General features: G+C 41.6%; 110 protein-coding genes, 2 pseudogenes, 2 riboswitches and 1 other annotated feature (1 of these 115 running past the window's edge). Of the genes and pseudogenes, 34 read left to right on the top strand and 78 right to left on the bottom strand.

The genetic code is table 11. The annotated features are described in order from the left end of the window. Both tenA and BAE31_RS15375 read right to left on the bottom strand, forming a co-directional pair. Positions 1–243: the 5' portion of a thiaminase II gene (tenA, locus tag BAE31_RS15380; protein WP_076840874.1), read on the bottom strand. 468 nt of this gene lie to the left of the window's left edge; the window shows 243 of its 711 coding nt (coding positions 1–243); the start codon lies at positions 241–243; its stop codon lies beyond the left edge, outside the window. A gap of 78 nt (positions 244–321) precedes the next feature. Beyond that, positions 322–431: riboswitch (TPP riboswitch) on the bottom strand. Between the two features lie 58 nt (positions 432–489). After that, positions 490–2331, bottom strand: coding sequence for a monovalent cation:proton antiporter family protein (locus tag BAE31_RS15375; RefSeq protein WP_041110153.1), 1842 nt, complete (start codon positions 2329–2331; stop codon positions 490–492). A gap of 162 nt (positions 2332–2493) precedes the next feature. Here BAE31_RS15375 and prpE point away from each other — a divergent pair, with 162 nt between their 5' ends. Continuing rightward, the gene (prpE, locus tag BAE31_RS15370; protein WP_076840873.1) at positions 2494–3237 is read left to right on the top strand and encodes a bis(5'-nucleosyl)-tetraphosphatase PrpE; all 744 of its coding nucleotides are present in this window, start codon (positions 2494–2496) and stop codon (positions 3235–3237) included. 40 nt (positions 3238–3277) lie between these two features. Here the strand turns inward: prpE and BAE31_RS15365 are convergent, their stop codons facing one another. The 4 genes from BAE31_RS15365 to BAE31_RS15350 form a co-directional block, all read right to left on the bottom strand. Beyond that, positions 3278–4171: an RluA family pseudouridine synthase gene (locus BAE31_RS15365; RefSeq protein ID WP_076840956.1), complete on the bottom strand. Its 894-nt coding sequence runs from the start codon at positions 4169–4171 to the stop codon at positions 3278–3280. 17 nt (positions 4172–4188) lie between these two features. Then, complete coding sequence (locus BAE31_RS15360; protein WP_003211364.1) at positions 4189–4989, bottom strand: NAD kinase; 801 nt, start codon at positions 4987–4989, stop codon at positions 4189–4191. A gap of 63 nt (positions 4990–5052) precedes the next feature. Next, positions 5053–5682 carry a GTP diphosphokinase gene (yjbM, locus tag BAE31_RS15355; RefSeq protein ID WP_075622820.1) on the bottom strand — a complete coding sequence of 210 codons (630 nt, stop codon included), beginning with the start codon at positions 5680–5682 and terminating at the stop codon, positions 5053–5055. Between the two features lie 33 nt (positions 5683–5715). Next, positions 5716–6081: a UPF0738 family protein gene (locus BAE31_RS15350; protein ID WP_041110150.1), complete on the bottom strand. Its 366-nt coding sequence runs from the start codon at positions 6079–6081 to the stop codon at positions 5716–5718. Positions 6082–6316: 235 nt separating this feature from the next. On the opposite strand from BAE31_RS15350, the gene BAE31_RS15345 reads away from it, so the two are divergent. The 5 genes from BAE31_RS15345 (at position 6317) to BAE31_RS19730 (ending at position 9735) form a co-directional block, all read left to right on the top strand. Continuing rightward, the gene (locus BAE31_RS15345; protein WP_076840872.1) at positions 6317–6895 is read left to right on the top strand and encodes a CYTH domain-containing protein; all 579 of its coding nucleotides are present in this window, start codon (positions 6317–6319) and stop codon (positions 6893–6895) included. A 21-nt stretch (positions 6896–6916) separates the two neighbouring features. Further along, positions 6917–7684 carry a lytic transglycosylase domain-containing protein gene (locus BAE31_RS15340; RefSeq protein WP_076840871.1) on the top strand — a complete coding sequence of 256 codons (768 nt, stop codon included), beginning with the start codon at positions 6917–6919 and terminating at the stop codon, positions 7682–7684. Between the two features lie 275 nt (positions 7685–7959). Next, on the top strand, positions 7960–8358 hold the full coding sequence (locus BAE31_RS15335; protein WP_008355333.1) for a globin domain-containing protein: 399 nt from the start codon (positions 7960–7962) through the stop codon (positions 8356–8358). After that, positions 8355–9266 (top strand): ClpXP adapter SpxH family protein, encoded by a 912-nt coding sequence (locus BAE31_RS15330; RefSeq protein ID WP_076840870.1) that lies wholly within the window; start codon positions 8355–8357, stop codon positions 9264–9266. The genes BAE31_RS15335 and BAE31_RS15330 overlap by 4 nt, the downstream gene beginning before the upstream one ends. Positions 9267–9561: 295 nt before the next feature. Continuing rightward, positions 9562–9735 (top strand): hypothetical protein, encoded by a 174-nt coding sequence (locus tag BAE31_RS19730; RefSeq protein ID WP_024425034.1) that lies wholly within the window; start codon positions 9562–9564, stop codon positions 9733–9735. A gap of 106 nt (positions 9736–9841) precedes the next feature. On the opposite strand, the gene pepF is transcribed toward BAE31_RS19730, so the two are convergent. The 4 genes from pepF to mecA all read right to left on the bottom strand — a co-directional run bounded on the left by pepF (position 9842) and on the right by mecA (position 15479). Further along, positions 9842–11668, bottom strand: coding sequence for an oligoendopeptidase F (pepF, locus tag BAE31_RS15325; RefSeq protein ID WP_281733681.1), 1827 nt, complete (start codon positions 11666–11668; stop codon positions 9842–9844). 214 nt (positions 11669–11882) lie between these two features. Further along, entirely contained in the window at positions 11883–13043 is a 1161-nt protein-coding gene (locus tag BAE31_RS15320; RefSeq protein WP_076840869.1) for a competence protein CoiA, read from the bottom strand. A 162-nt stretch (positions 13044–13205) separates the two neighbouring features. Further along, the gene (gene cls / locus BAE31_RS15315) at positions 13206–14726 is read right to left on the bottom strand and encodes a cardiolipin synthase (RefSeq protein WP_076840868.1); all 1521 of its coding nucleotides are present in this window, start codon (positions 14724–14726) and stop codon (positions 13206–13208) included. 87 nt (positions 14727–14813) lie between these two features. Next, a complete protein-coding gene (gene mecA, locus BAE31_RS15310) occupies positions 14814–15479 on the bottom strand; it encodes an adaptor protein MecA (RefSeq protein WP_041110140.1) in 666 nt (221 codons plus the stop codon). 263 nt (positions 15480–15742) lie between these two features. Here mecA and BAE31_RS15305 point away from each other — a divergent pair, with 263 nt between their 5' ends. Further along, positions 15743–16408 (top strand): TerC family protein, encoded by a 666-nt coding sequence (locus BAE31_RS15305; RefSeq protein ID WP_076840867.1) that lies wholly within the window; start codon positions 15743–15745, stop codon positions 16406–16408. 39 nt (positions 16409–16447) lie between these two features. Here the strand turns inward: BAE31_RS15305 and spxA are convergent, their stop codons facing one another. The 8 genes from spxA to BAE31_RS15265 form a co-directional block, all read right to left on the bottom strand. Further along, positions 16448–16843 carry a transcriptional regulator SpxA gene (gene spxA, locus BAE31_RS15300; RefSeq protein WP_003211421.1) on the bottom strand — a complete coding sequence of 132 codons (396 nt, stop codon included), beginning with the start codon at positions 16841–16843 and terminating at the stop codon, positions 16448–16450. Between the two features lie 193 nt (positions 16844–17036). Continuing rightward, a complete protein-coding gene (locus tag BAE31_RS15295; RefSeq protein WP_034282062.1) occupies positions 17037–17615 on the bottom strand; it encodes a GNAT family N-acetyltransferase in 579 nt (192 codons plus the stop codon). Positions 17616–17752: 137 nt separating this feature from the next. Further along, complete coding sequence (locus BAE31_RS15290; protein WP_076840866.1) at positions 17753–18040, bottom strand: hypothetical protein; 288 nt, start codon at positions 18038–18040, stop codon at positions 17753–17755. Between the two features lie 104 nt (positions 18041–18144). Further along, a complete protein-coding gene (locus tag BAE31_RS15285; RefSeq protein ID WP_047201797.1) occupies positions 18145–19065 on the bottom strand; it encodes an ABC transporter ATP-binding protein in 921 nt (306 codons plus the stop codon). Position 19066: 1 nt separating this feature from the next. Continuing rightward, positions 19067–20146, bottom strand: coding sequence for an ABC transporter ATP-binding protein (locus BAE31_RS15280; protein ID WP_076840865.1), 1080 nt, complete (start codon positions 20144–20146; stop codon positions 19067–19069). Between the two features lie 12 nt (positions 20147–20158). Then, positions 20159–21076 (bottom strand): ABC transporter permease, encoded by a 918-nt coding sequence (locus tag BAE31_RS15275; RefSeq protein ID WP_076840864.1) that lies wholly within the window; start codon positions 21074–21076, stop codon positions 20159–20161. A 3-nt stretch (positions 21077–21079) separates the two neighbouring features. Beyond that, complete coding sequence (locus BAE31_RS15270; RefSeq protein ID WP_076840863.1) at positions 21080–22024, bottom strand: ABC transporter permease; 945 nt, start codon at positions 22022–22024, stop codon at positions 21080–21082. A gap of 116 nt (positions 22025–22140) precedes the next feature. Then, entirely contained in the window at positions 22141–23772 is a 1632-nt protein-coding gene (locus tag BAE31_RS15265) for a peptide ABC transporter substrate-binding protein (protein WP_076840862.1), read from the bottom strand. A 482-nt stretch (positions 23773–24254) separates the two neighbouring features. Beyond that, positions 24255–24474: a binding site (T-box leader), on the top strand. Between the two features lie 53 nt (positions 24475–24527). On the opposite strand from BAE31_RS15265, the gene trpS reads away from it, so the two are divergent. Beyond that, on the top strand, positions 24528–25523 hold the full coding sequence (gene trpS / locus BAE31_RS15260; RefSeq protein ID WP_048238480.1) for a tryptophan--tRNA ligase: 996 nt from the start codon (positions 24528–24530) through the stop codon (positions 25521–25523). A gap of 35 nt (positions 25524–25558) precedes the next feature. Here trpS and BAE31_RS15255 read toward each other — a convergent pair whose 3' ends face one another. From BAE31_RS15255 to BAE31_RS15215, 9 genes are all read right to left on the bottom strand, one after another. After that, positions 25559–26311, bottom strand: a complete 753-nt coding sequence (locus BAE31_RS15255) for a YjbA family protein (protein WP_048238479.1) — start codon at positions 26309–26311, stop codon at positions 25559–25561. Between the two features lie 145 nt (positions 26312–26456). Further along, entirely contained in the window at positions 26457–27356 is a 900-nt protein-coding gene (gene opp4C, locus BAE31_RS15250) for an oligopeptide ABC transporter permease (RefSeq protein WP_139336399.1), read from the bottom strand. A 33-nt stretch (positions 27357–27389) separates the two neighbouring features. Beyond that, on the bottom strand, positions 27390–28340 hold the full coding sequence (locus BAE31_RS15245) for an ABC transporter permease (protein WP_034621771.1): 951 nt from the start codon (positions 28338–28340) through the stop codon (positions 27390–27392). A gap of 230 nt (positions 28341–28570) precedes the next feature. Next, positions 28571–30205 carry a peptide-binding protein gene (locus tag BAE31_RS15240; protein ID WP_076840860.1) on the bottom strand — a complete coding sequence of 545 codons (1635 nt, stop codon included), beginning with the start codon at positions 30203–30205 and terminating at the stop codon, positions 28571–28573. 85 nt (positions 30206–30290) lie between these two features. Next, positions 30291–31313, bottom strand: coding sequence for an ABC transporter ATP-binding protein (locus BAE31_RS15235; protein ID WP_076840859.1), 1023 nt, complete (start codon positions 31311–31313; stop codon positions 30291–30293). Next, a complete protein-coding gene (locus tag BAE31_RS15230) occupies positions 31310–32290 on the bottom strand; it encodes an ABC transporter ATP-binding protein (RefSeq protein WP_076840858.1) in 981 nt (326 codons plus the stop codon). The genes BAE31_RS15235 and BAE31_RS15230 overlap by 4 nt, the downstream gene beginning before the upstream one ends. 149 nt (positions 32291–32439) lie before the next feature. Continuing rightward, positions 32440–33243 (bottom strand): DUF2268 domain-containing putative Zn-dependent protease, encoded by an 804-nt coding sequence (locus BAE31_RS15225; RefSeq protein WP_076840857.1) that lies wholly within the window; start codon positions 33241–33243, stop codon positions 32440–32442. Between the two features lie 77 nt (positions 33244–33320). Next, the gene (gene fabF, locus BAE31_RS15220; protein ID WP_034282078.1) at positions 33321–34562 is read right to left on the bottom strand and encodes a beta-ketoacyl-ACP synthase II; all 1242 of its coding nucleotides are present in this window, start codon (positions 34560–34562) and stop codon (positions 33321–33323) included. A 21-nt stretch (positions 34563–34583) separates the two neighbouring features. Then, a complete protein-coding gene (locus BAE31_RS15215) occupies positions 34584–35522 on the bottom strand; it encodes a beta-ketoacyl-ACP synthase III (RefSeq protein WP_024425052.1) in 939 nt (312 codons plus the stop codon). A 171-nt stretch (positions 35523–35693) separates the two neighbouring features. Between BAE31_RS15215 and BAE31_RS15210 the strand changes: the two genes are divergently transcribed. Then, on the top strand, positions 35694–35927 hold the full coding sequence (locus BAE31_RS15210; RefSeq protein ID WP_024426489.1) for a hypothetical protein: 234 nt from the start codon (positions 35694–35696) through the stop codon (positions 35925–35927). Positions 35928–35936: 9 nt separating this feature from the next. On the opposite strand, the gene BAE31_RS15205 is transcribed toward BAE31_RS15210, so the two are convergent. From BAE31_RS15205 to BAE31_RS15190, 4 genes are all read right to left on the bottom strand, one after another. Beyond that, entirely contained in the window at positions 35937–36134 is a 198-nt protein-coding gene (locus tag BAE31_RS15205; protein ID WP_076840856.1) for a ComZ family protein, read from the bottom strand. A 12-nt stretch (positions 36135–36146) separates the two neighbouring features. Continuing rightward, positions 36147–37109 carry a BMP family ABC transporter substrate-binding protein gene (locus BAE31_RS15200; RefSeq protein ID WP_076840855.1) on the bottom strand — a complete coding sequence of 321 codons (963 nt, stop codon included), beginning with the start codon at positions 37107–37109 and terminating at the stop codon, positions 36147–36149. A gap of 91 nt (positions 37110–37200) precedes the next feature. After that, complete coding sequence (locus BAE31_RS15195) at positions 37201–37776, bottom strand: nad binding enzyme (protein ID WP_076840854.1); 576 nt, start codon at positions 37774–37776, stop codon at positions 37201–37203. A 73-nt stretch (positions 37777–37849) separates the two neighbouring features. Next, the gene (locus tag BAE31_RS15190) at positions 37850–38590 is read right to left on the bottom strand and encodes an alpha/beta fold hydrolase (protein WP_076840853.1); all 741 of its coding nucleotides are present in this window, start codon (positions 38588–38590) and stop codon (positions 37850–37852) included. A 212-nt stretch (positions 38591–38802) separates the two neighbouring features. Here BAE31_RS15190 and BAE31_RS15185 point away from each other — a divergent pair, with 212 nt between their 5' ends. Further along, positions 38803–38997: a YjzD family protein gene (locus BAE31_RS15185; RefSeq protein ID WP_003211779.1), complete on the top strand. Its 195-nt coding sequence runs from the start codon at positions 38803–38805 to the stop codon at positions 38995–38997. A gap of 110 nt (positions 38998–39107) precedes the next feature. Here the strand turns inward: BAE31_RS15185 and BAE31_RS15180 are convergent, their stop codons facing one another. The 13 genes from BAE31_RS15180 to BAE31_RS15120 all read right to left on the bottom strand — a co-directional run bounded on the left by BAE31_RS15180 (position 39108) and on the right by BAE31_RS15120 (position 53582). Next, the gene (locus BAE31_RS15180; protein WP_041117120.1) at positions 39108–40373 is read right to left on the bottom strand and encodes an MFS transporter; all 1266 of its coding nucleotides are present in this window, start codon (positions 40371–40373) and stop codon (positions 39108–39110) included. A 163-nt stretch (positions 40374–40536) separates the two neighbouring features. Next, on the bottom strand, positions 40537–40716 hold the full coding sequence (locus BAE31_RS15175) for a YjzC family protein (protein WP_008348517.1): 180 nt from the start codon (positions 40714–40716) through the stop codon (positions 40537–40539). Between the two features lie 102 nt (positions 40717–40818). Beyond that, a complete protein-coding gene (gene argF, locus BAE31_RS15170) occupies positions 40819–41769 on the bottom strand; it encodes an ornithine carbamoyltransferase (RefSeq protein WP_076840852.1) in 951 nt (316 codons plus the stop codon). Further along, positions 41766–44846, bottom strand: a complete 3081-nt coding sequence (locus BAE31_RS15165; RefSeq protein WP_076840851.1) for a carbamoyl phosphate synthase large subunit — start codon at positions 44844–44846, stop codon at positions 41766–41768. The genes argF and BAE31_RS15165 overlap by 4 nt, the downstream gene beginning before the upstream one ends. Continuing rightward, the gene (locus tag BAE31_RS15160; RefSeq protein WP_076840850.1) at positions 44839–45900 is read right to left on the bottom strand and encodes a carbamoyl phosphate synthase small subunit; all 1062 of its coding nucleotides are present in this window, start codon (positions 45898–45900) and stop codon (positions 44839–44841) included. The genes BAE31_RS15165 and BAE31_RS15160 overlap by 8 nt, the downstream gene beginning before the upstream one ends. A 71-nt stretch (positions 45901–45971) precedes the next feature. Continuing rightward, positions 45972–47123 carry an acetylornithine transaminase gene (locus tag BAE31_RS15155; protein WP_076840849.1) on the bottom strand — a complete coding sequence of 384 codons (1152 nt, stop codon included), beginning with the start codon at positions 47121–47123 and terminating at the stop codon, positions 45972–45974. Then, positions 47120–47896, bottom strand: a complete 777-nt coding sequence (gene argB, locus BAE31_RS15150) for an acetylglutamate kinase (RefSeq protein ID WP_025093396.1) — start codon at positions 47894–47896, stop codon at positions 47120–47122. The genes BAE31_RS15155 and argB overlap by 4 nt, the downstream gene beginning before the upstream one ends. Before the next feature lie 14 nt (positions 47897–47910). After that, positions 47911–49131 (bottom strand): bifunctional ornithine acetyltransferase/N-acetylglutamate synthase, encoded by a 1221-nt coding sequence (gene argJ / locus BAE31_RS15145; protein WP_076840848.1) that lies wholly within the window; start codon positions 49129–49131, stop codon positions 47911–47913. Positions 49132–49153: 22 nt separating this feature from the next. Then, positions 49154–50191, bottom strand: coding sequence for an N-acetyl-gamma-glutamyl-phosphate reductase (gene argC / locus BAE31_RS15140; RefSeq protein WP_076840847.1), 1038 nt, complete (start codon positions 50189–50191; stop codon positions 49154–49156). 137 nt (positions 50192–50328) lie between these two features. Next, the gene (locus BAE31_RS15135) at positions 50329–50877 is read right to left on the bottom strand and encodes an MFS transporter (RefSeq protein WP_076840846.1); all 549 of its coding nucleotides are present in this window, start codon (positions 50875–50877) and stop codon (positions 50329–50331) included. Further along, on the bottom strand, positions 50874–52319 hold the full coding sequence (locus BAE31_RS15130; protein ID WP_076840845.1) for an FAD-binding oxidoreductase: 1446 nt from the start codon (positions 52317–52319) through the stop codon (positions 50874–50876). The genes BAE31_RS15135 and BAE31_RS15130 overlap by 4 nt, the downstream gene beginning before the upstream one ends. Positions 52320–52441: 122 nt before the next feature. Further along, positions 52442–52750 (bottom strand): metal-sulfur cluster assembly factor, encoded by a 309-nt coding sequence (locus BAE31_RS15125; RefSeq protein ID WP_024425066.1) that lies wholly within the window; start codon positions 52748–52750, stop codon positions 52442–52444. 46 nt (positions 52751–52796) lie between these two features. Further along, positions 52797–53582: an alpha/beta fold hydrolase gene (locus BAE31_RS15120; protein ID WP_076840844.1), complete on the bottom strand. Its 786-nt coding sequence runs from the start codon at positions 53580–53582 to the stop codon at positions 52797–52799. Between the two features lie 138 nt (positions 53583–53720). Between BAE31_RS15120 and BAE31_RS15115 the strand changes: the two genes are divergently transcribed. From BAE31_RS15115 to BAE31_RS15105, 3 genes are all read left to right on the top strand, one after another. Then, complete coding sequence (locus BAE31_RS15115; protein WP_076840843.1) at positions 53721–54533, top strand: Cof-type HAD-IIB family hydrolase; 813 nt, start codon at positions 53721–53723, stop codon at positions 54531–54533. Between the two features lie 88 nt (positions 54534–54621). Beyond that, the gene (locus BAE31_RS15110; protein WP_024425069.1) at positions 54622–54771 is read left to right on the top strand and encodes a hypothetical protein; all 150 of its coding nucleotides are present in this window, start codon (positions 54622–54624) and stop codon (positions 54769–54771) included. After that, positions 54768–54959 (top strand): DUF3813 domain-containing protein, encoded by a 192-nt coding sequence (locus BAE31_RS15105; RefSeq protein WP_024425070.1) that lies wholly within the window; start codon positions 54768–54770, stop codon positions 54957–54959. The genes BAE31_RS15110 and BAE31_RS15105 overlap by 4 nt, the downstream gene beginning before the upstream one ends. Before the next feature lie 49 nt (positions 54960–55008). Here BAE31_RS15105 and BAE31_RS15100 read toward each other — a convergent pair whose 3' ends face one another. Beyond that, positions 55009–55464 carry a BsuPI-related putative proteinase inhibitor gene (locus BAE31_RS15100; RefSeq protein WP_041110090.1) on the bottom strand — a complete coding sequence of 152 codons (456 nt, stop codon included), beginning with the start codon at positions 55462–55464 and terminating at the stop codon, positions 55009–55011. Positions 55465–55477: 13 nt separating this feature from the next. Further along, complete coding sequence (locus BAE31_RS15095) at positions 55478–56320, bottom strand: YitT family protein (protein ID WP_076840842.1); 843 nt, start codon at positions 56318–56320, stop codon at positions 55478–55480. A gap of 140 nt (positions 56321–56460) precedes the next feature. On the opposite strand from BAE31_RS15095, the gene BAE31_RS15090 reads away from it, so the two are divergent. Continuing rightward, the gene (locus BAE31_RS15090; RefSeq protein ID WP_024425073.1) at positions 56461–57312 is read left to right on the top strand and encodes a DegV family protein; all 852 of its coding nucleotides are present in this window, start codon (positions 56461–56463) and stop codon (positions 57310–57312) included. A 47-nt stretch (positions 57313–57359) separates the two neighbouring features. Here the strand turns inward: BAE31_RS15090 and BAE31_RS15085 are convergent, their stop codons facing one another. From BAE31_RS15085 to BAE31_RS15075, 3 genes are all read right to left on the bottom strand, one after another. Further along, positions 57360–59009 carry a methyl-accepting chemotaxis protein gene (locus BAE31_RS15085; protein ID WP_076840841.1) on the bottom strand — a complete coding sequence of 550 codons (1650 nt, stop codon included), beginning with the start codon at positions 59007–59009 and terminating at the stop codon, positions 57360–57362. Beyond that, entirely contained in the window at positions 59006–59983 is a 978-nt protein-coding gene (locus BAE31_RS15080) for a BMP family lipoprotein (RefSeq protein WP_041110190.1), read from the bottom strand. The genes BAE31_RS15085 and BAE31_RS15080 overlap by 4 nt, the downstream gene beginning before the upstream one ends. A 146-nt stretch (positions 59984–60129) precedes the next feature. Further along, positions 60130–60978 (bottom strand): CvfB family protein, encoded by an 849-nt coding sequence (locus BAE31_RS15075; RefSeq protein ID WP_025093387.1) that lies wholly within the window; start codon positions 60976–60978, stop codon positions 60130–60132. Positions 60979–61203: 225 nt separating this feature from the next. On the opposite strand from BAE31_RS15075, the gene BAE31_RS15070 reads away from it, so the two are divergent. From BAE31_RS15070 to BAE31_RS15055, 4 genes are all read left to right on the top strand, one after another. Beyond that, positions 61204–61695: a YajQ family cyclic di-GMP-binding protein gene (locus BAE31_RS15070; RefSeq protein ID WP_012009527.1), complete on the top strand. Its 492-nt coding sequence runs from the start codon at positions 61204–61206 to the stop codon at positions 61693–61695. 81 nt (positions 61696–61776) lie between these two features. Beyond that, positions 61777–61895: riboswitch (SAM riboswitch) on the top strand. Positions 61896–61973: 78 nt separating this feature from the next. Beyond that, on the top strand, positions 61974–63815 hold the full coding sequence (locus BAE31_RS15065; protein WP_076840840.1) for a bifunctional homocysteine S-methyltransferase/methylenetetrahydrofolate reductase: 1842 nt from the start codon (positions 61974–61976) through the stop codon (positions 63813–63815). Further along, positions 63799–67227, top strand: coding sequence for a methionine synthase (metH, locus tag BAE31_RS15060; protein ID WP_076840839.1), 3429 nt, complete (start codon positions 63799–63801; stop codon positions 67225–67227). The genes BAE31_RS15065 and metH overlap by 17 nt, the downstream gene beginning before the upstream one ends. A 131-nt stretch (positions 67228–67358) precedes the next feature. Further along, positions 67359–68216: a GNAT family N-acetyltransferase gene (locus tag BAE31_RS15055; protein ID WP_076840838.1), complete on the top strand. Its 858-nt coding sequence runs from the start codon at positions 67359–67361 to the stop codon at positions 68214–68216. 43 nt (positions 68217–68259) lie between these two features. On the opposite strand, the gene BAE31_RS15050 is transcribed toward BAE31_RS15055, so the two are convergent. The 6 genes from BAE31_RS15050 to BAE31_RS15025 are packed head-to-tail and all read right to left on the bottom strand — an operon-like array spanning position 68260 to position 76561. Continuing rightward, positions 68260–70074, bottom strand: coding sequence for an IucA/IucC family protein (locus tag BAE31_RS15050; RefSeq protein ID WP_076840837.1), 1815 nt, complete (start codon positions 70072–70074; stop codon positions 68260–68262). A 13-nt stretch (positions 70075–70087) separates the two neighbouring features. Continuing rightward, on the bottom strand, positions 70088–71437 hold the full coding sequence (locus tag BAE31_RS15045; protein WP_076840836.1) for a lysine N(6)-hydroxylase/L-ornithine N(5)-oxygenase family protein: 1350 nt from the start codon (positions 71435–71437) through the stop codon (positions 70088–70090). After that, complete coding sequence (locus tag BAE31_RS15040; protein WP_076840835.1) at positions 71412–71966, bottom strand: GNAT family N-acetyltransferase; 555 nt, start codon at positions 71964–71966, stop codon at positions 71412–71414. Before BAE31_RS15040 ends, BAE31_RS15045 begins: the two co-directional genes overlap by 26 nt. Then, positions 71963–73744, bottom strand: coding sequence for an IucA/IucC family protein (locus BAE31_RS15035; protein WP_076840834.1), 1782 nt, complete (start codon positions 73742–73744; stop codon positions 71963–71965). Before BAE31_RS15035 ends, BAE31_RS15040 begins: the two co-directional genes overlap by 4 nt. Next, positions 73741–75228 (bottom strand): pyridoxal phosphate-dependent decarboxylase family protein, encoded by a 1488-nt coding sequence (locus BAE31_RS15030; RefSeq protein ID WP_076840833.1) that lies wholly within the window; start codon positions 75226–75228, stop codon positions 73741–73743. The genes BAE31_RS15035 and BAE31_RS15030 overlap by 4 nt, the downstream gene beginning before the upstream one ends. Further along, on the bottom strand, positions 75215–76561 hold the full coding sequence (locus BAE31_RS15025; RefSeq protein ID WP_024425084.1) for an aspartate aminotransferase family protein: 1347 nt from the start codon (positions 76559–76561) through the stop codon (positions 75215–75217). The genes BAE31_RS15030 and BAE31_RS15025 overlap by 14 nt, the downstream gene beginning before the upstream one ends. A 383-nt stretch (positions 76562–76944) precedes the next feature. On the opposite strand from BAE31_RS15025, the gene BAE31_RS15020 reads away from it, so the two are divergent. Beyond that, positions 76945–77481, top strand: coding sequence for a serine O-acetyltransferase (locus tag BAE31_RS15020; protein ID WP_056766114.1), 537 nt, complete (start codon positions 76945–76947; stop codon positions 77479–77481). On the opposite strand, the gene BAE31_RS15015 is transcribed toward BAE31_RS15020, so the two are convergent. The 3 genes and pseudogenes from BAE31_RS15015 to BAE31_RS15005 all read right to left on the bottom strand — a co-directional run bounded on the left by BAE31_RS15015 (position 77476) and on the right by BAE31_RS15005 (position 79274). Next, positions 77476–77733 (bottom strand): hypothetical protein, encoded by a 258-nt coding sequence (locus tag BAE31_RS15015; RefSeq protein WP_024425086.1) that lies wholly within the window; start codon positions 77731–77733, stop codon positions 77476–77478. The two genes, BAE31_RS15020 and BAE31_RS15015, sit on opposite strands and share 6 nt — an antisense overlap. Before the next feature lie 94 nt (positions 77734–77827). Beyond that, positions 77828–78394, bottom strand: coding sequence for a GNAT family N-acetyltransferase (locus BAE31_RS15010; RefSeq protein WP_024426516.1), 567 nt, complete (start codon positions 78392–78394; stop codon positions 77828–77830). Positions 78395–78408: 14 nt separating this feature from the next. Then, a pseudogene (locus BAE31_RS15005) lies at positions 78409–79274 on the bottom strand (AraC family transcriptional regulator). Between the two features lie 113 nt (positions 79275–79387). On the opposite strand from BAE31_RS15005, the gene BAE31_RS15000 reads away from it, so the two are divergent. Next, entirely contained in the window at positions 79388–80764 is a 1377-nt protein-coding gene (locus BAE31_RS15000) for an MATE family efflux transporter (protein ID WP_076840832.1), read from the top strand. A gap of 24 nt (positions 80765–80788) precedes the next feature. Here BAE31_RS15000 and BAE31_RS14995 read toward each other — a convergent pair whose 3' ends face one another. The 4 genes from BAE31_RS14995 to asnB all read right to left on the bottom strand — a co-directional run bounded on the left by BAE31_RS14995 (position 80789) and on the right by asnB (position 86599). Further along, entirely contained in the window at positions 80789–81628 is an 840-nt protein-coding gene (locus tag BAE31_RS14995; protein WP_076840831.1) for a phytoene/squalene synthase family protein, read from the bottom strand. Beyond that, complete coding sequence (locus BAE31_RS14990; RefSeq protein ID WP_076840830.1) at positions 81621–83096, bottom strand: phytoene desaturase family protein; 1476 nt, start codon at positions 83094–83096, stop codon at positions 81621–81623. The genes BAE31_RS14995 and BAE31_RS14990 overlap by 8 nt, the downstream gene beginning before the upstream one ends. Further along, positions 83093–84610: a phytoene desaturase family protein gene (locus tag BAE31_RS14985; RefSeq protein ID WP_076840829.1), complete on the bottom strand. Its 1518-nt coding sequence runs from the start codon at positions 84608–84610 to the stop codon at positions 83093–83095. The genes BAE31_RS14990 and BAE31_RS14985 overlap by 4 nt, the downstream gene beginning before the upstream one ends. A 147-nt stretch (positions 84611–84757) precedes the next feature. Then, on the bottom strand, positions 84758–86599 hold the full coding sequence (gene asnB / locus BAE31_RS14980) for an asparagine synthase (glutamine-hydrolyzing) (RefSeq protein WP_076840828.1): 1842 nt from the start codon (positions 86597–86599) through the stop codon (positions 84758–84760). A gap of 154 nt (positions 86600–86753) precedes the next feature. Here asnB and BAE31_RS14975 point away from each other — a divergent pair, with 154 nt between their 5' ends. After that, positions 86754–87281: a DUF2777 family protein gene (locus tag BAE31_RS14975; protein ID WP_076840827.1), complete on the top strand. Its 528-nt coding sequence runs from the start codon at positions 86754–86756 to the stop codon at positions 87279–87281. 38 nt (positions 87282–87319) lie between these two features. Here BAE31_RS14975 and BAE31_RS14970 read toward each other — a convergent pair whose 3' ends face one another. Continuing rightward, positions 87320–87688 (bottom strand): YisL family protein, encoded by a 369-nt coding sequence (locus BAE31_RS14970; protein ID WP_024426524.1) that lies wholly within the window; start codon positions 87686–87688, stop codon positions 87320–87322. 92 nt (positions 87689–87780) lie between these two features. Then, complete coding sequence (locus BAE31_RS14965) at positions 87781–88686, bottom strand: fumarylacetoacetate hydrolase family protein (RefSeq protein WP_076840826.1); 906 nt, start codon at positions 88684–88686, stop codon at positions 87781–87783. A 111-nt stretch (positions 88687–88797) separates the two neighbouring features. Between BAE31_RS14965 and BAE31_RS19725 the strand changes: the two genes are divergently transcribed. Continuing rightward, the gene (locus BAE31_RS19725) at positions 88798–89013 is read left to right on the top strand and encodes a hypothetical protein (RefSeq protein ID WP_170871307.1); all 216 of its coding nucleotides are present in this window, start codon (positions 88798–88800) and stop codon (positions 89011–89013) included. Positions 89014–89379: 366 nt separating this feature from the next. On the opposite strand, the pseudogene BAE31_RS20210 reads toward BAE31_RS19725, so the two are convergent. Further along, a pseudogene (locus BAE31_RS20210) lies at positions 89380–89430 on the bottom strand (hypothetical protein); the annotation flags it as partial. A gap of 205 nt (positions 89431–89635) precedes the next feature. Between BAE31_RS20210 and BAE31_RS14950 the strand changes: the two are divergent. The 8 genes from BAE31_RS14950 to BAE31_RS14915 all read left to right on the top strand — a co-directional run bounded on the left by BAE31_RS14950 (position 89636) and on the right by BAE31_RS14915 (position 93099). After that, the gene (locus BAE31_RS14950) at positions 89636–90730 is read left to right on the top strand and encodes a CotH kinase family protein (RefSeq protein ID WP_076840825.1); all 1095 of its coding nucleotides are present in this window, start codon (positions 89636–89638) and stop codon (positions 90728–90730) included. 122 nt (positions 90731–90852) lie between these two features. Continuing rightward, on the top strand, positions 90853–91014 hold the full coding sequence (locus BAE31_RS14945; protein WP_029707539.1) for an aspartyl-phosphate phosphatase Spo0E family protein: 162 nt from the start codon (positions 90853–90855) through the stop codon (positions 91012–91014). A 125-nt stretch (positions 91015–91139) separates the two neighbouring features. Beyond that, positions 91140–91361 (top strand): spore germination protein, encoded by a 222-nt coding sequence (locus BAE31_RS14940; RefSeq protein ID WP_024425506.1) that lies wholly within the window; start codon positions 91140–91142, stop codon positions 91359–91361. Positions 91362–91375: 14 nt separating this feature from the next. After that, positions 91376–91609, top strand: a complete 234-nt coding sequence (locus tag BAE31_RS14935) for a spore germination protein GerPB (protein ID WP_003210877.1) — start codon at positions 91376–91378, stop codon at positions 91607–91609. Positions 91610–91639: 30 nt separating this feature from the next. Beyond that, a complete protein-coding gene (gene gerPC, locus BAE31_RS14930) occupies positions 91640–92254 on the top strand; it encodes a spore germination protein GerPC (protein WP_076840824.1) in 615 nt (204 codons plus the stop codon). Continuing rightward, a complete protein-coding gene (locus BAE31_RS14925; protein WP_003210893.1) occupies positions 92251–92427 on the top strand; it encodes a germination protein GerPD in 177 nt (58 codons plus the stop codon). Before gerPC ends, BAE31_RS14925 begins: the two co-directional genes overlap by 4 nt. Then, complete coding sequence (locus BAE31_RS14920; protein ID WP_076840823.1) at positions 92427–92858, top strand: spore germination protein GerPE; 432 nt, start codon at positions 92427–92429, stop codon at positions 92856–92858. The genes BAE31_RS14925 and BAE31_RS14920 overlap by 1 nt, the downstream gene beginning before the upstream one ends. Positions 92859–92880: 22 nt before the next feature. Beyond that, positions 92881–93099 (top strand): spore germination protein, encoded by a 219-nt coding sequence (locus BAE31_RS14915; protein ID WP_003211468.1) that lies wholly within the window; start codon positions 92881–92883, stop codon positions 93097–93099. Between the two features lie 47 nt (positions 93100–93146). Here BAE31_RS14915 and BAE31_RS14910 read toward each other — a convergent pair whose 3' ends face one another. Genes BAE31_RS14910 through addB form a run of 5 tightly spaced genes read right to left on the bottom strand, consistent with a single transcriptional unit; the run spans position 93147 to position 105251 of the window. Continuing rightward, positions 93147–93446, bottom strand: coding sequence for an HNH endonuclease family protein (locus tag BAE31_RS14910; RefSeq protein WP_034282144.1), 300 nt, complete (start codon positions 93444–93446; stop codon positions 93147–93149). Between the two features lie 19 nt (positions 93447–93465). Further along, complete coding sequence (locus tag BAE31_RS14905; protein WP_076840822.1) at positions 93466–96861, bottom strand: AAA family ATPase; 3396 nt, start codon at positions 96859–96861, stop codon at positions 93466–93468. Beyond that, positions 96858–98033: an exonuclease subunit SbcD gene (gene sbcD / locus BAE31_RS14900; RefSeq protein ID WP_024425501.1), complete on the bottom strand. Its 1176-nt coding sequence runs from the start codon at positions 98031–98033 to the stop codon at positions 96858–96860. The genes BAE31_RS14905 and sbcD overlap by 4 nt, the downstream gene beginning before the upstream one ends. 26 nt (positions 98034–98059) lie before the next feature. Beyond that, entirely contained in the window at positions 98060–101764 is a 3705-nt protein-coding gene (gene addA, locus BAE31_RS14895) for a helicase-exonuclease AddAB subunit AddA (protein ID WP_076840821.1), read from the bottom strand. Continuing rightward, positions 101742–105251: a helicase-exonuclease AddAB subunit AddB gene (addB, locus tag BAE31_RS14890; RefSeq protein WP_076840820.1), complete on the bottom strand. Its 3510-nt coding sequence runs from the start codon at positions 105249–105251 to the stop codon at positions 101742–101744. Before addB ends, addA begins: the two co-directional genes overlap by 23 nt. 152 nt (positions 105252–105403) lie before the next feature. On the opposite strand from addB, the gene BAE31_RS14885 reads away from it, so the two are divergent. Further along, a complete protein-coding gene (locus BAE31_RS14885) occupies positions 105404–105850 on the top strand; it encodes a ferritin-like domain-containing protein (protein WP_034282153.1) in 447 nt (148 codons plus the stop codon). Positions 105851–106047: 197 nt separating this feature from the next. Here the strand turns inward: BAE31_RS14885 and BAE31_RS14880 are convergent, their stop codons facing one another. From BAE31_RS14880 to BAE31_RS14870, 3 genes are read right to left on the bottom strand one after another with little or no spacing between them, the layout of a single operon-like run. Beyond that, positions 106048–106458: a DoxX family protein gene (locus tag BAE31_RS14880; RefSeq protein ID WP_076840819.1), complete on the bottom strand. Its 411-nt coding sequence runs from the start codon at positions 106456–106458 to the stop codon at positions 106048–106050. A 57-nt stretch (positions 106459–106515) separates the two neighbouring features. Further along, the gene (locus BAE31_RS14875) at positions 106516–107355 is read right to left on the bottom strand and encodes a M56 family metallopeptidase (RefSeq protein WP_034282157.1); all 840 of its coding nucleotides are present in this window, start codon (positions 107353–107355) and stop codon (positions 106516–106518) included. After that, positions 107348–107770 (bottom strand): BlaI/MecI/CopY family transcriptional regulator, encoded by a 423-nt coding sequence (locus tag BAE31_RS14870; RefSeq protein WP_024425495.1) that lies wholly within the window; start codon positions 107768–107770, stop codon positions 107348–107350. The genes BAE31_RS14875 and BAE31_RS14870 overlap by 8 nt, the downstream gene beginning before the upstream one ends. Before the next feature lie 266 nt (positions 107771–108036). On the opposite strand from BAE31_RS14870, the gene BAE31_RS14865 reads away from it, so the two are divergent. Next, positions 108037–109182 (top strand): AbrB family transcriptional regulator, encoded by a 1146-nt coding sequence (locus BAE31_RS14865; RefSeq protein ID WP_041110032.1) that lies wholly within the window; start codon positions 108037–108039, stop codon positions 109180–109182. A 38-nt stretch (positions 109183–109220) separates the two neighbouring features. On the opposite strand, the gene lepB is transcribed toward BAE31_RS14865, so the two are convergent. Both lepB and BAE31_RS14855 read right to left on the bottom strand, forming a co-directional pair. Further along, the gene (lepB, locus tag BAE31_RS14860; protein ID WP_041110030.1) at positions 109221–109733 is read right to left on the bottom strand and encodes a signal peptidase I; all 513 of its coding nucleotides are present in this window, start codon (positions 109731–109733) and stop codon (positions 109221–109223) included. After that, positions 109733–110350: a TVP38/TMEM64 family protein gene (locus tag BAE31_RS14855; RefSeq protein WP_024425492.1), complete on the bottom strand. Its 618-nt coding sequence runs from the start codon at positions 110348–110350 to the stop codon at positions 109733–109735. The genes lepB and BAE31_RS14855 overlap by 1 nt, the downstream gene beginning before the upstream one ends. Positions 110351–110507: 157 nt before the next feature. On the opposite strand from BAE31_RS14855, the gene BAE31_RS14850 reads away from it, so the two are divergent. Next, positions 110508–110870, top strand: coding sequence for a YhjD family protein (locus BAE31_RS14850; protein ID WP_041110028.1), 363 nt, complete (start codon positions 110508–110510; stop codon positions 110868–110870). A gap of 68 nt (positions 110871–110938) precedes the next feature. Here the strand turns inward: BAE31_RS14850 and BAE31_RS14845 are convergent, their stop codons facing one another. From BAE31_RS14845 to BAE31_RS14835, 3 genes are all read right to left on the bottom strand, one after another. After that, on the bottom strand, positions 110939–111892 hold the full coding sequence (locus BAE31_RS14845) for an LCP family protein (protein ID WP_034282168.1): 954 nt from the start codon (positions 111890–111892) through the stop codon (positions 110939–110941). A gap of 210 nt (positions 111893–112102) precedes the next feature. Beyond that, on the bottom strand, positions 112103–112381 hold the full coding sequence (locus BAE31_RS14840; protein ID WP_076840818.1) for a barstar family protein: 279 nt from the start codon (positions 112379–112381) through the stop codon (positions 112103–112105). Positions 112382–112446: 65 nt separating this feature from the next. After that, complete coding sequence (locus tag BAE31_RS14835) at positions 112447–113616, bottom strand: MFS transporter (RefSeq protein WP_076840817.1); 1170 nt, start codon at positions 113614–113616, stop codon at positions 112447–112449. A gap of 145 nt (positions 113617–113761) precedes the next feature. Between BAE31_RS14835 and pdxR the strand changes: the two genes are divergently transcribed. Beyond that, positions 113762–115201, top strand: coding sequence for a MocR-like pyridoxine biosynthesis transcription factor PdxR (gene pdxR / locus BAE31_RS14830; RefSeq protein ID WP_076840816.1), 1440 nt, complete (start codon positions 113762–113764; stop codon positions 115199–115201). Positions 115202–115343: the final 142 nt, after the last annotated feature.

The following is a 115343-nucleotide window of genomic DNA, read 5'->3' as shown; positions in this document are numbered from 1 at the left end:
TGCTTCATACGTGCCCTGGGCATGATACGCCATTCTGCCCGTCGTATGTAAGTCCTCACTCATCGCCGCTCCATATGCCTGCACCTTTGCAAAATGAGTTAAATAATAAGAATCCTGCATCACGTAATAGGTGAAACGATCGAGTGAAAGTGTTCCATCTCCAATCCCTTTGACAAAAGGATGTGTAAAGCTTCCATTCCACCATGTTGCTGCAGCCTCTTTACATTCTGTTGAAAACGTCATGTTCCTCTCCTCCTGTTTTTCCATATAAAAAAGCCACTTTCCGCGTGGAAAGTGGCTTGGAATTTGTAAAAAGCATAGTCAAAAACCGCACCACTTCCCTACGCAGGTATGAACCTGTTCAGGTAATGAGGGTCTAAAAGTGAACACTTTTATCTCAGCCCTTTTAAAGGACTCCCCTAGTGGATCAAATATATGATGTGTACCTCTATCTTAATCAGGAATTGTTCATTGGTCAAGGGTTCATTGTCATTCTAATTGGGCTCTTAGTCCTGCTACATACTCACGAGAGCCCGATACAAGCACACGGTCGCCGCTTCTGAGTGTCGTATCTCCATGTGGTACTAAGCTGTCTACCCCTCTGAAAATGCGGACAAATACCAAATCACCGGTGAAAGGAAATTCTCTCAGCATGACATTATGATAACGATGATTGTTCATTTGAATTTGATACAAAGAAGAATCCTCATTTGTTAGCAATCGAATCGCATCAGGTGCTTCAATCAAAGCTCTTAGCACCGTTTTAGATGACAGGAAAGTAGAAAACGTATCAATACCCGCTTCCTTCAATGTCAGCTCTGCCTCTGCTTTGTTGACACTTGCAATGACTTGTTTCGCTCCTTCTTCTTTTGCAAATAAAGCAATTTTCTTATTTTTCGTCTCACTGCCTGTTGCGACGACTAGGACATCCTCTTGGCCGACGCCTGCCTTTCTCAGCGTCTCATCGTCGTATTGTTCAATTGATTCGACTTCAAAGATAGAGTCTGCCAGCAGTGCTTCCTTATTTTCTTGAAACACATGCAAAATCCGAATGTCATATTCATCCTGATGTAAATCAAGTGTGACAGGTAAAGTCAGCTGATTTGCACCAATAAAGGTCACACGCTTCTTATGGCTTGCCGCTTGTTCTTTTTTAAACAGCGCTTTAAACCAAACAGGTGTTAAAATACTCGTTAACACAGCAACTAAAATCAGCGCTCCTGACATTTTATGATCAATGACACCGAGCCGCTCACCAATCGTCGCAGCTGCAATGACGAGAGATAGCGTTGAAGTTAATAAAAAGCCGGAGCCAATGACCTTTTTCATGTCATACCATTTTTTCAAATAAAGAATCGGGATGAGCTTACTCATAAGCAGCGCAATAAACAGCAGCGGAATCATGATCATGATGGTTGGGTCCTTAAACAGTGCCCATATATTCAGATCTACTCCAACCATCACAAAAAAGATCGGGATTAAAAATCCATAGCCAAATGAGTCCAGCTGCTGAACGAGCTCTTTATTTGGCGAAAGAAGGGACACAAGCACGCCAGCTAAAAATGCCCCAAGAATATTTTCAGCCCCGAGTGATTCAGATAAGGCAACTAAGACTATAATGAGAGTAAAGATTGCCCTTGTCCCAATTTGCACGGTTCCTTTAGACATCGACTGAAAAATTGACTTTGTCTTAAATACGCGGCCAAATAAATAAAGAAGAATGCCTGCAGCAAATAATAAGAGCAGGAGCCACATGTTCCCTGTTCCATCTCCATAAATGGAGGAAAACACAGCAAGCAAAATCATCGTGACCAAATCGGCAATGACAGCTACAAGCAGAATGATTTGACCGATATTCGTCTGCATCAACTTTTCCTCTTTTAATGTTGGAACCACTACGCCTAATGAGATGGTAGAGATAATGAGCGTCATTAAAAAGGCATTTTGGATAAACCCTGCGAGTACAAACGCATAGGACAGAATAAAAGAAATACAAAATACCCCAAGAAAAATAATGGTGGCAGCTTTAAATGTATTTGGTTCTTTTAAACCATTTGGAAGTTCTCGTGCTTTCTTCTTTGACTCAAAAGAAGAAAAATCTATTTCAAGTCCACTTAAAAACATCAGAAAAATAAAACCGAGCATGGATAATGTATCTAACCACGCATCATGTTCGACAACCAGTTGAAGACCGCTTTTCCCAATGATGAGCCCCATGATGATTTCAGCTACAACGACCGGAATGGTCAGCTTAAATCGGTGCAATAAAATAGGGGTGAAAAAGGCGACAATGATAACGACAACGAGTGATGAAACAGATGTATGCTCCATTGGCTAAAGCCTCCTAACATTCATGTTTAATTTTTTAAGTCTTACGTTAAAGCATTGATTCTAACAATTGCCCAAATGAAATGAAAGCCATTCGTTATATTTTCTAAAATTCAAACTTCTTTATATCCGACGAATGGATGAAAAAAATCAGGAGGAAACCTTATGAAATTCGATATCATTGGCGATATCCACGGCTGCTACGAAGAGCTGCTTACCCTCATACACAAACTAGGATACGAACTCAAACATGGATTACCCGTCCATCCTGATAAGAGAACGCTGGCCCTTGTTGGTGATCTAACAGATCGTGGACCTCAGTCAGTAGACGTCATGCGATTTGTCATTCATGCCTATTCACACGGCGCAATCCGTTATGTACCTGGCAACCACTGCTTTAAGCTTTATCGCTACTTAAAAGGAAATCCCGTCAAATTGCTTCATGGCATCGAAACCACAGTGAACGAAATAAAAAAACTGCCAATCCATGAACAAAACAAATTGTCACATGAATTTAAGCAGTTATTCGAGAAGGCTCCGCTTTATGATGTACTCATTCCTGATGAGCTGATCATTGCACACGCAGCGATGAAGGAAAAGGATATTGGAAAAAAGCCGAATAAACAAATGCGGTCCTATTTATTATTTGGTGCCGTCACAGGAGAAACATGGCCAGATGGACGTCCTGTTCGCAAGGACTGGGCAAAAGAGTATCTCGGAAAACCATGGATTGTGTACGGCCATACACCAGTAAAAGAACCTCGATTCGTTGGCAGAACCGTCAATATTGACACAGGCTGCGTATTTGGCAACAAGCTGTCTGCCCTCACATACCCTGAGCTTAAAACGGTCTCCGTTCCTTCATCCATGCCTTATGATGAGTCAAGATTTCAGCATTTCACATCATAAAAAACCCGGCCCTGCGCTGCAGGTGACCGGGTTTCTCTATTTAAAAAAGCAATGATTTCATATCATCAGGAAGCGGGGCTGAAAATGTCATTTGCTCACCTGTCATCGGATGAGGAAATACAAGGGTTTCACTATGCAGTGCCTGCCGGTCCATCCGCTCGGCCGTTCCGCCATACAGCGTATCTCCGATGAGCGGATACCCAAGAAATTGCATATGAACACGAATTTGATGTGTTCTCCCGGTTTCAAGCGAGAGAGACACATCCGACATGTTCAACTCGGCGATTACCGCTCGAACGGAATAATGCGTCACTGCCTCCTGCCCAGTATCATCAACCATCCGCTCGATAATACTATCCCCTTTTCGGGCAATTTTTGCAGCGATCGTTCCATGTTTTTCTGTGATCATGCCATGTGTAAACGCTCTGTATGTTCGCTTAACCGCTCCACTTTTTTGCGCCTTTGATAAAAGGCTATGGGCAAAGCGATGCTTCGCCACAAGCATGACGCCAGATGTGTCACGATCAAGACGGTTCACCAAATGAACCGTATGCCGAACAGACTGCTTGGCATAATGATGCAGCAATCCATTCGCAATATTGTGCTCAGGGTGCTCCCGAGAAGGGATCGAAGGAATATACGGCCTTTTATTCAGCACAAGGACATGCTCGTCCTCAAATATAATATCAAGCGGAATCGGTGCAGGCTTCAGCCCTTCACTCACTTTTTCCTCGGGAAATAAAATGGTGAGTCTGTCCCCTTCATGCAGCTCGCACTTCACGGTAACATGCTCTCCATTAATGAGGAGGTCACCGCCATCAAACTTAATATCCGTCAGCATTCTTTTCGAAATGCCAAGATCAATTAAATATTCCTTTAAAAGCAGCCCTTCTTCTTTGGCTGTTATGGTTTTGTTTAACGTAAAGTATTCCAGCGGGAACAACCTCTTTCTTATTCTCCTTTTCCGATAAAGGAATCTTGCACCCTTTTCCAAAACGGAAACGGTCTAAATCTGGCAAAACGGACATTCTCGTCTGCCACCCGGCATTGAATGGATTTGACGTCTTTATGAAGCAGTGTCAAATGATCAATGGTCACCTGAAAATCGACATCATTCCTCGGTTTAATCACACAAGTATGATGGTCAGGCAAAATAAGCGGTGAACCGACCGTCCGAAACACTCGGTTGTTGATTGAAGCCATTTCTGCCAGCTGAATGGCTCTAATGGAAGGATGAATAATGGCGCCACCCAGTGCCTTATTATAGGCCGTACTGCCAGATGGTGTAGACAGACAAAGGCCGTCACCTCTGAATGTTTCAAACAGCTGGCCTCTAATTTCAACATCTGCCACAAGTGTCCCTTCCATACTTTTAATTGTACATTCATTCATTGCTAAATATTTCTCTTCTCTGCCGCCGTCGTTGTATCTGACAATGACTTCTAAGATCGGATATTCCACAATATGATAAGGCGTTTTCGCAATGGCTAAGACGAGTTTTTCAATTTCACTCGGCACCCAGTCAGCATAGAAGCCAAGATGACCTGTATGAACACCGACAAAAGCTGTTTCATTTAGACGGTCGCTATAACGGTGAAACGCATAAAGAAGGGTGCCGTCTCCACCAACCGTAATGACAAGATCCGGTTCCTCTTCATTTAGTTCCATACCAAAATCCAATAAGTAGGTCTGAATTTTACTTTTGAGCGTGTCAGATACAGAATTCCCTTTTGAAGAAACTGCAAATTTCATGAATTCTTCTCCTTTTTCACCTTGCTGCTATAAGAGGGCAGCATCATATTTGATCAAACTGGCTCAGTTGTCGTTTTTCTTTTTCCGGGAAAATGCCACTTGTGCTTCTTGAATTTCCCCTCTGATTTCGGACATTTCTTCATCGAGACGAGATGCTGCCTCAGATGCTCTTTGAAGGCGCAGCTTGACCTTCTCCGGGATATTCCCACTATATTTATAATTCAGAGAATGCTCAATGGTCGCCCAAAAGTTCATCGCAAGCGTACGAATTTGGATTTCGACGAGGAGCTGTTTCTCTCCACTTACGGTTTGCAGCGGATATAACACAACAAGGTGGTAAGAGCGGTATCCGCTTTCTTTATGTTCTGCAATATAGTCGCGTTTATCTACAACCACAAAATCTTTACGTGACTGGAGCATTTTTTTCACGACTTGTATATCTTCTACAAACTGGCACATAATGCGAAGCCCAGCAATATCCTGCATCGTTTCAATCTCATGCATCGGGATGTTTTTACGCTTTGCCTTTTCTAATATGCTGGCAACGGGTTTCACTCGGCCTGTGACAAATTCTACTGGTGAATGGTCATCCTCGAATTCATACAGCTTTCGAATGCCTTTTAGTTTCACTTTTAATTCTTCGACTGCTTGTTTATACGGTGCGAGGAATTGATCCCATTGTTTTTTGTCCATGAAACTTCCCCCAATTCCATATACCTAATTATTTCAGAGGAATGTGCTTTTCACTTTCTCTTCCATATCTCCGTAATTGGCATTGTCTTTAATATTGTCGATTAAATAATGTAATTCCTGTTGAAGCTGAATGAGTTCCAGCGATTGTTCACCCGATGCCAAATAGACAGGGATGTCACGATTCATTGCTTCTTTTAATGGAGCCCATGTATGTTCCCCTAAAATAAGATACGAAAAGGACTCCTCGGTTTCAAGTATGTAAACGAACGCAAAGTGATCAGAATCAACAAGCATTTGTCCTGATGCTTTTGCTTTTTGGATTTGCTCTTCTGACTGGATTGTCAAAATCAGCCTATCTTCTTTTAAAGTTGCTTCTGTGATTTCAATTCTGTTTTGCATCATGATCTCCTTTACAACAAAGTACAGCTTTATTTTATCATATCAAGTTCAATATTGATAAACCGAACTTTTTGAGAAAATCCTGTTTTTCTCTTTTAAATGATCCTTTCCCAAGATTCTTCATTCATTTTGGTCCATACCTAAAGAAAATAGAGAGAAAAAAACAGTCTTTTACATGGTGAATACACTTCATGTACAATAATCATATTTCCTCTAATGAAAGGTTGATGTCAAAATGGCACAGGAAATTGAAATCGAACTAAAGCAATTATTAATGAAAGAAGAATTTGAACGGCTGAAACACCATTTTCAATTGAAGGATGCGGATTTCCACACGCAAACCAACTATTATTTTGATACACCTCAATTTGATATAAAATCTCAATTGGCTGCATTAAGAATGAGAGAAAAAAACGGTCAATGGGTGCTCACATTAAAAGAACCGCACGAATTAGGCTTGCTCGAAACCCACCAAACAATCGCTCCCCCATCTCAACTTGACGATTTTGAGCTGCCAGAAGGTGAAGTTGCGGACAGATTAGACCACCTGAACATTCAAAAGGATCAAATTGTGTACTTTGGTTCACTTGAAACGTCAAGAGCAGAAAAAATGATCCAAGAAGGCTTAATTGTTTTGGATCACAGCCGATATTTAACAGTAGAGGACTATGAACTTGAATTTGAAGTGAGCGACCTGGAAATCGGACAAGCCGCTTTCTCCACATTGCTCCGCAAATTTCATATTCCAGTACGAAACACGAAAAACAAAGTCGTTCGTTTTTATGAAGAAAAAATGAAAACACAGAATAGATGAATTCCTTGAAGGAGGAACATGATGAACGTCAATCAACTTCAATCCTTTATGCAGCTTCAAGCGCTTAAAACGTTACAGACAGATCCAGCACAAACGCAAATGTCTGCAGGTCAAGAATCGAATGCCCAAGCTTCATTTCAGTCGCTGCTGCAAGATTTTTTAGGCGGATCAGAATTATCACGTATCCCGCTTTCCATCTCTGCTTTTATGGGCACGGACCCGTCAACGGCTCCGAACACGCAATATGCGCGTACAAATCCATATTTATCTGCCATTTCCGGCAGTGAGCAGCTTCAGGCCCAATCTTTGTACGCAAATGACAATCAATTAAATACAGCGAATGGCATTGGAAATGTCTTAAACAACAGCTACACACCGCCGCTTCAAAAGGCAGTCTCAAGCGGCTCATCATCAAAAGAGATTAATCAAATCGTGTCACAAATGGCTCAAAAGCATGGCGTTCCCGAAAAGCTGATTCACGCGGTCATCAAGCAGGAATCCGGCTACCGCACAAATGCTGTCAGCCATGCAGGTGCGCTTGGACTCATGCAGCTCATGCCATCTACGGCTAAATCACTTGGCGTCAACAATGCCTTTGATGCCGCCCAAAACATTGAAGGCGGAACGAAGTATTTAAAACAAATGCTCCAAAAATATAACGGAAATATCTCACTCGCCTTAGCGGCCTATAATGCAGGCTCAGGAAATGTAGATAAATATGGAGGCATTCCTCCATTTAAAGAAACACAAAATTATGTAAAGAAAATCACAGCTCAATATTTCGCTTAAACCGAAGAGAATAACCTCTTCGGTTTTTTGTATGTCGCTTTTCCCCCTTTTTTGACTGAATGTGTTATGATATGGTCAATTGATCACAGAATCCGATTCTCTCTTTATTTCGAGCAGACCAAAGCGGTTTGTTTGTGGAATTGAGATGAGGTTGTTAAAATAAGTACAAGAATAGAAACAATAAAATAGAACAAACTGAATATCACTTTTGAAATAAATGAAATGCGCAATAGGGTGAGTCATCCTATTAACTACGAGTAAAAGGAGTAGTCAACATGGTACAATCGTTTAACGCACCTTACGAAGCGGTTGGAGAGGAACTTCTATCGCAACTTGTTGATACTTTTTATGAAAATGTAAAGTGTCATCCTTTGCTTCATCCTATTTTCCCGGATGACTTAAAAGAAACAGCAAGAAAACAAAAACAGTTTTTAACGCAATATTTAGGCGGACCACCGCTTTATACAGAAGAGCATGGCCACCCAATGCTGCGGGCGAGACATCTCCCTTTTCCGATTACTGAGGAGCGGGCTGACGCATGGCTTGAATGCATGGAGGATGCAATGGATCAAGTAGGATTAACCGGCGATATTCGTGACTTTTTATTTGAACGGCTTTCTCTGACGGCTCGTCATATGGTCAACCAAACACCTGAAAAGGATGGACGATCTTGAGCTGCAATACGCACGATCAATATTTCTCACACTGTCACGGACATCCTCAAAAGCCGATTGAAATCTATGTATTCATTGATCCTCTAAGCCCAGACTGCTGGTTATTAGAGCCATCCATTAAAAAGTTGAAAATGAAATATGGCCGTTTTTTCACTTTACGAACGGTAACAAGTTCTAGTATTAATGCTTTGAATCGGAAAAGAAAGAAACATTTACTGACTGAAGCATGGGGGAAATTTGCCACTAAAACGCAGACCAAAAAAGAACAAATGCTGTCTGAACAAATTGTGACATCACCCTACCTCGCCTCACTCGCACTAAAAGCAGCGGAGCTTCAAGGCAGAAAATGCGGAATGAAATTTTTGCGTCTTATTCAAGAATCACTTTTTTGCCATCAGCAAGATGTCACAAGTGAGCAGGTACTGATAGAAAATGCAAAAAGTGCTGGTCTGGACATCGAGGAATTCCAGCGGGACATTCATTCTCAAAGTGCTGTGAAAGCCCTGCAATGTGATATGAAAATTGCAGCTGAAATGGACGTAACTGAGCTTCCGACCTTCGCCTTTTTTAATACCGTAAATGGAGATGAAGGATTAAAAATTTCAGGTGCCTACTCTTATGATATATACGAGGAAATCCTTTTTGAAATGATTGGTGAAAAACCAACACCATCAGAACGGCCTCCAATTGAATGGTTTATTGCTTACTTTCAATTTGCTTCCGCAAAAGAAATAGCCGTTGTCTATGACCTGACGCTTGAAGAAGTTGAACGAGAAATGAAGAAGCTGGCTTTCGCTCAAAAGGTAGAACGTGTACAAGTGCAGCAAGAAATGTTTTGGCGCTATAAAGAGAATGACCACCATACAGATCTTGATGTCTATCGCTGTGAAAATGAACATGGGTGCTGACCCATGTTTTTCTTTACCTTCACCAGGAACATGTGTTCTGTTTATAAATACGAAGAAACCGCGCCGGGATAAGCGCGGTTTCACTATGTCTTAACGACAACAAAGGGGATGGGAGAAATTTTTCACGGTCAAACAAAGGGGTAATGTTTGTATGTGATTAATTTCACATCTGTAGTATATCAAATTTTGTCGACTTATGACAACAGATATACTATATGTTCATATTTTTGTCACAAAACATAAGAGGGTTGTCACTTTCATATAGTAAAAGTAACAAAAAAATGGGGGGATCTGCATGCGCAGCACAACTATTGGACTTGTTGCCATTGGCTTATGTTTCTTTTTAAATATATTAGGCTTAATGAAGATGCTTCCTCTTTATTTGACGTCTCCACTCTTATTTGCTTCTATTCTTTTTACGCTTTATCGAATGAATCACCGTAAGACCTTTAGAGGTTTTAAAGGTTGATGCTTGACCAGGAACGGCCTCGACATCTGAAGAGGTCTTTTTTATGAGAAAAAAACTCCTGTCAAAAGATGAGATAGCACTCACACGTCTGACAGAAGTCTTTTCATTACTCACCTGTTTTGGAGATGAGTTCTTCCATTTCTTTTAGTTTTTCTTCGAACAATTGACATGCTGCTTCGATTGGTTCTTTAGAAGCCATATCAACACCTGCTTTTTTCAGCACATTGATTGGATAATCAGAGCTTCCTGCTTTAAGGAAATCGGTGTAGCGCTCTACCGCTGGTTTTCCTTCTTGTAAGATTTGCTTGCTTAATGCCTGCGCCGCACTATAGCCTGTCGCGTATTGATACACATAATAGTTGTAATAAAAATGAGGGATTCTCGTCCACTCTAATCCGATTTCCTTATCAACCACCATGCCGTCACCAAAGTACTTCTTGTTCAGGTCGTAATAAAGGTTCGTCATAAATTCTGGCGTTAAAGCCTCTCCTTCTTGTGCTTTCACATGAATAAGATGCTCAAACTCAGCAAACATCGTTTGTCTAAATACCGTTCCTCTAAATCCTTCTAACAAGTGGTTTAATACATACAAACGCTGCTTTTTATCGTCTAAATGATTAAGCAGGTATTCGCCTAGTAACGCTTCATTTGTAGTGGAAGCCACTTCAGCTACAAAGATACTATAGTTTCCATACGGATATGGCTGGTGCTTTCTTGTATAGTAGCTGTGGACGGAATGCCCAAATTCATGAGCCAGTGTAAACAAATTATCAATATTATTTTGCCAGTTCATGAGGATATATGGATTTGTACCATAGCTCCCAGATGAATAAGCACCGCTTCGTTTCCCTTTATTCTCATAAACGTCTACCCAGCGATTTTCGAGTCCTTCTTTTAACACGGACACATATTCTTCTCCTAATGGGGCTAACCCTTTCAGCATATAATCCTTTGCTTCATCGTAGGTGAGCTTCATGCCAGCATCTTTCACAAGTGGTGTGTACAAGTCGTAATTGTGCACTTCATCAAGCTTTAATACCTTTTTACGTAATTCAATATAACGGTGTAATAACGGTAAATATTGATGAACTGTATCAATTAGATTGTCATACACTTCTTCCGGGATGCTGTTTCGTGATAGTGCTGCTTCTCTTGCCGATTTGTAATTTCGTACTTTTGCATAAAAATTATCCTTTTTAATCGAACCGCTCAGTGTAGAAGCAAGTGTATTCTTATACTGATCATACGTTTTGTACACAGCTTTAAAAGCATTCTTTCTCACTTCACGATCATCACTATTTAAAAATGTGATGAAGTTGCCGTGGGTAATCTTCTTTTCCTCCCCATTCTCATCCTTTACAGAAGGGAACGAAATGTCGGCGTTGTTAAACATACTAAACGTAGTAGATGAAGATGAAAGTGGTTCAGATGCCTCAGCTAATAAAGCTTCTTGCTCCTCACTTAAAATATGTGGACGCTCTTTATTAATTTCTTCGAGAGCATGTGAATACAGTTTTAATTCTTCTTTTTCTAGTATGAATTGCTGCAATTTATCTTCTTGAATCGATAAAATCTCTGGAACAATATAAGCAGATGTACTAGACAGCTGTGTAAATAGATTCGATGCCTTATCATTTAACGCCTGAAATGATGAGTTCGTTGTATCTTCATCATATTTCATGTGCGCATATGTATAAAGCTTGCCAAGCTTTTCAGAAAGTTGATCCTGAAAGGTGAGGGCTTCATACAGAACATCAGCAGAATGGGCCAGCTTGCCTTTAAACTGGGCCAGCTTCGGAATTTCTTTTTTGACCGCTTCGAATTCCTTGTTCCATGCATCAACGCTTTCAAAAATATCTTCAAGACGCCATTTGTTTTCTTCTTTTACTTCGCTTCTGTCTGGTAAATGATTGTTTTTGTTTTGTGAAGTCATATGAATCCCCCTTGCATGAGTTGTGTTGAACCAACCTTTCGGAAAGTGAAAGAAATTGGTGTTGTATTTATCTTCTTTGTTTTGAACTATATTTGTCAAATCATATGCAGAAATAAATACCAAACAGACTAAAAAAATGAGAAAAAAGCGTTTCTTTTGATTCAATAGCAGCACCACCTTTTTCTTATCATGATCAAAGTGGTCATGAAACATGCTAATGAAATAAGAAAGCATCTCGTTTTAACACTTCATCTAGTGTTCGTATAGGCATTTGATTCGACGATACTTCATAATTACCCTCTTTCGTCATATGTAAAAACCCTTGTCTTACAAGCGCATTTACATATGCAGTGACCACCTCTTTTATTTCTTCTCTTGAAACATCGCCATATCGGAGTTTCACTTCTTTCATTTGCACACATCGATTGATTTCCATCATCAGCTGTTGAATCGTCACTCTTCCGCTTCCTTTTTTCCGCATCATCCAATCATAGAGGCACCCCTGCCAAACATACACGGGACTTGTAAAGATATACGCTTCTTGCACCGGGATAAATAATTCAGTTGGCAAAAAAGGGAATGCTGTTTGATGATGCTCATAAAAAATATCTCTCAAACGTTTGCTTTCATTTGATAAAATGCGAGGAGGACGCAACCTAAATTGCTGTATACATTTAATCCATTGTTGGTTTACTTGACGCTTGCTTGAAGGCGGAGATAGAAATGCCGGAATTACGCGGTATGATGAAGGCGGTCTGACAGTCATGGCCGCACATATTTTCGTTGGTTGAAACACGAGGAATTGATCAAGATGGATGAACCTATTCTGGATCGGGCAGAAAAAAATCAACCGCCTTTCCTCTGATTCCCTTAAAATTCCCCAATGAATGGAGGAGAAAGAAAAAAGCTGGGCAGATTTTCGGTTTAAACGATTTGCCCCTATCATCCATATGGGAAAGAGCCCTGCCTCGCGGAGACCTGCTGTTCTTTTGCGAAGCTCTTGCCGGGAAATATTTGCACATTGAAATTCGATTGCATAGGTTTCATTTCCTATAGAGACGGTCACATCAGGACGCTGATGAATATTTGACATATACTTTTCCAGCGCAGGTTTATGTCCAAGCCCCTTCAGCCAATTCATAATAGCATCCTTTCCCGCCTGATGATAAGCCGTTTCGCCTGAGGCTAACGGACATGCTGTCAGCTGTTTATGCGCAAAATGATAGACACGATGCTCCCCTAGCTTTAATTGCACCTCCTCCCTGCACTCAGGACAATAAAATTTGCACGTCGTTCTTACATGCTCCAGACGGCTTTTCGATAGATGATGTGTCATTCGGATAAGCTTACCGTTATCCATAATTGCTGCATTCATTCAGTTCGCCCCTTGCTCTTTGATAACCGTATTATAGCTTGTTCTTCTATAAGGAAGCGAAAAGGCAAAATGAATTTTTACCGTGTCAAAAGATGATTTTAATAATCATTTCTTCAGTAAAATCAAAAATCCCCCTTATAGAAAAGGGGGAAAATATAATCTTTATAAAAGTGGTGATAATAATCTTGCGGTTGATTCAAACAGTCTGACCCTCAAAGGTCTCTTTGCGAACTCTTCTGAAACAATTTCATGTGAATGCTCTAAATCACCTAAGAAATCGTTGACGAGCTTCTCTGTGCTTTTCGTTTTATAGAGGAAGGCATTCACTTCAAAGTTCAAATGAAAGCTTCTCATATCCATGTTTGCCGTTCCAATTGAAGCCAGTTCATTATCCACAATAATAAATTTACTATGCATAAAGCCTTGATCATACTCGTACACCTTCGCCCCTGCGTCAAGAAGCTCTGGGAAGTATGAACGAGACGCATGGAAAACAATCCGTTTATCTGGATTCTTTGGAGCAATAATCCGGACATCTACTCCGCTCAATGCGGCAATTTTCAATGCTGACAAAATATCATCATCCGGGACAAAATACGGTGAAGCGATCCAGATGGACTTTTTAGCGGAGATGATCATAGAGAAAAAGAGATTTTTAATGACCTCCCACTGCTTGTCAGGCCCGCCAGCAATCATTTGTACGCCTTCTGTTGTACTCTCAAGGTGGCTGAAATCTTTGAAATAGTCCACACCTGAGCATCTTTCATTCGTCATATAATACCAATCCTGCATGAAAATCTGCTGGAGGTCACGAACAGCTTCGCCTTTAATCATCAGGTGTGTATCACGCCAGAATCCATATTGTCTGCTTCGGCCCAAGTATTCGTCTCCAATGTTAAGCCCGCCGACAAATCCCACTTCTCCATCAATTACGACAATTTTTCTATGATTTCGGAAGTTGATTTTATTATTTAAAAGGGGGAGCCTTACTGGTAAAAACGGAACGATCTGAACGCCAGCCTTTTCTAGGTCAGCAATATATTGACGAGAAAGCTTTAAGCTTCCTACATCGTCATATAAAAAACGGACAATCACGCCATTTTTCGCTTTTTCAATGAGAATCTCCTTTAATTCTTGACCAAGGTCATCGTGGCGGAGAATGTAATATTCTAAATGAATGTGATGAGTTGCTTTTTTAATCTCTTCAAAAATATGAGAGAATGTTTCTTCACCATTGGTTAAGACTTTAGAGGACGTGCGATATGTAATAGGAGTATGTCCGAGTCTGTGGGCCAGCTTAAATAAGAGCTGCTGATGATCACCCATATGCGTCATTTTTTCAATCGCTTCTCTATGGATACGTTCATCTTCCTGGATTAACTTCTCGTCCAATACCGCCTTCTTTTCAAACAGCCGGCGCTTTTTGATATTGCGTCCAAAGAAAATGTAGAACAAAAAGCCGAATAACGGAAAGCTGCCAAGCAGGACAAGCCATGTAATCGTTTGAGACGGATTCCGGTTCTCCAAGAAAATAACAAATCCGATGAAAATAATCGATAAAGTAAATAGAACACTGACAGAACTTAATACACTTACCGCTAAATCACCGACAATCAATTGGATGATTAAATAAGCACCTATCGTAATGATTAGAAAAAATAGAACTTTGACTAAATTTCTCATTTCATTTTTCTCCTTGCCGATCTCTTTATTTACCTATTCATTCAGATAAAAAAGCCGATTCCTCTATAGAAATCGACTTTTTGTTAGTTACGAGAAGTGCTGTTGAATCGTTTCAAGGGCATTCCCTTCGATAATCAGCTGACCGTATTCTTTCAGTCTGTAGATGCTGACCACTGATTCATGAGCATATTCAAGCAAAATGCTGAGCTTATTCTCCACTTGCTCATCTGACAAATCCTCGTGGAAGTCAACATATAGATAATAACGGTTTTCAAACGAATATAAACTTGTGGTAAAATCCTGCATATTTAATTGAGAAAGTGCAATCAAATCTTCAAAGTCATCCATTTTTAACACAAATTGAAGTTGAAGTTTTTTGTCCTTCTCATTATGTTCTTCTTGATCTTGCTCTTCTTTATGAAAATCATCAAGCAGTGCGTCTAAGCTTTCTTCATCTGTTTGATCTTTTTTATCTTCTGGAATCGGCAATTCGAGCTTTTGTCCATCTTTAGAAAGTTGGGCTTTTGTCACGACAATTTCAAGACCTTTGTCAAGTGCCTGTACTTGAATCCAAAGCGGTCCCTCTACTGCAAATTCTTCTTCTTCGTGCACTTCGTCCATTACTTCCCAAAACAGCTCTTCACTGCGCTCACGATTATACCAAATCTCTTCACGGTCAAATCCGCGATCTTCAATATCACCGTAGGAAATATAAAATTTTACTGTATGTTCATTTATTCTTTCGATTTCCATTTTGCCAACCTTCCCTTCTATATAAGATGTTGAAGGGACATACAAGCTCCCAATTAATAGTACTTTACTACACTTTACCCGTTCCGTCTACATGTTAACCGTTTAAAGAATTGAGGTATTGCTTCGTACTGTCTATTTTATGATAAAACATGAATAAAAGAAATAAAAACGCATTTTTTGCAGAGAAAACTTGCAGAAACATATATTTGAATTGTCCTCATATATTGGTTGTACGAGCTTTATTAGGACAAGAGGTGAAATGGATGGAAACAGAGTGGATCGTATCCTTACTGATGATTATTGGCATAGACCTGATTTTAGGCGGAGATAATGCACTCATCATTGCGATGGCCAGTCGAAGTTTATCACATGACAAACGCAATAAAGCCATTTGGATCGGCACTCTTTTAGCCGTGTTGATGAGAATTACAATGACTGGTGCCGCCGTTTATTTATTGACTATCCCTTATTTGCAGTTTATTGGCGGTCTTTTTCTCCTTTATATAGGATACAATCTGTTAATTGAACAAAAGAAGGAATCCATTCGGATTAAGAGCAGCGGCTCCCTTTGGCGTGCAGTTCAAACCATTGTGATTGCCGACCTCTTTATGTCACTTGATAATGTCATCGCAGTTGCAGGTGCAGCAAAAGGGAACATGCTTCTGACCGCGTTTGGCCTCATGATTTCTGTACCGATTATTATTTGGGGAAGCAAACTGATTCATGCAGCTTTAACTAAAATTCCGTTTCTTTTATACGGAGGAAGTGCACTTTTGGCCTTTACTGGCGGAGAAATGATTGTGCGTGATGTGAAATTGACTGAATTTATGTCACAGCATGCCACGCTTGAATTGATGCTACCGTTTTTAACCGTCATTACTGTCATATTAGCAAGCCTCTTTTACGAACAAACGGCTGAAAACAAATAAAAAAAGCTGCCAAATGATCGGCAGCTTTTCGCGTTTTTATTAGTTAGCAAGTCGCTGAGCTTCTCTTAGTTGGAATGTACGAACCGTTCTTGGTAAGAAACGTCTAATTTCATCTTCATTGTACCCAACTTGTAATCTTTTTTCATCCAAGATAATTGGACGACGCAAAAGACCTGGATGCTCATTGATTAGTTTATACAATTGTTGAAGCGGCATTGTCTCAACATTGACATTTAGTTTTTGGAATACTTTTGAACGTGTTGAGATAATTTCGTCTGTACCGTCTTCTGTCATTCGAAGAATTTCTTTGATTTCATCGATTGAAAGAGGCTCAGAAAAAATGTTTCTCTCTTGATATGGGATATTGTGCTCTTCTAACCACGCTCTTGCTTTTCTACATGATGTACAGCTTGGTGATGTGTATAATGTTACCATAAATCTTCACTCCTCAATTTGTAGAATGAATATTGATCTGTATTCTTAAATTAAAATTGTTCTAAATAAGTAATCTTTATAGTGATTATACTATAAAAAAGTAAGTGTGAACAGATTTTCTTGCAATTTTTGTGACAAAAACTAGACAATTTCATTCATTTTGTCGTGCTGCTGGATGTCAGAACATTCTCATTTACTCGAGATGATCGAAAATATTTTTTTGCTTTCTATTTTCAATGATCTTCAATACATCATCAACATCCTCATACGATTGTCCATACCATTCTTCATCTTTATACGTATGGATTCGTTCATAGGTCTTCCTCATGGCTTCCATGATCTCTTCCTCATGATTTGTAAGAGGCGACCAATAAAGAATTTCCATGCGGTTCACTTCATTAGTTGCAAGTGACCTGCGTTTATAACCGATTGATTCTGCATGCTTGAAGTGCTCTCTTTGGTAAAACTTTAGGCGTTTTGCAGTATCTGCATCATCTTCATCTACAGGCTCGACCTCAAGCAAGATCGGTTTCTTTTTTTCCTTCAGCTTATGAATAAGCTTTGACCCGAGGCCTTCACCTCTTGCATCTTTGGAAACAAATAAATAATCAATAAAGATGAAAGAATCAAATTCGGCGTACATCATCACATGATGAGGTCCTTCCTCCTTATGATAAATATCACTTCTTTCCTTTAATAAAGCTTCCATATGCTCTTTTGACTTCATTTCTTCTATCGGGAAGTATTCACTGAGCTTTTCATACCAATTCATGGATTTGCTCCTTATGCTATAGTTAAGAACCACTTCCTTAGATATTCCCGATTTCCTGCTATTTAAACGCCTGTACTAGTAAGACGCAGCAAAGTCTAAAGTAGTTTCACTTTTTTTCAATTAACGAAAAAAAAGTTTTATAACGAACGATTCATGACGAGTTGAATACAGACAAACAGGATAATTGTCATCGCAATTTGAAGCATGATGAAATAAAGATATTTTACGCGCCGTGCTTCTTTCTTCTGACCGCTTGTCTTTCGGTTAAGCAAATATTCCACCGAAAAAGACACAATCCCAATGAGCACCATAAACGCGAGCATCCACTTTCCTCCGTTTGGTTTCCTGAAAAAAGACGTTGAAAAAAGCATGAATACAAGGAGAACATGAAGCAATGAATAACGATAAGTTTTCCAATTTAACATTTGATTTCCTCCGGTATCTGCTTGCACTTAACTAAAAATTACCATCATCTTGTTTTTTTGTAAAATAAAAAAAGAAGCACTGACTTAGCAGTGCTTCTTCCTTCTTATGATTGTTTCGCCTGTAGCTCTTTGAATTCTTCCTCTGTGCAGCTCACAAAGTGACCTGGCTTCACTTCACGGAACTCGGTGTTTGTTCCTTTGTGAACAGATGGATCATACTTGATTCGTTTGCGGTTACGCTCATAATCAGGATCTGGGAGCGGAATCGCAGACAGCAATGATTTTGTATATGGATGCAGCGGGTTTTCGTATAATTCATTCGCTGGTGCCAGCTCAACCAATTTTCCGAAATACATCACGCCGATACGATCGCTGATGTATTTTACCATGGACAGGTCATGCGCAATGAATAAATACGTTAAGCCTTTTTCCTCTTGAAGCTCTTTCAATAAGTTGACGACCTGCGCTTGGATCGACACGTCTAATGCAGAGATTGGTTCATCAGCGATGATGAAATCTGGCTCAACTGCTAATGCACGTGCAATTCCAATACGCTGCCTTTGACCACCTGAGAATTCATGCGGGTATCTGTTCGCATGCTCTTTGTTCAAGCCAACAGTTTCAAGTAATTGGAACACACGCTCTTTACGCGCCTGTTTTGTTTTTGCAAGGCCATGAATGTCGATGCCCTCTGCAATGATGTCAAGCACTGTCATTCTAGGGTTGAGTGAAGCATATGGATCTTGGAAGATCATCTGCATTTGACGGTTGAACTCAAGCATTTTTTGTCTTGATTTCTTCCCGTGTACATTTTCTCCCTTATAAAGAACTTCACCATCTGTTGCATCATAAAGTCTAATGATCGAACGGCCCGTAGTGGATTTACCACAGCCAGACTCACCTACAAGACCTAGCGTTTCACCTTTGTAAATATCAAATGAAACCCCATCAACTGCTTTTACAGTTCCTCTTGCTGTATGGAAATGCTGTTTCAAATTTTTGATTTCTAACAGTTTTTCTGCCATGCTATTCACCCTCTTTTACTAATACAGGTTTTTCGTAGCTACCTTCTAGTTCACGCATTCTCGCCTTTACAGAAGCAGGCGGTTCAACTTTAGGTGCATTCGGATGAAGTAGCCATGATTTCACATAATGCGTATCTGATACTTTGAACATTGGCGGTTCTTGTTCAAAGTCAATTTTCATTGCATAATCGCTGCGGAGTGCAAATGCATCTCCTTTCGGCGGGTTTGTCAGATCTGGCGGTGTTCCTGGAATGGCAGTCAGCTTTCCTTCATCTCCGCCATCTGTGTCAAGACTCGGCATGGATGCTAAAAGTCCCCATGTATACGGATGCTTAGGATTGTAGAAAATTTCATCGACAGTCCCTGTCTCCACAATCTGTCCTGCATACATAACAGCTACACGATCAGCGACGTTGGCAACAACACCTAGATCATGCGTAATAAAGATAATCGAAGTGTCAACCTTTTGCTGAATTTCTTTCATTAATTCTAAAATTTGTGCTTGAATTGTTACATCAAGTGCAGTCGTCGGCTCATCGGCAATCAGCAGCTTTGGATCTGCTGCAAGCGCCATGGCGATGACAACCCTTTGTCTCATACCGCCACTAAATTCGTGGGGATATTGTTTAATTCTTTTTTCAGGCATCGGAATTCCTACAAGCTTCAATAGTTCAATGGCTCTTTTTTCAGCCGCTTCTTTTGAAATTTGTTCATGCTTGAACAGCACTTCTGTAATTTGTTTCCCGACCTTCATCGTTGGATTCAAAGACGTCATCGGATCTTGGAAGATCATTGAGATGTCTTTTCCTCGAATGGTTTGCATTTGTTTCTCGGTTTTCTTGACAATATCTTGCCCATCAAACAGAATCTGTCCGCGCTTGAAATAACCCGGCGGCATCGGAATTAATCTCATGATGGCCTGTGATGTCACACTTTTACCTGAGCCAGATTCACCTACAATAGCAAGTGTCTCGCCTTTATTTAAGTGGAAGTTCACACCACGAATGGCTTGAACCTCTCCACCATATGTTTTAAATGAGATTGCAAGGTCTTTCACCTCTAGAATACGTTCACGTTCCATCCTAATCACTCCTTATTTACGCAACTTCGGATCTAAAGCGTCTCTTAGTCCGTCTCCAACCACGTTAAAACCAAACATTGTAATACAGATAAATGCGGCTGGGAACCATAATCTCCAAGGGTAGTAAGTCATTGCTGGAATCCCGTCTGACGCCATCGTTCCCCAACTTGCTAATGGCTGAGGCACACCAAGCCCTAGGTAACTTAAGAATGCTTCCGTGAAAATAGCAGAAGGAATCGTTAATGTCATCGTCACAAGAATTGGTCCCATTGAGTTAGGAATTAAGTGTTTAAATAAAAGTCTAGATGTTTTCGCACCTAATGTTTGTGCTGCAAGAACGTATTCTTGACTCTTTAATTGTAAAACCTGGCCCCGAACAATACGTGCCATGTTAATCCAGCCTACGACTGTCATGGCGAGGATAATCGTTAATAATCCTTTTGGCAGAACAACCATCATTAAGATAACCATTAATAGTGTTGGAATTGCCCATAAAACGTCTGCGATACGCATCATCACTTCATCTGTACGGCCGCCTTTGAACGCAGCAATACTTCCCCAGATAATACCGATGATCACGTCAAGGACCGCTGCAGCAAGACCGATGAAGATCGAAATTCTTGCCCCGACCCATGTACGGACAAACATGTCACGTCCTAAATCATCTGTACCGAACCAGTGCTCTTTTGAAGGCGGCTGGTCCGCATTCAGCAAATCAGTCGTGGAGTAATCATATTTAGAAAACATCGGAACAAAGATGGCCAGCATCACAATAATAAAAATGATTGTGAGTCCAACCATTGCAAGTTTATTGGCACGGAAGCGAAGCATGGCATCCTTCCATAAAGATAGACTAGGTTTAGTAATTTTTTCAGATTCTGCTGCGTCAGCTGTCGCAGGCACAAATAAATCTTTTCTCATCTCTTCCATGTGTTAGACCCCTTTCTTCGCCTTCGTCAGTTTAATTCTAGGATCGATAATACCGTAGAGGACGTCAACGACTAGAATACTGATTAATAGAATAATACTGTAGAAGACTGTAACACCCATGATGACGGTGTAATCACGGTTTGTAATGCTTGTGACAAAGTGAGAGCCTAATCCAGGGATACCAAAAATCTTCTCAACGACAAAACTGCCTGTTAAAACTGAAGCAGCCATTGGTCCCATGTATGTGATAACAGGTAACAATGCGTTTCGGATGGCGTGTTTGATCGTCACAGCAGATTTTGTTAATCCTTTCGCTCTAGCCGTTCTAATGTAGTCACTATTTAGTACTTCAAGCATACTTGACCGTGCAAGTCTAGCGATAAATGCCATTGGCATGAAGGAAAGTGCAATAGAAGGTAGTACGGTGCTGGCCCAAGACTCCCATCCTGCAACTGGGAAAATCGCTAAAAAGCTTGCCTCAGATGCAAAAACATATTGTAGTAGCGCTGCTAAAATAAAACTTGGAACTGAAATTCCAAATATCGTTAAAATGGCAATCGTATAGTCTTGCCACTTGTTATGATAAAGCGCTGCAAGGACCCCAAACAATACACCAAATGCTAATGCGAGGAGAATTGCCTCAATTCCGAGGGTAAAGGAAACGGGGAATCCAGAACTGATTAAGTCATTTACAGTTTGTCCTTTATATTTAAATGAGGGACCAAAATCTAATGTTGCAACTGAACCTAGGTAGCTTACATATTGAACAAATAAGGGCTTGTCCAATCCGTAGTGCTCGTTTAGGTTTGCTTCAATTTCAGCAGGAAGCTTCTTCTCACCAGAGAATGGACCACCAGGTGCTGCCTGCATGAGAAAGAAAGTTGCAGTTACAATAACAAACAGTGTGATTAAAATATATATTAATCGCTTACCGATATATTTAAGCAACGGAATTGCACCTCCATGATTTTACAACAATTTCTCTAATCAGCAAGAAAGGTATATGGAGAGACATCCTCCATATACCTTAAGATCCTTGCCGTAGATCTCTTACACTATAACTATTACTTTTCGAAATGTGCCCATTTGTATTGAGCATCACCAAGACCAGATACAACTACACCTTTTAGTTTTGGATCTTGTACCCAAAGCTGAGTATAGAAGTAGATTGGTGCTACAGGCATATCGTTGATGAGAATTTCTTCTGCTTTTTTCAGCATTTCTTCACGCTTTGTTTTATCTGTTTCTTTTGCAGAATCATTCAACAATTGTTTATATTCCTTGCTTTCCCATCCAGTGTCGTTGTTCCCACCGTCTTTATCTTTGTAAAGCTCAAGGAAGTTCACTGGATCGTTAAAGTCACCTAACCAGCCCATACGTCCGATTTGGTAATCGCCACTGTGAAGTTTATCGATATAAACATTCCACTCAGAGTTATCAAGTTCTACTTTTAATCCTAAGTCTTTCTTCCACATTTCTTGAATTGCTTGTGCAATCTTTTGGTGGGCTTCATCTGTGTTGTAAGACAATTTCAATGTTGGAAGATCAGAAACTGACTTATAGCCTAATTCTTTTGCACCTTTTTCAAGGAGATCTTTTGCTGCTGTTACATCATGATCTTTGAAGTAGCCAGTTTTGTTGCCCTCGAAACCTTCCATTGTTGGAGGAACGATTGCCATGGCAGGAACTTGTTCACCTTGCGTAATTTTGTCAACGATCGCTTGACGGTTAATTGAGTATGCAAGTGCCTTACGGATGTTTACATTGTTTAAAGGTTTTACTTCAGTGTTGAATTTATAGTTATAAACACCTGCGATCGTTTGAATTTTTAGACCGCCATCTTTTTTCAATTTTTGTAGAGACTCAGTTGGAAGGTTTCCAGTTGGAGAACCAGCCCAGTCAAGCTCGCCTTTTTGGAACATGCTAAGCTCAGTGTTCGTATCTTTGATCATAGACATGTTGATCTTTTTCAATTTCACAGTATCTTTATCCCAGTAATCGTTGTTCTTTTCAAGCGTGATAGAACCGCCATGTTTCCATTTAGATAGAACGAATGGTCCGTTAGATACGTAGTTTTCACCAGCATTCGTGTACCAGTTTTTATTCTTTTCAGCCACTTTTTTGTTGACTGGCATATAAGTATAGAATGCAGTTAGTTCAGTAAAGAACGGTGTTGGGTTCTCTAGCTCTACTACAAGCGTTTTGTCGTCTTTAGCTTTAATGCCAACATCAGCAACTTTCGCTTTCCCTTTATTCGCTGCTTCAGCACCTTTAATATAGTAAAGCTGGTAAGCATATTGAGATTCATTTTTAGGATCTAATGCCCATTTCCAAGCATATTCGAAATCTTCTGCTTTTACAGGGTCACCATTAGACCATTTTGCATCACGAAGTGTAAATGTATAAGTTTTACCATCAGCACTTGTTTTGATATCAGAAGCCATTGCGTTTTCTGGCTTTCCTTCAGCGTTAATTCTTGTTAACCCTTCAAAAGTCTGACGGATGACACTACCTGAAGTTGAATCATTTGCCAATCCCGGATGTAGAGAAAAAGGCTCAGTGGAGATATTCACATTTAATGTTGTTTTAGCCTCTCCAGAACTGCTGTCGCCTGATTTGTTTCCGCTGAAACCACAAGCGCTTAATACAAGTGTGAAAATAAGCATTAAAGTAACAACAGACCAACGCTTTTTCAACTGTATTCCCCCTTATAATATGTTTTTAGTTCAAAGGTCTCGATAGAAGATGAGATTCAGATTTAAGAAATAGCGTAAAAAAGTCCCTAAATAGCTTACTTTCTATTTCTTTTGTTTTTTCTGAATTTTCACTATGTAAAGAGCCTAGCACAAACGTGTGAACAAATTCATTATAATGAATAGAATAATTTATTGCAATATTAATTTCATATATTTTTTAAAAACGTAAATGGGGATAAAGAGGGATTTTTATAAACTAAAGTCTCAATCACTTCAACAAATTAAAGCGTAAATTGATTAAAATAATTTAACAAATTCAGCAGGAATAATGTTTTATACATATAATTAATCATCCTTTTTTAAAAAATTCTGACAGATATTTGGTATTTTATCTAAAATTTTAAGTGTCAATAGGCATGATGAGAAGGTCACATAATGGCTTCGTGACTTTTTCATGGTCATCCTTTATAATAGATAGACATATTGTTGCGATGAAAAAGAAGAGTACATATATTCACCATTTACAGAGAGTCTGCGGCCGGTGTGAGCAGATAATGGCATGTATGGAATGGGCTTTGGAGCAGCTAACCGAACACTTCTAAAAAGTGAGTAGGCTTAGACGGAGCAGTCTCCGTTATCAACGTCTTGAGTGATTTCTATGTGAAATAACAAGGGTGGTACCACGGTTCATTCGTCCCTTTTCTGTTGAAAAGTGATGGGTGGGCCTTTTTATATTGAAGAAAAGAGGTTTTAGTATGACAAAAAAGACAATTTTTTCAGGCATTCAGCCGAGCGGTTCAGTCACATTAGGGAACTATATTGGAGCAATGAAGCAATTTGTCGATTTGCAGCATGACTATAATGGCTATTTTTGTGTCGTCGATCAGCATGCGATTACGGTGAGTCAGGACCGATTAGCTCTCCGCCAAAATATTAGAAGCTTAGCAGCTCTTTATTTAGCTGTTGGACTTGATCCAGAGAAGGCGACATTGTTTATCCAATCAGAGGTACCTGCTCACGCCCAGGCAGGATGGATGCTGCAATGTGTTGCTTATATTGGGGAATTAGAAAGAATGACCCAATTTAAGGACAAATCCGCTGGTAAGGAAGCCGTTGTTTCAGGCCTATTAACGTATCCCCCATTAATGGCTGGCGATATTTTATTATATGGTACTGATTTAGTCCCTGTTGGAGAAGACCAAAAGCAGCATCTTGAATTGACTAGAACGCTTGCTGAACGCTTTAACCGAAAGTACAATGACATCTTCACTGTGCCTGAAGTGAAAATTCCAAAAGAAGGCGCGCGGATTATGTCTTTAGCAGATCCAACGAAAAAGATGAGCAAATCTGATCCGAACCAAAAATCCTTCATTACCTTATTGGATGAACCAAAGCAGCTTGAAAAGAAAATTAAAAGTGCTGTGACGGATTCAGAAGGCATCGTCAAGTATGACAAAGAGAACAAGCCTGGTATCGCCAACTTGCTGACGATTTATTCTGTGTTAGGTAACATATCAATTGCAGAGCTTGAACAAAAGTATGAAGGCAAAGGGTATGGTGAGTTTAAGGGAGATCTTGCGAACGTTGTCGTTGATGCTTTAAAACCAATTCAAGATCGTTACTATGAACTCATTGAATCAGACGAGCTTGACCGCATTCTAGACGAAGGTGCTGAAAAAGCAAACCGCGCAGCGAACAAAATGCTGAAAAAAATGGAGAATGCGATGGGTCTTGGCAGAAAACGCAAATAAAAAAAGCTTGCAGCACAACACGCTGCAGGCTTTTTCTAATTTACTTTTGATTCGTTTTCCATTTCCCAAAGCTTTTCGAAAAAAGGCTGTCCTTTAATCATTTTTTCACAGAAGGCTAAATGATTCTCTGACCATCCATCAATGGTTTCATTGTAAAGCATGTTCCAAATCTCTTCGAATGACATTCGTTTGATTTGGTTGTACATGCGCGGATTCCATTCCGTATACCAATACGCAATTTCCGCCCTGTTTTGGAGCCCTTTTAATTGATCGAGCGCCATAAACATCAGCTGCTTCAGCTGTCTTTCTTTTCTCGTTAATCCGCTGATATGCTGCGGCGGCAGTGATAGAATGTGATACTCCTTCGTCGATTCAAGGCTTTCCTTAGAGAATTCATATTCCTCTGCCTTCACATCTTTCACCATTTCATACACCAATTGCTCCTGCCTTGGGATCAAGCGGCTTTTTCTCACAGGTATGGAATACCCAATCGTATCTACAGCAATAATTCGAATGCCGTCTGTGACCACAAAGCAATACTCTAATTTACGGCGTTCATGATTTTTTCGAATATAGGATTTCTCAAATACAGACTCTAGCAGTGTCTTCGGCAGCTCTGAAAGATCATTCTCTATGTAATCAAACAAAGGGCTCTGCACCTTAAGTAAAGGCACTTGATCTAACAGTTCAACGCTGTCCTCCTTACGCCACTCATGAAAATGACACACATTGTAGCCATTTTCTTCCCCTTCAAACCAATTCACCCATACGTCATGAAGAAATAACATAACCAATCCCTCACTTTATAAAAACTGTTGTCCACAGTATGGGCAAGGGATAGAGAAATTATTCCAACTTTATCAAAACTACAAGCTGAGAATGATGAGCTTCATGTCTTTCTTTCGTTCAGGAAACGCAGAGCCCCTTTAAACTTTATTTCAGCTTTTTAGGATCAAGTGCATCTCTCAGCCCATCTCCTAAAAAATTAAAGCATAAAACAGTCAGCAAAATGAATAAACCTGGGAAAAGCGGGTACCACCATGCTTGCACCATAATCGAGAAATTTTGTGCATCTTGCAGCATGTTCCCCCAGCTTGCCGTTGGCGGCTGAATACCAAATCCAAGATAGCTGAGTGTTGATTCAGCTAAAATGACGGTGCCTACTTTTAATGTAGCTGACACAATAATAGGACCGATACAGTTCGGTAAAATATGCGAAAAGATGATGACATGATTTTTCGTTCCAATGGTTCTCGCCGCGAGTACGAATTCTCTTGTTCGAAGTGATAGGAATTCACTACGGATCAGTCTGGCCGTTGTTGTCCAGCCGGTCAAAGCAAAGATTAAAATCAATTTATCAATGCCCGGTTTGAAAATGGTGACAAGCGTGATCAAAAGAAAAATGTCTGGAATCGACAACACGACATCGACAAACCTCATTAACAAAGAATCAACAAACCCTTTGAAATACCCCGCGACCGCGCCAACGACAGTGCCAATGGTGATTGCACCGACCACTGAGACGAAACCAACCAATAAAGAGACCCGCGCGCCATATAGCACCCTTGAGAAAATATCGCGGCCAAACTTGTCAGTGCCCATAAAATGCTCAGCACTTGGCGGCTGGAGCCGCTTCAATAAATCTTGCTGTTCTGGTGTATATGGAGCGATCACTGGAGCGAAAATGGCTGAAAAGATAATGACCAATAAGATCACGGAGCCGGCAACCGCCAATTTATTTTTAAAAAATTTCTCACAAAATAAACGCAGCATCGTCTCTGGCTTTGGTTGAAGGCCCTCCTTTAATTTGATATCAACAGGAGGTGTTCCCATATTAGGCTGTGCCAATTGTGCTTCAGCTCCCTTCTAATATTCAATACGCGGATCAACAATCGCATATAAAATATCCGCTATTAAATTTCCAACCACCACAAGCACTGCGGAAATAACGGTCATCGCCATAATGACCGGATAATCTCTCGAAAAGGCAGAATCAATGAACAGCTTTCCAAGTCCTGGCCAGGTGAATATTTGTTCCACCACGACTGCGCCGCCAATAAAGGATGGTATCATTAATCCGAAAATCGTTATGACAGGCATAAGACCGTTTCTTAAACCATGTTTAAAAATGACTTTGTTTTCTCTAAAGCCTTTCGCTCTTGCTGTGCGAATATAATCCTGCCTCATGACATCAAGCATACTTGACCTTGTGTACCTGGTCAGCCCTGCCATGTCAGCCGTTGCTAAAACAAAGGCTGGTAAAATGATGTGATGGAGCCGGTCAAACACATTAAAATCGGCATTCAAGGTAGAGACTCCGCCAGTTGGAAACCAACCTAGGTTCACGGATAAAACCATAATAAGGATGAGACCAAACCAAAAGTTTGGAATAGCCAGTCCGATAAAAGATGTAACCGTAATGCCATAGTCAAGCTTTGTGTATGGACGTTTTGCTGAAAGAACACCAAATGGAATGGCGATCAGCAGGGCAACTAATGTAGAAAAGATCATGAGGATGAGGGTATTTGGCAGCCGGGCAAAAATCAAATCAGCCACGGGTGTTCCCTTTTTGACAATGGATGTGCCAAAGTCACCTTGAAGCATATTGCCAAGCCATTTCATATATTGCACATATTCAGGATCGTTCAAGCCGTACTTATCAATAAAGGCTTCCCGGTCTGCCGCACTAATGGTAGGGTCCATCATGAGTGACATCGGATCGCCTGGTGCTGCTTTCATAATGGCAAAGGACAAAATGGTAATCCCTAATAAAATGGGAATCGAGAGCAATGTCCTTCTAATGATATATGTAACCATATGCACAACTCCTTTTTCATCGGATCGCCATTCTGTGAAAAAAAAGGCCAAAATGATGTTATTTTAGCCCTTTGTCTGCTTTTCAGCGTGATATGAAAACCCTTGAATCCTCATGCTGATGCGGAGCGAACGAAGTGATCTTTTTAGCACCCACGCAGAGAACTGACACCGAATGCAAGGGATTGTTTTCACGGTGAAAGGGGAGAATCCCCCCCTTCTTCACTATCAGCCTACTGTTCAAGCCACCATTTTTCGATTTTGTAATATTCATCTTTCGGGTGGTAAGAGTAGCCTTGGAGATTAGATGGCATAGCACGATGTGAGTTAGCATAGTAAAGGAACGTGTACGGCTGATCCTCTGCGATCAGTTTATAAATTTTTTCATATGCCTTTGAATAATCTTTTCGATCGCTTAAGTTTTTAGCATCAACTAACAGCTTATCGACCTCTTTATTTTTATACCAGATGTTATTTAAGCCTTTTTCTGACTGGCTTGAGTGGAATATGCTGAATTGATCAGGGAATGTCGCAAGGCTCCAGCCGAGCAGCAGTGCATCATAATCCCACTTAGGCGGTGTCGTCTGCTCAATGAGTGCACTGAATTCCACAATTTGCGGCTTCGCTTCCACACCGATTTCTTTGAGCTGCTGCTGGACAACGACAGCGATATCTTCACGAACTTTATTTCCTTGGTTGGTCTTTATGACAAAGGAGAATTTCTTGCCATCTTTATCAAGATAGCCGTCTCCATCTGTATCCTCCCAGCCCTCTTCTTTCAGCATCTTTTTCGCTTTTTCTTGATCAAATTCAAACACTGGCACACTTTCATCCTTTGGATAGTTCCAGGACAGCGGACTTTCTGGAATGTTGGCTACTTTGCCGTCTCCATCTAGCACTTGGTCAACAATCGTTTGACGATCAATAGCATGTGTCAGCGCTTGGCGGACCTTTTTACTTTTAAAGAGTTCATTTTTCTGGTTCCAGCCAATGTATGAATAATTGAGTCCTAGATCAGATTCAATTTTAATGTTGCTCACTTTTTCAGCTGTTTGCAGCTCGGAGCCTGGTACAGCAAAGAAATCAATATCTCCTGCTGACAGCTGGGCAATCGCTGCATTCTGATCAGGAATGGTTTTAATTGTGACAGTATCAAGGTAAGGACGTCCATCCCAATAATCGTCAAAGGCTTCTAGTTTGACGTAGTCTCCTTCTTTCCATTCTGCAAATTTAAATGGACCAGAACCGATTGGTTTTTTTCGGTTAAATTCGTTTTCACCGAGATCTTTTATAGGCACATCACCTAAAATATGCTTAGGTAAAATACCATAGCTTCCTAGTGTGACATTATAAAAATAAGGATCTTTTTTATTGAGCTTGAATTCGATCGAGTAGTCCCCTGTCTTTTTAACAGACTCTAAAACTTCAAAGCCTGATCCGCGCTCCCCGTTGTAATCCTTATTGATTGGAATGCTGTATGTAAACACAACATCATCAGCAGTCAGTTCTTCACCATCATGAAACTTCACACCTTTTTTAATGGTGACATCAAACTGCTTGCCGTCATCAGATTCTTTAATATCCTCTGCCAGCGATAGCTGAGGGTTGAGCTTTCCGTCTGTTTGAAGTAAGAAGCTGTAGATTCTTTCCTCAATATCAGAGCTTGCCACATCTGTAGAATACAGCGAGTTAAATAATGTTGGCTCTGCAATTGAACCGATGACAAGATCGCCGCCTTGTACAGGTTTACCTGTGGATTTCTTTCCACTATCTCCAGACGTTTTATTTCCACCAGAACAAGCAGCAAGGATTAATGTAAAAATCAGCAGTAAACTGATCAAAATGGACTTTCTATTTCTAACTTTCATAGACAATTCCCCCTATTCTTTTTTAAAAATAATGACCGAATCCTGTTTCATCCCCCCTCTCAAAGATGAGATCATACAAGCTTGATCAAGCGTTGTAGAGGTGGCAGGCAACAAAGTGGTTCGTTTTTAATTCCTGAAATGCTGGTACTTTTTCTTTACAGATTTCTTTCGCGTGCGGGCATCTTGTGTGAAATACGCAGCCTTTTGGCGGATTTGCAGGATTCGGCAAATCGCCTTGGAGCATAATGCGTTCTCTTTTCGTCTGCCCTTTTTTACGGGTGACAGGAACGGAAGAAAGCAGAGCCTGTGTATACGGATGGAGCGGGTCATCGTACAGACTATGCTTATCAGCAAGCTCCATCATTTTGCCGAGATACATGACACCGACTCTATCGCTAATATGCCTGACCACACTTAAATCGTGAGAGATAAATAGATAGGTAAGGTCAAATTCCTCCTGAAGCTCCTCCATCAGATTAATAACCTGCGCCTGAATGGATACATCAAGTGCTGATACAGGCTCATCTGCGATGATCATGTCGGGATTCATGGCAAGGGCACGAGCGATGCCGATTCGCTGCCTCTGCCCGCCTGAAAATTCATGGGGATAGCGGTTCGCAAAGCTTGGATGAAGACCTACCTTTGATAAAAGCTGTTCTACTTTTTCATTTCTTTCTTTTAAGGAATATAAGTGATGTGTTTTGTAGGGTTCTTTGATGATGCTTCGAAGTGTTTTTCTAGGGTTGAGTGATGCAAAGGGATCTTGAAAAACCATTTGGATGTTTTTTCGTGTAGATTGTCTTAGCTTTGATTCTGATACGCGCGTGATGTCTTGCCCTTTAAAAAAGATTTGACCGTCAGTTGGTTCGTATAGGCGAATCATTGTCCGGCCTAGTGTGGATTTCCCGCATCCTGACTCCCCGACAATACCTAACGTTTCACCTTTATAAATCTTCAAGTCTATGCCGTCAACAGCTTTCACTGCACCGACTTTCTTTTGAAAGACGCCCGCTTTAATCGGAAAATGTTTTCGAATCTGTTTCAGTTCAAGGATCGTTTCTTTCTCTGGTAAGTCTGTTATTTGTGTTTGATTTTGAGCAAGTGTCATGTGTTGTCTGCCTCCTCATATAAGAAACATCTAACGCTTCTGCCATTTTCAAATGTTCTCAGCTTAGGCAGTTCTCCCAGGCAGCGTTCCTTCACTTGCGGACATCTAGGAGCAAAGCGGCAGCCGGCTGGAAGCTGATCTGGCGCAGGAACATTCCCTTTGATGGCTGTTAACGGCTGTATGTCTCCGTCAATGACAGGAATCGATTCAAGAAGCCCTTCTGTGTAAGGATGAAGCGGCTGTTCAAACAACTCTTCGACAGTCCCATTTTCAACAACCTGTCCGCAGTACATGACAATCACTCGATCTGCAACTTCAGACACGACACCTAAATCATGTGTGATCAGAAGAATAGATGTACCAAAGGTAGAGCATAAATCTTTCATTAAAGTGAGTACCTGTGCTTGAATGGTCACATCCAGGGCAGTTGTCGGTTCATCTGCAATGAGAAGCTTCGGATCACAGCTTAGCGCTATGGCAATCATCACTCTTTGCCGCATGCCGCCTGATAAACGATGCGGATAATCTTTCATGATTTGCTCCGGGCGGGAAAAACCAACAAGCTTCAGCAGATCAACCGCTTTTTTGACCGCTTCTTTTTTTGAAAGTTTTTTGTGATAGATGAGGATCTCTGTTATTTGTTCTCCGATGGTTAAGACGGGATTAAGTGAGGTCATGGGTTCCTGAAAGATCATAGATACATCATTACCGCGGATGCTGCATAATTCCTTTTCACTATATGTAACAAGGTCCTTTCCATCAAGTTTGATGGAACCGTCCATAATTTTCCCACCCGTTCCATGAATCAGACCCATAATGGATAAGGACGTAATGCTTTTGCCAGACCCAGACTCACCGACTAATGCGACAGTTTCTCCTCTGTTGATGCTGAAATCAACGCCATCCACAGCAGGTATCGGTTCCTTTTTTCGAAAAAAATAGGTTTTTAAGTTTTGCACTTCAAGCAGCGTGCTCATTCATTCGCCCCTTTCTCCTTAGATCAATAGAATCGGACCTGAATATTCTGTATTTTAAAAATAAAAAGAATTATTTGTATATTATTACATCGTTATGACGAAATCAAGAAGTATTTAGTAAATTTGTAATATGTCTCTTTTTATGTGAATTATTCACTTTGTGATTCTATTGCCTTTAAAAAGGTTTCTGCTGGCTCTGCAATCATAGATTCCTCGCTGATTCGGTGCTCATTGAAATATTTTTTCACGATATAAAACCCGGTAGCGTAACCAAGCATTTTAGGGTAGTTCCCTTTTCCATAAAGAAGATTCTGTATCAGCCTTTCGTCGTCCTGGACTCTTTGATCAAGATGACTGGATACCCATTTCTTGTACATACGCTGAAGCTGTTCTTCGCTATAGAAGGTGGTCCATTTCGCTGTATAGTTTTCTCCATATCTATGATACACAGCATATTCAGCAAGCCCCTCCATCATGATTGTATCGAGGAATGTAAAGTCTTTTTCTTCTTTTGAGAGAAAATGCAGCCTGCATACATGGTGATATTCGTGAGTCAGCAATGTACCGATTCGCTCCTTCGGGGTATTTGGAGACAAAAAAAGAAAGACCTTGTCATCAAATGCCATGCCGGATTGATAATAAAATTGCTCTCTGATTTCTCTGCTGCTCTCGTTGACAGGTAAAATAAACACGGGAATGTCGGGACCTTTCCACTGCTTTTGAAGCGTTTGATATTCTTTCATGACAAGCTTGAAGTACCCTTTTTCCTTGAGCCTGTCGATCATGTTTTTGCACGAGCTCCAAGACCGAACCATCCCGTGATGCTGCAGGTGAGCGAGGATAGACGACCATTCTTTTTCCTCGGCCCCTTTAAAATAAGGAACAAAGCGCGCTGCAAGCTCCTGAAATGATGATGATTGATGAATGAGATATTGTGTATTGATCAGACCCATACCGCTGAACACCTCCATTTTCATCATATGCAAAAAAGCGGCGATCTGTTTATCGACCGCCGCTTTCTCAGAAAGTATTACGCTTCGTATTTTTTGAAAATAATTGTCGCATTATGCCCGCCAAAACCAAGTGAGTTACTTAAAGCCACTTGTACTTCTTTTGAACGTGCTTCATTTGCTACATAATCAAGATCACATTCTTCATCCGGTGTTTCAAGATTAATGGTTGGAGGAAGGACGCTGTCTTTAATCGCAAGAACAGAGAAAATGGCTTCTACTCCGCCTGCTGCGCCAAGTAAGTGACCTGTCATTGATTTTGTCGAACTGATCGCAAGCTGGTTCGCATGCTCTCCGAACACTTCTTTAATCGCCATTGTTTCAAATTTATCATTGTAAGGTGTGCTTGTACCGTGGGCATTGATATAATCAATATCTTCCACAGACAACCCTGCATCTCGAATCGCTTCTTTCATTGCACGGACGCCGCCTTCTCCATTTGGAGCTGGTGCTGTTATATGGTAGGCATCTCCAGTTGAACCATAACCAACGATTTCTGCATAAATGGTCGCACCACGTTTTAAGGCATGCTCAAGTTCTTCAAGAACAATAATCCCTGCACCCTCACCCATGACAAATCCGTCACGGTTTTTGTCGAACGGACGGCTTGCTGTCTTTGGATCAGGATTTGTCGAAAGGGCTTTGTTCGCACAGAAACCTGCAAACGACATTTTTGTTAATGGCGCTTCTGTTCCGCCTGTGATCATCGCATCTGCATCGCCGCGCTGAATAACTTTAAATGCATCACCAATTGAGTTTGTTCCTGTTGCACATGCTGTCACTGTACAAGAGTTAACCCCTTTTGCGCCAAGTGCAATAGAAATTTGGCCTGTCGCCATATCAGGAATCATCATTGGGACGAAGAATGGACTGACACGTCTTGCCCCTTTATTTGAATACACTTCGAACTGCTCTTCAAATGTTTCAAGTCCGCCAATACCAGACCCAACCCATACACCAACACGCGGTGCGATTTCATCTGTGATTTCAAGACGTGAATCTTCCAGCGCCTTTTGAGCAGCAACGACTGCATATTGCGTGAAGCGTGCCATTTTTCGCGCTTCTTTTTTCTCCATGTAATCTTCAATGTTAAAATCTTTTAGTTCTGCCGCTACTTTTGCGGTATATTCACTTGAATCGACACGTGTAATCGGTCCAACCCCTGATACACCCGCTAAAGCATTTTTCCATGTTGACTCTACATCGTTGCCAAGTGGTGTCAAAGCACCTAATCCTGTAACAACTACTCGTTTTTTATCCATTAATTTGTGCACCCCACTCTTTTATCGGCCCCATCGCATAGCGATTGCGCCCCAAGTTAATCCGCCACCAAAACCAACCATTACAATCACATCGCCGTCATGAATTTTTCCGGCTTCGATTTCTTCACATAGTGAAATTGGAATGGATGCTGCTGATGTGTTTCCATATTTATGGACAGTCTTCGACATTTTTTCAACTGGAAGCTCTAAGCGTTCGCGTGCTGCTTCCATAATGCGAATATTTGCTTGATGCGGGATCAAGAAATCAACGTCTTCTTTTGATAGTCCAGCTTTTTCAATGACATTTACACTTGACTCGCCCATTTGTCTTACAGCAAATTTAAATACTTCTCGTCCATTCATGATTGTATGATCTTTTTCATCTAAGTACAAGTGCTTCCCGCCGCTTCCATCTGCTCCAAGTTCAAATGATAGAATTCCTTTACCTTCGCTGACTTCTCCCAGCACAGCAGCTCCAGCTCCATCTCCAAACAAAACAGCTGTATTGCGGTCATCCCAGTCGGTAATGCGAGAAAGCTTTTCAACACCGACGACAAGCACGTGTTTGTAAGTTCCTGATTCGATAAATTGTTTTCCAGTAACAAGCCCATACATAAAGCCAGCACACGCAGCGCTAATATCCATTGCACATGCTTTATGTGCACCGAGCTGCTCTTGAATCATACAAGCAACTGTCGGAAATGCTTGATCTGGCGTGACTGTCGCCACAAGAATCATATCGATATCTTCTGCAGCCACATCTGCGTCAGCTAATGCTTTTTTTGCAGCAGCAAGCGCCATATGAGATGTATTGACATCATCAGATGCAATTCTTCTTTCTTCTATACCTGTTCTAGTACGAATCCACTCGTCAGAAGTTTCAACCATTTTTTCTAAATCATGATTTGTTAATACTTTTTCAGGTATATAGCGGCCAAGGCCAATAATTCCAGCATTCATTGAATAAGACTCCTTTTACTCATACGAGCATGTGATATTGTGATCTTATATTAGTATCTGGTACTAATTTTACCTTATTTTTTTCTTCTTGGCAATACAAACGTCTAACCTTTCCTCTCACTTTTTTCATAGATTAATGATATATACCAATAGTAGAAAGGAACATGTGATATGGCGCAAAAAGATATTTTCTCAGCAATGATGTTTGGACAGCCGCTTGAAAAGGAGAAAAGCAAGACAGAGGCAAAGGAGGAACGTGCGGAGACATCTTCAAGTGAGGACTCAATTGACTACATGCATGTCATGAATCAAATTGGGAACATTATGAACTCCATCGATGAACTGAAGCCTGTGTTTAAAGATGTTGGTCCTATGATTAGTGCCTTCAAGAAAAAATTATCATAAAAAAAGCCACTATTCTGTGGCTTTTTCTGATTCTGCATCTGCTTTTCCAAGCTCATATGCTTCTTGCATGACAGATGTAAATAATGTTAGAAGCGGCTGAAGTGCTTCAGGCTCAAGCTGAATCCCTGCTTTATCTAACTCTTCCTTCGCCTGTGGAAAATACTTCATGGCAATTTGTAAAAATTCCATCGATCTTTCGTGCTGCATGTCGTCGTCTCCTCACTTTTCATTTGGCAGTTTACCTGTTTTTTTGTATGACACAATATCACTTTCAATGTCTTTCACAAAAGCGTCGTCAATGGTGGAACTAAATTTCCCCATCTCGACCACTCCTTCTTTAAAATCAAAGGAGTACTCATTTTGTTCATTTAGCTTGCCTTCATTAAACTTCTTTGCAATGATACTGTACGCTTTATCAACATGCTGTACAGTGCTCGTTAAAACTGTATGGCTGCCGAGGTTGGATTGATCGGTGACGTATCCGATCGCTGATAAATTATCGGCTTTGATTTGTTCAATGACAGGGATATTATAACCATCGCCTGCTGGATACACAACATCAACACCCTGCTTTTTTAATTTTTGATAGAGCTCCACCGCTTTGTCAGCATCATCCCAGTTTTCGACAAACTCTGCTAATACTTGTACATGTTCATCTTGATATTTTGCTCCTTTGATAAAGCCGTCTACTTCACTTTGCCAATCATATGTAGCAAGAATCCCAATCTTTTTTGTTTTTGACATATGTGCAGCTGTCATGCCTCCGAAAAAGCCCATCGCTTCACCTTTAAACGTCACGTTTGTGACATTGCCCGCCTGAGGCTTGTTTCCATTGACCGTAATAAATTGTATGTTTGGATAATCTTCACTGATCAAGTTAAAAATTTCACTGTATTCATTGCCATGGCCAATAATCAAATTGACTCCTTTTTTATGGAATTCTTCAATGGCATCAACGATTTTCTCCTTGTCAACCATTCCTTCCTTATAATAAACATCTACACCAAATGTTGATTGGATATTTAATAAGCCTTTATAACCTTTCGTTCCCCAAACTTGATCATTGATCGTATCGGGGACGAGTAAACCCACCTTCTCAATTTTTCCTTTTAAAGGCGCCTGCGAGCAGGCAGATAATAGAAGAAGGAACGAAAAGATCATGACAAGCCGCTGGTACTTCATGCCATGTTCAACTCCCTTTTGCAACATGCAGTGATGAACCTGTATGTTAAATATAGGTTTATTTTATACTGAAAAAAGATAAGATGGAAGATCATTCTTGCTTTTTGTCGAAAAATGTTGAGTTTTGTCTTTTCCATTCTGCAATCATGTCTTCTGCTTGTTTGTCATCTGTTTGCCTTTCTACCTTCAATTCATACGTCATGTCCTGTCTTTGACCTGTGCCCGATGCCCATTGTAACAATTCCTTTGCCACATCTTCTACAAAAAGTGAATCTGCACGCTTTGTTCGATCTTCATTGAGTGACCATTGTCCGAACATGCGAGGAAGAATAACTGCCGGCACATTCTGTTTCGCTGATTCGTTTTCAGGTTTTTCATAAAGTATCCGGTACATGCCATGCTCCGCTTTGATGTCTTCCTGCCTGTTATGCGGTTCCTCTGATTGAATAAAAATGAGGTCATACGTGTCTTTGCTATCCTGAAGGTCAATGACACGAACGAGATCATTTCTGCCCAGCCACATCATCCGCTCTTCTAATAGTCCCTTTTGTTCTTCTTTAAGATCATGAGGACGCGTGATATCCACTTGAATGCCCTCTTTCATCATATATTCACAAAGTGTCAGGCCAAAAAACTCATCTGCCCCTATGATCAGTCCTGTTTCCATGTTCATGTCCCCTTTTTTAATATCGAATAAAAAGAAGAGCCCTTTCTATGAAGGGCTGTTATCATCCTATTCATCACAATTCTCTTTCATGCGATTTATAAAACTTGTGAATGGATTGAAAGATTCTTCTCGGATGATCAAACATATGCAGAGTGAGATCGACCTGACAATGTTCTGGATTTTTCATATGCTGATCAATAAAAGGCTTTGCGTGAAGTTCATATGCATAAGGTGCGCCGTTTAGCCTTTGCCATATATGAATCGGTACATGAGCAGAATGAACAGGACAAGAAGGCAGTGGATACGTTTCAGCTTCCTTTTCAGAACAGCCATAGCTCTCTGCTAACTCTTTGAGCAGCTGCTTATAAAAGAATTTGTGTTCCTTTTCTCTTTCTCGTTGTGCATCCAGATTCAGACATGGATTCACCAGCGCAATGGACCTTAGTACTTCAGGCATCTCCTCAGCAAGGCTCATGGCAACAAGTGCACCCATTCCCTCTGCGAGCACATGAATTTCCCGGTTTAATATTTCTTGTTTTAGTGTGTGATGCACGAGCTGCTTGGCACTAAAAACAGCATCTTCGCATCCCCAGTGATTCCCATGAAGATGACTATTAAACAATGTATATCCTTCATCCTTTAAGGCAGTTAAAAGCTGGTTTCTTCCATAATGCTGAAGCCAGAATGATGTATTTTCCTGCACAAAGTGATTTCGGTCACCGAGGATTAGAATGCCAAAGCCATTTGGTTTTTGAGGAAGGTGAATGATGTTCCACTGGGAACCAAGCTGGAAAAAACGTTCGCTTACACCCATATGGCCAGCCTCCTTTCAGTGATTCTGCTTTCTATGATATGAACAACAACTCTTGTAGGAATAAGGAAATCCCCTAAAGACAGAAGAATTCTTTTTATTTTTATAGCAGAAGGTCTCAAAATGGTCACATAAAGGCGGAAAACAGTCTTTTCCCTTCACTTGCATCTATGGTATGATAATCAATAGATTGTTACATAAAGGACGGTGGGATTATGCATTATATTATCACCCTCATTTGGACTTTTCTGCTGACACATATGGCTGGTTACATCGTTGCCTCTATGAATGGAGCTGCTTATGATTTTACGCTCACTTCCATTCTTGCAGTTGTGTTTACGGTTATTTTATTCATCTTTGCTGAAGTAAGTCCAATGAAAGAAACGGAAAGTTCAACAAAACATTCTTAATATGACTTGTGAAAAAGAGCTAAATTGATGTTTAGTTCTTTTTTCTTTTTTTTAGATTGATTGCGGCACGCTAAAACCCCCTGCCTAAACATACAGGGGGTTTTTATTGTTTATACCTCGACGGTTTCGGACTTCTGTTTGTCTTGAGTCAAATGGCTTTTCGCAAGCCCTGTAAACAGGAAGATCGCGATACCTGATAAAATTTCAAGGATTCCTCCGCCAGCAATGACAGGTCCCGCTCCAAATCTTTCTGCCAGGACGCCTGATACGACAGCTGCAAGCGGTAGGAAGACATTTGATGAGGCATTGATCACAGCATATACTTGCGGCTGATCCTCTTGGTCAACAGATGTTTGAATAATGACCATTTCCGGCACATTGATCGCACTGACAGCAGCTCCGAAAATAAAGGAAGCAAGCAGAACAACCGGCAGCCATGTACTCATCCCTGTCATAAAGAATGCAGCTCCTTCAATCATGCCAGCGACAATAAAGAACAAACCAAATCTCTTAATTTTCACCTTTGCCAGAGCAAAGCCCATCATAAACGCGCCAACTGCGGCAACGCCTCTTAAAATGGAATACACCATGGAGTCGCTTTGCAGCGCTTCTGCTACGTATACCGCTGACAGTGCCTGCCACGGAGCTGCTGCGACATTCATTAAGATACAATACAGCGTGAGCGCAAATAAAATGTGATGGTTTTTGACAACGAGAAAACCTCTTTTTAAGTTATACAAATATGTATTCTTCGCTTGTTTAATGCCCGCTGCTTTTTCTTCATCGGTTTTCTTTAGTTTGACCCCGATAATAAACAGACCAGAAATCACAAATAAAGCAGTGGTGATCAGCAGAGTATCTGCAGGTCCAATTAATTTAACCAAAAGACCTGCCACCATGACTGCTGCAAGTGCAACAATCTCAAAAGAAGATTGCAGGATTGCATTTGCTTTTTGAATGAGATGCTTTGGAACAATCTGCGGTAAGATCGCCACCGAAGCTGGATTATAAGCTGCACCTGTTGCCGATTGAATAACCATTAATGAAATCAATAACCATAGAGGCAATAGATGCGAAAAGTGCAGAAGTGGAATAATGAGTACAATTGTTGCTCGAACAACATCTGAAGCGAACATCCATTTAGACAAATGGTGCTTTTTCATAAGAGGTCCTAATATTGGGGCTAACAATGATGAAGGGAGAACAGTTACTGCTAGAAGAAGTCCTGTACCGAGCGCTCCATCCCCTCTTAAAATTAATAGCCAAAGGACGGATGTAAAAGCAAAACTTTCCCCTGTGTTTTTTATGAGTCTTGATATGAATAATGAGGTGAAGCGTTTATTCCAAACACTTTCACTGAGATTCATCTTTTCCATCACACAAATCCTTTCAACAATATATTACATATTTTACCTTAAGTTCTCTTTTTTTCATACTATTTATTTGAAAATTTGAACTTAATTGTTTTTTATTATAAAGAAAAAAGAGGCATGACACATGCCTCTAAAGTCTTATTCATGCTGACTCTTAGTCAATTGCTTACGGCTTTCTTTGGTAGGTCCAAACACGATTATGGTTCGAGTTATCAGGAAAGACGTCGCCTGCTTTAAGCTTAATCTTTAAAGGATCTTTCACCATACTTCCAGTTTCGCCGATCTCGATATACACACCATTATTCGGTGCTTTATTCCCTGATTTAAACTGATGCTGCTGACCCATTTTCATCCTCCTTTCTCGATTGATGTTATTATGTCCCGTCCCTTGCCTCTCCAATCCTTTATGCAAAAAGTCCCTGCTCATACGAGTCAGGGACACTTGGATTTATTTGGATGGTTGATACATAAGTTCTTTCATTAACGCTTTTTGCACATGCAGGCGGTTTTCTGCCTGTTGAAATACTTTTGATTGCGGCCCGTCAATAATATCTGCCGTCACTTCTTCCCCGCGATGTGCCGGGAGACAATGAAGGAAAATATAGTCCTTTGCTGCATGACTCATCAGTTCGTCATTGACTTGATATTCTTTAAATTCAGCAAGACGTTTCTCTGTTTCTGCTTCCTGCCCCATGCTTGTAAACACATCTGAATAAATAACATCTGCATCTTTTACAGCTGCAACAGGATCTGTTGTCACGGTCACTTCTGCGCCTGATTGTTTTGCAAACTCAAGGGCAGTGTCTGTTACTTCTTGAAGTGGTTCATAGCCTTTTGGTGATGCAACCGCAATGTCACAGCCTAGCTGCGCACAGCCGACCATCAAGGAGTGCGCCACGTTATTTCCGTCACCGATATAGGCCACTTTGATTCCTTTTAAAGTACCTTTTGTTTCTTTAATGGTTAATAAATCAGCAAGCGCCTGACATGGATGTGAGTAGTCGGTTAATCCATTAATGACTGGAATAGACGCGTATTGTGCAAGCTCTTCAACCTTCTCATGTTCGAAGGTTCGAATCATAATACCGTCGACATAACCAGACAGCACCTGCGCTGTATCACTGATGGTTTCTCCTCTGCCAATTTGCAAATCATTTGAGCTGAGAAAGAGCGCATGTCCTCCTAGCTGCGTCATCCCCGCTTCAAACGAGACACGGGTTCTAGTTGAAGATTTTTCAAAGATCATCGCTAACGTTTTTCCTTTGAATAAATCTTGATATGGGTTTTGTTTCATTTCTTCCGCTTTTTCAATTAAATAAGCAATCTCATGGATTGAGAAATCTTTTAATGATAAAAAGTCTTTTCCGTATAATGCCGGTTGCACGTCGACTTGACTCATGCCGTCACTTCCTTTTTATATAATTCATGGAGTGATACTGGTGATACATCTCCATTTTTCCCTTGCAGGAATGCTTGAACTGTTTCATATTCGGTTAGGACTTGAACGCCGTGTGTGAGTGCTTTTACACGCTGCTCTTTTGCCTCTTCATCTTCTCCTAAATGAATATGAAGGGATTTATCTTCATTCTGTAGCCAAGATTCAAAGCTGCCAGTCCAGACGTCAAAGCCTGCATGCTTCGCTTCATCTATCAATTGATCGCTGCCTTGTATAAAGAGGCTTCCTTTTTGCTTCCAGATCGGCGCAAACACTTTTTTCAAGGCGCTTTCGGGGTTCTTGCCTACACACATTCCTTCTCCTGTCGCTTTCATTTCAGGTGTCAGCTTGAGGTCGATATCTTGAATGGCATGGGATGAGAACACTGGGAATTTGACCGCTGTCCCCCCTTTGTTTTTCGTTGCAGGGTTTAGTTCTTCAAGCGATGCACCAGCTAATAATTGAGTGGCCATTGGGATCATATCAATGCCCATTACCTTACTGACGACTGGTACAGTCCGGCTTGCCCGCGGATTCACTTCTAATACAAGCGCCTGATCACCTTTGATGACAAATTGGATATTCATAATGCCCTTGAACGCTAATTTCTTCGCTATTTGTTCAGACGCGGTATGCACCTGCTGTTTGATGTCTTCACTGATTGAGATACTTGGTAAAATGGCAAAGCTGTCACCTGAGTGCACGCCCGCTTTCTCAATATGTTCTACGATGGTTGGAATGAACGCCTTTTTTCCGTCAGAAATAAGATCGACTTCAATTTCTTTTCCAGTGACGTACTCATCAATTAAGATTGGGTATGGCAAATGATCTGGCTGATCAAGCAGTGACGCTAAATGTGCTTCTGACTGAACAACGATCATTCCCATTCCGCCAATGACATACGATGGGCGAATTAATACAGGGTAACCGATGCTTTTCGCATGTACGAGTGCTTCTTCTTTTGAATGAGCCGTATCTCCTTTTGCGTGAGGAAGATTCAGTTCATCAAGAAGCTGATAGAATAAATCACGGTCTTCAAGTGCATCCAGCGTATCAAAGGACGTACCTAACAACGTGACACCGGCTTTTTCCAACCCTTCTGCGACGTTAATCGCAGTCTGTCCGCCAAATTGGACAATGACAAAATCAATCTGTTCTGCTTCCACAACGTTTAGGATGTGCTCTAATGTAATCGGCTCAAAATATAAACGATCTGCAATCTCATAATCAGTACTGACTGTTTCTGGATTGTTGTTCATCATGATGGTTTCAAATCCAAGCTTTTGCAAGGTCAGAACGCCATGAACAGCGCTATAATCAAATTCGACCCCCTGCCCGATTCGAATCGGACCAGAGCCAATGATGAGTGCACGCTGCTTTGTTTTTTCTTGATGCTCACCATCGCTTTTGCCGAAGTAGGTGGAATAGAAGTAATTCGTTTTTGCATCAAATTCCGCCGCACATGTGTCAACAATTTTAAATGAAGCAGCAATGCCGTATTCTTGACGAAGCTGCCTGATTGACTCTTCCGTGTGACCCGTAAGAAGAGCAATCGTTTCATCAAGGAAACCCTTTTCCTTTACCTTTTTCAAGGTATCTTTTGATAGCGTCCCCTTATGATCTTTCAATTCTTGTTCGAGCGTAATCATATTTTTAAACACATGTAAGAAGAATCGATCAATTTTCGTCGTTTGATGAATCGTTTCAACCGTTTCTTGTCTTGAAAGAAGCTCCATAACAGCGAAAAACCGGCGATCGTCTGGTGTTTTGATGAGTTCAAATAATTGTTCTGTCGATTGCTCTTTCAGTTCTGGCAGGTGGAAGCCCTTCGTTTTAATTTCAAGTGATGCAACTGCTTTTTGAATGGCTGACTCTAAATTCCGATCAATCGCCATGACTTCGCCAGTGGCCTTCATTTTTGTGCCTAATTGACGGTCTGCCTGTTTAAATTTATCAAATGGCCAGCGCGGGAATTTCACGACAACATAATCGAGTGCCGGCTCAAAACTAGCATAGGTTGTACCTGTAAGCGGGTTTTTCAATTCGTCTAGCGTATAACCCACCGCAAGCTTAGCTGCCATTTTCGCAATCGGATAGCCTGTTGCTTTTGATGCAAGAGCAGAAGAACGGCTGACCCGAGGATTCACCTCAATGACAAAGTATTCTTTACTGAGTGGATCAAGGGCAAATTGGATGTTGCAGCCGCCGACTACATCCAGCGCTGAAATGATTTTCAGGCTTGCAGAACGGAGCATTTGGTAATCCTGATCCGTTAATGTTTGGGAAGGTGCAACGACAATCGAGTCTCCTGTATGCACACCAACTGGATCGATATTTTCCATGTTGCATACCGTGATACACGTATTTTGACGGTCTCTCATGACCTCATATTCGACTTCTTTAAAGCCAGCTATGCTTTTTTCAACTAAACACTGGTGAATTGGACTCGCTAAAAGAGCTCCTTCAATGAGCGGCTTAAACGCCTCTTCTGTTAGAGCGATTCCGCCGCCTTTACCGCCAAGTGTGTATGCTGGTCTTAGGATGACTGGGAAGCCGACTTCTTTTGCAAATTGAAGAGCATCTTCCGCATTATCCACAATTTCACTATCTGGCACAGGTTCGTTCAAATGCTTCATGAGAGCACGGAATTTCTCTCGATCTTCACCGTTTTCAATGGTTTCAACTGACGTTCCGAGCAGAGTCACCCCATGCTTTTTCAGCACACCGGCTTTTTCCAGCTCGACAGCAAGGTTTAAAGCCGTCTGTCCGCCAAGGTTGGCTAAAAGACCATCTGGTTTTTCCTTTTCAATGATTCTTGTCACTGAATCAACTGAAAGCGGTTCAAAATAGATTTCATCAGCAAATGACTCGTCTGTCATAATGGTTGCTGGGTTATTATTCACTAAGATGACTTTGTAGCCTTCTTCTTTTAAGGCCATACATCCTTGTGTTCCTGAGTAATCAAATTCTGCTGCCTGACCAATGATGATTGGACCAGACCCGATGACTAGAATGGTTTGTATGCTTTGATCTTTAGGCATGTGCGACTTCTCTCCTTGCTTGTTTCACTTTCTCAATAAAATCATCGAATACCCATTCACTTTCAGCAGGCCCTGGGTGTGCTTCTGGATGAAATTGAACTGACATAATCAGCTTTTCTTTATGAATGAATCCTTCTACAGATCCATCATTGACATGAAGGAATTTCACATCCACTTCTTTGTCATTCATGCTTTTTTCATTCACAACATAGCTATGGTTCTGACTTGTCATAAAGACACGTTTGGATTCTGTATCCTGGACAGGATGATTCGCTCCCCTGTGGCCAAATGGCAGCTTATACGTATCTCCGCCAAGTGCAAGAGCGATTAATTGGTGACCTAGGCAGATCCCAAGTGTCGGAAATGACATCATGATGTCATGAATTGATTTTAAATACGGTGTCATGGTTTTCGGGTCTCCAGGTCCGTTTGACAGCAGGATCGCATCCGGATTGATCTCAAATACCTTTTCCATTTGTTTATATGGAATGACGGTTACTTTACAGCCGCGCGCTGCAAGCGAATCTGCAATTGATTTTTTAAATCCAAAATCAATGAGCGCCACATGCTCCTCACCGCTGCCTTGTGTGTAGATCTCGCTATCTGTCACCTGTGCGACGACATTGTCTTGTTTCATTGCAGGCGGTGTTTCGTTTTCGTCTACACTGAGCACAGCGTTCATCGTTCCATTTGCCCGGATGTTTTGCACAACTGCGCGTGTATCTGTATGTGTCAGAAGCGGGATATTCCACTTTTGTAAATAATCTTTTAAGCTGACCGCTGCAAGATGATGTGAAAAATGTTCTGCTGCCTCGTACACAACTACCGCTTTTACTTGAGGCTTCTTGCTCTCAAAGTCTTCATGGTTAATGCCGTAATTTCCGATCAGCGGATATGTGAAAACAATGATCTGACCTTTATAGGAAGGATCTGTGAGCACCTCTTGATAACCTGTCATACCTGTAAAAAAGACCACTTCACCTGTGATGCCAGCTTCTCCTGTCAGATTTCCTTCAAAAGAGGCTCCATCTTCTAAATTTAAATAACCTTTCATGCTTATGTCACCCCAAAAATTGAATAATTAATGATATAAATGCATTTTTATACGTTCGTTTGTAAAAAAATTTACACCGAAACTGTTTTATTGGCTAATACTTGAACAATTGCTTCGATCGCTTGATCCAGCTCTGCTTTCTTCACATTCAGCGGAGGTAATAAACGAATGACATTCGGACCAGCTGGAAGCACCAGCAGCCCTTGTTCTCTAAGAGCTGTGATATAGCCGGCGACTGGCTGATCACATTCAATACCTGCCATCAATCCTTTTCCCCGCACTTCTTTTACGATATTCAGCTGTTTGACATTTTGCAGCTTTTCTAACAGGTAATCACCCTTTTCTTTCACTTCTGAAAGAAACTCTTCTTTGAAAATGACATCGAGTGTCGCATTCACAGCGGCCATGGCGAGCATATTCCCACCAAATGTTGTACCATGTGAACCTGGAGAGAATGCATCTCCTAGAGCTTTTTTCCCTATGACTGCACCAACTGGAAAGCCGTTTCCTAATCCTTTTGCTGCTGAGATAATATCAGGCTCAAGACACGTCTCTTCGTACGCAAATGCTGTTCCTGTACGACCGATGCCCGTTTGAATTTCATCTACAATGAGCAGTGCTTCATGCTTTTTGCAAAATGCTTGAACGGCTTCAAGAAACTCTGGTGTCGCTGGATTCACTCCACCTTCACCTTGCACAACCTCCAGCATCACCGCTGCCACATCATCGACTGCACAGGCTGACATAGCGTCTGGATCATTAAACGGTACGTAGTGAAAGCCTTCTAGCATAGGGCCAAAGCCAGTTTTGATTTTATCTTGACCTGTGGCAGCCATACCAGCATACGTGCGCCCATGGAAAGAGTGCAAAAATGTGACGATATTTGTTTTCCCTGTCGCTTTACGTGCTAATTTAATGGCACCTTCATTTGCCTCTGCCCCGCTATTGCAGAAAAACACGAGATCCCCTGAACTGTTTGCTGCCAGCTTTTCTGCTGCTTTTTCTTGCAGTCCATTTTCAAATAGATTCGATACATGCCAGACGTGGTCAAGCTGTTCCTTAATGGCTTGATTGACCTTTGGGTGATTGTGGCCTAAATTTGTAACGGCAATGCCTTGTATAAAGTCTAAATATTTTTTTCCATTTGTATCGATTGCCCAAGAACCTGCTGCCTCTTTAATTTCAACATTCCACCGTCCATAGTTTTGAAAAAGATGACTCACAGGACCGCCTCCTTTTGTTTCACGATTCTTGTTCCTTTAAAGGTTTCCCCTGTAAAGATACTGCCTTTGCCATTTACGATCATCACTTCATCTACATCACCTGATAAAGCACTCAAAGCGGATTGTACTTTTGGAATCATTCCCCCGGAAATAATGCCTTCATCAATGAGTGAAAGGGCTTCTTGTTCTGTGACGACATCTAATAGTTCACCATTTTTTAAAATGCCTTCAACATCTGTGACAAACATGAGCTTATCAGCTTTCATAGCTCCGGCGACAGCTGATGCAGCTAAATCAGCATTCACATTTAAGGTTTGGCATTCTTCCGTCATAGACAGCGGCGCAATCACAGGAATGAATTGTTTCTCCATGAGTGCTTCTGCCATTTCTGGATGAACTTCTTTGATTTCACCAACGTACCCGTAAACGTCTTGATCAAGGAAATCGGCGACAAGCATCTGCCCATCTTTACCGGATACGCCGACAGATGATATATCATGCTTTGCGAGCTCTGACACAAAGTATTTATTGACTGTTCCTGAGAGAACCATTTCGGCTACCTCTAACACAGGCTTCGTTGTTTTACGCTGACCGTCAACAAATTCTGTTTTCACTTCTAATTTTTGCAGCATGTCGGTGATTTCAGGTCCTCCGCCATGCACGATAGCCAGCTTAAATCCAGCAGCTTGAAGTGAGCGGACATTTTCATAAAAGGTATCTGAAAGTTCTCGAATGACACTGCCTCCACACTTGAACACGATCGTTTTATTCATGTCTATCTCCTTCTTTATGTGCGATAGCTCGCGTTAATTTTCACATAATCATAGGTAAGATCACAGCCCCATGCTGCTGCTTCACCATTCCCCTCACTCATTTGAATGAAAATCGTAATCTCATCCTGCTCTAGATATGCTTTTGCTTCCTCTTCTGAGAATGGCTGCGGTTCATTGTGTTTGAATAAACATTGTCCGCCTAAATAGACTTCTACCTCTTCCGGTGTAACGGAAGCTGCGCTATGACCAATGGCTCCAACGATTCGGCCCCAGTTGGCATCTGTACCATATACAGCAGTTTTAACAAGACTTGAACCAACGATTTTTTTCGCAATGATGCCGGCTTCCAAGTTATTTTTAGCACCAGTGACTTTCGCTTCAATTAATTTGGTTGCGCCTTCTCCATCTCTCGCAATCTCTTTGGCTAAATCCTCACAAGCTAGTTTTAATCCTTCTTTAAACAATGGCCATTCTGGATGCTCTTCATTGAGTGCATTGTTTTCTGCCATGCCATTTGCCATCACGAGCACCATATCGTTTGTCGAAGTTTCTCCATCAACGGTAATTTGATTAAAAGTCACATCCGTAATGTCACGAAGCGCTTGCTGTAAGGCTTCCTGTTCGACATTTGCATCTGTTGTAACAAAGCCAAGCATTGTCGCCATGTTCGGGTGAATCATGCCAGAGCCTTTTGCTGCGCCTGAAATGATGATCTCTTTTCCGTCTATCGTAAGGGTGTATGCTGTATTTTTAATGACAGTATCTGTCGTTAAGATCGCTTCTTCAAAATGGCCTTTTTCGGCTTTTGCTTCTTTTAACTCGGCGATGCCCTTTTTGATTTTATCCATCTCCAGACATTCCCCAATGACACCTGTAGAAGAAACAGCAATATAATCAGGTGCTACACCTAACATATCTGCACAGGCTGCCTGCATGTCGTATGCGTCTTTTAATCCCTGCTCACCAGTACATGCATTGGCGATGGCACTATTGACAATGACACCTTTTAATTGTCCTGTCTTTTTTAAGCTTTGTTGTGTGACTTTGAGAGGCGCAGCTTGAAAGTGACTTTGTGTATAGACCGCTGCACTTGCTGCTGGTACTTCGCTGACGATGAGGCCAAGGTCTTTTTTTGAATAACGCAAGCCAATGTGAATCCCCTTTGCTTCAAAGCCTTTTGGTGATGATACGTCACCGTCTATTTTGACAATGCTTTTTTCATTCAATTCGATCATGTTTGTTGTCTCCCCTGTTCTCTTATGGATAAAGAGGTGTCATTGTGAGGCCCGCCTCTTCATGTAAGCCTTTGATGATGTTGAAGTTTTGAACCGCTTGACCGGCCGCACCTTTCATGAGATTGTCTATGACCGACACGATTGTCAGTCTTCCTGTTCGCTCATCTAAATGAAAGCCAATATCACAGAAGTTACTGCCGTATACTTCTTTCGTTTGTGGATAAACGCCGTGATCTCTCACTCTGACAAAATAGGAATCTTCATAAAAGTCTTTCATTCGCTTCATCAATTCTTCTTTTGTGACATCTGTTTTTAATTGTGTATACATCGTCGCCATAATCCCTCTTGTCATCGGGACAAGATGCGTAGAAAATGTGACGTTCGCCGTCTGCGGATTCCATTCTCTTAATATTTGCTCTATTTCCGGCGTATGCTGATGCTCATTCACCTTATAAATTTTAAAGTTATCGTTTAGTTCTGAAAAATGCGTGCCAAGTGAGGCAGATCGTCCGGCACCGGACACCCCTGTTTTTGCATCTATTATAATCATGGATTCATCGATGACATTCTGTTTGATGAGCGGTGCTAAACCGAGAAGAACTGCGGTAGGAAAGCAGCCCGGATTGGCAATCACTTCAGCCTGTTGAATTTTGTCACGATTCAGTTCGGATAAACCGTACACCGCTTGTTGAACAGATGCTGCATCCGCTGCCCTTCGTTTATACCAAGCTTCATAGGTTGCTCCATCTTGAATGCGCAAATCACCTGATAAATCAATGATCGGCACTCCTTGATTCATAAGCTTTGGCGTCAGTTCACTTGATACGCCTGCTGGTGTCGCTAAAAACACAGCATCTGTCTCTTGCACAATGGCAACCGGGTCAATAGCTTTTAATATTTGGTCAGTCATAGTTGTTAGATGCGGATAAGATTGAGTGTATGATTGCCCATCACCACTTGATGAATACAATATACATTCCTCCACATGCGGGTGATGCTTGAAGATACGAACCAATTCCGCACCACCGTACCCTGTAGCACCTATAATACCTATTTTCAACGTCAATACACCCTCTTGATCTTTGTGAAATTATTTAACATTATAACATGTATAAAAATTAATTCAATTGTATATTTAATATTTGTTTTCATTTTTTTTCAACAAAAAAACCGCATATCTTCATGAGACATGCGGATTTATCTTTCGTTTTTGATATAGAGGACCATGAGTGCACTGCATAAATATAATATGGAGCTTGCATAAAAAATGAAGTAAACGTTAAAGAAATCAGCAAACAGGCCGCCAAGCATAATGGCAATGGATGAAAATAGAGCTGTCCAAAAATGATAGTGACCGACTTCTTTCATTCGTTTGTTCTCTGTTGTCAGATCAGTAACAAGCAGTTTCTCCCCGTGTTTTTGAAAGCCGCCAAGTGCACCAAGTGCAAGCTGAATGATATACACTTGCCCCACTTCTGTTATATGCGGAAAAAGCAGTAAAAGAAACGCCATACCGAACGAATGAATGATTAAAAAGATCCGCTTGTCGGTGGTTTCTGGCAGTTTCCCTAATAGTAAATGAATAAACGCACCGCTTAAACCAAACAGACCATAGGCGAGTCCAAATTGTGAATAGCTTGATCCAACATTTTTAATAAAAAGAATGTAAAAGGGAAATATCAAACTGCTGGCGAAAAACAGCAGACTTTGTGAGTAGACGAACCATTTCATTGCTTTTGCATTCATTGTGTATTGTACCTCTCATAAAAGTAGTTGGTAAACGTACCATCTGGATCTGCTTGTTTTTTCTTTTGGAAGAATACATCGGTTTTAGGGTACGCCCGCTTCATTTGCGCCTTCGTTTGATAGGGCATGTACGGTAAGTAATAGCTTCCATCGTGACGAAGCGTGATATCTGTCATTTTTCGAATGATCCGCTCTGCTTCGGCCTTCTCTTCTTTTTCGAACCCGTAATTCACTAAAAGCACAAGGGCAAACATATCTTGTTTCGCATACGAGAGATCCGCTTTTTCATTTTTTTGTACATAGCGTATTGTGATATTCATTAGATTCAAATCTTCCTGTTGTAAAAAGGCTCTCATGTCATCGATGTACGCACGAAAACGGTCAACTGGGACGAAATATTCCTGCAGCACATCCGTGTCTGACTCATTTTCATATTCTAAAAAGGCTGAATCAGACCGCATCACATTGTTTCTTGTGATCAGCTGATCATTTTGACTTAGGAAATACTTCTTTTGCAAATTCCAGAGCAGATCTTTCCCCATATCAAATCTTCTTGAAAGGCCGAGCATAAATTTTAATGGCATGACGAGTTGATCTTCTTTCAGCTCTTGATATGATTCAATTTCTTGATCTGAAGTGAGAGAATAATTCGTCACATACATCTCTTTCAAAAAGTTTGTTTTTGCTGTGGAGATTCTGGCAAGATGCATGCGTACTTCTTTATTGTGGTTGACATGCTTTTGAAAATATTCCGTATACTCATCGTAACCCAGAGAGGTTGTCTCCATTTTATATAGTTCATCTTTTGTTAAAGAAAGCTCAGCATCTAAAATGACACCAAACAACCCGTATCCCCCAATGACAGCAGTAAATAAATCATCGCCTGGTTTCACCGTGATAATCTCTCCGTCTGCTTTTAACAGCCGGAATGAACGAACTGTGTCAATGAGTGATCCGTAGCGAATGTCACGTCCATGTGCATTTGCACTTAAAGATCCGCCAATTGTAAAGATATTCTGCGATTGCATCACCTTCACAGCAAGCCCATATGGATTCACATATTTTTGTATATCATCCCATGTAGCACCGCTTTGAACTCGAATCGTTTTCTTTTTTGGATCAAACGCTAAAATCTGGCGGTATTCCGTCATATCGAGCACGATGCCGTTTTCATAATAAGTGTGGCCGCCCATGCTGTGCTGTTTGCCGGCAATTGAAATCGGCAGTTTTTTTGCTTTTGCTTCTTTCAATACTTCTTTTAACGTGTCTATCTCTTTTCCTTGAACAACTTTTTTAATTTTGACAGGCATGAGATGACTGACATCAGTAAAAGCCTCAAGATCCTGTTTTTTGTGTACTTGGCCTTCTCGTATAGTGATTGATATAAGAAATGCAGCAGCATATACGATCAAAAGAACGATCCATAGCCATTTTTGTTTCATGATAGGTACTCCGTTCTATAAAATTACAACCATTATATCAAGCTACTCTCTTCCTCCACCTTAATTTTTCATAAAAAAACCTGGCATGAGTTCAACTCATACCAGGCATTTTTCATTTTTGCTTATTGAATACCGAGCGCAATTTTTGCGTATCTTGACATTTTGTCTCGTGTCCAAGGCGGATTCCATACGATGTGAACTTCTGTTTCTTTTACTTCTGGAAGATCACTTAATGCTTTTTTGACTTCATCCACGATAATTGGTGCAAGAGGACACCCCATTGATGTTAAGGTCATGGTGATATCCGCTTTTCCATTCTCATCAAGATCGACATCATAGACAAGTCCAAGGTTGACGATGTCGACATTCAGCTCAGGGTCAATCACCTGTTCTAGGGCGCCTAAAATATTTTCTTTCAATGCTTCATCCATGATATCCACTCCTTTTTCCATTAGTATAACGTACTTTCTCTTATGACTAAACGTTTGTGCTTTTCAGATGTGTCACAAACCAGTCAATCGTTTCAAACATCGCTTGTCTTGAGACTTTATGGCCTGCTTGTCCATCAGTAATAAAGCGAATCAGATGCGGATCCTGCTTATATTGTGTGGCCGCTAACTCATCATATAGGGATTTTGCGTGCCGGTAAGGGACGACAGGATCATTTTCTGCATGCCAGAATAAGAGCGGTCTTTTGTTTAATCGATCCGTTTGCAGCGTTAAATCATATGGGCGCAGGGCGTCTAATTGCAGATGAACCTCTTCGTCTGTAATGTCTTTCATCAACCCTTTGTGACGCATGTCCATGATTTGTGCTTTTAGAAACGTCGTATAGTTTGGACTTCCCATCAAGCTGACAGCGGCTTTGATCCAATCATGCTTGGCAAGTGCACCAAAGGTGGTGATGCCGCCCATGGATGTACCCGCAACGCCTATCAGATCGGCTTCAATCAATTGTTTTTCTTGAAAGTATGTTTTGAGTATATCGATTTCACGAATTTCGTTCAGGACAATTTCCCAGAACTTTGATGCCAGTTCCTCTAAGCTGAGGTTTTCTGACCTTACACCATGATAAGCACAGTCAGGCAAAATGACTCTCATGCCTTTTTCCGCCAAATGGAAGGCGAAGTGTAAATTATGCTCACGTGCACTTGTAAATCCATGAATAAAAAATACAAGCGGCAGCGGTTTGTCTTTATTTTCAGCTTTTACGATATGTAAAAATGGAATATCGCGCTCAATTTGCTCATCAATGGTGATCACAGCCTATGAATCCTCCTTTATCATTCCCGTCTTTGTTTATTTTAACATGTAGACAACAAAGATGTGATAAAGATACACTATAGAAAGAGGCGCTAACATGAAATTGCCTCCTATTACTTACAGATCAAAGGAGATTTTATGGAGACTAAACCTTATCTAATCGCACTTGACCTGGATGGCACATTATTAAAAGATGATAAAACCATTTCTGCGCATACACTTGACGTCATTCGAAAAGTGAGAGACAGCGGTCATCACGTCTGTATATCAACAGGCCGGCCATTTCGTTCCAGCTCTCCTTATTATCAGCAATTACAGCTTGATTCACCCATTGTGAATTTTAACGGAGCGTTTGTCCATCATCCTCTTGATGAAAAATGGGGCAGATTTCATACGTCACTTGATCTTCAAGTAGTCAAACAGCTTGTAGACATTAGTGAAGAGTATAAAGTGCACAATGTGTTAGCTGAAGTGTTAGACGATTTGTATTTCCATTATCATGATGAAAAACTCATTGATATCTTTAATATGAATGCAAACAAAGTCACTGTTGGAGACCTTAGGGACAACCTTGGAGAGAATGTGACGAGCGTGTTAATTCATGCAAAAGAAGAGGACGTCGGGGCCATTCGAAGCTATTTATCAGATGTTCATGCAGAAGTGATTGATCACAGGCGCTGGGCTGCCCCGTGGCACGTGATTGAAATCATTAAAACAGGCATGAACAAAGCCGTTGGACTGCAAAAGATCAGTGATTATTACGGTGTTCCTAAGGAGCGGATTGTGGCATTCGGAGATGAAGACAATGATTTAGAAATGCTTGAATTTGCTGGATGCGGTGTAGCAATGGGCAACGGAATTGATGCCGTGAAACGAGTCTCAAATGAAGTCACTGATACAAATGAAGAAGATGGGATTGCAAAGTTTCTAACGAATTACTTCTCGCTTTAATTTTTCCATTCATACATAGCAGATGGAAGCGGGCATACTACCGTTAGACAGGTTGTCCTGTCAGCTTGTGTAAAGGGGCGGATTCCGAATGGGTAAAAGAAGCAAATCGAAACGCTTTATACAACAAGGTAAAGATTCAGTCAGTCTTCATGACGCACGTTTTCCTTATCGTTCGACACTTGAAGAAGCGTCAGACAGAGGAAATATGAAGACTGATGCTTCTGGAGGTTCATTGTGAGAAACGAACTTTTTGATCAAGCCAAATCATTTACTGAAGAAGCTCTTACTTCTTCATTTTCATCTGGGTTAGAGCGTCAGCAGGCAGTCAAACGAGCGAAAAATGCTGTATCCTCTGCATTTGCCAATTCGACAGATGCAGAAAGAAACCAGCTGCATACTTTCCAAGACTTGCTCGATGATCTCTAACATAAAAAAGCTGTTCACCTAATGTGGACAGCTTTTTCTGATCCCTCGCTTATTTGACTTGGAATGTTTTCTTTTCCGTGATTTGTTTCAGCCCTTCTGCTTTTCCTTTAAACGTTACGACCGCTTCGTATGTTCCCGGCTTTACACCGTTTGACCACGTATCTTGAAAGTCATAGGCCTCGCCTTTTTTCAGCACAAAAGTTTGGATGGCCTGTGTGAACATACGGTCTTTCGAATAGCGGTATTGTTCATCCCCGTTTTCGTCAAACACACTAAGTTCGAATTTTTGACTTGTGTTAAAGGTAAATTCAATATCTCGATCTGATTCATTTTTCAGTGACATGTTAAATTGAACTGAAGAACCTTTCTGGACGGGGTCTACTGTGAGCTCAACCGTTTTTTCTCCCATTTGACCGGATACCTCCTTGTCTGGTTCATCCTTTTTTTGTTGTCCACAAGCGGCTAAAACCAATAGAATGAGAAGAAGCACTAACCCTTTTTTCATCTGCTACCCACCTTTAATCTCGTCTGAAAAATCCAAGAATATTGGTTGTCTGCACAATATTTGTAAAGGCTTTTGGATCGACTTCATTAATAATTTGTTCAAGTTCATACAGCTCATACCTTGTAATGACGATCACCATCATTTCCTTTTGCTCGTTGGTAAATGCGCCTTTTGCAGGTACAGTCGTAATGCCTCTGACCATTTTTCCATAAATGGCTTCTTTGATTTCATCTGCTTTCTTCGTGACAATCATCGCGGTCAGCTTCTCATGTCTTGTATGGATGGCATCAATGACCCTTGTGGTCACATATAATGTGACAAGGGTATATAATGCTTTCTCCCAACCTTGTAATAATCCTGCTGTAAAAATGATGATTCCATTTAAAATGAAGAAATACGTGCCAACTGGTTTATCCTTCCACTTCGCTAAAACCATAGCAACAATGTCGAGTCCGCCTGTCGATGCCCCGTATTTGAGCGTGATCCCAATCCCTACTGCGGATATGACACCGCCAAACACAGCATTTAACAAAATATCGTGGGAAACACTCGTTTCTGGTAAAATGCCAAGGAAAATGGTCGTCAGTGCAACACTGATGATGCTGTACAAAGTAAAGGAACGGCCAACTTTCATCCAGCCTAAAATGCCGACTGGAATGTTTAAAATAAATAATAGAATCCCTGTTGATACATAAAATGGCGCATATTGATCGATTAAGCTGGATAACAGCTGGGCTACCCCTGTAAAACCGCTCGCATATACGTCAGCTGGGATTAAGAATAAATTCAGCCCAATCGCATTGAGTAATGCACCAATAACGACGACAATGAGTTTTTTTGCTTCTCCAATGAACATGTTGTCATTCCTCCACTTACCATTCTCTCTATGGTTTTCCCTAAAATTTAGAATTTGAACACGAAAAGATGATTTCTATGATATAGTTAGGCTAAAAAGATGGAAATTATAGCTTATTTTTTTAGAAAGAAGGGATTTATATGACTGTTCATATCATAGCAGACAGTGCTGCTGATCTGCCTCTTTCCTATTATGATGAACATAACATAACGCTCATTCCGCTCCGCGTATTGCTTGGCGAGCAGGAATTTGAGGATTTGATCACCATTGAACCAAAACAAGTATTTGATGCGATGAGACAAGGAGCCAGTCCAAAAACGTCACAGGCTTCACCAAACCGGATCAAGGAAACCTTTGTTTCTGCCGCTCAAACCCATACATCTGCCATCTATGTCGCTTTTTCATCAGAGCTTTCAGGCACATACCAGACAGCTGTGATGATGGCAAACGAAGTGAAGGAAGAATACCCTGATTTTGATTTACGAATCATTGATTCTAAATGCGCTTCACTCGGCTATGGGCTTGCTGTCAAACACGCTCAATCACTTGCCATTGACGGAAATACAATACAAGAAATTGAAACGTCTGTAAAGCATTTTTGTGAATCTTTACAACATATTTTTACTGTAGACGATTTATCGTATTTAGCAAGGGGCGGAAGAATCAGTAAAGCGTCCGCATTTGTTGGCGGTTTGTTAAGCATTAAGCCCATTTTACATGTCGAAGATGGAAAACTCATCCCGCTTGAAAAAATCCGCGGACGTAAAAAGCTGCTGAAACGCATTATTGAACTAATGAAAGAACGCGGAACGGATTGGTCGAACCAAACGGTTGGTATTAGTCATGGTGATGATCCTGCACTGGCGGAAGACATGAAACAGCTGATCGAAGCCGAATTTCATCCAAAGGAAATTGATATTCAGATCATCGGCGCCGCTGTTGGGTCCCATTCAGGACCTAGCACGCTTGCGATCTTTTTTACAGGCAAATGATCATAAAAAGCACCCTTCCCTGACACAACACGGGAAGGGTGCTTTTCTTATGAAAGTTTAAATCGCTGGACGGTTTCATTTAACCTCGCCGTCATACTCATCAATTCTTCGACCTGTTTGTTCATTTGATGGAACGATTGCAGCTGTTCATTGGCTGAGGCAGAAATTTCTTCGCTGCCAGCTGCTGTTTCTTCTACCACTGCACTAATATTTTCAATCGAGTGCAGTACTTGTCCGCCAAGTTCTGTTGATTGCATAATTTGGTCATTTAAGACCGCCATTTCTTGTTTAATATGCTGCGCTTTTGTTTCTATATCTTCAAAGGAGTGTGAGGTTTTGTCCATCGCATCCTGCTGCTGAAGTGAAAGCTTGACCCCTTCTTGAACAGTTTGACTAATGGATTGAATGCCTCTTTCAATATGACTGACCATGTCAAAGATTTGTCTTGTTGCATTAGATGATTCATCAGCAAGCTTGCGAATTTCATCTGCTACAACGGCAAAGCCTTTTCCAGCCTCGCCTGCTCTTGCCGCTTCAATGGCTGCGTTTAAGGAAAGCAGGTTTGTTTGGTCCGCAATGTCAGAAACCGTTTTGGCCATGGCCGAGATTCCGCTGGCGTATTGCGTGAATTCTCCTGCTGATTCTTCGATTTGTCTCGTGGCATGTGTATTTTTTTCAATCGCTGTTTTTGTTTCTGTTAACGTGTGCTTTCCGCTTTCTACGGCTTCGATGGCATCCTCTGTACTGCGGATGACCGTTTGCGAGCGTTCGGAATTTTTACGTCCATGCTGGTCCATTTTCTCAATCAAGCTGACGCCGTGCTGGAGATCTTCTGAAATCGCTTGTGACCCATTGGCCATTTCATCTGTCGAAACAGATACTTGATTCGCAGACTCCATCATCTTTTTGTTTTCATCATTCAGGTGGATCGAGAATGTCTCTACTCGGCTTGAGACATTGCTGATTTCTTTAATCAGACTAATCAGCTGATCTGTCATTTGATTAAAGGATTCATTCAAGCCGCCGATTTCATCCTTGCGCTGAATATCCATCCGCTCCACAGCAAGATTGCCTTCTGCGATCTGCTTTGCTCTGTAGGATAGTGATTTGATGGGTGTCACGATGGATCGCGTTAATCCAATATTTAAAAAGACGGCAATGACAATCAGTGTGAGGGCTGAGACGAGTGCACTTGTGATAATCCATTGGACATTGTCTGCTGCAGCCTCTAGATTTTGTTTATACGCTTCTTCTGCTCTTTTATTCATCGTATGCACATCGTTTAAAACGCCATCAATTCTTGCTGCCACACGTCTTGCATCCGATGCGTTTTTTTCACCAATGGCATTGTTTGCTTCCTTGGTCCACGTGTCATATTTTGAATTTAACCTTGTTAATGCCTCTTTGTTCATATTTCCTGCATGTTTTTTTAACGTTTGCAGCTGTTTTTTTGCTGTAGAAATATCGTTTTGAACGATCTCTAGCTGTTCATCTGAGAGTGTCATCGAATAATTGGTCATGGCTTGCTCGACACTTTCAAAGCTTGCCTTCGTTTTTTGTACATTTAATAAGGTTTGGACATCTGTCTCATTTGATGATTGGATCTTTGTCATGCTGACAATGATAAAGGCGATAACGCCAACTGCTAAAAGAAGTGAGATAAGTGAGTTGAGTAAAATTTTGACGCGTAAGCTCATGATGCGCCCCCCTCTTCTTTTAGAAGCGTCTGCTTCAGACCATTTAATTTTTTGGTCAGTGTCTCAGCATTTTTCAGGATCCGGATTTTTGCCATATCGATTCCATCATTGCTTAAGTCATAGACAACATGCCCGCTTTTCATTTGATTGTTCTTGACGAGCTGTTCGCTGAATTGATAGACCACTTCATCGACTTTTTTCACCATAGACGAAATGACCGCTTTTTCAGCAGTATAGTACTGATCGCTGTCTACACCAATGGCATATTTCCCCTGTGACTGTGCTTCTTTTAATACACCGACACCTGTATAACCGGCTGCCGCATATAAAACGTCTGCTTTCTTTTTGATCATGTCTTTGGCTATTTTACTCCCCTTGCCTGCATCACTAAACGTACCGGCATAGGTAGATAAAATCTTGATTTTCGGATTGACTGATTTGGCGCCTTTTTGAAATCCTTTTTCAAAACGATGGATGACATCTGCGTCAACACCGCCAACAAATCCAATGACATCGCTTTTCGTTGTCATCGCAGCAAGTGCACCTGCTAAATAGCTGCCTTGCTCTTCTTTAAATGTCACAGAGGTCACATTTTTCAGCTCAGATACAGCATCGATCAGAAGGAACTGCTTCTTCGGATATTTCTTCGCAACTTTTTCTAGGTCTTCTTGCATACTGAAACCTACACCAATGACAAGATCATTTCCATCTTTTACGAGTTCTGTCAGCCCTTTTTCATATGTATCAGTTTCTGCAATTTCTCTATAATCAAATTCAATGCCAAGCTCATCACGTGCTTTTTCTAATCCTTTAAATGATGAATCGTTAAATGATTGATCACCAAGACCATCATCTGTGAGCATAACGCCAATATGCTTCGCAGTTGATTTTGGCGCCCCCTCCTGTTGATTACCGCATGCGGCGAGCACCATAAGCATGGCTGCCATCAGAAGTAATGAAATCTTCACTTTCATCCAAAAACACACTCCTTTTATCATCCTTACTCCTTTTTTATCGGATTTGAGAGGCGTTGTTTCAATGATATAGTGAAGGTTTTTCATGACTTTTTTCATAGAAAAAATCCATTATTTAAGACAAAAATAAAAAAGTGAGCAAATGCTCACTTTTTCTCGTATGTCCATCCTTCTTTTTGGTAAACTAAATCATTTTTCATGAGATGACCTAGTGCTCGTTTAAAGGCTGCTTTGCTCATTTGAAATCTTTCGCGGATATCCTCTGGATCACTTTTGTCTCCATAAGGCATAGCGCCGTTTCTTGTTCTCATATAGGTTAAAATTTCTTCTGCATCGACAGATAATGCATCCTGTTTTCTAGGAAGCAGAGAAACGTTCACGGTTCCATCCTCTTTCACTGCAATGACGCGTCCTGTAACGGTCGATCCTAATCTTGGCTCTTCCTTTCGTTCCGTGCGGTGAATAAACCCTCGCACGCCTGTATCTGTCAGCATAAAAGAACCTGTCGCAATTAAACGATAAATTGTTCCAGTGATTTCTTTGTTCATTAAGGTTTCTGGTGCCTCTGTGAACAATTCACTGATTACGTCTTCTGTGGCTGGTTTTGCGAACATTCTGCCGTAGCTTGTGACTTTCAGCATACAGTAGAGTTTGTCTCCTTTTTTCGGCCATGCTTCCTCAAAAGGCGGGAGGTGTTCTGTTGCAACAAGTGCATCCTTTGACAGCCCAACATCGACAAATGCGCCCATGTCTTCTACCACGTCCACGACTTCTACCCAGCCGTATGTATGTGCGTTAATTGTAGGTATTTTCATCGTGGCAGCGAGTCTTTCTTCATGATCTACATATAAGTAGACCTCTACTTCATCTCGGTCACCAATATCTTCTGTCATTTCACTGCGATGTAAGAGGACCGAATCTTCACCGTCTGTCAAAAAGTAGCCGTATTCCATTTCGTTCTCTATTTGCAAGGTCAGTTGCTCACCTGGTCTCATGTTCTCTTCCTTCCTATCTGCCCATAAAAGAGCGTTCGTTCATCTTTTGATTCACTCTATTCTACTATACTTCTTCCTGCATGAACATCTCTAGTTCTGTTAGCTAAAGTGGACAAACTGGACACGATTTATACGGCTGGCGCCTTTACTCTTTGATAAAGTTTTCTTCTTCTGCTATTTGCATGATAAAATAGACGCAATATCTAAACTTGGAGGTCATGTGTGATGGCAAAAGAAAGCTCATTTGACATTGTATCGAAGGTTGAACTGCCTGAAGTGCAAAACGCTGTTCAAGCAGCGCTGAAAGAAATTAAAAACCGTTATGATTTTAAAGGAAGTAAAAGTGATATTTCTCTCGAAAAAGAAGAGCTCGTTCTCATCTCTGATGATGACTTCAAACTTGAGCAGCTAAAAGATGTGCTTGTGACAAAGCTGATCAAACGAAATGTTCCAACTAAAAACATCGATTACGGAAAAACCGAGCATGCCCTTGGCGGTACAGTACGCCAGCGTGCGAAGCTGATCAGCGGGATTGATCAAGACAACGCCAAAAAGATCAACGCGCTTATCAAGCAGTCTGGTATCAAAGTGAAATCACAATTTCAGGATGACCAAGTGCGTGTGACAGGGAAAAATAAAGATGATTTACAAGAGGTAATTTCTCTTATGCGCAAGGCTGATTTGCCGATTGATGTCCAATTTATAAATTTTCGATAAATTTCAAATTTTCCATTGATTATTTCTGCATTTTTCGTTACAGTTGATGGAAGTTCAATTCATTGACATGTTCATATTGCTTTCTTATCAAGAGAGGCAGAGGGACTGGCCCTGTGAAGCCTCAGCAACCGGTGTAGTAGAAATCTATTTTCTATGACCAAGGTGCTAAATCCAGCAAGCAACTGCTTGGAAGATAAGGAGAAGAATTACGATACAGCCAAAAAGTCTTCTTCTTATCAGAAGGCTTTTTTTGTTACATAGAAATAAGGAGGAATACAATGGGCCTATTACAAGACTTACAAAACCGCGTACTGATAGCTGATGGAGCGATGGGAACACTTTTATACTCTTACGGCATTGACCGCTGCTTTGAAGAATTAAATTTATCGAAAGAGGATGAAGTGAAACGGGTGCACGAGGCATATGTGCAGGCAGGCGCTGACATCATCCAAACAAACACATACGGCGCGAATTATATTAAACTATCCCGCTACGGCTTAGAGGAAGAAACAAAACGCATCAATACAAAAGCAGTACAAATTGCAAAAGCAGCCGCAGGCTCTGCTTATGTACTCGGAACAATTGGCGGCATTCGGACGTTTAACAAAAATGCCTACTCTATAGAAGAAATCAAACGAAGCTTTAGAGAGCAGCTGTACATTCTATTAAATGAAGAACCTGACGGATTGTTGCTTGAAACGTATTATGACATAGAAGAAGCAAAGGCTGTTCTTCAAATTGCCCGAAAAGAAACGACTCTCCCGATTGTCATGAACGTCTCTATGCATGAACAAGGCGTTTTGCAGGATGGTACCCCGCTGAAGGATGGTTTATCTGAGTTATCATCTCTTGGTGCAGATGTTGTCGGCATCAACTGCCGGCTAGGCCCTTATCACATGATTCAGGCACTCGAAGGCGTTCCACTTTTGGAAAATTCGCATTTATCTGTCTACCCTAACAGCAGTCTCCCCTCTCTTGAAGCAGGCAGACTCGTCTATGATACAGATAACGATTATTTCCGAAAAAGTGCACTTGAATTTAGAAATCAGGGCGCACGTATTATCGGAGGCTGCTGCGGAACAACACCTCAGCATATTAGCGCAATGGCTGAAGCGGTCAAAGATTTAGCACCGATCACTGAAAAAGAAGTAAAGGTGTTAAAAGAAGAAATCATTTCCATCCAAGATCAGCGCACTGAGCCAGGTCTTGATGAGCTGGCTGTGAAAAAACGTTCGATTATCGTAGAGCTTGATCCGCCGAAGAAGCTGAACTTCGAAAAATTTCTCGTTGCTGCAAATGAATTAAAGGATGCTGGCATTGATGCATTGACGTTAGCCGATAATTCTCTTGCGACTCCGCGCATTAGCAATGTCGCTTGCGGCGCATTATTAAAGCAGCAGCTTGATATGCGTTCTCTTGTTCATATCACATGCCGCGACCGTAATTTGATTGGACTTCAATCTCATTTAATGGGGCTCGACACCCTTGGATTAACCGATATTTTAGCCATCACAGGCGATCCATCTAAAATTGGAGACTTCCCAGGTGCAACATCTGTGTATGATTTAACCTCCTTTGATTTGATTCGTCTCATCAAACAGTTTAACGAAGGCCTTTCTTTCTCAGGAAAGCCACTTGGCAAAAAGACCAATTTTTCAGTGGCTGGCGCATTTAACCCAAATGTGCGCCATATTGATAAAGCAGTCAAACGTCTTGAGAAAAAAATCGAATACGGTGCTGATTATTTTATTTCACAGCCTGTTTATTCTGAGGAACAGCTTGTGAAAATCCATGAGGAAAGCCGCAACTTGGATAAACCGATTTATATCGGCATTATGCCGTTAACAAGCAGCCGAAACGCCGAGTTTATTCATCACGAAATTCCAGGTATCAAATTATCTGATTCTATTCGTGACATTATGGCCAAAGCTGGCGAGGATAAAGAAAAGCAGCGAGCAGAAGGCTTAGCGATTGCCCGCTCTTTATTAGATACAGCCTGCGAATTGTTTAATGGCATTTATTTAATTACTCCTTTCCTTCGATCAGATTTAACAGCAGAACTGACCACCTACATCCATCAGAAAGAAAAGGAGTCTAACGTCCATGTCAACTATCACTGAACAGCTCAAAAAACGCATCCTCGTCCTTGATGGGGCAATGGGCACAATGATTCAAAACGCCAACCTGACAGCAGAGGACTTTGGCGGAGAAGAGTATGAGGGCTGTAACGAGTATTTGAATGTGACAGCCCCTCACATCATCTCTAATATCCATAGGGAGTACCTCGAAGCAAATGCTGACCTCATTGAAACAAATACGTTCGGCGCGACAGAGCTCGTCCTTGATGAATATGGGCTTGGCCATCTTGCCTATGAACTCAATGTTCGAGCTGCGCAGCTGGCAAAGGCAGAAGCTGACCGTTTCTCCACACCGGAAAAGCCTCGTTTTGTTGTAGGCGCAATGGGTCCGACAACGAAAACATTATCTGTAACAGGCGGCACAACCTTCAGTGAGCTCGTCAGAAACTATGAAGAGCAGGCCCGCGCTCTGATTGACGGAAAGTGTGATGCCCTTCTTTTAGAAACAAGCCAAGATATGCTGAATGTAAAAGCAGGATTCAAAGGGATTCAGGAAGCCTTTCAGCAGACGGGCATTCAATTACCACTCATGGTATCAGGAACGATTGAACCGATGGGCACCACCCTTGCTGGTCAAGATATTGAAGCCTTTTATATCTCTCTTGAGCATATGAAACCAATCAGTGTGGGCCTTAACTGTGCGACTGGTCCAGAATTTATGACAGACCACATCCGCACGCTCTCCTCCATCGCAAAATCAGCGGTGAGCTGCTATCCGAATGCTGGTCTCCCAGATGAAGAAGGCCAATATCATGAATCCCCTGCCTCTCTTGCTCAGAAAATCGCCGCCTTTGCTAAGAAAGGCTGGTTAAATATCGTCGGCGGCTGCTGCGGGACTACACCTGCGCATATTCAAGCATTGTCAGATGAAGTACACACGCTTCAGCCGCGTCATATCAATCGCGAATCACCGCAGCATACCGTATCAGGAATTGAGCCCCTTATTTATGAGGATTCGATGCGTCCTCTTTTTGTAGGCGAACGGACCAATGTCATTGGTTCTCGCAAATTCAAACGGCTCATTGCGGAACAAAAGTTTGAAGAAGCAGCAGAAATTGCTCGTGCTCAAGTGAAAAATGGCGCTCACGTCGTTGATGTGTGTCTCGCCGATCCAGACCGTGATGAGGCAGCAGACATGGAAGGCTTTTTACAAGAAGCCATGAAAAAGGTGAAAGCCCCTTTTGTCATTGATTCAACGGATCAACACGTGATTGAAAAGGCACTCACCTATTCTCAAGGGAAAGCCATCATCAATTCCATCAACCTTGAGGATGGCGAGGAACGCTTTGAAGAGATTCTTCCTCTTGTAAAGCTATATGGCGGTGCACTTGTTGTTGGCACGATTGATGAAATAGGAATGGCGGTGACAGCAGAACGAAAGCTTGAAATTGCTGTACGTTCTCACGATTTACTAACGAGGAAGTATGGTATTCCCGCAAGTGACATCATTTTTGATCCGCTTGTCTTTCCCGTAGGCACTGGAGACGAGCAATATATTGGCGCCGCTGAAGAAACGATCAAAGGCATTAAAATGATCAAGGAAACCCTGCCTGAGTGCCTCACCATTTTAGGCATCAGCAACGTATCTTTTGGACTTCCGCCTGTTGGTAGAGAAATCTTAAATGCCGTCTATTTGTATCACTGCGTGCAAGCAGGGCTTGACTATGCCATTGTCAATACAGAAAAGCTTGAACGCTTTGCTTCCATTCCAAAGGAAGAAATCAAACTAGCTGAAACCTTGCTTTATGAAACAAATGATCAAACACTGGCTGAATTCACCCAATTTTACCGCGGCAAAAAGAAAACGGAGAAAAAACCAAAGGTCTCCTTATCACTTGACGAAAGGCTGGCGCTCTACGTCGTCGAGGGAACGAAAGAAGGTCTCATCGATGATCTATCCCTTGCGTTGGAGCATTATGAATCGCCGCTTCATATCATCAATGGCCCGTTAATGCAGGGAATGGCTGAAGTTGGTCGTCTTTTTAATCAAAACGAACTGATTGTAGCCGAGGTGCTCCAATCGGCAGAGGTCATGAAAGCATCTGTTTCGTTTCTTGAGCAATATATGGAAAAGCAGCATGCGAGCGGGAAAGGAAAGATTCTACTTGCGACCGTAAAAGGAGATGTCCATGATATCGGGAAAAACCTTGTCGACATCATTTTGAGCAATAACGGCTTTCAAGTGGTCGACCTCGGCATCAAGGTGACACCTCAAACATTGATTGAAGCTGTGCAAAAGGAAAAACCAGATATGATCGGGTTATCAGGCTTACTTGTAAAGTCCGCCCAGCAAATGGTACTAACCGCTCAAGATTTACAAAAAGCAAACATTTCTGTTCCTATTTTGGTCGGCGGTGCTGCCCTTTCTCGTAAATTTACAAAAATGAAAATTTCGCCTCATTATGATGGACCTGTTCTTTATGCAAAAGATGCGATGGACGGACTGTCATTAGCCAATGAGTTAAAAGCGAATCCTCTTCAATTTCAAACAGAGCCGCAAGAGGAGCCAGCAGCACCTATCAAGGAAAAAGAAGGAAAGCAGCCGAAAGCTGTCATTGAATTACTAGAAAAACGCGCAGCACTCCCGAAGGCACCGGTATTCACGCCAGAAAATACCACACGCCATTATGTGAGGGACATCGATTTGCATCATATTATGCCTTATGTGAATGAACAAATGCTTATTGGTCATCATCTCGGCTTAAAGGGAAAGGTCAAAACCTTATTAGCTGAACAGCACCCAAAAGCATTGGAATTAAAACAGCTTGTCACAGATCTTCTAAACGAAGGCAGAGAGAAAAACTGGTTTGCGCCAGCATTTGTGTATCAATTCTTCCCTGCCAGTTCAGACGGAAATGATTTGCATATTTATGATCCCGAAGAGCCTGACCGCATCATTGAAACGTTCCAATTTCCAAGGCAGGAGAAGCTCCCGTACCGCTCTATTTCTGATTATGTACGGAAAAGTGATGAAAACGAGAAAGATTATATTGCCTTATTCGCCGTCACAGCCGGCGCACGTATACGTGAAGTCGCGCAGCAATTTAAGCAGGAAGGAGATTATTTAAAAATGCATGCTGTCCAAGCTCTGGCACTTGAGCTTGCAGAAGGATTAGCTGAAAGAACCCACCAAGTAATTCGTGACAAATGGGGATTCCCTGACCCCGTCGATTTTACAATGGAAAAACGATTCCAAGCGAAATATCAAGGGCAGCGCTATTCCTTTGGTTATCCAGCGTGTCCAAATCTTGAGGACCAAGAAAAGCTGTTCAAGCTGCTTCAGCCTGAAAAAATCGGCATCCATCTGACAGAAGGATTCATGATGGAACCTGAAGCATCTGTTTCAGCGATCGTCGTTTCCCACCCTGAAGCTCGATATTTTAATGTTCATTAAGACTAGAACCCGTCATTGGGGGGTCTTTTTTGATACACGCTGAGAGGAAAAGGATCTCCCTTTTCCTTTTTCTTATGCCTTTTATGGTACGATACATATAGATGAAATCAGCTAAGAAGGAGTTGCGTGTATTGGAAAACGTTGTACAACGAACTTTAACACTTGATGACATACCCGATCTTATCGCATTGTCAAAAGAGGTCGACTGGCCTGATTACAATGCGGATGAGCTTACATCTCTTTTAACAAACGGATATTTTACAGGTTTTTCAACAACAGATGGACAAGTGATCTCATGTGCAGGACTTTTCCAATATGATAAAGCAGCATCAATTGGTACCGTTATTGTATCTGAGACGCATCGCGGCTTAGGCCTTGCACGGAAAATGATTGACACCCTGCTTCGCAGAAGCAATCAAAGTGTTCCTGTCGTTTTAACTGCTACTGTACAAGGACAGCCCGTTTACGAAAAAATCGGATTTCAAACGGCCGGCTATATTCATACATACAAAGCACAGACCACGAATCCATCGGCTTTTCGTGTGTCAGGCGGGATTCACCTTTCTCCTGCTGATGAAACGGACCTGCCGTCTATTGAAGCACTTGACGAAAAAGGTGCAGGCACCAATCGATCAAGCTTTATAAGAAAGCGAATGGAACGAGCATCGTTCCGGCTGATCGCAAAGAATGAGCATCATGAAACAACTGGCTTTGCATTTGGCGTCGAAACCCCTGCTAATCTAATGATTGGACCGCTTACAGCAAACGATGAACAAACCGCTCTCTCGCTCATCCAATCACTCATCTCGTCTTATTCAGGTGCAATTCGTATAGATATGCAGGAAGAAACTGCTGAACGCCTGCATGAAACACTTGTTGAAGCAGGATTTACGAAAACAAACGTAGCCCATTTTATGATGATTCGCGGGAAAGAAAAACTAAATGATCCCGCCCTTTTCTATTCCCTTGCCTCTCAAGCATTTTCTTAAAAAACAAACAAGCTGTAGACATTTGATGTCTACAGCTTTTCTATTACTTCTCCCCAACTGACGAAAGAACATGAGCGAGTGCATTTGTGACCTTCCCATGCTCTGAAGCATGCGGGCGGTCATCACCATCTCCATAGCCATAATCAATCATTCGATTACGATTTAAGCAAAGCTTTGTCAGCTTCGGCTGGAATAGATCAAATAATTCAAAACGGTCTTTCAACTGCGGGAATTGCTTTTGATACTGCTGAATTTCTTCAGCAAGCAAACGCCAAAGAGTCGTTTCATCTAACAGATCGTGATTGTCTAATACGTTGGATACATAACGCAGATTGCAAATAAATAATCCTGTAAAGATAAATTGTACTAGACCTTCTGGCGGCTCACTGCGCAGCACTTCTTTTAAATCTTCTTCTAATGAAGCTAATTCAGGCAGCGGCTGGTCACTTATATTCACATCATCAACGAAATCTTTGATCGCCAAACGATGAGGCTGATGATTTTTTAACACAAGAATTGTATTTTGCCCATGCGGTGAAAAGACTGTGCCGTATTGATACATAAAGTGCAGCAGCGGCGGCATCACGACATGGAAGAACTTCGCCATCCATTCTTTTGCTGAGAGACCTGATTTTTCAATCAGCTGCTTGATATACGGCTCACCTTCATGATCCTCATAAGTGAGTGCCGCAAGTGTAACAGGGCTCTCCCCTTCTTCTAAGTACGTATAAATGCTTTCTCTAAAAATGACACCGAGCATCTCAAGATATTGATACGGCGCACCAGGCAGTTTGCTGTAGTATGGATGATCGACATTGATACTTGCATTCTCACCTGGTAAAATGACGCGGCAGACATCAGATAAAAATGAGTCTTGATCGGCAATCCCTTTAATATGCGCTGTAATGCGCGGGGCAATGACCGTACGTTCTGATGGGAGTCCACGGTACACGAGCGTATTTAAAATACTCATTGGCAGTTTAATATGATGCTTGTCTTTATTTGAGATATTTGTAAAGGTTCTGATCGACTGCTGCGGGATATATTGATCCAGCCCCTCTCCCAAATACACAATCCGGCGCAAGGCCAAATCTTCCGGGAAATGCTGAATAATCATATGCGTCCACTGCCACTGATGAACAGGCATCATATAATAGTCAGCTGCATTCAGTCCTTCATCCTTTAACACACGTTGAAATTGACGAATCGTGACTTCATCTAATTCTTTGGCGATTACCTGCTCATAGTTTTCATGATCGACTGCATGGAATGTCGCAAGCTCTCTATGTACAGCAATCCAAGACAGCTGCACACATTCCTGCCGTTCTGGTGAATAAGCTAAGTAATCATCGTAGCTGAATCCTATACGCCCTTTGTTATACACAATCCAAGGATGGCCTGTCATTTCTCCTTCAATCCATGCATAATCCGTATCTGTCAGTTCAACCGCACGAAGTGCTTTTTTCGACAGCAAATGGACATCGGCTAACAAAGTATGGTGAAGCTCTTTGATAAGATGGCCTGTTGTATCAGAAGACATTGGAATGATCGGCTGAATGTCTAGTAAAAACACAATGGCACTGACATCCTTTGACCATTTTCCATCTTGACAGCACTCAATTGATTCAGCGATTGTATCAAAACTATCAAACAACCGAGGTTTTGCCAGATAACGATATTTCTTATGTTCGTGAATGATTAATTCATACTGCGCGATGCCATCCTTACAATCCAGCTCTACAGGATGAAGCATGTCCTCATACATGTATTCAGACAGCATTTTTGCCACCATTCGCTGGTTTGCCTTTTTCCAAGCAGCAGGATTCACCGCTTTTTTCAATTCATCTTGTACACTCATCGCTTCATCCTCCTTATCCTTTGATTTCTTCAAATGTGTGTGCGTTCTTGTGTGTACCAAATGTCTGGAAGACGTGTTTTTGATAAAGTGGATACACAGTTTGACGAGCAAGTTCATTGATGATCACACTGTTTCGATAAGCCCCCAGCCCCAAATCTGGAGCACCGACCCCATGTGTATGAAGCTCTGCATTTTGTACAAAAATATCATTTTCACCCATCGTATTTGTTTTCAAACGATATTCACGTTCAACTTGGAATCTCCCTTGATCATCCCATTGAATGTGATGAGAAATAGGATTGATAAATGGCGGCAGAACGGATTGATAGCCAGTCGCCAATACGACAATATCTGTCTCATGTGTAAAGGATTCTTCCTTGACCCATTGGGTGCATGAAAGTGATAATCTGCCTGTAGTTTCCTCAATCAAGTTAACCTCTGTCATGGCTTGAAGCACTGTGTTCAGCTGCTTTCCACAGGCAGAACGTTCATAAAGCAAATGATAAATATCACGAATCATCGCCGAACTGATACCTTTATACAGCAAGTCTTGCTGTTTTAATAACGCATCCTTTTTGCCCTGCGGAAGCTCATAAAAGAAATCAATATAGTCAGGGGAGAAATACTCAAGTCCAAGGTTTGAATATTCCATTGGGAAAAATCCTTTTGACCGTGTGAACCAGTGAATATCCTTCGCTTCATCATCTGATAAAATGTCATAAAACACTTCTGCCGCACTTTGACCAGAGCCGATAACTGTTACAGATTTCCCTTTGAAACAGCCTTCTTTCTTTCGATTTAAATAGTCAGCTGAGTGAAAAACCTTCTCTCCTAAAGCTGGCTGGAGCGATGCGGGTATCGCCGGCTGCGTGCCAATTCCTAAAACGAGATGTTTGCTTTCAAACACCTCTACAGTTTGGTTCTTTACATGACGGACATGCACTTCATACCGCTTTTCTCCTGCCTTTTCGATCAGTGAGACAGATTCGACGTTCATGCCAAATCGGCAAGAGTCTAACTGGTCAGCGACCCAGCGGCAATAATGACTGTATTCCTTGCGCGGGATATGGAAGTCTTCTAGAAAGTAAAATGAATACAAACGGTTTTGTTCCTGCAAATAGTTGAGGAAGCTATATTTGCTTTTCACATCTGCCATGCTGACAAGGTCCGCTAAAAATGGGACTTGCAGTGTCGTCCCTTCAATGAGCATCCCTGGGTGCCAGTGAAAGGCTTCACTTCTTTCAAAAAACAAAGCGTCGATTTCATTTACCTCTTCAGATAATGCGGCAAGCCCCAGGTTAAACGGGCCAATGCCGATCCCAATTACATCCACTACATTATTTTGCTTGTTGAACCGCGTCATGGTTATACTTCCTTTCGAATCGTTCTCGATCACAAAACATCAAAAGACCTGTTTTATCGGGTAAAGTGACTGGTTTCACACGTTCGAAGCCGCATTTCTCAAATACATGAATCATTTTTTCATTGCGAATATCCGGCTCAGCAACGATTTTTTCTGTTCGTTTGTTCTGCTCAAATTGAAATGCTGTCATTGCCTGAAGGAGCGGCGCAGCAAATCCTTTTCCCACATAATCCGGCTCCCCTATTAACAGGTGGATGCCTTGATCATGCGGAGAAGGCTCATAGTAGGATTCAATGATATCCCCTTTCACGTTGTAAGCCTCAAAATAACTCACTGGCGTCCCATCAATCGTGCCTAAATAAAGGGTTTGATGCGGATCATGTATAGCCTGATAAAAATGCTTTTCAAAATCAGGAAACGGAATATTCAAATGCCAAAATGGGTGAACGTACTCTTCTTGCATCCACTTATGGACAAGCTGGACGTCTCTTTCATATTCAGCACGAATAAACCTGATGCGATGCCTCATCCAATCAGCGCCTCCTTATGTAAAAAGAGCGGATTCAAGACAGCCGTGTAACGAGACTGTGTTTCCAGAGAGCCTGTCAGCTCATCCATATCTTCAAATCGTGTCAGCAAATTCGCTTTTGAAGGAAGTTCTTTTGAGCGGAGAAGGCTGTTAGTCAGATCAGATGCTCCGTACGTCTCCTCATGAGCGAGCAATGTATCTCTCACGAGTGCCAGCAAATCTTCTTCCTTTGCAAGGCCTTCCGTGCCAAAGCCATTAATGAGACCAAATAAATGATTAAAGAAGAAATAATAACGGAGTCTCTCAACGGCTACATCATCCGCACAAATGGTTTCACTTCTTACGCTCAAGTTTTGAACTAGATTCGCGAGCTTATCTTTTTTTGATTCACTATAATAGTAGCCTTGGTTGTCACGATAATAGAAGGTCTCTGGATAACCATCCTTCATTTGCACAACAGCATTTTGCTGATGGGCCTCGAGTGCAAGACCATACGTTTCAAACAGCCAGAGCATCGGCTTTAACGAAATGGTCAAATATTGTTTAAACCAATCTTGGCTGACCGCTTCTGTTGACCGGCCTTCTGCGTCTGCAAGTTTATGAATAATTCCTGCTAATCTCGATTTTCCTCCGTACGCATGATCCTGACACAGCCCCGCAATTAAGCTTGCGCCTTTTTCACGATGCAAGAATGGATTTTGACGAATGACCACTTCAAAGCCTGATTCCGCTTCATCTCCTCGAATAGATAGATATGCGGGATCTTCAACGACCCGGAATCCAGAGAATTTTTCATATAAAGAAACGCCTAATTCTGTTTTTAAGATGCGGGACATCTCTACTCCTCGATCCAGTTCCTTTTGTTTATTGATGCGTAACGAGTTCGTAATTTTCACAGGAACAGAGAATTTGAGCATGTAAGCAGAATCCTTTTGATAGACCGTTCTAAAGGATGAGGTCGCTGTGTATTCAGACCCCAGCGGGCCTAAATAAGTCAGTTTCCCCTTCTCTATATAACGCTTCACGAATGCCTTCTCCATGACCACTTTGACTTGCAGCGGATGAATCGGAATGAGCACATATTCTCCGTTTTCTGTTAACCTATTCAGTTTCTCTGTTTCTTCTGGCACCTGACGCGAAAGCTCTTCTAACATGAGGCTTGCCGCAGGTTGTGAAATAGACGAATCCTGAAGCACAATCGAATGGTGCGCTTTAAAGTAATGAAGCTGGAAAGCTCCTTTCAGCTCAGGAGAATAGACGGCTTCCTCCTCTTCTGTCATTCCTTGTCTGCTTTTTGGTGTAGGATGTGTTAAATGTCCAAGGAGAAGTGACTGCTCAGCCTCGATGTACTCAAAATCAGCTTGAGATAAAGCAGCTTGATCACTTTCTCTCTCCCGTAAGAAACGTTCAATATTTCGGCAGCTTAAAATGATGCGAAGCATGAATTCATCCTCTGCATCTGTGCGGCCATATGCAATGAGAAGCTCCTTTGAACATAAAGCAACAAGTGTCGTGTAATCGACGATCGTTCCCTCTTTTTCACTGCCACTTGGACGAAAGCGAATCGGAAAATTAAAGAGATGGCGGCCTACAGATGAAAAATATCGGATCGGAATCACAAGCTCAAGGTCTTGCTTTGCTAGTTTTGCCACGAATACAAGCGAACCATCTGCTTTCGTCTCTTTTTTTGCAGATCGATCGATTCCTGTTTCACGTAAAAAACAGTTTAAAAAGCTTTGCATAGTTGCATTTTCAGCCATTTGTTTATATTGACTCAACGTAGTACCCTCCCGGATTGAATATGAGCGATCCCGATATCAACGATGTCAGAAAGGATTTCCTCAATATGTGTGATTGTCGTTCTCGGATTTAACAAAGTGAATTTTAAGCATGTTTGACCATCCACCACTGTTTTCGCAATGACAGCAGTTCCTGATTTGAATAGCGTTCGATGGATGATTTTATTGATGTCATCCCCACCCTTAAATCGAAACACTACTGCATTGATTTCTGGCTCAGGATTGATCACTTCAAGGTGATCATTGCTTTCAATAAGCGCAGCCACATCCTTCGCAAAATCAATGGTATGGTCAATGATGTCACCAAACCCTTCCTCTCCAATTAGACGAAGAGAAAGAAGTAATTTCAGTGCGTCAAACCGGCGCGTCGTTTGGACAGATTTATGGACGAGGTGTAGTATTCCATCCAGTTCATCTTCCTTTGGATTGAGATAATCTGCATGATAATGAATCAAACCAAAATGCCTTTTATCCTTCAGCAAAAATGCCCCGCAGGAGATCGGCTGATAAAATTGTTTATGAAAGTCGATCGTGATGGAATCTGCAAGCTCGATACCGTCTAATTTCCGTCCGTAGGTTTCGCTTAATACAAGCGCACCGCCGTAGGCAGCATCTGCGTGAATCCACAAACCGAATGGCTTGACGATGTCATACACATCTCGAACCGGGTCAATACTGCCAAAATCAGTTGTCCCGCAAGTCGCAACTACCGCAAAAGGCAGGAGATCCTGTTCTTTTAACTCAACAAGTTTCTTCTTCAAATCATTGAGGTCCATACGGTGATGCTCATCCGTTTCTACTAGAACGACTGCCTGCTCCCCTAAGCCTAGCTGTGATGCAGATTTCTTCACAGTGAAGTGAGCATTCTTAGAGCAAAGAATTCTCATGCGGTGAGCCTCACTTGGCAAGCCTTTCTGCTGAACATTCCATTGCCATGTGTTTTCACAAAATGCATCTCTTGCAAGAAGCAGTCCCATGTAGTTAGATTGGGTGCCACCGCTCGTAAATGTCCCATCTGCTAGATTTCCATAAGAAAACTTCGCACATAGCCACTTTAAAATTTCCTCCTCAACCAAAGATGCAATACCGCTTTGATCGAAGGAATCCATTGATTGGTTAAAGGAGCTCACCATCACCTCTGCGGCAAGAGCAGGGATAAGCGGCGGACAATGCAAATGTGCCAAGCATTTAGGATGCGATACATCAACGAGATGCGGCAAAAGGTGCTGCTTTAAATCTTGAAAGACAGATTCCATTGATTCGCCAGACGGTTGAAACTGAAATAAGGATTCGACACTAGCCGCTAATTTCCCAGGCAATATTCCGCTGTATGGTCCTTCGTCTTTTTGCCACTGATCCAGTAAGCTGTCGATAGATGTATGAAGAGCCGCTCGGAAGGACTCTCTTCCAAGCTGGCTTTGATTGATAAATAATGAATCTATAGAAGCTTTAGTTGATTGCATCGTAAACGGCCTCTTTGAAAATAGCGATGACTTGTTCAAGCTGTTCTTCTGTCATGATCAATGGCGGTAAGAATCGAATGACGCTACCGAAACGGCCTCCTGTCTCTACAATTAAGCCTTTGTCGAAGCAATTCTTTTGAATGAGACTGGCTAGCTCAGGATTTGCTGGATAACTTCCATCTACATCCTGCTTTTCATTTGGATTGACAATTTCAGCACCAATCATTAATCCTCTTCCTCGAACATCACCGATAGCAGGTACATTTTTTTGAATGTCTTTTAAATAAGCCTGCATGCGATTCCCTAACTGGTCTACATGATCAAGCAGATTGGTTTCTTTTATAAATTTAAGCGTAGCAGTTCCTGCAGCCATCGCCATTTGATTTCCTCTAAATGTGCCAATGTGTGCACCTGGATTCCATTGATCCAAATCTTGATCATAAATCACAACTGAAAGCGGCAGGCTTCCACCAATGGCTTTAGATAATACAATAACGTCTGGCACAATTCCCGCATGTTCAAAGGCAAACATCTTGCCTGTTCGGCCAATGCCTGATTGAACCTCATCGATAATGAGCGGAATGCCTTTTTCTTTTGTGATTCTTCTCATTTCTTTTATCCATTCAATAGATGCTGGAATTGAACCTCCCTCACCTTGCACTGCTTCAAAGATCATACCTGCTGGCGGAAGAATACCACTTTCAGGATCATTTAATACACGCTCAATATAAGAACTGGAAATACGGTGTGAATCTTTCCCGCCAATGCCAAATGGGCAGCGATATTCATATGGATAAGGCATGAAATGCACATCTGGAATTAACCCTTGCACTCTTTCCTTTGGAGACAAATTTCCGCTTAATGACATCGTGCCATGTGTCGCACCGTGATAAGCACCGTGGAAAGAAAGAATGGAACGATTTCCTGTCGCTGTCTTGACTAATTTAATCGCAGCTTCTATCGCATCACCGCCAGTTGGTCCACAAAATTGAATTTTTGCTCTCTTTGCAAACTCTTCTGGCAGGTGAGAAAAAATTTCATTCACAAACTCTTCTTTAATTTCTGAGGTTATGTCCAACGTATGCAATGGTCTTTTTTCATGAAGCATACGTTCAATAGCTTCTATAACAACCGGATGATTGTGACCAAGTGCAAGTGTTCCTGCGCCTGCCAGACAGTCATAAAACTCTCTGCCATCTGCATCTGTCACGATCATACCCTCGGCTTTTTGCATGGCTAATGGGAACCGTCTCGGGTAAGACCTTGCATTAGATTCTCTTTGACTTTGCTGCTCTAAAAATTGCTGATTTTTAGAAACGGTTTTGATGGACATAATAAAACACTCCTCCAATTGATAAAGATTATCATTTTCATTTATTAGCCTAGAGGATGTGTGATAGGAAAGTCAATTGTATTCAAAAAGATGATTCAAAAAGCATATGAATGCAATATTCTCTTTTTAATGAGTATTTTCGAGTAATTTTTACAAACCTTACTGCCATAAGGAGATGGAACGCATGAGACGGTTTGATATTGAAAAAAATTACAAATCATTCTTCCTGGTTCTTTTGTTCTACTCAACTCAAAGCGCTCATTTTATGAAGAAATTTGGATGAAATGAAGGTAGAAAATTGAAGAAGTAACATCATTTTTCTTGATATAAATGGTTTGGATGGTATAATTTCTCTGAAACATAAAGGAATGGAGGGGAATTTGATGATTTTTACAAAGCACGATCTTCACCATTACTTAACGCAGGATAAGAAAGCATTAGCGATTACGCGCAGAAGACCAAAGTGGTTTGGAGACGATATATGGAAATATCAAAGGTATTTACGAAAATATGAATACTATTCTAATAGCGGCGCTCTACTGCGCAAATGGTTTTATCGCTATTTACATAAAAAGAAAGGCATGCAGCTTGGCTTTGATATTCCGATTGGCGTCTTTGGCCCCGGCCTTAGAATCAATCATAGTGGACTCTTAATTGTGAATAAGCACGCAAAAATTGGGGCATTTTGTGATATTCATCAAGGGGTGAATATTGGCCAAAACCATTCCGAAAAGGATGTACCAACCATTGGAGATCACGTATGGATTGGCCCCGGTGCTAAGCTGTTTGGAGACATTTATATTGCAAATCATATTTCAATCGGAGCAAATGCCGTGGTGAATCGTTCCTTTCATGAAGAGCAGATCGTCATTGCAGGTGTACCGGCTCAAAAGGTAAAAGAAAAAGGCCCTTCTTCATGAAGGCGCCTGATAAAAAAGAATAACACCGATCAAAACAGAGATGAGCAGCATGAGATAAAACAAGATGGTTAAAATCAAGATCGTCCAGCCCAGCCCCTTTCTCTCTGTCTTGATCAAATAAATACCAAGTACGATGGTGCTAAATAGCACGCCTAAAATGGCCCACAGCCATTTGTCTTTGTTATGCTTTGGCGCATCAAACCATAAATAGATGGCAACAGCAAGCGAAACGAAGAGACCCGTTAATCTCATATTTACATTCCCCCTTATGTAAAAAAACACATATTCTATTATTCGGTTGAATAACCGATTTTTTCAGTTTATTCAAACATACGATACTTTTGTCCTAAAATATTTTATCATTGTTCCGCGGAAGGCTGCGCCATTCTTCTCTCAACATTCCGTAGCGCATTGAATCATAATAAACCCCTTGATAATAACGGACCTTTCTCAGTCTCCCCTCAAGGACAAATCCGCATTTCTCTGCGCACCGCATCATCCGTTCATTCCCTGACCAAGTTGTTAAACCAATTCGAGGGATATCAATATGTGTAAATAACACATCAATCCAAAGATTTAATGCCTTTGTCCCAATACCCCCGCTCCAAAAGCGTGAATCATAAATGATAATGCCGCATTCAAGCCACCTCGTACGTTCATTCTCCCAATAATATGATACGGTGCCTTTGATATCACCATCTATTTCAATGCCATATAGCTTTTGGGGAATGGATTCTTCCTGTAAGTAACGTTTCTTAAATGCAGCAAGCGGGATTTCGTGTTCATAAAAATAAGGGGCATTCCATTTTCGATAGGACTGGTCTGATGCTTTAAATTTTAAATGCCACACCGTCTCTAAGTCCGTTTCGGTTAATGGACGTATGTTCACAAGCTCTTCCTTTTCACTTTTCATCTGTTCACGTTCCTTTACTTTGTCGTTCTTTTTGCTAAATGACGGTACTCGATCGGCGTCATGCCTTCATTTTGCCGGAACAGCTTAGAAAAATAAGTAGGGTCGTCAATACCTACATGATCTGCAATAGCAGCGATTTTTTCATTCGTTGATGCCAGCATGCTTTTGGCTTTTTCGATTTTGAGACGATGGCTGTACTGGTTTGGTGTCAATCCATATACCGTCTGCATACATCTTGTCATGTAGTCAGGATGATAGTGCAGTTTCTCTGCAAGCTGCTCCATGTGTAATTTCTCCATAAAGTGATGCTCAAGATAGTGAACCACTTCTGATGCGACGGTCTCCTTTGCACTTGGAATATGGAATGCTTCCTTTTGCAGGTGATGAGCAGTTCCTCAAATAATAGCTGTTTTTTCAGCGGAAGTTCAGATGCATCATGATTTAGTGCTCTCATCGCTGAAAGGTGTTTTTTTAACACACTTCGCCCTTTCACTTTTCCTAAACGGGGCATACTAAATTCATAGGTTGCCGGCTTTTCGAAGGTAGCTTGATTTTGTTTCATATCAATCCAGTGTTCTCTCGGCCGGTTCGTCAGCTCAAATCGATCAATTGAGAAATGTAGCCACTCATAGTGGGTTTCCTCTTCACATGGCAGATGTCCACCATGAGACAGACCCGGTGAGAGAATCATATATTCACCTTCTTTTACTTGATAAGCTGCCTCGTCCTCTGTCATCCATAGTTTACCTTTTGTGACATAGAGAAGATCAAATACAGTGAAGGTTCTTGAGATATGTCTTTCTCCTTGATGAAATACACCTTTACCTGAAGCAATATAAATAGGAAACGGCGGTACGGTAAATGTAATAAATCGATCCATATTCATCCCCTTATGAAGTCGGATTTCTCCAATAAGTTTCGGTTTCATCTCTTCTTATTATAGTCGATGCACGGTACACTATAAATCGGATTTATACGAAAGGGGGCTATGTGATGAAATCTCAAACCCTGTCATATGAAAAGGTTCAGGCCAAAGATGAGAAAACCCATCCTTCATTATTTGCATTAACTTGGCCTATTTTTATCGAAATCTCTTTATATATGCTCATGGGGAGCGCTGATACACTTATGCTCAGCCAATACTCCGATAACAGTGTGGCCGCAGTAGGTGTAAGCAACCAGCTCCTGAATTTATTAATTGTCATGTTCAGCTTCGTTACAACAGGAACGACCATTGTCATTGCGCAGCTTTTAGGAGCTGACCGCAAGCAGGAAGCGACTCAAGTCGCCTATGTTTCACTAGGAACCAACTTCTTGATCAGCTTTGTCATTAGTCTCCTTATGTTTGTGTTAGCTGTGCCAATCCTGCACATGATGGGCTTATCAAGTGAACTCATGCCGGATGCGGCGGTTTTTTTACAAATTGTCGGCCTGCTTTCTTTTATTCAAGCACTCATTATGACGTATAGTGCTATTTTAAAAAGCTACGGATATACAAGAGACACGATGTATGTCACCATCGGAATGAATTTGCTAAACGTTGCCGGCAATTATTTGGTCATTTTTGGTCCGTTTGGCTTTCCTGTATTAGGTGTCATGGGTGTTGCCTTTTCAACCTCGCTTGCTCGATTGATCGGATTGATGGCGATGATCCTCATTGTCCGCCGCCGAATTGGATTGCGCTTTTCGCTGAAGAGCATGTTTCACATCCAGCGGACGCATTTAAAAAGGCTGCTGAAAATTGGCATTCCTTCTGCTGGAGAGCAGCTTTCTTATAACGGCTCTCAAATGATCATTACACTGTTTATTACATTTATGGGGACGCAGGCTTTAGCCGCAAAGGTCTACACTCAAAATTTGATGATGTTTATTATGTTGTTTGGTGCAGCGATTAGCCAAGGCACACAGATTTTAATCGGGCGCCATATTGGGGCGAAAGAATTCGATGCGGCCTACCGCAGATGTATGAAAAGCTTATACTGGGCCATTGCAATCTCTCTTCTTTCTTCCACTGCTTTATCTTTATCATCGACGCATTTGCTTACGTTTTTCACTAGCAATCGTGAAATCATTCAAATCGCTGCCACACTTCTCCTATTGACGATCATTTTAGAGCCGGGACGCTCTTTTAATATGGTCATTATTAATTCATTGCGGGCTGCTGGTGACGCGAAGTTTCCAGTGTATATGGCGATGATATCAATGTGGGGAATTGGGCTTCCGATCGCTTACTTGTTAGGCATTCAGCTTGAAATGGGGCTCATCGGGGTTTGGATTTCTTTTATCGTGGATGAATGGGTCAGAGGCATCTTCATGTATAGGCGCTGGCGTTCCAGAGTATGGACGGAGTATCGCTTTTCTTCCACATAAAAAAGGACTGGGTGCAGTCCTTTTTTACGTAATATCTTCTAAAATAAGTGCTTTTTCCTGTTTTGAAATAAATACTCGCTCTGTAAAGACGCGGTATTCGTTTTCTCTTGTTTTATCTAAAATGGCTTTATAAAAGTAGGCTGCTGCTTTCACCGGTATTCGTGAATAGAGCGGGAATTCATGAAGATGGTCAAAAAACTCCTCGTAGTATGCCTCTGCCTCAAAGGCAATGTACTCCCAGACGTGCTGGAAGGCTTGATTCACAATCTCTTCCTGCAATTCTTGCTCTGTGTACCCGAATTGATCCATCACTTGCTTTGGCAAATAAATGCGGTCTCTTTCAGCCTGATCTTCGCCGATATCTCGAAGGATGTTGGTTAGCTGCATAGCAATCCCTAACGAAATGGCTGCTTCTTTTAACTGCTCTTTTTTACGCGGTGCAATAATGGGAAGGAGCATCAATCCAACGGTACTAGCAACATGATAGGAATAGATGAGCAGTTCATCTAACGTTTCGTAACGCTGCTGCTCTAAATCCATCTCCTGTCCTTGGAGCAGGTCACGGAACGGGGCTTCATCCATCCGAAACTCTTGAAATGTATGCTCTAGCGCCACCCATATTGGATCATTCCGGTCTACCTCACCTTGTAAAAATCGATCAAACGTCTCCCGAAAGGATGCAAGGTCCTCTTTTGGCGAAGGGGATTCATCTACAATGTCATCTGCTCTACGGCAAAAGGAATATACGGCCCAGACGGCCTGTCTTTTCTTTTTAGGCAGCATGGAAAAGGCCCGATAAAACGTTTTTGAATGGGTTTGAATGGTTTCCTCACACACTTTTAATGCTGTTTGTACATCAACCACTTAGCTTCACTTCCTTTCTATCATTCAAATCTTTTAGTAGTACAGAAGCCATGAGCTTCGCACTTTGCATCACGATCGGCACCCCGCCGCCCGGATGGATGGAAGCACCTGCCGCATAAAGATTATCTGTCTCACTGACCTTCACTTGCGGGCGGAAGACACCTGATTGAAACAAATTAGGCGCAAGTCCAAAACTGCCGCCTTCAAACAATCCTTCTCGCAAGGAATCATTTGGTGTTCTGACCTTTTTCCAGACAATCGACTCTCTCAATCTCGGAAAGCCTCTTTTCTCAAGGACATTCACCATGTTCTCGACAAAATCTGTCTCCTCTTCCCAGTTGATATGATCTCCTGAAGGAACGGGAATCAGCATATAGAGAACACTGCAGCCATCTGGGGCAAGAGATGGATCAATGATCGATGGATTAAATGTATAAAACGACGGGTCTTGAGGAATCGTTTTCGTTTGAAAAACTTCTTTCATATGCTGATCAAAGTGTTCTCCCATAAAAAATTGATGAACAGGTGCTTCATGATACATCTTGTTTAACCCGAGATACACCATCACACAGCCAGAGGACGGCACGTATTTCCGGCGATCTTGTTCGTCTAAACCAAATTGTTTTAACGCAGCTGGATAATCTCCATTGATCACAAATGCATCAGCGGTTTCATATTCATCATTTACTTTTGCTTTGACTGCCCGTTTCCCCTCAAACACCAATTGCGTGACTTCTTCTTTTTTTCTTACATGCACACCCATGTTGATGAGCTGACCTTCCAATATATCTACTAAACTCGCATAGCCGCCTTTTAAATAATAGATTCCATGTGCGTGCTCACTATAGGACACAAGCGAATAAATAGCCGATGCTTCATACGGGTTTCCCCCAACATAGAGGGTTTGAAGTGCGTATGCATCTCGCAGGCGTTCGTCTGAGAAATATTTTTTCAGAGCGCTTTGTACCGTTCGATACGCCTTTAATTTCATTAAAATCTTCATATTCGCTTTTGTAAAAAATGTACGTTTTTCGTGAAATGATTTTTCTAGAAAGGCTTGCTGCCCTTCTTGAAACCGGTCCGTCATTTCTTCCATAAACCTCAGGAACCCTTGATCTTCTTTTGGAAATACACGTCTGATTTCATCTAACTGACGAAGTGCATCAGAGTATTTCGTATAGGAGGTTCCATCTTGATATTGAATTGTATACAGCGGGTCAAGCTCCACAAGATCAAGAGATGATTCGTCAATTCCTACCTCATGTAAAATGCCTTTTAACATGTCAGGAAGTAGGACAATGGTCGGACCTTCATCTACTTTATATCCTTTCTCACGTACAAAAGCAAGTCTCCCGCCAAGCCGTTCATTTTTTTCAACAAGGGTGACATCATGTCCCGCTTTTTTTAAATAAAGCGCTGAGATCATTCCGCCAATACCGCCACCTGCAATCAATATATGTTTTTTCATGAGGCGCTCCCCTTTTCTTGATGCGGCATTGTTTTGTGTGAACGTTTCTCTTTTTTAAGAATGGCATTTGTCGTAATACGTGCTGATTCTAAAATGGTTGGCAGTCCGCTTCCTGGATGTGTTCCTCCTCCAACGAGCCAGCAGTGCTTTAATTCATCAAATTCATTGTGCGGCCTTAGGACCATCATCTGCGTCAGCTGATGGCCGAGGTTAAATGTAGCTCCTTCATATACGTAAAGGTCTTCCTCCCATTGCTTCGGTGTGATCATCCGCTCGACTTCTATATGCTGTCTCACATTCTGAAAGCCCGTTTTCCGCTCCAATGTATCCAGCACAAGCTCTCTAAATTTACCTTGATGCGCCTCCCAATCAATACCGCTTTGGTTATTAGCAACTGGAGCCAGCACATAAAGAGCTGATTTTCCTTTTGGAGCAAGTGAGTCATCGGTTACACTTGCATTTTGAATATAAATAGACGGGTCATCTGGCAGCTCATATGTTTTCGTAATGCCTTTGACAAATCTAGCATAATCATCGGAAAAAACGATGGTATGATGCGGCTCATCATATATGGTATCCAGTCCTAAATAAAGCATAAAGGTAGAGCAAGAGAATTTTTTCTTTTTTAATTTCTTCTCGCTGTATTTCTTTAAGAGTCCTGGCTCGACAAGCTTTGTCATCACATGTGCAAAGTCTCCATTGACGACAACCTCATCTGCTTGTATTTCTTCCCCAGATTCTAAACGAATTCCTTTTACTTTTCTTCCCTCCGTGAGCAGCTTTTCGACGCCAGCTGACAGATGAATCTCTGCTCCAGCTTCAAGCGCGGCCTTTGCCATCGCTTCTGACAGCTGATTGACACCGCCCTTCGGATGGAATACACCTGTGTCATGTTCCATAAACGAAAGGATCGAGAACGCACCAGGGCATTCCCACGGGGACATTCCTAAGTACTTTGATTGAAATGTAAAAGCGTATTTCACTGATTCATTCGAAAAATAGTCTGACAGCACATCATACAAACTTTTATTTAGTGAAAGCTGTGGAAGTGCTTTGATCACCTTCGGACGAAGGTAATGATGAAAGCGATCCATTTTACTTTGTAAAATTGGTGTCAAACGATCCATTTTGCGCTTTGTATCCTTCATAAATCTTAGATACCCTTCGCCCTCACCAGGTGCAAAGGCTTCTAATCGTTTGTACATTTCATCGCGATCCCGGATCATATCGAGCTGATTGTCTTGAAATATTAATCTATACATCTCTTTTAATTCAATCACATCAATATAGTCATAAAGATTTTTACCAGCAAAGGTGAACAGCTCCTCTGCAATATGAATCATGCTGAGAAAGGTAGGACCTGTATCAAACGTGAAATCACCAAGTTGAAACTTAGCGTTACGCCCGCCGACAAAGGGCTGCTTTTCGTATACATGAACGTCATGTCCTTTGCTTTGAAGCATCATAGCTGCTGCAAGGCCCCCTGGTCCCGCTCCAATCACAATGATTTTCATTATCCTTTTTCCTCCAAATTAATTCACTTTAAGTTAATTATACAAATTGAAAAGATTACATCAACTTTTGATGTGCTCAAAAAGCCTCATGTTATGTATCAAAAAAGCCGGCTTCCTTTCAACATGTGCAAGAAAGCCGACTCTTTATTACGCTTCTATATCAATTCGATACGTTTCAAACCAATGATGAATCTGTGCTAGATGGGCAATCAACTGCGGGCCCTTCATGAGCTGGCCATACCATGGCACATGAAAGGAAGCCCCTTCCGTTTCAATCAGCTGCTTTAATTGATGTGGATCTAAAAATTCGTGAAGTACAGAGTCTTTTTGCGCGAGGCAGTCTGTGAGCATCTCTTTCACAGCCTGAGTATAGGCTGGATGATGTGTTTTCGGGTAAGGACTCTTCTTTCGATAAAGCACTTCATTCGGTAAAATTCCCTCTAATGCTTTTCGTAAAACCCCTTTTTCACGATTTCCATGCATTTTCATTTCCCAAGGAATATTCCACACATATTCGACAAGGCGATGATCTGCAAATGGCACCCGTACCTCAAGACTAGCCCCCATACTCATTCGATCTTTTCGGTCAAGCAGTGTTGTCATAAACCAGATCATATTTAAGTAAAAAAGTTCTCTCCGGGCTTTATCGACGCCGGTTTCTCCATCTAAAAGAGGCGTTTCTGCTACCGTTTCTTCATATTTGCTTTGCGCGTATTCCTTAAGTGACAGCTTTTTTTGCCACGAGTCTTGCAGGAGCTGCGTTCTAGCTTCAGTCGATCTCATCCAAGGAAAACCATTCGTTTCATTTTCCATATGGAACCACGGATAGCCGCCAAAGATTTCATCCGCACATTCACCTGACAAGCCAACAACGAAGTCCTTTTTAATTTCTCGGCAAAACCAAAGCAAGGAAGAATCAATATCTGCCATACCCGGTAAGTCTCGAACCTCAACGGCTTCCTTCAGATAGGAAGCGAGCTCTTTTTGCCCAATGATACAGCTGTGATGATTCGTTTGAAACGCTTTGGTCATTTGATCAATCCAAGGACCGTCAGCATTCGGCTGGAATTGATTTGCCTCAAAGAATTGATCGTTTCCTTCGTAGTCAATGGAATACGTATGAAGCGGTGCTTCCCCTATTTTCTCAAAGTGCTTAGCGGCAATGGCAGTAATGGCACTAGAATCGACGCCCCCAGATAAAAATGTACATACAGGCACATCAGAGACGAGCTGTCTTGTCACGGCATCTGTAAAGAGATGCTTAATGTGCTGTGCGGTGTCATCAAGTGAATCAGTATGTTTCTTGCTTTTGACATTCCAGTATCTCCATACGCGCAGACCGTCTTTTGAAAAGGTCAAGGCATGTGCAGGTCTCAGCTCTTTTATCCCTTTAAACACGCCTTGACCTGGTGTTCTTGACGGTCCTAATCCAAAGATCTCCGACAGCCCTTCATGATCGACTTTTGCTTTGATATCAGGGTGAGCAAGAAGTGCTTTGATCTCTGAACCAAATAAGAAGGAATGATGACGTTCTGTATAGAAAAATGGCTTGACGCCTAGCCGGTCTCTCCCTGCAAATAACAATTCACGCTCACTATCCCAGATCACAAATGCAAAAATGCCATTAAAATGAGAGACACACTCTTCCTTCCATTCTGTATAGGCATGAAGAAGAACTTCTGTATCAGAATGCCCAAGAAAGCGGTGCCCCCTTTTTAATAATTCTTTTCTTATATCCTCCGTGTTATAGAGCTCTCCATTGTATACAATCGTATAAGCATGGTTTTGATGTGTATATGTCATCGGCTGCTTTCCGCCTTCTACATCTACCACCGCTAACCTTTTATGCCCGAAAAGAACGTGCTCACTTTTCCATGTATTTGTATCATCTGGCCCTCTTTTAGATAATGTATCTGTCATTTGATTGATTACATGATCCTGTTGGATGAGCGGCTTTTTAAAGTCTGCCCAGCCTGTAATTCCACACATCATCATCAGCTCCCATCCGTTTTTCCTCAAGTGTTCTCATTCAGCCTTTCTTAGTTTATGCATCGTCTCCTTGATAGTTGATTTGTCCTTTTTTCCCGGCGTATAGGACAAGCTTGATTTGGTAAGAAAAGAAAGAGGAAAGGAGCTTTTGCAAATGGAGAATCGAATGAAGCAGCTTGAACTCTGCAGCAGAAGATGGTGTAATGGGTATTTGCTCATTGAAAACGGGCATTGCCTGATTGAAGATGATGAAGGAGAGATCATGCTGCCAGAAAGTCTTCAAAGCACAATGATCTGTTTGAAGGAAAATGACCAATGGACAAAAGGGGAATTGCTCGGTTCTATGATTCTTCATGAAAACGGGCAGCTAATAGAAGTACAGGGAGGAGAAAACATTCAATATACGGCGTCTCTTGCCAAAGGCTGGCTTGATCTTCTCATGTTCGTACCGGAAAACGTTTTTGATCACATCCTTGACCAGATAGAGCAGCTTGGTTTTTCCGTCTATGATTGTGTTTTCTCTTCCTTTCATTCATTGCAGCGCGTCTCTTTCTTTCAGTTTTCGGCAGATACGCAATCACTTGCACTTCAATGTCACCATGAGCCAGACGCCGGTCACATTCGTTTTGAATGGACCACTTCAGACGGACAACGGATCGTTTCACAATTTGATGCCACATAAAAAGGACACTGCTTCGTATAAGCAATGTCCTTTTTATATTAAAAGATATGGAAACCGATCGGCAGACGTAAACCGAGAAGAATGGTCACAATCGCAAATACGATAAAACCAATCAACACACCAGTCACCGATTTTCCTTTTTTCTTGCGCACTAGGACCATTTCCATGAAACCGATCACGAGGATACCAAGAATCATTTTTCCAATATACTCGCCCCCGTAACCTGGAATTTTCATTCCTGTGCGAACATACAGCTCTACGCCTGTTGCAATGATGATCAAGTAGAATAAACGAACGATCATGTGCACAATTTTAGCGCCTTTGTCATTTTTACCTGCTAGAGCAAAGGCTACGAAGAATAAAATAATCCCCAGCACCCATGCTGTGATATGTAAATGTGTTCCCATTTGTGATTTCCCCCTTTATCAGAACAAGTACCTTCTCATCGTACCACGAAATAAGTCGAACACAAAGCGACAATCCTGTGTCATCACGCGCTTTATTTGACGTGATTTGTCAGCGTTCCAATCGGTTCAATCGTGATGTCAATACGATCTCCAGAAGCTAAAAACTTAGGCGGTTCAAAGCCCTTCCCTACCCCAGAAGGTGTACCTGTTGCAATGATGTCACCCGCTTCTAATGTCATCCCTTTTGAAAGAGTGGAGACAATGTCCTCAACTGTGAAGATCATTAATTCCGTACTGGCAGACTGACGAACCTCTCCGTTTACCTTTGTTTCCACATGGAGCGCACCATGATCCTCGATCATTGACTTATGAACGATATAAGGTCCTATCGGGCAGGTTGTATCTAAGCTTTTGCCAATGAAAAATTGTTTATGTTTTTTCTGCAAATCTCTTGCCGTCACATCATTTAAAATGGTGTAACCGAATATATAATCTTGGACCTCTTCAGGAGCAATGTTTTTCCCTGATTTGCCCATCACGATGGCAAGCTCTCCTTCATAATCCAATTCACTTGTCACATCTTCATGAAGGAGAATGTCCGCTTCGTGTCCAGTGACAGAAGTAGGTGCCTTTGTAAAAATCATCACGTCTTTAGGAATATCCGCCGCACTTCCCATCTCCATCACATGATCTTGATAATTTTTTCCGACACACATGATGTTTTTAGACGGCTTTGGAATCGGGGCATGGAGTTTCACGTCCGAAACCGGATATACATAAGAACCGCGGTCTTCTTCTTTTTTCTCAGCCCAATCAAGAAGCTGCCCCACATGTTCAACAAACTTGTCCCCCATTTTGATACACTCAGATAAAGAGTTTGGCAGTGTCTCAAGCTCAAATAATTTGGCTTCTGCCTTTTTGACGTCCATCACCCATTCATCATCAATGACTACCCCAATAAACATGCTGCTATTTATCTCACCTGTAAAAAACTTCATGTCTTCCCCTCACAATCTTCATTTCGCTAAGTTATGATGTCTCATTTTATTTCTCTACGAAATAAAAAAAACCCTTTTTTATCATACTCTCTTTTAAAAAGGGTTTCAAAAATGATGATTGAATGCTTAGCGGAAACGGCGGTACTCCCACATGTTCCCTTGATCCCATTTACGCTCAACATTTTCTCTATTTCGGGAACGATGCGATTTCTTTCCACATCTTCGGCAAGAGCGGCTGCGTTTATGGTGATGAGAACGTTTAGATCGATGGCTGCGGCGCGACTTGGGGCTCTTCTTATTGTGGGATCTGTGCTTGCTGCGGTGTGACTTGCGGCAGCTTTTCTTATGATGAGATCTGCATTTGCTGCGGTGTGACTTGCGGCAGCTCTTCTTATGATGAGATCTGTGTTTGCTGCGGTGTGACTTTTTCGGTTCGCTCTTTTTGCTTCTGTAAGATTTTTTGCTTTTATATGACTTTTTACTCTTCATGCTTTTCTTCGAACGATAGCTTTTCTTAGAGCGATAACTTTTCTTTGAACGATAGCTTCTGTAGCTTTTTTTACTGCGGCGTGATTTACGGCGTCCACCACCGCCAAAGAACCAATGACCGCGACTTGAATGACGAGAACGAGCTGACTTATGCGAACGTCTCGATTCTGGTTCACGATCTAAGTGATGATCACGTCCCTCACTTCGAAGTGAAGCTACTGCATGTTCAATGTGTGAATGATCAAATGTACTCACGAACAATTCCCCTCCCAGTCTATCTTCGACAAAACAAACAGACAAAGCTGTTTATCTTCTCTGCTTTATGTTACGAGACTCGGTAGACAAGTGTTCGTGACGAATGCCTCTTTCCTTGAAAACTCCATGAATACCTACCAGCCGGTACAGGACATTCCTTCACTTTCATATCGTAAAGAAGAGCATATAGGAGGCTGATGAACATATGAACACAGAATCTTTAAAACAACTTGATATGTGGATTCATCCAAAAGACCTGATTGAATTAAAAAAAGACATTTGGAACGATGAACCTGTTGAAGCTATTCTAAAAACCGGCCAAACCAAATCACATATTTATGCTTCATACCGCGGATCACACATTAGAAAGCTCAAGAAAAAGTCCTATCAAATCGAATATCGAAAGCCAAAACAAAGACAAGGCGAATCCATCTTTCATTTAAATGCAGAGTACAATGATCCTTCGTTTATCCGAAACAGGCTGTCCTTTTATTTCTTTGAGCAGATGGGGGTGCATAGCCCAGCCGCTTCTCATGTGTTTCTCACCATAAATGGAAGAAAAGAAGGGATTTATTTGAAAATAGAATCTGTCGATGAGTTCTTTCTTCAAAAACGGCAGCTTTCAGGAGGCGGCATTTATTATGCGGTTGATGATGACGCGAACTTCTCCCTTTTGAGTTCTTTTGATAAAAAACCAAAAAAGCACCTTCTTCTCGGATACGAGAAAAAAACGGGGACTTCTCAACATGATCAGCAGCTGAGCGAATTTATTTACTTTCTCAACACAGCGAAAGATGACACTTTTGCAGAAAAAATTGAACAATACCTAGATGTGACACAATATTTCCGCTGGCTCATCGGTGTGGTATGCACACAAAACTTTGATGGTTTTGTTCATAACTACGCTCTTTATGTAAATGAACAAGGGAGGTTTCAAGTACTTCCTTGGGATTATGATGCAACATGGGGTCGTGACATTCATGGAGAAGAAATGCCGTTTGATTATATCCCAGTAAACGGCTTTAATACATTAACTGCTAGATTACTAGATATCCCTTCGTTTAAAAAAGCCTATTACACACTTTTCCAGCATGTACTCGATACACATTTTGTAGAAAACCGGCTCTGCCCAATCATCGAGAAATGGCATGAATCGATTGAGAATCGAATTGGAGATGACCCATATACGAAAGATCGAAAAGACATCTTGCAGTCTGAAAGAGACTTAATTCGGCAGTATATCAACAAAAGACGACGTTATTTACAGACTGAGATCAAAAAAGAGATATTTGGTACGTAAGAACACTTTCGAATTTTGTCACTTTATTACTCATATTGACGAAACAGCTTTTTTTATAGAAAAATAGGGTATACTAACCATATCCTTCTATTTGATAAAAAATGTGAGAGTTGGCGTCCGTTATGATCAATTATGAAATTGAACAAAAAAGATTACATTTAATTGAGACTGCGAAAAAATTCGGGATGAATGCCGAAGAAACAATCAGGTGCAGTCAAGAGCTTGACACACTCTTAAATAAAGGCATCAAATCCACCTCTAAAGATTGCTCAAAAAAAGGGTAAGCCATACATCTAATTCCTCTCATCAAAAGCTTTCAAAAAGACAATCACACATTATAAGACCCATCATAAGCTATGGTGAAACGCCCAAAACAAGTGCCCTAATTTTATAAAGGATGTGCACCGCTATGCCGGCTATTGTGGGAGCCTTTAAAGTAAATGCCGTCGGAACGAGCGGAGTCGTTCATGTTGGAGACTGCATCACCATTTCTCCAAATAGTCAGGTTAAAACGTTTGCTGGCGCAGGCAGTTTTAATACAGGTGATCAATTACAAATTAGCAACTACAAAAGTGTGACAAATACGTACGACAGTGATGTCATTGATCAACCGCTTGTTGGTAACTTGTAAGGAGTGAGGATCCGTTGAACTTCTATATTAATCAAGCGATACAAATTAATTATTTACGTGTAGAGTCTGTGAGTAACTCCTCTGTTCTGCAAATTGGGAGTGCTGGATCCATCAAGGCCCTTTCCAACCTGTATAACACGGGAAGCTATGTAGAAGCAGCGCCTGCCGCAGCAGGTACACAAGGAATTGAAGAATCTCAAGGCGCAAGCACAGCACCTTTTGTACCTCTTCAGTCACCAACAACTTAAGCCATCTGCAATCCCCGGAGGTGTATGTAAATGTATGATTATCAGAGCAACGCTTCACAAGTATATGGCATCATTCAAAAACACTCGCAACAAATCATGTTGCTTGAAAAAAGGCTTAACGAGCTTCAGCAGGAAATACAAATGATCAAAGATAAACCGACAACGAATATTGAACGGATTGATTATCAATTTGATCAACTGAAAATCGAACGGCTGGAAGGAACGCTGAATATCGGCCTCAATCCATCTGATCCAAACAGTGTTCAAAACTTTGAAGTGGGCCAAACAACAACCCCGGGAATTGGAATGATGCAGCAAGAAATGGCTGGTCAATTTTTCAATCAAACACGGCAGCTTGTCGATGCATTTTTAAATGAAGAAGCTCCAGAACTTCTTGAAGAACTAGAACAGCGATATGAAGGGTCCCTCGATGAAAGCAACAAACACCATATCATTGAGGATATTCGCAAGCAAATTGACAGCAGGATCAAATACTATGCGGGACAGCTGCCACACCGGGAAGATATGACACCGCTGCAGCGTTCAGAGCAAATTGCTGAATATGTGAAGCATGATGTAAAGCGGGCGATTGAGCACTTTTTAGCCCATATTCCAAGTGAAACGAAAGGAGAGGAAAACGGATGAATTTCACAGTTGTTAACCGCAACATCGAGACTGGAAGCATTAAAGTAGTCGGGGTATCGTCCTCTTCCCTATTTATCATCGGGGACACAGACCATGTACAATTATCCTCGATTTTCGATACACCGCCAGAATCACTGATTATTGGCCCGTTTGTTCCTCTGGCTCCTCGATAATGATCAAACGCACATCTCAAGTGAAATTCTCAAAGGTGAATTCTGTCGGGATTTCGAGTGTGGTTCAAATTGGTGATACTCAGGAGCTATGCCCGAAAGTTAAGGTATTAGCTGTTCAACGAACCATTAGTTTGTTTTATGGCTATGAAGCAGAAAATTTAGATGCGAAAGAATTTGAAGTGTATTATGAGCCCATTCCATTGATGTTGCCAGAACGATCAGTGAGAACAGCATTTTACCATGAAAAGCCTGTGATTAAAGTGTCTTCAATCCATGTAGAAGGGGTATCATCGTCCTCTGTCTATCAAATCGGCTCTACTTGTAGAATGAATGGCGTTGCGCGAGTGAAGCATATTAGAGAGCTGTTTAGCAATGATGAAAGTCCGCAAAACTCACAAATGGACCTACCTGCGCATATGATGATGATATGACTTCGAATAAAGGATGTCGATTATGCCAGCAATTGTCGGACCCATTTACATTAACTCTATTTCTGGAGGCGTCGTAAACGTCGGTGACTCATTCTACCTGTCGCCTAAAAGTTCGTCAAAATCTGCTTTAGGCTCTGGAGCGGGGAATACCGGAGATTTCTTGATATTAAATAATGGCATTAGCGCCACCAACTATGTGGATCCTGACTTAAATGATCAGAATATGGTAGGCAATGCATAAAGCAGCTCCTCTACATCCATTTCAAATAGAGGAGCGCTTTTTTATGCTTATTTCTTTCTGCGCTGTCTCGATTTTTTTGTTTTGACTAGCTTGCTTGCCGGCTGTTTCCGAATCCATTTGATGTACGAAGCAAGCTTTTCATCCTGCCTCAGCGCATCAATTGTGTTCAAACGTGCGGCAAGCTCCTGGTTTGTAAAGAGGGCATGTACTTGTTTATGACAAGGGATGCATAGGAAGGCAGTCGGTAAAAAAGCCCCGCCTTCTTCTCTTGGGGTTAAGTGATGTTCTGTGAGCAGGACATCTTGTCTTCCGCACATCTCACATAATCCAATTGTTTGCTTTGCCACCGCGTCATCACCTCAATATTTACATTAATTCCATTGAGACTGTTGTCCCTTTCCCGCTTGGATCTGCCGGATGGACAATCAGTTTTTTCGGTAGCCGCATTTTCAATTCTTCCACATGGCTGATGACACCAACAGCTAAGTTTTGAGACTGTAATTTCTCTAATGCAGTAATCACCGTATCGAGCAAGTCTTGATCAAGGGTACCAAAGCCTTCATCAAGGAAAAAGAATTGCAGCGGGAACTCACCTCTCAGCTGAATCTGCGCTGAAAGAGCTAGCGCAAGCGCAAGCGACGTCAGGAAGGTTTCCCCGCCGGACAAGCTGGACACTGGACGTCTGACACCGCCATTCGCATCATCACGCATGACAAAGCCGCCTTCTGAATCAACCTCAATCGCATACCTTTGTCTTGTCAAAATACCAAGACGGGCAGATGCATCACGACTGACACTTTCCAGCTGTTCTTCTGCTAAGAACTCAACAAATGTATTTCCTTTAAACACGGTTTGCAACTTATCGAGCCGATCAATTTCTTGCTGCAGCTCCGCCAAGCGTTCATGAATACTTGCAAATCGCTGGTGATTTTCTTCCATTACACGCAGATGTTCATATGCAGAGCCGCTCATCACTGTTGCTTCTTCCAATGCCTTTTCTGCCGCTTCTTTCCTCAGTTGAATGTCAGTCCATTGCTTTTCATCTAGTGACTCATCTTTCAGCAGTTCAGAAATTCGCTTTAAGTTTGCGGCACATTGCTTTCTTTTATCCTCAAATTCGTCAATTTCTTGTTTAACAGATTGACGTACTGATTGATTCATAAAAGCAGATTCAATCTCTTGAGGCTTATCAAAAGGAGAAGACTCCGATTCTTTAGCCCATGCGACACTTGCTTCTTGTTTTCTCCGGTCAGCCTCTTGAAGCTGACGCTCACAGCTTGAAAAATGACTTTGTGCTTCACTAAAGAGCTCCTGCGCGTGCTGAAATTGCTTGTACGATTGCTGTTCCATTTCATTGAGACGAGCAAGCGTGTGTTCAACTTCAATCAGTTCATCAGAAATAGAGACAGCTTTCAATGGATATCTCCCTAAATCTGTTTCATATTGATGAATGAGCTGATGCTGGCTTTCTAGCTGATGCGCGAGTTTATCAAGTTCCTTCTCTACATCGTATATGGCTGTTTGCAGCTGTTCTTTTGCCAGCTGTTTTTCTTCCAAAAATGAAATACTTTTCTCAATACGCTCTTTATAGCCTTCCGCTTGCTGGTCCTTTTCGTCGATCTGCTTTTGCATCTCTTGTACTTGGTGCAATGTTAAGTGCGGGAAGGCCTGTTCAAATTGAGACGTTTGCTCTGAAAGCTCAGATTGGAGCTCCTTGATCAGCCCGTCTAATTCTTCGATACGCTGCTGATCAAATGTCATTTGATCTTTCGTCTTGCTTATCTCTGCTGCTTGATCATATGTTTCATCCATTAAACGAGCTCGTTTACGTTCAACTTCTTGAATATCTTGTTTCAAGCCTTTCCATTCTTGCATGAGATCCTGCAAGGACTCCGGCTTTTGCACTGCTTCTACTGCTGCTGCAACTTCCGCACCTGGAGCTTTCTGAGTTAAAAAGGAAAACTGCTTTACTAATTGATTGGCGTGCGTTTCCAATAACTGCTTGGCGGCATACATGTCTCTTGTATATTCCTCTGCTTGCTTGAGCTCTGTGTCCATCCGTTGAATCACTTCATCGATTTGTGCCACTGTTTCTTCATGGTCATTGTTTTCCAATGCCTTTGGGTCATGATGAATCGATCCACAAACAGGACATGGCTCACCATCTACGAGCTCTGCCGCTAATTCTTTTCTTAATTCTGCCGCCCTAACAGCATCACGCTGTTTTAATTTTTCGAGCTTCTGACTTTGTTCTCTTTTACTCCATTCTGTAAAAGCCCGTTCGAATTCACATACATAGAAATAAAGCTGTTCTATCGCTTGAAACGATTGGTCTATTTTTTCATGATGGTCTTTTTGCTGTTTTTGAAGCTTTTCATATGCTGCTGCGGTCTGTGTTGATCGCTTTTTGAGCTCCTCCATCTTTTGTTGTTCCTTGTGTATGCTTTGGTGTATTCTTTGAACATTTTCGCTTAAACGCAAAGCATCCTGTACACTTTTCCGTTCTTTTACAGAGACTTGTAATTGCTCCAGCTCACGCTTCAGCTGTGTTTGTTTTGCGAGTGCACGTTCTAACAAAGATTGGAGATTATCTGCTTCTTCTTTTTTTTGTAATAATTGCTGCGCTGTATCATTTTTCCGCTGTTCGATTGTCGTCTTTTCCTGAAGAGCCGCCTCTTTTTTCCGTTCAATTTCCTTTAGCTGAATCAGCTGCTCTTTCTTTTGGAGAAGTTCTGGCTCAGTTTCTATTTTCTTTTGCCTGGCTTGCTCATAGTTTTGCGTCATTTGATCATAGATCGTTCGTTGATGCAGAAGCTGATTTTCTGCTTCCTGCTTCTCTTTTAATGCTTGAGAAAGCTGATTTTCAGCTTTTGTTAATGCATCCGCATAAGGTTTTAATGCCTCTGCCTGCTCAGCAATATGAAGCTTGGCCTTTTTCTCTTCCATTGATGTTGCCAGTTGATTCAGATGGTTTAGTTCCGTCTCATAAGCTTCTCGTTCCTTTTGATACTGCCAAATTGTTTGCGCCTTTGTAAAAGCAGTGAACGCTTCATCCCGCGCTTGTTTTTTCTCATGAAAAATAGCCTTTGCCTGCTCAGCCGCTTCCTTTGCCTTTGCGAGCGCCTCTGGGCCAGCTTCTCCTAAGCCATTCAGCTCAGCAAGCAGTTCATTTTTTTGTCCATACTGATTCTGCGCCTTTGCGCGCAAACGTTTGACGAGCTGATCCCCATACTTTTCCAGGTTAAACAAACGCTGTAGCATTTGTCGTCTATCGGTTCCTTTTAGGGAAAGGAATTCTGCAAACTTCCCTTGAGGCAAGACAACCGCTCGCGTAAAATCATCAATGGTTAACCCGAGTAATTCTTCTATTTTACGATTGACCTCACTCGCTTTATCTGCAAGAACTGTCTGCGTATCACCAATTTCAATCAGACGGCATAGTGTCGTTCTGACTTTCATTTCATCTGCCCGCTTGAAAGCACGTTCGACTTTATAAGAAATGTGGTGTTCCTTTTGTAAAGCGAACGTAAAGGAAACTGACAGCTTCTCTTCCGCTTGGTTCAAAATACCATGTGTATTATTTAACGCACGTTCCACTTTTCCATAAAGTGCCAGGGTCATGGCGTCTAATATGGACGACTTTCCGCTTCCTGTCGGTCCAAAAATGCCAAACACACCTGCATCACATAATGAGCTAAAGTCAATTGTTTGTTCTTCTCTGAAGCTATGAAGTCCTTTAATGGTTAGCGTAATCGGCTTCAAGTCGCTTCCTCCTCTTGCATTTCATTGGCGAGCTCCAAAAACAGCTTGACTGTTTTTTCATCAGGAAGACCGCCGCCTGTCTGGCGCTCATAAAATTTCACGAACCGCTCTTCGATTGAGAGCTTTTCGGCTTGCTTTTGTTCTTCCATTTGCTGAAGTTCTTTAAATTTCGGTCTAATATGGACAAACCCGCTATGCTGCTTTCGGAGCTGATGGATCTCTTCTATGGAGAGCTGATCTGTTAAATGAATCTCTAAATCAATCCATGCCTGAAGATCCCGTTTTTCATCCAGCCACTCGTGTACTTGGCTCAATCCTTCAGTTGCCTTCCATTTCACAAGTGGTTTTCCGCTTGATAACAACACTTCTTTCCAGCTTGCTTTTTCATTAGGTTTTGCCTCTACAATCGTGACTGATTTGGCATATCCTGATTCAGAAAAGCTGTAAGCAAGAGGGGACCCGGAATAGCGGGCAATCGTTTTGGCACGTTTGATGGTTTGCGGGCGGTGCAGATGACCAAGGGCCACATAGCAGGCTGCTTCTGGCAGACTTTCAGCTGCAACGGTATATGCACCGCCTACTTCAATCGGTCTTTCTGAATCTGTTTGACTTCCTCCTGCCACATAAATATGGCTTGTTGCGATATTGACCGTATCGGCTTGAAATTGAGCGCTTAAATGTTGGAACGCTTGCTGTATTTTTAAATTGTAATGATCGCGAAGCAATTTCTCTTCAAATGTTTCAGCCAGCACCTCGTTAAGTCTCGCTTCAGACGGATAAGCGAGTGCTGCAATGGATAAACGTTCACTCGAAGAAGGAACATCGACGCGGATGATGTCATTTGTCGGATATCCAATTAAATGAATCCCCTGATCATTTGTTAAAGGAGATGCGGCAGATAGTCGATCCGGATTATCATGGTTGCCTGAGATGACCACGACCTGACGTTTTCCTTTATCAGATAAGGCGGATAGACTTTCATAAAAAAGCTGTTCTGCTCTAGCAGGCGGATTCACTGTATCAAAGGCGTCTCCAGCCATGACAATGACATCAATGTGTTCGTCTTTTACGATTTGATACAGCTCATCTAAAAACTGTGCTTGCTCATCAAGCCGGCTCCGGCCTTCAAGGGTTTTTCCTAAATGCCAATCTGCCGTATGCAAAATCCTCATGTGATTCACCTCTCATTCCGATACATTTATAATGAAATTTCTAAATTCCCATCAAAGAAATAAAGAATTTTCTCCTCTAATGTTCTGTTTGTTAAACGTTCCACTGCTTGTGCATATAACGCTATTTGAGTTTCATAGCGCTTTTTCAATATAGGTACAGCTGCTTCAAGACCGCCTGTATATCTGCCTTGCACTCTATCTGTTTTATAATCTAGTAAATATAGTTTTCCATCCGTTTCAAATAAACAGTCAATCATCCCTTGAATAAGGACAGGCTCCCCCTCTGCATCAATATGGCTGTATACCTCTTTAACAGGTAACACCATACTAAATGACACTTCTCGTTTCACCCAGTCCGCTTTCCGCAGCTTTTGACCAATAGAAGTAGAGAAGAAAGCTGCAATTCCTTCTTGATCAATTGACTGGACTTGTTCATTTGTTAGCAAGTCTCGCTGCTGTAAGGAATCGAGCAGCTGATGTATACGGATTTCATCGAAGGGCTCGTCAGAAGGAAGCGCAATATGCTGCATGACTGTATGCATTGCGGTGCCTTGCTCTGCGGCTGTGAGTGTTTTTTTCTTCATGAAAGCCGGCCGGTCATACATCGTGGCACGGGCTTTTTGAAGAGAAGAAGGAACACTGTACTCATCCTGTATTTCTTTCATTCTTTTTATCTCGGAAACAGACTGCTTTGTGCCGACTTGTGAGGCCGCTAGATACGGGTATCTCCATGAAAGTCTCTCTGCTACTTTCTCATCAGCATCACCATATTCTTCAACAGGCAGACCTTCCATCAAAGCTTGTACCACCTCGTCCTGCTGCTTCTTTTCAAGTGACATATCTTCTTTTAGAAGATCGGAAGCTTGAGTAAATGAGATCGTGAATGCTGATGGGTGTGAAAGAACAACATCACCTGTTTCTTCTAAAATAGATGACATTGCTTGGTGACGGATGAGAGCAGGACCAATAAAATCTAAGTATGTTTTCGATTGATAACGTTCAAAATCAGGGAGGAGCCAGTCCTCTCCGGTTGCAGCATTTTGCCATTTGCTTAATGCCTTCACCTGATTTTTGACAGAGCCGACCAGAAATAATTTTTCCTTAGCCCTTGTGAGCGCTACATATAGAACTCTCAGCTCTTCAGATAATAGCTCTTTCCTCATCTTTTTTTTCATTGCCACAAGCGGTAATGTTGCATAGCTAATTCTCAGCTCCGGATGAATATATTTGCTTCCAAATCCTAATTCTTTATCAAGCAAGTAGGACTGGTTTAAGTCCATCATATTAAAGTTCCTGCCGAGTCCTGCGGTAAAGACGATTGGAAATTCCAATCCTTTACTGCTGTGGATCGTCATCATGCGAACAACGTCCTCTGTTTCACTGAACGTTTTTGCCGCACCAAGATCATCTCCACGCTCCTGCATTCTTTCGATAAAACGAAGAAAACGGAACAGCCCTCTAAAGGCAGCTTTTTCATACTGCTTCGCTCGATCATAAAGAGCACGGAGGTTCGCCTGTCTCTGCTTGCCTCCAGGCATCCCGCCAACGTAATCTAGATACTGCGTATCGCGGTATACTTCCCAAATCAATTCCGCTACTGAATGATTCATGGAGAAATCACGCCACTTACGCAGCAACCTGAAAAATCGTTCTAGTTTTTTGCATGTAGGGTGATCTGAATGAGTCACACTCATAAATGCCTTCACAGCATCATAATAAGTGCCTTTTTTATCACTCGTGCGAATCAGTGCCATTTCATTTTCGTCTAAATGAACAATCGGTGATCTTAATACAGCTGCAAGCGGGATATCCTGATATGGATTATCGATGACTTTTAACAGAGAAAGAATCACAGACACCTCTGTTGCTTCAAAATAACCGGAGGAAAGATTCGCATACACAGGGATTCCCTGCTTCTTCAATTCCTCCATCATTTGCGGTGCCCACGGCATGGAGCGAAGCAAAATCACAATGTCCCGATACTGCAAGTTACGGGTCATTTGCTGTTTTGAATCGTACACTTGAAATGGCTGCTCCACCAATTGCCTTATTTTTTTAGCAATGACTCTCGCTTCTAGTTGTACGGTCTCTAGCTCTTCTCTCTCTTCGTCAGTTTCTGCTTCCTGTTGATCTAAATGTACAAGAAGCATTTCTGTCGTTGTATCTTCGCTTTCTGGATAACTCGCTCCAAGCTTTAATTCAGCTTGTTCATCATATTCAATTTCTCCAACTGATTCCCCCATCAGCTGTTTGAACAAAAAGTTCGTACTGTCTAACACATCTGAACGGCTGCGGAAGTTTTTATTTAAATCAATTCTCTTCCCTGTTTCTTTGCCGTCTGGTGTAAATTGTTTATATTTGTTTAAAAAGAGCATGGGTTCAGCCAGTCTAAAACGATATATGGACTGCTTTACATCACCAACCATAAACAGGTTGCCCTCTGCAGCATGTTCCCCTTTAGAGACAAGCCTTAAAATCGTTTCCTGTACAAGGTTTGTATCCTGGTATTCATCAACGAGCACTTCTTCAAACTGCTGTTGATAGTACTTGGCCGCTTCTGTTTCAATCAAATTTCCTTCCGCGTCCTGCTCTGCTAAAATGCGTAAGCAATAATGCTCTAAATCCGAAAAATCCACGATTGATTTTTCTTGCTTCGCTCTTTCGAAACGCTGTCCAAATTGGATGACAAGCTCCACAAGTGTTTCGACCACCGGCTTCATTTCAGCTAAGCTTTTCAAATGCTGGGCGGGACTGCGCATAAAGTATTCATCTTTGAGCTTTTCTAATTGTTTTTTTGCTTGATTGCGTGCATCTGTGGCTTTTTCTAACAGCACAGGGTCATATTCGTCCCCTTTACATGTTTTGAGCCTTTTAAAATTGATGTTTGGCAAAAGCTCGTAAAGCTTCTCAAAATCATCTTGGTGCCTGATTAATTCATTGACTTGCTCTAAATCATCTATAAAATTTTCTGCTCTCGGCGCGGGGCCGCCCGGTTCTTTTGATAGGGCGAGAGCTCGTTCGAGCAGTTCCAGACAGCTTCGAAAAACGAGAGAAAGGTCCTCTTTGATATATGGGTAAAACGGTAATTGTTCTACTTTTGTTTGAGCTTCTACATCATAAAGAGAAAGGAATGCTCTCATCCATTGCTCAGGTGAAGGGTGAGATCTGGAAAACTCATAAATTCTCTTCACAAGCCATTGCAAGTCTAAATCATGACGGTCAGAAGTGTAACGATCAACCAGTTCAAAGAACGCTGGCTTTCCAGCCTTATATTCATCCTCAAACAGTTCATCTAACACTTCATCTCCTAATAATTCTCCTTCTGTTTGATCAGCCAAACGAAAGCCTGGATCAAGGTCAATCTCATAGTAAAAGGTGCGCAGAACCTGCAAGCAAAAGGAGTGCAGGGTAGAAATATTGGCACGATTCATGAGTGACAGCTGTCTTCTCATATGAAGGGACCCGGGGTTCTTGGCTAATTCCTTTTCAAGTGCTTCTGTGATCCGATGCTTCATCTCTGCCGCAGATGCATTTGTGAAAGTCACAACGAGCAGACGATCCACATCAACTGGATCTTCAGGACGGGTCATTTTTCGAATCAGCCGTTCAACCAAAACAGCTGTTTTACCTGACCCTGCCGCCGCCGCAACAAGGATATCTTGTCCTTCTGAAACAACGGCTTCCCACTGGTCATCCGTCCAAGTACTGTTATTCGGTTTTGGTATTTGCATACTGATCCCCTTCTTTTTTGATCCGTTCTATCACAACATCATCCTTTTCAGATGAAAGCACTCTAAATTCATTATCCTCTATCGATTCATCAAATTGGCAAATAGACTTAAATGAACAAAAGCGGCATGGTGTTTGATCCTTCAATTTATATGGATTAATGGCTACCTCGCCATTTGTAATTCTTTCGCCTGCCTCTTCAAACGTGCGCCGAACATGCTGTGTGAGTATATGGAAATGATCTTCACTTAAAACAGCAGAGTCAGAACGGAAAGACCCATCCTTTTTCAATCCAGCTTGAATGACTTGTGATCTTCCTGATTCAAGCGTTTGATCCATTAGCTTTACCGCTTCTACATCTTCAAGCAATAGACCTTTCATTTTAAATTTCTTGAATATTTCCTGCTCAATTTCATCCTCTGCAAGCGGAATCGGTGCTTGAATGAGCGGATCATGAATATGGAAATATAAAATGCCAGCTGGCGTTGCTTCTACACCGAGCCACTCCTTCGAATACGTAATGGTCAAGTCTAAGTATGTGAGCATTTGCAAGGCCAGCCCATAGTATACTTCTGCTAGATCAAGACCTTTCTCACTCGATTTGTAGTCGACGATTCTCAACAGCAGCCCTTTTGAACCTTCTGCTTTATCCACCCGGTCAATTCTTCCGACAAGCTCCATCGTGCAGCCATTTTTCAATTGAAAAGTAAACGGCGGAAGTGGCCCTTGGCCGCCAAAGCCTAACTCAAGCCCAACGGGAGAAAATCCACTCACTCTTGCATGCTCACTTAAGATAGAAGAGACTCGAATCAAGATTTTCTGGAGCTTTTCTTTAATATAAGCATGCCGGTTAGAGCTTAATAGGATTTCCTTTTGAAGACGCGGTGCAAGCTGTTCGATTGCATGTCTTGAATAGTTGACACAGTCATCCTTCGTTAGGTTTTTCCAATCCTTTTTTTGTTCAACAAGCGTATCTGAAATATGCTTTAAGGCCGAGTGAAACAGCTGGCCGATATCGGGTGCTTCCAATTTATAAAATTGCCGGTCCTTTAGTTTTAACCCGTGGGAAGCAAAGTGAGAAAATGCACACGCATTGAATTTCTCCATTCTTGAAACACTGCCTTGAATGTGATCACCATAAAGTTCTTTTGTGACGTTTGGTTTTAAGCGCTTCGCTCGATTTGTAAAAAACAAACTCGATAAGATGTTTTTTGATACATCCCGATGAGATGACGTCATCAAATAATTATAGACACTCCACCATACACCACTGATGGGGTATTGGTTGAGCCATTGCTGCAGCTGCGAGACAGTATACGATAACGAGACATGCTCATTCGCTACAAATTTTAATTGCTCCTTGTCATCCAGCTGTTCCGGGTCTAACACATACATAGCATGCTCATGATTTGGCATAAGCTCCTGACAATACTTGATAAGAGTCGAAGGCAATAGAGAGCGCCCCTCTTCATCTGACACTGAATAAGACAGATACAAATGATGAGATGGACTCGACAGCGCCTGGTAAATTAAAAATTGCTCATCTAGCAGCCGTTCCTTTCCTGTCTCTGCGAGTTCTGCTCCTGCTCGTTTTAACCATTCCCGGTCATCCTCAGACAAAACACTTTCGTCAGAAGGGCGTGCGGGAATAACGCCATCATTTACCCCAATGATAAACATACACTTCACTTGATACATTCTCGATAAGTCCATACTTCCGATAAATACTTGGTCGAGTGAAGGCGGAATTAAAGCGAATTTTAAAGAGGCCAATCCTGTATCCATCATCTGTTGGAATAAAGGAAATGAGAGCTCCTCCTCACCGAGCATTTCAACAAATTCATCCATTAATTGAATAACAGCATCCCATACTTGTCCATGCTGCATGGCTTCAGCTAATCTACCTGCTTCTTCAGCTTCCAGCCTAGCCTTTTCAAGTTTATCCGGCACTTGTATTTCCTCTAAAAAGACATAGACTGCCTCTACCATGTCTTTTACCTTTTGCGCTTTTTTCAGCCTTTTTTGCAATTGGAAAAGCGGCGGTGCGATCCATTCCTTTACATCATTCAGCATCTGTTCCATTTCAATTTCTTGATCTGTTTGTCCAAAATCCTCATCTAAGGATTGGAATCGTCTGTAATGGAAACGGGAACCGTTTGTCCAGCGTTCTCCTTTTACACCATAAGCAATACAGTAGTTTTCAAGCTGATCTGCCTGTTCTCTCGCTTTGTTTTTGGCAAGTTCGAGCGGAAATAAGAACTCTGTCTTCACGCAGCGAAAAACGGCCTCATAACGCCAGTTTCCTTTTATGACATCCAAGCTCGAACGAATTAATTCAATGAGCGGATGATACTGCATCGATTCATTTCCATCAATAAAAAAAGGAATATCGTAATCTCGAAAAACCTCTTTTAACGTATCTTTATAGTCGTCTACATGCCGCGCTACAATCGAAATATCTCGCAGTCTGAGTCCTTCTTCTCTCACTAAATGAAGAATTTCTCTCGCTACTCCCTCAATTTCAGCTCGTTTACTTGCACTTTTAGATACTGTGAGATGAGGGGTTATTTCCTGATATGGCTTCACCGGTCTCTGCTCATATTGCCGTTCTAAATAAGCAAGATCTGGCGTATGAAGATGACGGTTATTTCTCTCCAAAATGTGCTCAGAAATGGACGCGCCGCACTCTTTGGCAAGCTGATAGAGCTGGAAATACGTTTTACCTGTCATACGAAATAATTCAAGTTCATTTGGCTGTTTATCATGATAGGAACGATCCACTGTGAAAGCAGCCGTTATTTTCTCAGCATGCAGCAGAAGCTGTTCAATGACGAGAAGCTGCTGCGGTGTAAATTGATAAAAACCATCTATATAAATGTGTGCTCCTTTTATTTCTTCAGATAAAGGAATTTGCTGCGTGAGAAGCGTCAAATAGTCTTCTGAGTGCACATATTCATCTTGTAAATGCTGCTCCATCTGCTGATAAAGAACATGCAGATCATGCAATTTCTCGGCTGCCCGTCTTTCTTCTGTATACTCTGAATGCATGCTCGATAATGAAATTTTTTCAATATCCTCCGGCAGCATGCAGTATCTCTTGAACTCAGCCATCGTCTTTTCGATTTGCTCGACAAACCCCGGCTTATCACTCGCTTTTTTGAATACCTTAAACTTTTCTTTCTCCTCTTCAATCACTTTTCTTAAAAGCATTTGAATTCCTGTGCTTGTCACAAATTGCCTGTTCGCTCCGCCAGTCTGCTGTAAAATAGACCAAGCAAGACGCGTGAAACTAAATACTTTGGCCCTGATCATCCCGCCAGCTTCAGACGTTTTTGCAAGCTCGTATTCCATTAAGAATGTCATTTGATCCGGGACTAAAAAAATGATTGGCGGACCCAACGGATCAAGCCGAAGCTGTTCTTTGATTTCCTCTAAGATTGCAGTCGTTTTTCCACTCCCCGATCTGCCTGCTAAAAACTGAATCTCCACGCTCCACAACACCTTTCTTATGTACTCATATTCTAGCGAAAATAAAAGTAAATAGCTATTTTCCCCTTCTCCTTCCTAAAAAGATATAGGCACCTTTCCTTACTCTTCTCATATCATAAACCATCATGAACTCAAAGGAGGCTGGCAATATCATGTATTACGGTTATTATGACTACCCGCCATATGACATGCGCCAAAACACAAGAATCATTTCAGATCTTGAAAAAGCAATCAATGGTGAATATTCTGCGATCCAATGCTACGAAAAACTTGCCCAAAGAGCAAAAACTCCTGAGGCAAAAAAAATCATTCAAGAAATACGCCAGGATGAAGTCAGACACTATCAACTATTTTCAAAGCTGTATTATTCTTTAACAGGTAAAAACCACAAACCAAGCGTAACAGAACCTTGTCCAGATCAATTTAGAGAAGGGCTTCTTTTCGCATTTAAAGATGAACAAAGAACGGTCGATTTTTACTTAACGATATCAGATTATGTCCGGGATCAAGGAACAAAAGAGCTGATGAAACGTATCGCTCAAGATGAACAGCAGCATGCTGTATGGTTTTTATATCTTTTAACGCACCATGTGTCTTAGATAGTCCTATTTTAATAGGAGATCGTATGTTCCGTCAAAAAATGAAATCGGCTTTTTGTTCATTCAATCTATCAAATAAAATACTATTCTCAACAAATCCCTCATCTCTTTCACTTTTTCAAACGTGAAAACGACAATTTGATAAATAAAAAAACTCCTCTGCCACAAATAGCAGAAGGAGTTTTTTTCATGATCGCTTAATGAAATTTTGCTTCCTTGCTTTGCTGCCGATGTTTTAGCAACCCATCAATGGACAGCATCTTACTGCCGCTAAGTGTTAAATAAAGCGCCATGACAAGCAGCGATAGTTCAAATTCATAACCGCCAACAAATCCTTTAGAAAAACCAACCGTAATAATCGCCACAGCCATAATTGGTACAAATAATGCTGCGAAAATACGTGTTCCTAGACCTAAAATCAAGGCGATTCCACCGACCAGCTCAATTGTCTTTACAATATAGGCCATAAATTCCGGTACACCGATTTGTCCAAAGAATGCCGCTGTTCCCCCCAGACCTCCTTGATATGCCTGAAGTCCGTGTAGAAAGAAGATGATACCTAAAATAACACGTACAAAAAGTGTTCCTATTTCTTGATTTGTTTTCATATAGTGATTTCCTCCTGTTTTTACACTACATAATGTAATGTTAATAAGTAAAAAAAATTAGTAATTTAGGTTAAGCATAATCATTAAGGCCACCATGAGAATGGTTGATGTGACAATGGGAATGATGGGTACATTGAAAGGAATATTGTATGTTGGATTTAAGATCTTCTGTATTCTTAAATTCAATGCCCGATCTCCAAAGGATACCGCAAACTTCGTTTGTTTTTGAAACTGCGTTCTCTTTTTAATCAGTTTCAAAAGGGCTTGCCCTACTCCAAGCTCAGTGCCTGTCTGCCGAATCGCATAGTCATCTGCGATCACTTCACGAAAAACGGAATAGCTTTGTCTCATATGCTTTAACACTGGAATGTACCAAATGACTTTTGTGAGCATTGAGAATGTGAAAGCCTTTAAAGGGTCATAGCTGTATTTGTGGTGTAATTCATGATAAACAACAGCGTCAATCTCCTCTTCATCCAGCATGTCCATGAGAGATGTTGATAAGTAAACCTTTGGGTGAAGCATCCCCATGGCGAAAGCAAGCGGTTCATGACAATGAAACACAATGATGTCGTTTGCATATTTTTCAGATAAAGATTCGGTCGAGTGGTAATCGACTGCAAGCATCAGATTTTGCTTGAATTGAATGTACGTTTTGATTTGCTTCGTCATATAGAAAATCGCAAATCCCAGTGTATAGAGGACTAAAGCATCTAGAAAATATTTCAAAGGAGTGAATCCATAGAATTCGAGAACAGACTGGCATACATGAATGAGATTATATGCTTGATTCCAGCCAAAAAAGCTTGAAAGCACGTAATAACCCATCTGATAAAAAATCGTTAAACCAATCAATATACCGCCTAAAAACAGCAGGCTCGATTTCATTTTATTCATTTTGCTGCTCCTCTTTTTTGGATGCCAGCCTTGCTTCAAGCACTTTGAGTAATTCAGGGTCAGCACTTTCAATTGCATCCACCATATGATTCACTGCCAGTGGACCAAAATCGTCCATCAGCCCTTGGGTAATCCATTTTGTCTGCTCATTTAGAAATTCTTCTTTTGTTAAAATGGGATTATAAATAGATGAACGCCCTTTTGTTTTCTTCTCGACAATTCCCTTTTCGGTTAAGCGGTTCAGCACAGTCATCACCGTGTTGAAATTAATCGGCTTCTCATCTGACAGCTTCTGCTGCACTTCTTTAATCGGCATATCCTCACCTTGATAAAGGATCTCCATAATCCTTCCCTCTAAAGGACCGAAAAAGCGATTCAATCCCTTTTCATTATATTTAAAAGAAGGAATTTTCATGTCATCACCTCACACTAAGCATTGTAGTGTAATTGAAAATGATAGTCAACAGATAACCAAAATAGGGGAAAATCGTTGCATATTACCTTGCTTTTTGGTAAAAATTACGAACCTATTTATATCAATAGGCTATCCGATTCACGATAAGATAATCTTATGAAAATGGTAAAAAAATTCGTATTTTATTTATAGAGACTTTTGTATTATAGTGAAGATAACAACATTTCACTTACTGAACAAATTTATAGGAAGAAGGTTTACATGTGATGAAACAAGGAAACAGCCTTCGAACCGATCTCATTTTGATCGCGATAAGCGGTTTAGGTGGATTTCTTTTGTCTTTAACAGGAATGTCTATTGGCTGGATGGTCGGTACATTAATCACAGCTGCATTTATTGCCATGCGACGTCCCACCCTGTTTCAGCGTAAAGGAAACAACACCTTGCGTATTCACAGCAGATGGCTACTCCTTGGTCAATTCATTCTCGGAATCGAACTCGGACAGAAAATGAACATGAAAGTTCTTCATATTTTCGCTGAACATTGGCTCCCTGTGAGTTTCATGCTCGTTTTTTCTATTCTACTGGCGATGCTCTCTGGCTTTGCCTTATGGAAGCTGAGTAAAACAGATATGCTGACCAGCTTTGTCGGAACAGCACCAGGCGGTTTATCTGCTATGCCAGGGATTGCCCAAGAGGTTGGAGCAAATACAGCCGTTGTCAGTCTCGTACAAACAACACGTGTATTAATGGTGGTACTCACCATCCCATTTACGGTGTTCTATTTAAATACAAAAAATCCAGCGGATGCAGCTGCAACCGTGCAAGGGAGCGCCTTTTCATCCGGCGTTTTCACCCTGTCAAATATCTCGTGGAGTATCGCACTTATTTTAGGTGCCTGGCTTATGTCACGCCTCGCGGTTCGGCTTCATTTCCCTGCCCCTTGGCTGATTGGCAGCATGTTAGGAGTTGCAGCTCTTCAAGTAGGTGCAGGTGCGCTCATAGGTCATGATTTGATTCCTTACTGGCCAGCACAAGCGAATATCGCATCACAGGTATTTCTAGGTGCAACCATCGGGTCAAAAATGAATAAACAGATGTTTGTCGGGCTAAAAAACACGTTAATTGTGGCCGTCGTCAGCTCAGCTGGGCTGATTGCTGCAACGGTTCTCAGTTCAATTGCCATTGCAGAGGTCACAGGCATTTCTGTCATTACAGCCATTCTTGCCTTTTCGCCTGGCGGTATTGCAGAAATGGCAACAACAGCAGTCACACTCCATGAGGACTCAACCTTTGTAGTAGCTGTACAAGTCGTTAGAATCATTCTTGTCATTGCGATGCTGCCACCGTTTTTTCGATTCTTACATCATGTCTGGGCAAAAAGACATCCTGAATATAAAGCCGCAAAATAAAAAAAGAGACGCTTTGCATGTGCAGAGCGCCTCTTTTTTTATTCATCCTGATTTCTTTTGACACCAACTACTTGATCCTTTGATATCGTTCCAAAATGCCGGCTGTCGAAGCTATGTATTCGGTTATCTCCGATCACGAAGTAATGGTTTTTTTTGATTTTATTTTGCCCTGTGATGGCTTTCAGCTGAAAATCTCCTGTCAGGACATTCCCCATTTTATGTTTTTTCTGCTCTTTTAAATAGGGTTCTTTCCATTTTGCCCCATCGACAAATAACTGATCATCTACATACTTGATCGATTCTCCTGGGAGCCCAATGACTCGTTTGATCAAAATTTGATTTTTGGGTCCGTGAAATAACACATAATCAAACCGATTAATTTTCGTGAGTTTTGGCGAGAACTTGTTGATTAATAATTCTGTTCCATCTGTAAATGTAGGGTCCATACTAACCCCTTCTACTTTATACTTCACAAACATGAAATTCTTTACCTGGAACAATAAGACGATGCATGTAATAATCATCAACCATAGCAATGGCTTCTTTTTCATTAAGAGCCTCCTTTGTCCTCACGCTTGCTCATTCGAATATTCAACCTATTTTCTACTCTCTTTCCAACATACCATAATAAAACGATAACTAGAACCGCAAAAACACTTCTTAACGGATTCTTTACTAAAGCAGAAAGATCATAACCGATAAAACTAATGATAAAGAGCATGACACACTTACCAGCTAAAGCAGCTAATGAAAATTGCCACATGCTAATTCTTGATAAGCCTGCGACAACATTGACAGCTGCAGAAGGTGTAAAAGGAAAACAGAGTAAAATAAATAACGGACCAAATCCCCGCTTCTCTACCCAAAGCATCAATTTCTTAATGGAAGGGTGTCTGCTGATAAAGTTCAGCATTCTCATCTGTCCAAATTTTCTGATCAGTAAAAAGACAAGAATAGACCCTGCACTTGCACCGATCCAGGTTAATAAAAAGCCTTCCCAAAGGCCGAATGCATTTGCATTGGCCACCGCAAACGCCACAAGTGGTAAAAACGGAAGAAATGCTTCAATCAGAGGAAGCAATATAGCGACAATTGGTCCAAAGGCCTTGTAGCTTTCAAAAAATGATGTGATATTTTCATGAGTAAATAGAGAAAGAAATGATGTCAACTTGTTTGACTCCTTCAAGGTTTGTCTACATTTCATTTTACATGGAAAACATAAAAATATACAAATGAATCCCACTCGCCCCCCTTGAGATTGTTTGACTCATTCGATATAATAAATAAGAACATTTGTTCTATCCATAAAGAAAGCAGGCTTGGACATGACAAGACTAACAAGAATACAGCTTCAGATGATGGAACAGGCCATCTTTCTTCCAATGGTCATCTCCATCCTCAATCGTGACCTGACACACTTAAAACAACATCAAACATTTAAACTAAATGAACCATACATTCAGCTTGTGACCTCTGTGTTAAAGGAAGCACAGAAAGCACTTTACGAACTGAAGCAGCATTTACGTAAAGAAAATATGAAAGTACAGCAAATTGAACACGATGAAGGATTTACAACGTATCTATTTATCATAAATGGCTATGAAGAAAAGCATAAATACTTTAATCCGCGTATACGTCATCGAGTAGAGGAACTGCTGACTGCATATTTTCTGCATCAAGCAAATTAACTTCTTGCTGAAATGCGGCGTGGTACCCATGCAAAAAAAGCCTGCCGCTGCGGCAGGCTCCTTCTTATTTATGATAATTCAAGCTGTTTTCTCAGCTCTGTTCTAACTTCTTCTAATCCTGGTCCATCTAACTCAAAGTAATATACATTCCCAGGCTGATAATCATGGCCCTTTAGCTGAATCGTATCAACTGATTTCAATGAGCTCAGTAATGGAAAAAGACCGATGAACTGTTTCATGGAAAGGTTGGTTGAGACATTATCACCAAGCGTATCAATGATGTTGTCGTATGACGGGATCGAAGAAATCGATTTAGATTTTTCAAAGATGGCTTGAAGTGCTTCCATTTGGCGCTTTCCGCGCATGAGATCACTATCAGCCTTTCTCGTTCTCACAAAGGCCAAAGCTTCTTCGCCATTCAGTCTATGAGTGCCTGTTTGCACTTGAACTTTCCCTTTTGAATCCTTTTCCATCTGTTTTGCGATGCTTTCATCTTCAATCGTTACGTCAATTCCATTTAGCTCATCCACAATGTCTTGAAACGCCTTAAAGTTCCCTGAAATCACATAGTCTACAGGAATGTTCAACAAATTTTCGACCGTTTTGACTGACAAATCTGCACTCCCAAACGCATGGGCGTGAGCAATTTTATCATATCCTCTTCCCGGTATATCTACATAAGAATCACGAGGAATACTGAGAAGCTTAATGGTTTTGTCTGTTCGGTTCACCGCCGCCAGTAAGACCGCATCACTTCTTGCTTCATCTACCGTTTCACCTGGACGGCTGTCAATTCCAAGCAGCAGCACCGAAAAGCTGTCCTTTCCTGGATCAAAAGCTTTCACACGCTTTTGCGAGGTGTCTCCTCTTTCTAATGATACTTGCGCCTTATTCGACGCTTTTGAAATTTTATAGTATGCGTATCCAGTCACGGACACTGCCATCACCATGACAAATGCCATGATAAACAGCACAGCTTTTACCCAAGGCCTTAGTCTTCTTTTTGATCTTTTTTCCTTCATCCTTTCCGAACCCTCACTCTATCTTAGTCTATCAATGTAGGTTCCACTATATCATATTTTGATGAAAGTTTCCTTCACGCAACATATTTTTATGTATCCACAATAAAAAATTATTTAAACAGCAGAGGGCTCACCTATTTACAATCTAACTGAAACATTCAAGAACCGGAAATTCAAAAAAACAGCCTGCGGCAGCGGCTGCTTTTTACATCATGATTGAATATTCAATTGAAATTGTCCTTTCAATTCCTCTTCTGCTTCTTGAAATAACTGACGCAAGCTCTCAGCATAATCACCAAGAGCGTCTTTGCTCGTTTGAAAATTCACCCATGTCAGTTCTACTGGAAGAGTCACCTCTCCTGTCAAACAGTCCCAAAGGGCATCAAGGTTTTTCCCGTAATAGTCAGGAAGGTGTAAAACTGTTTTTAGCTCGTCATGAAGCTCTTCTTGCGACCTGCACGCTGCGCCATCAAGCTGCACTTTTTTCATGTTCATCTTCCCCTCTCTTACCTATATTTTAAACGAATTGGAGGAGAAAGAGAAAGATGGACATCTTACTTTTGTTTCTGCCTGACACCTGAGATCAAGAGAATGAGGCAGGCAGCCAAAACGATCAAGAGAAAGAGGGTTAACACGATCTGAGTACCGTATATATCAGCAAAGAGTCCAACAAAAACACTCGGAATACCAAGTCCTAAATAGGCAAACAAGTAATACCCTGCAACGGCTCTAGCCGCCTCCTTTTTCCCTCGCTCAACAATGAGCTGAAGTCCACCTAAATAAGTAAATCCATAGCAGGCAGTACCCGCCAGCATCGTTCCGGCAAGCACAAGGAAGATAGACCCGCTGCTTGCACCGTATAGCAAGAGGCCATATCCGCATGGAAGACAGATAAACCCTGCAAGGAGTGCTGTACTGCTATTCATCTTGCGCACAAAGGGCTGCATCAGGACACCTGCCATATTAATTAAAAAAAGCGCTGGCCCTACCCACAATTCATAACCATTTAGTTTAAGCTGTGCTGGCAAAATCGAAATGACAAGGCCGCACACCGACCATGCGATAGCAATGGCTGCATTCGCCGGCATTGTTCCTTTTGGAAATCTTGGCATGTTCATCATCGGTTTACCTGAATCTCCTTGGACAGGTGGCACGAAAAAGAAGACACCCACAATGGTTAAGATCAAAAAAGCCAGCACAATCCAATAGCTAAGCGGCGTGAGGGACACACGCTGAAAAGAAAGAAGTGCCGTAAAAAGAGCACCGCCCCCAAATCCAACCGAACTGCATAGTGCAATAAAAGTTGGAATCCAGCCTGACTTCTCTGGATATAAAGCAATCAAATATGCGGTGCATGTTCCAACACTAAGACCAAGTCCGACACCTTGCAAGAGCCGGGCAGCAAAGAGCATCTGTATGGAAGGGTGGATAATCATCAACAAGGTGGCACATAACGAAAAGCTAAGCGCAACCAATAAAATCGGTTTGCGTCCAACCCGGTCAGAAATGCCGCCAAGAAAAAGCAAAACTGGAATAAGTCCGAAGACATACGCGGCAAATACAAGTGCTGTTGCCGCCTTTCCGTACCCTGCGTGTTCTGCATACGCCGTATAAAGGGGCACTTGCAGATTCACAGCAATCGTAATCATAAAAAGACCAAGTAAAACGAAAATAAACGGGATGATGGATAGGTGTGCCGTTTCCTCTTTGGATGCTGGGATCATTTGACTCTCTCCTCTATGTCATTGCATATGAGAACAGTGTACACACCATTTGGCTTACTTCCTACATCCAAAAATGACACTATTGACCAGTCCATAATTCCGTGTCATCATCAACTTATGATGTGAAAACGAGAGAAGGTGCACGATGTATATTCATTTAGACCGTTCAAGCTCTACTCCGCTTTGGCAGCAAATCGTGACTGAGATCATTCAAAAAATTCATACACAAAAACTGCATCCTGACGATCAGTTAACACCGACAAGAGTGTTAGCACAGGAGCTTAATGTATCAAGATCAACCGTACAGCTTGCCTATGATGAGCTGCTGGCAAGAGGTTACGTGAGCACATCTAGAAGAGGCGGTACCAAGGTCATTTCAAGCGATCAATATACAGCTTCCCCTCCCTATCAAAGTGAACCGCCTTTTTCACCTCCGATAAGACCTCACTTTGAAGAGGCCGAAAAACAAATGGATCATTGGCTGTCAGCCAATCAATTTCATGAGAAGCTTGATATTGATTTTCGTCATCAGGAGCCAGCCATCGACGACCACTTTCAAAACATATGGAAGCGCTCGCTCATGAAAGCATTACAGCGATTAGATATGAAGGATTGGGGCTATTCCTCTCCGCATGGATTATGGGAAGTACGTTCAGAAATACGCCAATACTTATCTGTTGAACGCGGGATCGATGTAGAAGAAGATCAAATGGTGTTAACGGGTGGCACGCAGCAAGCCATTGATTTGATTTCACAGGTATTGCTTAAAAAAGGTGATACAGTGGCTGTTGAAGATCCAGGTTTTCCTGGGGCAAGGCTGTCGTTTATGCATCGCAAAATGAACATTCACCCCGCACCAGTTGATGAAGAAGGAATGGTGGTGAACACATTGCCCCGGCGAACAAAACTGATTGCTGTGACGCCCTCCCATCAGCGTCCAACTGGAGTATGTATGAGTGTAAACAGAAGGCAGCAGCTGCTGAAGTTTGCTGTCAGCCATCAGTCTTATATATTAGAGGACGATTTTGATGGAGATTATCGTTACCATGGCGGGCCGCTCCCTTCCCTATTTTCAGAAGCACCCGAGCATGTGATTTACATCTTAAGCTTCTCAAAAGTGCTGGCACCTGGCATCCGCCTGGCTGCCATTGTCGGCTCCAAAGCAGTCATGAAAGAAATTGCCGCACTGCAATCACTCATTCAAAGGCAGCTGCCCATCATGGAACAAATCACACTCGCTTCTTTTTTCAAAGAAGGAGAATTCACGCGGTATGTCAGGCGAATGAGACAGTTGTATAAAAAAAGACAGGCAGCCATGATGGAAGCCCTTTTGACACATCACTTTGACAAACACTTCCGTATCTACGGAACCGATACGGGCCTTCATGTCTTTTTAGAAGGAGCGCAAGACTTTGATGAAAAAGGAAGCATTGAGGCAGCAAAAGCAGCTGGCGTTGGCATTTATCCATTAAGTCCTTATTGTTTTGAAAGCAGTCGAAAGGGATTACTGCTAGGATTCGCCTGTACGGACGAAAGCATGATTCAAGAGGGCGTTCGCCGTTTAAAGAAAATCCTTCACATCTAAAAAAGCCTGGAAGGTTGGGACTGACCCCCGTTTTTGAGACAGGGATCAAAACACCTTTATAAAACAGCCAGTTGCCGAAACTCTTTTGGTGACTGGCTGTTTAATTTCAATTGAATTCGGATATTGTTATAATAATCAATAT

The organism is Bacillus sp. I-2, assembly GCF_001974945.1.
GTDB lineage: Bacteria > Bacillota > Bacilli > Bacillales > Bacillaceae > Bacillus > Bacillus safensis.
This window is presented reverse-complemented; position numbering and strand designations above follow the sequence as displayed.

What these genes read in the sequence shown, in the direction of transcription:
- BAE31_RS14945 (WP_029707539.1), top strand. Translation starts at nt 90,853, where the DNA reads ATGATCAATTATGAAATTGAACAAAAAAGATTACATTTAATTGAGACT.
- BAE31_RS15335 (WP_008355333.1), top strand. Translation starts at nt 7,960, where the DNA reads ATGGTACAATCGTTTAACGCACCTTACGAAGCGGTTGGAGAGGAACTT.
- BAE31_RS15000 (WP_076840832.1), top strand. Translation starts at nt 79,388, where the DNA reads ATGAAATCTCAAACCCTGTCATATGAAAAGGTTCAGGCCAAAGATGAG.
- BAE31_RS14925 (WP_003210893.1), top strand. Translation starts at nt 92,251, where the DNA reads ATGAATTTCACAGTTGTTAACCGCAACATCGAGACTGGAAGCATTAAA.
- BAE31_RS14990 (WP_076840830.1), bottom strand. Translation starts at nt 83,096, where the DNA reads ATGAAAAAACATATATTGATTGCAGGTGGCGGTATTGGCGGAATGATC.
- BAE31_RS14975 (WP_076840827.1), top strand. Translation starts at nt 86,754, where the DNA reads ATGGAGAATCGAATGAAGCAGCTTGAACTCTGCAGCAGAAGATGGTGT.
- BAE31_RS15290 (WP_076840866.1), bottom strand. Translation starts at nt 18,040, where the DNA reads ATGTTAAATTGGAAAACTTATCGTTATTCATTGCTTCATGTTCTCCTT.
- BAE31_RS15340 (WP_076840871.1), top strand. Translation starts at nt 6,917, where the DNA reads ATGAACGTCAATCAACTTCAATCCTTTATGCAGCTTCAAGCGCTTAAA.
- gerPC (WP_076840824.1), top strand. Translation starts at nt 91,640, where the DNA reads ATGTATGATTATCAGAGCAACGCTTCACAAGTATATGGCATCATTCAA.
- BAE31_RS15095 (WP_076840842.1), bottom strand. Translation starts at nt 56,320, where the DNA reads ATGTTCATTGGAGAAGCAAAAAAACTCATTGTCGTCGTTATTGGTGCA.
- BAE31_RS19725 (WP_170871307.1), top strand. Translation starts at nt 88,798, where the DNA reads ATGATGATTGAATGCTTAGCGGAAACGGCGGTACTCCCACATGTTCCC.
- BAE31_RS15080 (WP_041110190.1), bottom strand. Translation starts at nt 59,983, where the DNA reads ATGAAAGTGAAGATTTCATTACTTCTGATGGCAGCCATGCTTATGGTG.
- BAE31_RS15375 (WP_041110153.1), bottom strand. Translation starts at nt 2,331, where the DNA reads ATGGAGCATACATCTGTTTCATCACTCGTTGTCGTTATCATTGTCGCC.
- prpE (WP_076840873.1), top strand. Translation starts at nt 2,494, where the DNA reads ATGAAATTCGATATCATTGGCGATATCCACGGCTGCTACGAAGAGCTG.
- BAE31_RS15050 (WP_076840837.1), bottom strand. Translation starts at nt 70,074, where the DNA reads ATGAGTGTACAAGATGAATTGAAAAAAGCGGTGAATCCTGCTGCTTGG.
- BAE31_RS15255 (WP_048238479.1), bottom strand. Translation starts at nt 26,311, where the DNA reads ATGTTATTTCTTCATGACGTATGGGTGAATTGGTTTGAAGGGGAAGAA.
- BAE31_RS14865 (WP_041110032.1), top strand. Translation starts at nt 108,037, where the DNA reads ATGAAACAAGGAAACAGCCTTCGAACCGATCTCATTTTGATCGCGATA.
- BAE31_RS15190 (WP_076840853.1), bottom strand. Translation starts at nt 38,590, where the DNA reads ATGGGTGTAAGCGAACGTTTTTTCCAGCTTGGTTCCCAGTGGAACATC.
- metH (WP_076840839.1), top strand. Translation starts at nt 63,799, where the DNA reads ATGTCAACTATCACTGAACAGCTCAAAAAACGCATCCTCGTCCTTGAT.
- BAE31_RS14880 (WP_076840819.1), bottom strand. Translation starts at nt 106,458, where the DNA reads ATGAAAACAAATCAAGAAATAGGAACACTTTTTGTACGTGTTATTTTA.
- BAE31_RS14985 (WP_076840829.1), bottom strand. Translation starts at nt 84,610, where the DNA reads ATGAAAATCATTGTGATTGGAGCGGGACCAGGGGGCCTTGCAGCAGCT.
- BAE31_RS15210 (WP_024426489.1), top strand. Translation starts at nt 35,694, where the DNA reads ATGGCGCAAAAAGATATTTTCTCAGCAATGATGTTTGGACAGCCGCTT.
- BAE31_RS14835 (WP_076840817.1), bottom strand. Translation starts at nt 113,616, where the DNA reads ATGATCCCAGCATCCAAAGAGGAAACGGCACACCTATCCATCATCCCG.
- BAE31_RS14885 (WP_034282153.1), top strand. Translation starts at nt 105,404, where the DNA reads ATGTATTACGGTTATTATGACTACCCGCCATATGACATGCGCCAAAAC.
- spxA (WP_003211421.1), bottom strand. Translation starts at nt 16,843, where the DNA reads ATGGTAACATTATACACATCACCAAGCTGTACATCATGTAGAAAAGCA.
- BAE31_RS15320 (WP_076840869.1), bottom strand. Translation starts at nt 13,043, where the DNA reads ATGAATGCAGCAATTATGGATAACGGTAAGCTTATCCGAATGACACAT.
- BAE31_RS15025 (WP_024425084.1), bottom strand. Translation starts at nt 76,561, where the DNA reads ATGTCCATCAAAACCGTTTCTAAAAATCAGCAATTTTTAGAGCAGCAA.
- lepB (WP_041110030.1), bottom strand. Translation starts at nt 109,733, where the DNA reads ATGAAAAAGAAGCCATTGCTATGGTTGATGATTATTACATGCATCGTC.
- BAE31_RS14970 (WP_024426524.1), bottom strand. Translation starts at nt 87,688, where the DNA reads ATGGGAACACATTTACATATCACAGCATGGGTGCTGGGGATTATTTTA.
- BAE31_RS14920 (WP_076840823.1), top strand. Translation starts at nt 92,427, where the DNA reads ATGATCAAACGCACATCTCAAGTGAAATTCTCAAAGGTGAATTCTGTC.
- BAE31_RS15205 (WP_076840856.1), bottom strand. Translation starts at nt 36,134, where the DNA reads ATGCAGCACGAAAGATCGATGGAATTTTTACAAATTGCCATGAAGTAT.
- sbcD (WP_024425501.1), bottom strand. Translation starts at nt 98,033, where the DNA reads ATGAGGATTTTGCATACGGCAGATTGGCATTTAGGAAAAACCCTTGAA.
- BAE31_RS15130 (WP_076840845.1), bottom strand. Translation starts at nt 52,319, where the DNA reads ATGAAACAAAAATGGCTATGGATCGTTCTTTTGATCGTATATGCTGCT.
- BAE31_RS14940 (WP_024425506.1), top strand. Translation starts at nt 91,140, where the DNA reads ATGCCGGCTATTGTGGGAGCCTTTAAAGTAAATGCCGTCGGAACGAGC.
- BAE31_RS15195 (WP_076840854.1), bottom strand. Translation starts at nt 37,776, where the DNA reads ATGGAAACAGGACTGATCATAGGGGCAGATGAGTTTTTTGGCCTGACA.
- BAE31_RS15200 (WP_076840855.1), bottom strand. Translation starts at nt 37,109, where the DNA reads ATGAAGTACCAGCGGCTTGTCATGATCTTTTCGTTCCTTCTTCTATTA.
- cls (WP_076840868.1), bottom strand. Translation starts at nt 14,726, where the DNA reads ATGAGAAATTTAGTCAAAGTTCTATTTTTTCTAATCATTACGATAGGT.
- BAE31_RS15100 (WP_041110090.1), bottom strand. Translation starts at nt 55,464, where the DNA reads ATGAAAAAAGGGTTAGTGCTTCTTCTCATTCTATTGGTTTTAGCCGCT.
- addA (WP_076840821.1), bottom strand. Translation starts at nt 101,764, where the DNA reads ATGCAAATACCAAAACCGAATAACAGTACTTGGACGGATGACCAGTGG.
- BAE31_RS15085 (WP_076840841.1), bottom strand. Translation starts at nt 59,009, where the DNA reads ATGAGCTTACGCGTCAAAATTTTACTCAACTCACTTATCTCACTTCTT.
- BAE31_RS15160 (WP_076840850.1), bottom strand. Translation starts at nt 45,900, where the DNA reads ATGAAAGGTTATTTAAATTTAGAAGATGGAGCCTCTTTTGAAGGAAAT.
- trpS (WP_048238480.1), top strand. Translation starts at nt 24,528, where the DNA reads ATGACAAAAAAGACAATTTTTTCAGGCATTCAGCCGAGCGGTTCAGTC.
- BAE31_RS14870 (WP_024425495.1), bottom strand. Translation starts at nt 107,770, where the DNA reads ATGAAAATTCCTTCTTTTAAATATAATGAAAAGGGATTGAATCGCTTT.
- BAE31_RS15125 (WP_024425066.1), bottom strand. Translation starts at nt 52,750, where the DNA reads ATGGATGAAGCATTGAAAGAAAATATTTTAGGCGCCCTAGAACAGGTG.
- BAE31_RS15040 (WP_076840835.1), bottom strand. Translation starts at nt 71,966, where the DNA reads ATGAGGCATCGCATCAGGTTTATTCGTGCTGAATATGAAAGAGACGTC.
- BAE31_RS15295 (WP_034282062.1), bottom strand. Translation starts at nt 17,615, where the DNA reads ATGAATTGGTATGAAAAGCTCAGTGAATACTTCCCGATAGAAGAAATG.
- BAE31_RS15175 (WP_008348517.1), bottom strand. Translation starts at nt 40,716, where the DNA reads ATGGGTCAGCAGCATCAGTTTAAATCAGGGAATAAAGCACCGAATAAT.
- BAE31_RS15240 (WP_076840860.1), bottom strand. Translation starts at nt 30,205, where the DNA reads ATGAAAGTTAGAAATAGAAAGTCCATTTTGATCAGTTTACTGCTGATT.
- BAE31_RS15350 (WP_041110150.1), bottom strand. Translation starts at nt 6,081, where the DNA reads ATGCAAAACAGAATTGAAATCACAGAAGCAACTTTAAAAGAAGATAGG.
- mecA (WP_041110140.1), bottom strand. Translation starts at nt 15,479, where the DNA reads ATGGAAATCGAAAGAATAAATGAACATACAGTAAAATTTTATATTTCC.
- BAE31_RS15275 (WP_076840864.1), bottom strand. Translation starts at nt 21,076, where the DNA reads ATGGAAGAGATGAGAAAAGATTTATTTGTGCCTGCGACAGCTGACGCA.
- BAE31_RS14965 (WP_076840826.1), bottom strand. Translation starts at nt 88,686, where the DNA reads ATGAAGTTTTTTACAGGTGAGATAAATAGCAGCATGTTTATTGGGGTA.
- yjbM (WP_075622820.1), bottom strand. Translation starts at nt 5,682, where the DNA reads ATGGACAAAAAACAATGGGATCAATTCCTCGCACCGTATAAACAAGCA.
- fabF (WP_034282078.1), bottom strand. Translation starts at nt 34,562, where the DNA reads ATGGATAAAAAACGAGTAGTTGTTACAGGATTAGGTGCTTTGACACCA.
- BAE31_RS15075 (WP_025093387.1), bottom strand. Translation starts at nt 60,978, where the DNA reads ATGAGACCAGGTGAGCAACTGACCTTGCAAATAGAGAACGAAATGGAA.
- BAE31_RS14850 (WP_041110028.1), top strand. Translation starts at nt 110,508, where the DNA reads ATGACAAGACTAACAAGAATACAGCTTCAGATGATGGAACAGGCCATC.
- BAE31_RS15070 (WP_012009527.1), top strand. Translation starts at nt 61,204, where the DNA reads ATGGCAAAAGAAAGCTCATTTGACATTGTATCGAAGGTTGAACTGCCT.
- BAE31_RS15360 (WP_003211364.1), bottom strand. Translation starts at nt 4,989, where the DNA reads ATGAAATTTGCAGTTTCTTCAAAAGGGAATTCTGTATCTGACACGCTC.
- BAE31_RS15180 (WP_041117120.1), bottom strand. Translation starts at nt 40,373, where the DNA reads ATGGAAAAGATGAATCTCAGTGAAAGTGTTTGGAATAAACGCTTCACC.
- BAE31_RS15110 (WP_024425069.1), top strand. Translation starts at nt 54,622, where the DNA reads ATGGGTAAAAGAAGCAAATCGAAACGCTTTATACAACAAGGTAAAGAT.
- BAE31_RS14840 (WP_076840818.1), bottom strand. Translation starts at nt 112,381, where the DNA reads ATGAAAAAAGTGCAGCTTGATGGCGCAGCGTGCAGGTCGCAAGAAGAG.
- BAE31_RS14845 (WP_034282168.1), bottom strand. Translation starts at nt 111,892, where the DNA reads ATGAAGGAAAAAAGATCAAAAAGAAGACTAAGGCCTTGGGTAAAAGCT.
- BAE31_RS14875 (WP_034282157.1), bottom strand. Translation starts at nt 107,355, where the DNA reads ATGAATAAAATGAAATCGAGCCTGCTGTTTTTAGGCGGTATATTGATT.
- BAE31_RS15235 (WP_076840859.1), bottom strand. Translation starts at nt 31,313, where the DNA reads ATGACACTTGCTCAAAATCAAACACAAATAACAGACTTACCAGAGAAA.
- BAE31_RS15115 (WP_076840843.1), top strand. Translation starts at nt 53,721, where the DNA reads ATGGAGACTAAACCTTATCTAATCGCACTTGACCTGGATGGCACATTA.
- pdxR (WP_076840816.1), top strand. Translation starts at nt 113,762, where the DNA reads ATGTATATTCATTTAGACCGTTCAAGCTCTACTCCGCTTTGGCAGCAA.
- BAE31_RS15285 (WP_047201797.1), bottom strand. Translation starts at nt 19,065, where the DNA reads ATGGCAGAAAAACTGTTAGAAATCAAAAATTTGAAACAGCATTTCCAT.
- BAE31_RS15020 (WP_056766114.1), top strand. Translation starts at nt 76,945, where the DNA reads ATGATTTTTACAAAGCACGATCTTCACCATTACTTAACGCAGGATAAG.
- BAE31_RS15065 (WP_076840840.1), top strand. Translation starts at nt 61,974, where the DNA reads ATGGGCCTATTACAAGACTTACAAAACCGCGTACTGATAGCTGATGGA.
- BAE31_RS15045 (WP_076840836.1), bottom strand. Translation starts at nt 71,437, where the DNA reads ATGACGCGGTTCAACAAGCAAAATAATGTAGTGGATGTAATTGGGATC.
- argB (WP_025093396.1), bottom strand. Translation starts at nt 47,896, where the DNA reads ATGAATAAAACGATCGTGTTCAAGTGTGGAGGCAGTGTCATTCGAGAA.
- BAE31_RS15305 (WP_076840867.1), top strand. Translation starts at nt 15,743, where the DNA reads ATGGAAACAGAGTGGATCGTATCCTTACTGATGATTATTGGCATAGAC.
- BAE31_RS14915 (WP_003211468.1), top strand. Translation starts at nt 92,881, where the DNA reads ATGCCAGCAATTGTCGGACCCATTTACATTAACTCTATTTCTGGAGGC.
- BAE31_RS15245 (WP_034621771.1), bottom strand. Translation starts at nt 28,340, where the DNA reads ATGGTTACATATATCATTAGAAGGACATTGCTCTCGATTCCCATTTTA.
- BAE31_RS15185 (WP_003211779.1), top strand. Translation starts at nt 38,803, where the DNA reads ATGCATTATATTATCACCCTCATTTGGACTTTTCTGCTGACACATATG.
- BAE31_RS15015 (WP_024425086.1), bottom strand. Translation starts at nt 77,733, where the DNA reads ATGAGATTAACGGGTCTCTTCGTTTCGCTTGCTGTTGCCATCTATTTA.
- BAE31_RS15010 (WP_024426516.1), bottom strand. Translation starts at nt 78,394, where the DNA reads ATGAAAAGTGAAAAGGAAGAGCTTGTGAACATACGTCCATTAACCGAA.
- BAE31_RS15345 (WP_076840872.1), top strand. Translation starts at nt 6,317, where the DNA reads ATGGCACAGGAAATTGAAATCGAACTAAAGCAATTATTAATGAAAGAA.
- BAE31_RS15090 (WP_024425073.1), top strand. Translation starts at nt 56,461, where the DNA reads ATGACTGTTCATATCATAGCAGACAGTGCTGCTGATCTGCCTCTTTCC.
- BAE31_RS15165 (WP_076840851.1), bottom strand. Translation starts at nt 44,846, where the DNA reads ATGCCTAAAGATCAAAGCATACAAACCATTCTAGTCATCGGGTCTGGT.
- BAE31_RS15215 (WP_024425052.1), bottom strand. Translation starts at nt 35,522, where the DNA reads ATGAATGCTGGAATTATTGGCCTTGGCCGCTATATACCTGAAAAAGTA.
- BAE31_RS15230 (WP_076840858.1), bottom strand. Translation starts at nt 32,290, where the DNA reads ATGAGCACGCTGCTTGAAGTGCAAAACTTAAAAACCTATTTTTTTCGA.
- BAE31_RS15135 (WP_076840846.1), bottom strand. Translation starts at nt 50,877, where the DNA reads ATGAATGCAAAAGCAATGAAATGGTTCGTCTACTCACAAAGTCTGCTG.
- BAE31_RS15280 (WP_076840865.1), bottom strand. Translation starts at nt 20,146, where the DNA reads ATGGAACGTGAACGTATTCTAGAGGTGAAAGACCTTGCAATCTCATTT.
- pepF (WP_281733681.1), bottom strand. Translation starts at nt 11,668, where the DNA reads ATGACTTCACAAAACAAAAACAATCATTTACCAGACAGAAGCGAAGTA.
- BAE31_RS15030 (WP_076840833.1), bottom strand. Translation starts at nt 75,228, where the DNA reads ATGCAATCAACTAAAGCTTCTATAGATTCATTATTTATCAATCAAAGC.
- BAE31_RS19730 (WP_024425034.1), top strand. Translation starts at nt 9,562, where the DNA reads ATGCGCAGCACAACTATTGGACTTGTTGCCATTGGCTTATGTTTCTTT.
- BAE31_RS15225 (WP_076840857.1), bottom strand. Translation starts at nt 33,243, where the DNA reads ATGGGTCTGATCAATACACAATATCTCATTCATCAATCATCATCATTT.
- argF (WP_076840852.1), bottom strand. Translation starts at nt 41,769, where the DNA reads ATGAGTCAAGTCGACGTGCAACCGGCATTATACGGAAAAGACTTTTTA.
- opp4C (WP_139336399.1), bottom strand. Translation starts at nt 27,356, where the DNA reads ATGGGAACACCTCCTGTTGATATCAAATTAAAGGAGGGCCTTCAACCA.
- asnB (WP_076840828.1), bottom strand. Translation starts at nt 86,599, where the DNA reads ATGTGTGGAATTACAGGCTGGGCAGACTTTAAAAAGCCGCTCATCCAA.
- argJ (WP_076840848.1), bottom strand. Translation starts at nt 49,131, where the DNA reads ATGATCGAATTGAATGAAAAAAGCATTGTCAAAATAGACGGTGACGTA.
- BAE31_RS14950 (WP_076840825.1), top strand. Translation starts at nt 89,636, where the DNA reads ATGAACACAGAATCTTTAAAACAACTTGATATGTGGATTCATCCAAAA.